Origin of the sequence: Streptomyces sp. CB03238 (assembly GCF_002099185.1) — a bacterium.
Taxonomy (GTDB): Bacteria; Actinomycetota; Actinomycetes; order Streptomycetales; family Streptomycetaceae; genus Streptomyces.
The window spans coordinates 56,954-172,296 of sequence record NZ_NBCN01000011.1; the positions used below are offsets into that span (position 1 = coordinate 56,954).

Genomic DNA, 115,343 nt, shown 5'->3' on the forward strand with positions numbered 1-115,343 from the left:
GGCCCGTTCCGCCTCCAGCTCATCCAGTCGGAATGCCTTCATCGCCCGTCCGCCCCTGCACTTGATCCGATCGTGTCTGCCACGATCAGACACATGATGAATTTCCTAGTCAAGACGCTCGCGAACGCCGCCGCTCTGGCCGTGGCGATCTGGCTGCTCGCCGACATCACGCTGACCGGTGACAGCACCGGCAAGAAGGCCCTGACCCTGGTCCTGGTGGCCCTGGTCTTCGGCATCGTGAACATTCTCGTCAAGCCGGTGGTGAAGCTGCTCACGCTGCCGCTGTTCATCCTGACGCTGGGCCTGTTCACGCTGGTCGTCAACGCGCTGATGCTGCTGCTGACCTCGTGGCTGGCCGACAAGCTCGACCTGAACTTCCACGTCGAGGGCTTCTGGACCGCCGTCCTCGGCGGCCTGATCATCTCCGTCGTGTCGTGGGCCATGAACGTGGTTCTCCCCGACGGCAGGGACTGAGGCAGGTGAGTCCCGTGAGCACCACGTACCGCGTCTGTTGCGTCTGCGACGCCGTACACGACCGTCTGAAGGAGCGTGCCGCATGACATGGGGCGACGGAACCCGGGCGGTACGGGCCGGGCTGCCCGAGCCGAAGGCGTACGAACCGACCCTTCCGGGACCGGTGTTCGCTGCCCACTACCACCTGCCCGGGGAGCCGACCGGCCCCTACACGTACGGGCGGGACGAGAACCCGACCTGGACGCATCTGGAACGGGCGATCGGTGAGCTGGAGGCGCCGGGTGATCCAGATGTCGAGACGGTTGTCTTCGCCTCCGGGATGGCCGCCATCTCCTCCGTACTGTTCTCGCAGCTGAGGGCCGGGGACGCGGTCGTCCTGCCGGCCGACGGCTACCAGGCGCTGGCGCTGGTGCGCGAGCAGCTCCAGGCGTACGGGATCGAGGTGCGCACCGCGCCGACCGGCGGCGACGCGCAGCTGTCGGTGCTGGAGGGGGCGCGGCTGCTGTGGATCGAGACGCCGTCGAACCCGGGGCTGGACGTGTGCGACATCCGGCGGCTGGTGGCCGCCGCGCACGCCGGGGGCGCGATCGTCGCGATCGACAACACGCTCGCCACCCCGCTCGGTCAGCGCCCGCTGGAGTTGGGCGCGGACGTCTCCGTGGCCAGCGGCACCAAGGGCCTGACCGGGCACGGCGACATCCTGCTCGGGTACGTGGCGTGCCGCGACGCTTCCCTGGCCGCTTCCGTACGGCGCTGGCGCAAGATCGCCGGGGCGATCGCCGGCCCGATGGAGGCCTGGCTCGCCCACCGGTCGCTGGCGACGCTCCAGCTGCGCGTCGACCGGCAGTGCGCGACCGCGATGGCGCTCGCCGAGGTGCTGTCGGCGCGCGAGGAGGTGACCGGAGTGCGGTATCCCGGACTGCCGAGCGACCCGTCGCACAAGGTGGCGGCCGGGCAGATGCGGCGCTTCGGTTCGGTCGTCTCCTTCGTCCTGCCCGACCGGGAGCGGGCGGAACGCTTCCTGGGCGCGCTGCGGCTGGTGGACGACGCGACCAGCTTCGGCGGGGTCCGGTCCACGGCCGAGCGGCGCGGGCGGTGGGGCGGGGACGCGGTGCCCGAGGGCTTCGTCCGCTTCTCGGTCGGGGCCGAGGACACCGAGGACCTGGTGGCGGACGTGCTGCGCGCGCTGGACGAGGCGAGCTGAGCGGCACCACTACGACGAACGGACGGTCCGAGCCTCCCCCCTCATGGCTCGGACCGTCCGCGTTTTCCTGCGGATGACCGCGTGCACAAGGCTAGTTGACTCTGTGTCAGTGTCCAATCACTGTAGCGACAGAGACCTATCGACTTATTTATAGTTGGACGGTCGTCCCTGAGGCGACGTCAGCCGCGCGTGGCCGCAGCGGTCGCCGGAGGGCGGGAGGGGGGAGGCGCATGGATCTGGCGTTGCTGCGTACGTTCGTCACCGTGCACCGGGCCGGCTCCTTCACCCGCGCCGCCGCTCTCCTGGGCCTCTCGCAACCGGCCGTCACCAGCCAGATCCGCTCGCTGGAGCGCCAGCTGGGCCGCCCGCTGTTCCTGCGCCAGGCCCGTGGTGTCACGCCCACCACCATCGGCGACGAGCTCGCCCACCGCGCGGCGCCACACCTCGACGCGCTCGTCGAGATCGCCGAGGCCGGTCTCGACGACGAGTCCGGCGTACGCACTCTCCACCTCGCCGGGCCGCCCGAGTTCACGTCGGTGCGCGTCCTGCCCGCCCTCACCCCGCTGGTCTCCCAGGGACTCGCGGTACGCACATCGCTGGTCTCCGCCGCCGAGGAGGTCCTCGACGGGCTGGCCGCCGGCCACCACGACCTGGCCATCGCCACCGCCCGCCCGCGCGGCGGACTGCTCACCGCGACCCCGCTCTGCGACGAGGAGCACGTCCTGGTCGCCTCCCCGCGCTGGGCCGCCCGGCTGGCGCCCGGCGTCCTGCTGCGCAAGGGCGCCGTGGTGCTGGAACAGTTACCGGTGGTCGAGGTGCACGAGTCGCTGCCGTTCGTGGCGCGCTACTGGGCGGCGGTCTTCGAGTCGAAACCGGCCGCCGCGGCCACCGTCATCGCACCCGACCTGCGCGCCGTCCTGGAGTCGGCCGCCTCGGGCGCCGGCCTCGCCGTCCTGCCCCGCTACCTGTGCGAGGACGCCCTGGCGGGCGGCCGGCTGGTGGCGCTGCTGGACCCGCCGGTGCCGCCACTGCGTACGTATTTCGTGGTGGTGCGCGCCGGCACGCTGTCCCTGCCGCACATCGCGCGGGCGCACGAGTCGCTGCTGCGCGCTGCGACGGACTGGTGACGGCAGGTGGGTGGCGTACCGGGCGGGTTTCAGGAGGGGCGCCACGGGCCATTTTCAAGCCATGACCGAACGTCCAGTGGTCAAGCGCACCGCACGCGCCATTCTGCTCGACGGCGACGATCTCGTCCTGATCAAGCGCACCAAGCCCGGCATGGATCCCTACTGGCTCACCCCGGGCGGCGGCGTCGAACCGAGCGACGCCACGGTCGTCGACGCGCTCCACCGGGAGGTCCACGAGGAACTGGGCGCCAAGATCACCGATGTGGTGCCGTGCTTCGTCGACACGGTCGAGCACATCGTGGACGGCGGCGTCTCGGGCGTGAAGGTGCAGCACTTCTTCGTCTGCCGGCTGGAGTCCATGGACCCCGCCCAGCGGCACGGGCCGGAGGTGGACGAGCCGCTCGGCGAGTACGAGATCGTCCGGGTGCCCTTCAGCCGGGTCGGTATCGCCGCCGTCAATCTCGTACCGCTGTCGCTGCGGCACTACCTGGACGGCAACATCGAGGGCGTACGGGCGATGCACGCCCCCGACCTGGGCTGACCCGCGCCGCTTGCCGGCACGGCGCAGTGGGCACGGCTCAGTCGGACCCCTCAGTCGGATCAGCCGGAACCGCTCAGTCGCCGGCCGCCACGAGCTCTTCCAGCGAGTCGTGGCGGATCCGCTCGTAGGGCACGCCGACACCCCTGAGCGCGTCGACGCCGCTGCGGATCATGCCGACCGGGCCCGAGAGGTACGCGTCGTACTCGTTCCACGGTCCGTACTCGCGCACCACGTCGGGCAGCTGCGTCTTGCCGTCGATGATCGCGCGCACCTCCAGCCACGGATGGGACTGCTGGAGCCGCAGCATGGTGTCGATGTCGTACAGATCGTGATCGGTACGGGCGCCGTAGAAGACCTCGACGGGGCGCCTGGCGCCGTGTTCGGCGACATCCTCGACCAGCGCCTTGATGGGCGCGATGCCGGTGCCGCCGCCCAGACAGAGCAAGCCGTTGTCGGTGGTGTGGTCGACGGTCATCGAACCGGCGGGCGGACCCAGGCGCAGCACGTCACCGGGGCGGGCGTGGTGGACCAGGGCGTTGGACACCCAGCCGGCCGGGACGGCCTTGACGTGGAAGGACAGCAGTCCGTCCGAGCGGGGCGCGGAGGCGAAGGAGTAGTGCCGCCAGATCCGCGGCCACCAGGGGGTCTCAAGGCTCGTGTACTGCCCGGCCAGGAAGGGGTACGGCTGGTCGGGGCGGACCGTGATGACCGCGATGTCGGGCGTTCTCAGATCGTGCGAGACCACCTCGGCGTGCCACCAGGCCGGTGCGTGCCGCTCGTTCTCGGCGGCCGCGTCGATCATGATCTGGGAGATCGTGGTGTACGTCCGGACCCAGGCGGCCTCGGTCTCCTCGTCCCAGGTCGTCGTCGCGTACCGGCTCAGCGCCCCGATGAGCGCCTCACCGACAGCCGGGTAGTGCGAGGCCTCGGTGCCGTACTTGCGGTGGCCGCGGCCCAGGTGCTGGAGGTACTCGGTGAGCACCGCGGCGTTGTCCATGTGCTCGGCGGCGGTCAGCAGCGCCTTGAGGAGCCGGTCCCGCTGGGCCTCCATGGCCGCCGGGAAGAGGCCACGGAGCTCGGGGTTGCGTGTGAAGAGCAGGGCGTAGAAGTACGAGGTCACCTTGTCGGACACGGGCCCGACCTCGGCGAGCGTCCGCCGGACGCGTATCGCATCGGGCGACCCGGACTCCGCGGCCACGGCGTCGGCCACCGCCTCGGGGGAGGGCTGCTCCTCGGGGCTGCCCGGGTGGGCGTCGGGGCCGTCCGGGCGGGCGTGCGGGCCGTCCGGGTGAGCCGCGCGGCCGTGGTGGCGGGCGCTGTCGAGGTGATCGGAGTGGTGGGCCTCGTCGACGTGGTGGGCCTCCTCGGCGTGCTCCGAGCGCGAGGGGTACCCGGCGCCGTCCGGGTGCCGGGCGTCGTCCACCTGGCCAGTGGGCGCGTCGTACGGGGCGTCCTGGGGCTCCGGCGCGTGCACCGGGTCGGCAGAGGCGTGCGGGGGCTCGGGAGCCATGGGCCGTTCGGCCTGGCGTTCGCGTACCGGACGCTGGGAGCCGTCGGGCCACGGCACGGTCGACGGTGCGCGCGTCTCCGCCTCCGGAGTCCGGGAGGCCGGGGCCGCGCCGGCCTCCGGCTCCGCCATACGCGCCGCACCGGTGCCGACCATGCGTATGGACGTGAGCGGCCGACGCGCACCGGCTATTCGTTCCTGATGTCCCTCCGGAGCCTGGCCGGCACCCGCCTCACGCCCCGGGTGCCCGTCGGCATGGGCGGCCTCGGATTCGGCGGGCCGGTCGGTGACCGGCTTGCGCGGTGTGAACCAGCCACTGCCCCCGCCGTTGTCGCCGGACGTGCCGTTGTCGGCCGACGTGGTGGTCGGAGCGTTCATAGAGTGCCTCGCCTCGAACATCTTTCGGTCGGTCTTTGCACTTCCGCCGGCCCGGAAGCTGCCTCAATTCGCTGCTTTTCGCCTCGTATTCGCTGCCCGCCGCCCACAGTAACCCTCAGCCGCACCGCGAAACGGGACGAGTGCGACTGGCTGTGACATTGACCGCAGTTGCAGTGGTCGCAGCATGGCAGGAGTTGCCGGCTCGTCAGAGCGAGAGTGGAAAGCCCGGATTTCGTCCCCAGTTTTCGTTAGGCTGCGTTACCACCGTGTGTTTGGACTAACGGCGGGCTCGTACCAGTTCGTAGGCCTCGCGGAGATCGCCTCCCGTATAAGTGTGTGCGGCAAGCCCGGACAGATGATGGTCCGCGTTGATCGCCACCGCTACCGGGACCGTCGCGAAGATCTCCGCGTCGGACATGGAATCACCGTATGCAACACACTCGTCCAGCTCCACCCCCAACTCTGCACAGAGTTGGTTCGCGATCTTCACTTTCGCCGACGCATTGAGAATGCCCTCGCGATTGACCGGCTGGGTGAATGGCACGGCAGGCCAACGTGAACCGTGGGCGGCGTGCGCCCCCCAGTCGAGCAGCCGCTCGACGAAGAAATCGGGCGACAGGGATACGACCGCGCAGTAACCGCCGTCCGCCCGGATATCCGCCCAGACCTCGCGGATGCCCGCCAGCCACGGCGCGTCGTCGAACGCTGCGGCGACGTGCTCCAGGGTCAGCTCGGACCACAGCTCTCTGGCCCGCACCGCGAACTCGTCAGGAGTAAGGGCTCGGGCCAGGAGTGCGCGCTCCAGCTCGGCGATCTCGGCGCTCAGCCCGAGCTGGCGGGAGATCTCCACAGCTGCCGCGGATCCGCGGATCAGTGTGCCGTCGAGGTCGAACAGATGGAGTCTGGGTGGGCTCGCCATGTACGCCGAGGTTAGTACGCGTCGTGCGCAGGACCATGTTTCACGTGAAACAGGCCTCCACGGCCGCCATGGCGAAACCGTGGTCCTGCTTCGGGGCGCCCCCCACGCCGATCGCACCGATCAGACGGCCGTCACGGCGGACCGGGACGCCCCCGCGAGGAAGAGGAGCGGGCGGTCGAGGCGGTGGGGAGGTGTGGAACGGGCCACCGGGCTGGACGGCGTCGACACGAGTGCTCATGCGGGGTGGCTCCTTGGTAGGGCGGTGGATACGGGGTGGCGCGGATGTCTCAGTGATGGGCCGCGGGGACGGCGGCGGGCCCGGGGGTGCCCCCGGCGACGATCCGGCTGTCGCGCCGGGCCTCCCGGCGTTCGAGGGCGCTGGAGAGGACGGCCAGTGCCAGGGCGGACGCGGCAAGGACGGCTCCGACCCAGTTGGGGGCGGTGATGCCGAGGCCGGCGGCGATGACGACGCCGCCGAGCCAGGCGGACAGCGCGTTGCCGAGGTTGAAGGCGCCGATGTTCACCGCGGAGGCGAGGGTGGGAGCACCGGAAGCCTGGTCCAGGACCCGCTTCTGCAGCGGCGGTACGGTCGCGAAGCCCAGCGCGCCAATGAGCGTGACCGTGATCGCGGCCGTGATCTGGTTGTGCGCCGTGACAGTGAACAGTGCCAGGACGACGGCGAGGGCGCCCAGCGATACGTACAGCAGGGGCATCAGCTTGCGGTCGGCGAACCTGCCGCCGATCAGGTTGCCCCCGACCATGCCCAGGCCGAACAGGACCAGGAGCCAGGTCACCGAGGACTCGGCGAATCCGGCGGCCTCGGTCATCATCGGGGTGATGTAGGTGATGGCGGCGAACACACCGCCGAAGCCCAGCACGGTCATCGCCATGGCCAGCAGCACCTGAACATTGCGGAAAGCGGCGAGCTCGTGGCGCAGTCGTACGCCTTCGGGCTTGGGCTGCTCGGGTACCAACTTCGCGACGCCGAGCAGGCCGAGGACACCGAGGGCGGCGACGATGAAGAAGGTCGCGCGCCAGCCGGCCGTCTGGCCGATGAAAGTACCAGCCGGCACGCCGACCACATTGGCGACGGTCAGGCCGGTGAACATCATCGCGATTGCGCCGGCCTTCTTCTGCGGGGCGACCAGATCGGCGGCGACCACCGAGCCGATGCCGAAGAACGCGCCGTGCGCGAGCGAGGCGACGACCCGTCCCACCAGCATGAGGCCGAAGGCAGGGGCGACGGCGGACAGGACATTGCCCGCGATGAACAGCCCCATGAGAAGCATCAGCATGCGCTTGCGGGAGACCCTGGTCCCCAGGACGGTCATGAGTGGAGCGCCGAGGACGACGCCGAGTGCATAGCCCGTGACGAGGTAGCCGACGGTCGGGATCGACACCTGATAGTCGGCCGCGACCTGGGGAAGCAGCCCCATGATCACGAACTCGGTCGTTCCGATGCCGAAGGCCCCGATGGCGAGGGCGAGGAGCGCGAGTGGCATGGGTGGAGCCCTTTCCCAGGAGATTGCGTCTGCGCCTTACAGGCGTCGACAATAATTGCGGACGCTGACTAACTGCAAGCGCGGGCTATTGCGGACGTCGTCTATCCTGGTGACAAGCCGCTCCGGGACGGAGGAGAGATCTCCCATGACAGCCACAGATCCGGCGCTCACCGCCCTCGCGCAGGGCTGGTGCGCCCTCTCTCTGCTCCACGGCAGGATCGAGGCCCGTATCGAGCGTGAGCTGGAGGCCAAGCACGGCCTGAGCGTGCGCGAGTTCTCCCTGCTCGATGTCCTCAGCCGACAGCACAACGGCCCCGGCGGCCACCTCCAGATGAAGCAGGTCGCCGACGCCGTCGTCCTCAGCCAGAGCGCCACCACCCGCCTGGTCACCCGCCTCGAGGACCGCGGTCTGCTCACGCGCTATCTCTGCGACACCGATCGACGCGGTATCTACACCGACGTCACCGAGGCCGGCCTGGCGCTGCTCGCCGAGGCCCGGCCCACCAATGACGCCGCTCTACGGGAAGCGCTCGACGAGGCCGCGAAGAACCCGGAGCTGGCCCCGCTGGTCAGGGCGGTCGAAGAGCTGCACGTGCCGGTGGGCTGACCGGTCACCGAGGAACACCGGGAAGTAGCCTGCGCCCCATGAGCGATCTTGAGATCAGGCCCGCAGCCCCCACCGACATCCCCGCGATCGTGGCCATGCTCGCCGACGACCCCCTGGGGGCGCAGCGTGAGTCGCCCGACGACCTCACTCCGTACTCCGCCGCCTTCGAGCGGCTGTCGAGCGACCCGCATCAGCGCCTGGTCGTCGCCGTACGCGATGAGCGGGTCGTCGGGACGCTTCAGCTCACGATCATTCCGGGACTGTCACGGCGTGGCGCCACCCGGTCGACCATCGAAGCCGTTCGCATACATGCCGATGAGCGCGGCGGCGGTCTGGGCACTCAGCTCATCGAATGGGCCATCGCCGAATCACGGCGTGAGCAGTGCCGGTTGGTGCAGCTCACGTCCGACGCCAGCCGCACCGACGCGCACCGCTTCTACAAGCGGCTCGGCTTCGAAGCCTCGCACGTGGGCTTCAAAATGACGCTGTGACGTCCTCCCGCCCTGGGGCGCACCGTTTCACGTGAAACATCACAGCCCGCGCCAGCCGTCCAGGTCCACACCGCCCGGCACCGCATCCCCCGGCTCGTACGGCTCGCGCGTGAACACGAACGAGCCGAGGTCCAGGTGGCTGACGGAACCGTCCTCGCGCCGCACGACCCGCAGCGTCTCCCCCGCGTAGTAGCCGTCCAGCCCTGTCCAGGTGCCGTCCCCCTCTGCCCGGAAGTGCGAGGCGCGCCCCTGCGCCCGCAGGGGGCACAGCTCCACACCGCCATCCGCGACCACCCGCAAGCCGTAGGAGTACGTACCCCAGTACCACGGCCCGGTCAGCTCCAGCAGCGCCGGATCGACGTCGGGCAGCGGCCGCCAGGGCTCCGGAATGCGCGGCTCGGCGTCGGCCACGGTACATACGAGTTCGGCGGCGACCACTCCGGGCATCGGACCGGACGTGGCGTTGGCCAAGGCGACCGCCGCGACACCGTCCTCCACGCTCACCCACAGGCCCGCGAGGAACCCCGGCAGGGAACCGCCGTGCCCCACCAGGGTGCGCTCGCCCGCGCGTACCAGTTGGAGCCCGAGCCCATAGCAACCGTTCCAGTCCCCGGCCTCCGGCGGTACGGCAGGGGTGCGCATCTCAAGCAGCGTCTCGGCGCTCAGCACCCGCTCGTCGCCCTCCGCCAGGAAGGAGGCGAACCGGCACAGATCCGAGGCGGTCGACCACAACTGGCCCGCCGACGCCATCAGCCCGAGGTCCTCGGCCGGTTCGGGCATCATCACATCGGCCCACGGATGCACCGCCCAGCCGCTGGCATACGGCGCGACAGGCCGGGTGCTGGTGCGCCGCAGCCCCAGGGGTTCCAGGACCTCGGCCGTCAGCGCCTCCTCCCACGTCACCCCGCGCACCGCCTCGATCAGCGAACCCAGCAGCGTGTAGCCGGTGTTGGAGTAGTGGTGTCGCCGCCCCGCCGGGTGGAGCAGCGGCCGCTCCCCGAGCACATCGGCGAGCTCCGGGCGCAACGTCCCCGGCGTCCGCTCCCACCACGGTGACGGCGATTCGGCCGCAAGCCCGGCGCTGTGCCCCAGCAACTGAGCGATCGTCACGTCGCCCACGCCCGTCCCGGGCAGGTGCTTCTCCAGGGGATCGCCCAGGTCGAGCAGCCCCTCGTCCCGCAGCCGCATCACCAGAACCGCCGTGAACGGCTTGGTGATGGAGCCGATCCGGTACTGCGTATCGGCATCCGGCACGTGTCCGTCGACGCAGCTGCGCCCGCCCTCCCACAGCAGCCGGCCGTCCCTGGCGACCGCGCCGACGAAAGAAGGCGTACGGCCCTCGGCCTGCGCGGTGGCCACCCGGTGCAGGAGGGCGCGCTCCGTGCTGGGGAGAAGTGTGTCGAAGGTTGACGTCATTCCCCAGGTGTATCCGCCCGCACCCGCTACCGTCGACCGCATTAGCCCCCGCTTGGCCGTACAGCGCCGTACGACGGTGTTGGCGGAATCCGTGTCGTCTCCTCACGTCTCCCGGACCGGCATGACCAGCGTGGTGAAGCTGCCCTGGTCCGCTGAACGGACCACGACCGGCTGCGTCGGCGACGAGATCTCCAGCAGGACGTCCGGGCCCACCCCTGCGTCAAGCGCTGCCACGAGCACGTCCGGGTCGAAGGCGATACGCAGCGCCGGTCCGGTGCAGATGGCGCGCAGCGTGGTGCGTTCCGTGCCGGGGGCGGTGGCCACCAGCCGGCGCTCTTCGGTGTGCAGGGCGACCACCGGGCTCCCGCAACGGCCTGCCAGCGCCTCGCGGAGCTCGCCCCGCCCGGTGATGATCCGGTGCGGTGGCAGGCCGTCCAGAACCATCCGGTAGTCCGGGAAGGCCCCGTCGACGACCGGCACAGCACGCGCCCGGTCCCCACTGCGGACCCAGGCGCCCGGCCCGTCGGTCTCAATGGTGAACTCCGGCAGCCACAGCGCCCAGGAGGCGATGTCCCTCATCTCAGCGGCGTCCACCAGCACCTGACGCGGCCCGCCCCCGCCGGCCTCGGCCCGCAGCACCCGGACCGCCAGACGGAAGCGGTCGGTTGCCACCAACCGCACCTCCTGTCCGTCGAGTTCCAGCAGCACACAGCCGAGCTCGCGGAACTCCTCCCCTACGCCCGCCCCGGCCGCGGCCGGCGCCACCTGCCGTACGGCGCTGGCGAACTCCGCTCCGCCGACCCTGGCCCGTGTTCCCGTCCCCGGCGTCGTTCCCGATGCACCGGGCAGGTCGCGCAGGATGTCCTCGACGGCCGCCTGGGCCGCCGCCGCCATGTCGCGGCTCCTTCGCGCATGGCCCTCCAGCACCGCGCGGGCCGCCTCCTGATCGCCGTCGAGCACCACCAAGGCGTCCACCAGCGGCAGCCCCGCCTCCCGCAGCCGCCGCACCAGCCCGGCACGCGCCTCCTGGCCCGGCTCGTAGTAGCGGTAACCCGTCACGCCGTCGACGTGAGCGGGGCGCAGCACACCGCAGTCGTCGTAGAACCGCAACGCACTCGGCGCCAGCCCCACCCGCCGGGCGAAGGCCCCGATGCTCAACCGCGCTTCGGCCCCGGCAATCCCGTCGATCTCCTCGTCCATGGCCGCGATTGTCAGCCTTCAAGCAACGTGAAGGTCAAACGCCCCGGACCTGTAGGCACGCCGCTCGTCTGGCGGTGAAGACCGGCCCGACAGGGTTCGACCATCACTACAGTCCAGTCTCATGACGACGGTCACCACGCGCACGGTCGCATACCCGGCCGACGGCCTGACGATGATCGGGCACCTCGCGCTCCCCGCCGGTATCGACCGCCGGCCCGCAGTCCTGATCGGGCCCGAGGGCCGGGCCTGAACGACTTCCAGCGCCGCCGGGTCGACGCCCTCGCCGAACTGGGGTACGTGGCGCTGGCCTTCGACCTCCACGGCGGGCGCTGGTTCACCGACCCACAGGAGATGCTGGCGCGCGTGACCCCGCTGCTCGCCGACCCCGTCCGGATGCGGGGTATCGGCCATGCGGCACTCGATGTGCTGCGTGCTGAACCGCGGACCGACCCCGACCGGATCGCCGCTATCGGCTACGGCACCGGGGGCGCAATCGTGCTGGAACTCGGGCGCGACGGCCTCAATCTGCGGGCGATCGGGACGGTCAACGCACTGACCACGGGCCGACCGGGCGAGGCGGCGCGCATCCGTTGCCCCGTGTGAGCCGGGTCGGATCAGAGGACCTGATCATGCCCGCTGAGCAACGGGACGCGTTCACTGCCGAGATGCAGGCCGCGGGCGTCGACTGGCGCCTCGTGGTCTACGGCGGAGCCCTGCACGCCTTCCACCACCCGCCGGTCGACCAAACCGTGCTCCCCGGCGTCGGCTACCACCCTCAGCACGCGCAGCGGGCCTGGCGCGACATCGTCGACCTGCTCTCCGAGTGCCTGCCCATAACGCAGTGAGCTGGAGCGTTGGGACTGCCATCGTCATAACAGGGAGCCTGAGAACCGACAGGCCGGGTGTAGGCAGCGGACACAGTTGAGCATGTCGACCAGCGTGATTCTTCGTTGATGAGCAGTGTTCAGAGGGGCCAGCCAGGGGTTGTCGAGCACTTTTCACGGCGCCTCCGCGAGTTCGTGAGTGAAGTTGGCTGTCTGCTCCGCAGCGCCCTTGGTCCTGGCTTGCGACGTATCCGACGTTGTCCGGGCTGCGTCGACGCGCGAGAGAGACTCGCGTATGGCATGGGCGAAAACCTCGCCGGCCGGAGTGAGGTTTGTTGTCATGCCCTTCGTTGACCGCCTGAACAGCGTTGTGCCAGCTGCTCGTTCCAGCTTCTTCATGGTGGCGTGGACGTTGCATGGGGTGATGTTGAGGGATCGGGCTGCTGCGGCGATGGTGCTCGTGGGCAGAGCTGTGATCAGGAGAAGACGCCGGACTCTTGTCTCGGCACCTTTGCCTGTAAAGGTGTCCCAGACGGCGGGTGGAAAGTCATCCGGGCCGCCGAGCTGGGCAAGGGGATGATCTTCGCGGGAGTCTTTGCGGGAGACGATTCCCAGCTCAGCGGCTCGGGCTCGGATCGTGTGCGTGCTGACGCCCATGCTCTCTGCGATTGCAGCGTAGGTGCGGTGCTTGACCTCGTACTCGTGACGCAGGTGGTTGGGGTCGATGTGGATGGACCGCTGCCCTCCGGAGAGAAACGCTGAGGTCAGTCCTCGCTCGCAGAGGAGCCGCCGCACGAAAGTGTTGCTGTAGCCGAGGGCCTTCGCAATGTTCCTGTTGCTGAGCCCCTGTGCGATCAGTTCTTGGAGCTCTTTCGTTGTGGGAGTTCGGTTGCGTGGGATCTTCGGTGCGCACGATGTTGGAGATTTCCCGGTGGGGAGAGGATGACGCTCCGCGGTCAGACGGATGTGCTCGATGCTCGTGCTGAGCTGAGAAGCGATCGCCTCGACGCCGTCTCCACTTCGGACAGCTGTCCAGAGCCGGGCGGTGGGAATGCCGTCCGGAGCAGGCCCCGGAAGGTCACAGGTGGCGAGGTTGATCCAGTCCTGTGGGGGTTCCCACCGGATGGGTTCGTTGATGCCGGCCTGTTGAAGCAGCCGGCTGGCCTGGTCATCGAGGTGGTCGCTCACATCGGCGTGCAGGCGTAGTCCTGCTCGTTCGTAGACGTGGACGTGTGCGCCGGCGAGGTTCATGGGCGGCATCAGGAAGCGAGGGTGGGTCCCTGTCAGCCGTTCGATGAGCCTCACCCGCAGAAGTCGCTGTTCAGGAGGCGCGGGGCGAGTTCTGCCAACGGCGTCATAGAACTGGGCAAGTGCCTGCCAGTCGAGGTCCGCGTTCAAGAACTGGGCTCGGCGGCGTGCGTAGTCGATGGGGCTGTTGTGCTCGTCGAGGTGATCGGCAAGCTGGGTGACAGCGGAGAGCACTTGATCCAGATGCCCGGAACGCTGCAGCTTGCTCGTCATGGCGCTGTACTGAAGCCCGAGTCCGGCAGGGTCGTAGTTGAAGAGGAGGCGCCTGGCTTCCTCTTGAGTGGTGCCGCTGCCGACGGCCAACACCATCCGGCTGAGGGCGACTCTGAAACCGATGGGCAGTCGGCCGAAGAGTCCGGGCGGGGTGAGGGGAAGAGCGATTCCGCGCCATAGGCAGGTGGGGACCTTTCGTGAACGCTCGATCGCGGTGCCGCGGGCCGGAGCGCTTGGGCGTGGGCTGGCGGTCCTGTAACGGAGACGTTCGTGCGGCTGCAGCGTTGAAGCGAGTTCTTTGAGAAGAACGCCTTGCAGCTCTGGGGTTGCCCGATCCCACCGCGTGAGGATCTTCCCGGCGGTCGGGATGGCCTCGTTCTTGCGCACTCCATGCGCAGTCGTCAAGAGCCACCGCGTGGTGTCGGGCTGCAGTTCGTCCAGCCCGTTGCGAAGCATGTGCGTTGCAACCGCCATGGCAAAAGCCATGCTTCTGGCCTGGAGCGGCTGCGATCCACCGTGTGACTGGTCTTCCCTTAGGGTCCGTGGATCCGTCACCTTGAGCTCGACGAGTAGGTCACGGGCATGGAGCGGCAGTTCGCTGCTGAAGTGGATTGCGGCCAGCGCGGCGCGGGCGCTGGCATCCAGGTCCTGAAGCCTGCCCAGGGACGGAGGTCGGTGGTCGGCGTCGCCAGTGCCGACCGCGTCCAGGATTTCCGCGATCAGGCCATCGACCCGTTCTTGTGCCGCCAGCACGCGGCCATCCTGCGGGAGCGAAACGGTCGCTGCCCGGCGGAGGTCGCCCAGGCAGCGAGAGGTTCCGGCCTCAGAGGGGGCTGGCTCCGTGGAGAGCCTGGGGCGACGGCAGAAGCCCGGGACCGGCCGGATCCGCAGGCTCCAGTTGAGCCGGGCGGGTCGGGTGCATCGGGGACAGTTGTCAACGAGCAGGCACTTGTGGGTCACGCAGGCGAAAGACCAGGGCAGGCGCCAGGACAGCGGCCACCGGCCGGCGTTGTCGGTGAGGCAGCCAGGGCAAAAGCGCGATGGTCTCGTCCGGTGCCACCAGTCGCCCCGTGTCCGCTGCCCGGATCGGTGATCGATCGTGAGGAGTCGTCCGTTATAACGGGCGAGCGTCATGCCTCCGAGGACGTCGACCGCTACTCCAGTCACGGCGCTCAGCGCGGCGAAGTCCTCTGGATGATGAGCCGGTGTCCAGGGGCGCAATCCGAACATCTCGCGGAGTGCAGGGTGGTGTTCCAACTGGAGACCCGCGAGGGCAAGGATGTCCTTGGTCCTGACCTGAAGTCGGTGTGCGTAGGCGTCCAGCCAACTGTCGAGAGCTTCCCCGGGCAGTGGATGGAATCGGATGGGGATCGTGTCCAGGGTCCCGTTCATGCGGATGCCTTCAGGGGTCTCCTCTGCCGACCCTGCCGCCCTGGACGGCTGGACAGCCGGCCGCTCTCGAAGGCGGCGACCATGTCAAGGCGTGCCTTCTCCGCAGCGGCGTCGTTCTTGACCCGGTTGAGGACATCGACGGTCAATCGCTCCTCGCCGTCCTCGATGGCGCGCTCGCAGCCGCGGGCGATCAGGGCCATCAGCGAGGCGAAGTGACCGGTGCTGCGGGCGAAGAGTTCGTCCGAAAGTTCGTCGGCGATCATTCCCCGGTGTGTGTTCGCGAGTACGACGTTCTTCTCAACGGCCAGGAGTAGGTCCCTCCAGATGCGGCGTCCGGGCTCGGTCTTGACCTCGAACGGTTCCACGGTCAGGGGCGTCAGGCGGCGTCCGTTCTGTGCGAGGTCCTCGTCGTCGTCTCCCAGTCCTTCGTCCAGGAGGCCACGGCCCTCCAGGCCGACGCCGACGTGCAGGAAGGTGACGGGAAAGGTGCTGGCGAGCGATTTGAAGTGGTTCGCGACCGCACGGTCATCTCGGCGTCGCATGTCCAGGAAGTGCACGTCGTCGACGATGATCAGTTTCGTCTCGCAGCTGAGGATCGCATCAGCGGCCCGGTTCCCGAGCTGGTTGGCGTTGCCGCTGTCGTAGCCGGGGAGGGTGAAGAAGCGGCAGAGGGCCGAGTTGAAGTCGCGCCGGCTGGTCCTGTCGGTCAGCTGGATCCGGACGACGGGAACGCGTTCCTGCCCGTCTTCGGTCAGCGTCCCGTAGCGGTCGATCTGTGCGCGATGGAAGTCACGGCCGAAGCTCGTCGCGATGGTGGACTTGCCGAGGCCGGGGAAGGCGTCGATCACCACGGAGGGCCGTACTTTGTCGCCGTCCTGCCGGTTGGACTTGAGCACGTTCCACAAGTCCCGGTGAACCGACTGCAGTTGAGGCGTCCTGATCGGGCCGATGTTGGCGTGCCAGACCGCGCGCTGTTCTTCGTACTCCAGTCGGGCCCGCGACGACAGCGCGGCCAGTTCGCGCGTGCTCAGCAGCGCGGGAGGGACACGGTCCGGCTCGCCTGCGTACCGGTTCCAGCCGCGCTTGACCGAGAGGCTGTAGGCCCTCTCCAAGGAACGGATCGGGGCACTCATGCGATCTCCATGGCGGTGGCGTAGAAGTCGGTGGTCTCCGCGGGGTCGCCCGCGTCGAGTTCCTCCTCACTGTCGTCGTCCCCGCCGAGGTCGTCCTCTTCCAGACACTCTGCCTCAGCGGCGGGCTTGAGCGTCTGCTTCTTGGACGGGATCGTGGGCAGCTCGTGCGGTTCGCTGTCCTCCGCGGCTTCCGGCGGCACCAGCCGTAGGCGCTGCTCGGACAGGCGGATCGCCATGCGGCGCTCGGCCGGGGTGCGGGCGAGGCCGGCGTCCCACTGCTCCAGGAGCTCGGCAAGGGCCCGCTTGGTGTCGGGGAACCGGTGCTGTGCCGCGGCCAGCTGGCGGGCGTAGGCCAGGGCTTCGGCGCTGAAGGGGCCCCGGACCGCGTCGGCGTGCTCCCAGCGAAGCGCGTGCCAGGACTTGGTCTTCGGGTCCTGGAAGTAGATCCGGCTGACGTCGTCGCGGTCGATCCGCAGCGGCCACTTGCCGGTGTGCTTTCCGGTGTAGGGGCTGGTGCGGTTCCGGTAGGGGTTCAGTGCCTTGCCGTCATAGCGCAGGCCGCCGACCTCGACACCGTAGTGCTGGACGGTCCTCCACTCGACGGGCAGGAAGTCGAACACCAGGTCCGTGCGGGCGGGCACTTGGATGTAGCCGGCTCGGTTGACTCCGTGTGCATACATTTCCAGCGGAGACAGGTCGAGGCCGGGGACCTCGGGGATGCACAGCCCTGCGTGCTTCTGCCGGTGATAGCACTGGTCCACCCATTGCCGGATGATCGCCTCCATTTCGTCGAGGAAGTAGTAGGCGTCCTTCTCGACGTCCTTGCCGCGGCTGTAGACATCCGGCCCCTTGTATCCGGGGAGCGGAGCCAGCAGTTGCTCTCGCAGGGTGCGGAAGAATCTCTCCAAGGCGGCCTTGTCGGTGGCCTGGTAGGCGCGAGCCGGCTGCACCGAGATGCCGAGCCGTTCGCAGACGCTCAGCAAGTGCTCCGAGATGTAGATCTTGCCGTTGTCCACCACGACGGTCTCGGCGGCCACGGACGGCAGGAGCGGGTTGCCGTCGGCATCGGCCAGCTGTGCAGCGTCGACGACGACGCTGCGAGGCAGCCCGTGGTAGAGGCTGCGGCTGGTCACGAAGCCCTCGGCGTCGTCCGGCAGCGGCCGGACGGACTCGAAGAGGACCCCTGCGGCATCCACCGCCTTCGTCGAGACCGGTGTCAGCCGCAGCCCGGTGATGCCCCGGTCGTAAAGGTCCATCGCAACGGTGAGTTCGGCCGTCACCCAGCGCAGTGTGACCGGGTCCATGACGAAGACGTCCAGGGGCGTGGTGTCCAGGATGAGGTACTCGCCCGGCCGGGTCGCCCGCAGCCGCCCGTAGGGAGTCTCCGGGCGGTTTGCCGCAGACCTCTTGTTCTTGGTGCCGCCGAAGGCGCCTGTGCCTCGGGAGAGTTCGCGCAGGATCTTGCGGCCTTTGGTCGTCTTGGGAGGCTTCACCGGTGGAGGCGGATCCTCCAGCTCGGCGTCTTCGGCATCGAGCCGGGCCTGGATCTTGGCCAGCAGGAGGTCTTGGGTCGGCCGGCTCGCATCGGTGTGCTCGCTCAGAACGGTCCGGGCCATGGCGATCCAGCGCGGATCGACCCCGGCCAGCACATCCCGCCGCCGCGTCCACCGCTTGTCCAGCAGAGCCGACGGCCCCTCGTTCTCAAAGCCGGTCAGCCAGGCCCGCACCGTCGACACCCCGATTCCCAGCTCTGCGGCCTTGGCGGCGTACCGCTGTCCCTTTCGGACACTGGGGTCGTACTCCGGGCGCGGCTCACCAGGCAGCGCCAGCTCGGCGTGTCCTCGCCGGTAGCCCGTCCGCAGTTCCTGCATGTGGCCGATGCGGTCGAGCAGTTCGTCCCGCTCTTCCTTGGAGAGGTTGTTCAGGTCTGCCCCGGCGCCCTCGATCGGCTCGGCGCAGTCGGCGTCGATCAACCGGGTCGTGGGCTGCGACAGCAGGTGCCCGATGTCGACCTGCCGGAGCCCACCATGCACGTCGCGCAGCAGCACGTTGGGGGCATCGAGTTCGGAGACCTGCCACAGGCCGCCGTCGTAGCTCAGCCGGACTCCGGTCGCGAGCACCGTACGTTGTGACGTCATGCGCAGACCTCCACCCTGCTGTCGCTGTCCAGCCGACACCGCAGATTTGTCGTGAGCCGCTGCTGCCACAGCAGTCTCAGCACCGCCTGTTTGAGCAACTCGGGCTCCCAGGTCGCCTGCAGCCGCAGGAGCAGCTCCCGGATCGTCGCCCCTCCGGCTGCCGCACCGAGAACCTCGTCCAGCACCTCGTCTGCCACGAGCCCGTCGCGGCGCTGGCTCGCCAAGAACCGCACGTTCGCGAGGAGGACCGGGTCCTCGCCGGACCAGATCTCGTGGGCCCACCCGTGTTCCTCGATCAACTTCGCCGGCCAGGCGAGCGCCTCGGCGATCTCCGGCTTGGACATCTGGGAGGAGGGCTTGACGTTGACGACCGTCACCGATCGGTCAGTCCGGACGAGGAGGTAGTCCGGGACATGTCGCCTGGCCCGACCGGCAACCCTGGCCCGGAGTCGGAACGGCTGGGCCGCGATCTCCACCACCTGGGGGTCGAAGTCGGCCAGCATCAGCCGCGCGAGTTCCAAGCGGCTCTCGTAGAGGACGTGGCCGCCGGTCGTGGCGCACCAGTAGTAGCCGGAATGGTGTTTCTGCCCATGGCGGTTACGGAACGTACGCCACGGCTTCGCCCGCGTCACCTGGGCCGAGCGCAGCTGCCTCATCGGCTTCTCAACAGTGCTGTCGTCCACCGTCCGCAGCGAGACCAGCGCGCCCCCGGCGCCATCACGCGCCGCCCGCGCTCTGCGAGGCGGAGCACAGTCCGACCCCATCGTCTGGGTACCCACGACTTCCCCTCTCCGTAGAAGGTCTGGGAACTTCCACGGCAGGAGAACTGAGGCTCAAGGGCCGTATCCATGCGATGGTTGAACTCGGTCCACCAAGTTGAGTGGCAGCGATCCATCGAGGTTTGGGACTGCTCAACTGCCCGACATTGCTGATGTACCGCTGAGATACGGGCTCGATTGCTGAACTAAGTCGGCCCCCTACACCGGGCGATCAGGTCTGCGCCATGTCCACGAACCGCGAGTAGTGACCCTGGAAGGCCACGGTGATCGTCGCCGTCGGGCCGTTACGGTGCTTGGCCACGATCAGGTCCGCCTCGCCCGCGCGGGGCGACTCCTTCTCGTACGCGTCCTCGCGGTGCAGCAGGATGACCATGTCCGCGTCCTGCTCGATGGAGCCGGACTCACGGAGGTCCGAGACCATCGGCTTCTTGTCCGTACGCTGCTCGGGGCCACGGTTCAGCTGTGAGAGCGCGATCACCGGAAGCTCCAGCTCCTTGGCCAGCAGCTTCAGGTTTCGCGACATGTCGGATACCTCCTGCTGTCGGCTCTCGGCGCGCTTGGAGCCACCGGACTGCATCAGCTGGAGGTAGTCGATGACGACCAGCTTCAGGTTGTTCCGCTGCTTGAGCCGACGGCACTTGGCGCGGATCTCCATCATCGACAGGTTCGGGGAGTCGTCGATGTAGAGCGGGGCCTGCGACACGTCCGGCATGCGCCGCGCCAGTCGCGTCCAGTCCTCGTCCGTCATCGTCCCGGAACGCATGTGGTGCAGCGCCACGCGAGCCTCCGCCGACAGCAGACGCATCGCGATCTCATTGCGGCCCATTTCGAGGGAGAAAATGACGCTGGGCAGGTTGTTCTTGATCGACGCCGCGCGGGCGAAGTCCAGCGCCAGCGTCGACTTTCCCATGGCGGGACGGGCCGCGATGACGATCATCTGGCCGGGGTGCAGGCCGTTCGTCAGCGAGTCGAAGTCCGTGAAGCCCGTCGGTACGCCGGTCATCTCGCCACTGCGCGAACCAATCGCCTCGATCTCGTCGAGAGCGCCCTCCATGATGTCGCCGAGCGGCAGGTAGTCCTCGCTCGTGCGCTGCTCGGTGACCGCGTAGATCTCCGCCTGGGCCGAGTTGACGATCTCGTCGACATCGCCGTCGGCGGCGTATCCCATCTGCGTGATCTTGGTGCCGGCCTGGACGAGACGGCGCAGCACCGCACGCTCGTGGACGATCTCCGCGTAGTACGAGGCGTTCGCCGCGGTCGGGACCGACTGGACCAGGGTGTGCAGGTACGACGCACCGCCGACCCGGTTGATCTCCCCGCGCTTGGTCAGCTCGGCGCCCACGGTGATGGGGTCGGCCGGCTCGCCCTTGGCGTAGAGGTCGAGGATGGCGGTGTAGATGGTCTCGTGGGCCGGCTTGTAGAAGTCGTGGCCCTTGATGATCTCCACGACGTCCGCGATGGCGTCCTTGGAGAGCAGCATGCCGCCGAGCACGGACTGCTCGGCGTCGAGGTCCTGCGGCGGCACTCGCTCGAACCCGCCCGCGCCACTGTCCCAGGGGCCGCTCTCGCTGCCCCGCTCGTGCTGCTCGTCGCGGCCCATGCCGCGGCCGCGATTGTCACCGCCGCGCGGACGGGTGACGGGCAGACGGTCGCTGGGACCGGTGTCGGCCCAGGGGTCGTCCAAGGGCTCGGGAATGCTCACCGGCCCACCTCCTCCCGTCCGCTCCGCGGACCCTCGCCGTGCCACTCTTTCTACGGCACGACACTGACAAAGCGAGAGGCTCAACTCCGCTTCTGGCGCGTCGAGCGCCGGACCACGGTAGGCCCGCGGGCACCGTCAGCCAATCTGGTTATCCACAGGGCCTGTGGGTGAAGACCCAGATGCTGTGGAGAACCCCGCAGAACCTGTGCACGGAGCGGGGGACAGCCGTGTGGACAAACTCATAGCCCGACCGAGAGACCCCTACTGACCTGCTCTTTTTCCATCCACCGGCTGTGGGGGAGAAAAACTTTCCCGGCTGGACCAAGATCAGAACAAACGGCGCACACACCAGCCGCCACCAAGGTGATAGGTAAGGATCAGATAGCCCTTGCATCTCTTACCTGTGGAAGATTAGATTGCTCCCATGACCCAGGCCCCCGCGCGACCGAAGAGCGAACGACGCCGACACGACCGCGAGATCATCGCGCTCGCCGTCCCGGCCTTCGGAGCGCTCGTCGCCGAGCCGCTTTTCGTGATGGTCGACAGCGCCATCGTCGGCCACCTCGGCACCCCGCAGCTCGCCGGTCTCGGCATCGCGGCCGCCCTGCTCTCCACCGCCGTGAGCGTCTTCGTCTTCCTCGCCTACGCCACCACCGCGGCAGTCGCCCGCAGGGTAGGCGCCGGTGACCTGCCCTCGGCCATCCGCCAGGGCATGGACGGCATCTGGCTGGCGCTGATCCTGGGCCTGGCCGTCATCGCCTTCACCCTGCCCACGGCACCCTGGCTGGTCGAGGTCTTCGGCGCCTCAGGCACCGCCTCCCCCTACGCCACCACTTACCTGCGCATCTCCAGCCTCGGCATACCGGCGATGCTGATCGTGCTCGCCGCCACCGGCGTCCTCCGCGGCCTGCAGGACACCAAAACCCCCCTGTACGTCGCCATCGCCGGCTTCACCGCCAATGCGGTGCTCAACGTAGCGCTCGTGTACGGCGCCGGGTTCGGCATCGCAGGATCCGCCTGGGGCACAGTGATCGCCCAGTGTGGCATGGCCGCGGCCTACCTCTTCGTGGTCGTACGGGGAGCACGGCGCCACGGCGCATCGCTGCGGCCGGACGCCGCCGGCATACGAGCGAGCGCCCAAGCAGGCGTCCCCCTCCTGGTCCGTACGCTCTCACTGCGCGCGATCTTGATGATCGCCACCGCCGTCGCCGCCCGGCTGGGGGACGTCGATGTCGCCGCCCACCAGATCATCCTGTCCCTGTGGAGCCTGATGGCCTTCGCCCTGGACGCCATCGCCATAGCAGGGCAGGCCATCATCGGCCGCTACCTGGGCGCAGGCGACGCCGATGGAGCACGGAGAGCCTGCCGGCGCATGGTGGAGTGGGGCATCGCCTCCGGCCTGGTGCTCGGCGCGCTGATCGTCCTGGCCCGCCCACTCTTCATCCCGCTGTTCACCGGCGATCCCACCGTGAAGGACACACTCCTGCCCGCGCTGCTCGTCGTGGCGCTCTCGCAGCCCATCGCCGGCGTGGTCTTCGTCCTGGACGGTGTGCTGATGGGCGCCGGAGACGGCCCCTATCTGGCCGGCGCGATGGTCGTGACACTCGCCGTTTTCGCACCGGTCGCCCTGCTGGTGCCCGCACTCGGCGGCGGACTGACGGCCCTGTGGTGGGCCATGGGGCTGATGATGACGGTCCGGATGCTGACGCTCTGGCTGCGCATGCGGTCCGGCCGCTGGGTGGTCACGGGCGCCACTCGCTGACCCAGGGGGCATGTTTCACGTGAAACGTCGCCAAAGGCACACAAGCACAGCAGAAGGGCCGCACCCGAAGGTGCGGCCCTTCTGTCACGCGGGACGATCGCTAGGCGACTAGGCGATCGCTGAGCGCAGTGCTCAGGCGGCGACGATCTCGACGCCGAGCTTCGCGACGACCTCGGCGTGCAGACGCACGGAGACCTGGTGCGAGCCCAGGGTCTTGATCGGCGAGCCGAGCTCGACACGGCGCTTGTCGACCTCGGGGCCACCCGCGGACTTGATCGCCGAAGCGATGTCCGCCGGGGTCACGGAGCCGAAGAGACGGCCGGCGTCGCCGGAGCGAACAGCCAGGCGCACCTTCGTGCCCTCGAGCCGGGCCTTGATCTCGTTGGCCTGCTCGATGGTCGCGATCTCGTGGATCTTGCGGGCGCGGCGGATCTGCGCCACGTCCTTCTCGCCACCCTTGGTCCAGCGGATCGCGAAACCGCGCGGGACCAGGTAGTTGCGAGCGTAACCGTCCTTGACGTCGACGACGTCACCGGCGGTGCCGAGGCCGGAGACCTCGTGCTTGAGGATGATCTTCATGTTTCGTCACCCTCCCTTATCGCGCGGTGGACGTGTAGGGCAGCAGCGCCATCTCACGGCTGTTCTTGACGGCCGTGGCGACGTCACGCTGGTGCTGCGTGCAGTTGCCGGTGACGCGGCGGGCACGGATCTTGCCGCGGTCGGAAATGAACTTCCGCAGCATGTTCGTGTCCTTGTAGTCCACGTACGCGGTCTTGTCCTTGCAGAATGCGCAGACCTTCTTCTTCGGCTTGCGCACAGGCGGCTTCGCCATGGTGTATCTCCTGTGTGATCAAGAAGTGGGGTACGAGCCTGGGCCCTGAAAGCCCTGAGGGGCCTAGAAGGGGGGCTCGTCCGAGTAGCCGCCGCCGGCACCGCCGGAGCTTCCGCCCCAGCCGCCTCCGCCGCCCTGCGGCTGGCTGCCGCCGGCCGGCGCGCTGGTCGCCCACGGGTCGTCGGCGGGAGCGCCGCCACCCTGCTGGCCACCACCCGGGGCACCGCCCCAGTTGCCGCCGCCCTGCTGACCGCCGCCGTAGCCGCCCTGGCCACCGCGGCCGGTGGTCTTGGTGACCTTGGCCGTGGCGTTCTTGAGGCTGGGGCCGACTTCCTCGACGTCCAGCTCGTAGACCGTGCGCTTGACGCCCTCGCGGTCCTCGTAGGACCGCTGCTTCAGCCGGCCCTGCACGACGACGCGCATGCCTCGCTGGAGCGACTCGGCGACGTTCTCCGCCGCCTGGCGCCAGACCGAGCAGGTGAGGAACAGGCTTTCGCCGTCCTTCCACTCATTGGTCTGACGGTCGAAGGTGCGGGGAGTGGACGCGACGCGGAACTTCGCGACCGCCGCACCGGACGGGGTGAAGCGCAGCTCGGGGTCGTCGACAAGATTGCCGACGACCGTGATGACGGTCTCGCCTGCCATGGGGAACCTCTCGGCGGGATTGCTTCTGGCTGCTTGCTGCTGCTACTCGAAACCCGATGACCTCTGAGCTAGCTGCTCAGTGGGTCTCGGGACGGAGGACCTTGGTCCGGAGGACCGACTCGTTCAGGTTCATCTGGCGGTCGAGCTCCTTGACGACCGCAGGCTCGGCCTGCAGGTCGATGACCGAGTAGATGCCCTCGGGCTTCTTCTTGATCTCGTAAGCGAGACGACGACGGCCCCAGGTGTCGACCTTCTCCACCTTTCCGTTGCCCTCACGGACGACGGAGAGGAAGTTCTCGATCAGCGGGGAGACAGCGCGCTCCTCGAGATCGGGGTCGAGGATGACCATCACCTCGTAGTGACGCATGTGGAACCCACCTCCTTTGGACTCAGCGGCCACGGTCGTTCCGTGGCAGGAGGGTCGTGATGCGTAAGCAACGGTATCGGCCGCCACTGACAATCGCCCTCATCGAGTGAGGGACCCTGATCAGGACATGGACAGACACCGGTGCAGACCGTACAGAGTACCCGCACACCGGCTTCCGGTTGAAATCCCGTGGCCAGGGGACGCAATCTGTACACATCGGGTGCGTGCGGCGCTACGATGCGCCGCCTTCCGGCACAGCCAGGAGGTACCTCATGGCCCAGGCATTCCACCGTCACCCCACCTCGTCGCTCTTCGCCACGGACGGCAAGCCCCATCCGCTCCAGGACACGCTGATGGCGGTGACCCTGGTACTCGGAGCGCTCGCCTTCATCACGGCCCAGTTCCACAACCTCCACCTGATCAGCTCGTGGGCCGGCCTGGTGGGCATCGTCACCGGCGCCTACGGCCAGTACATCTCCGAGACCACACGTGAGCGCACCCTGCTGATCATCGGCATGGGGGCCTCGGCGATCGGTTTCGGCCTCGGGATGGCACACGGCGGCCTCTTCGGCGGTGTCCTCGGTTAGGCCCTCCTGGCGTACGGCCAGTCGGGGCGCTCCCCGGTGCCAGTAGGCTTCGGCGCGAGAGCCGGAGCCCCTGTACCCATGGGGACACACCTGCCGAGGAGCGCCCCGCATGAGCCTGACCCTGAGGACCATCAGCCGAGAGCAGCATCTGGCGTACATCCAGAGCCTGCCTGCGGCGAGTCACTGCCAGGTCCCCGCATGGGCTGATGTGAAGACCGAGTGGCGCTCGGAGAACCTGGGCTGGTTCGACAAGGACGGCCAGTTGGTCGGCGCCGGCCTGGTGCTCTACCGCCAGCTCCCGAAGATCAAGCGGTACCTCGCGTATCTCCCCGAGGGTCCGGTGATCAACTGGTACGCGCCGAACCTGGACGACTGGCTGCAGCCGATGCTGGCGCACCTGAAGAACCAGGGTGCCTTCTCCGTGAAGATGGGCCCGCCGGTCGTCATCCGCCGCTGGGACGCGGCCGCGATCAAGTCCGGCATCCAGGACCCGGACGTCAAGCGCCTGCGTGACGTCGAGGCCTCGCACATCGAGCCGCGCGCCTTCGAGGTGTCCGACCGGCTGCGCAAGATGGGCTGGCAGCAGGGCGAGGACGGCGGCGCCGGCTTCGGCGACGTACAGCCCCGCTATGTCTTCCAGGTTCCGCTGGCGAACCGTTCGCTCGACGATGTCCTCAAGGGCTTCAACCAGCTGTGGCGGCGCAACATCAAGAAGGCCGAGAAGGCCGGCGTCGAGGTCGTCCAGGGCGGCTACGAGGACCTCGCCGAGTGGCAGCGGCTGTACGAGATCACGGCCGTGCGCGACCGGTTCCGGCCCCGCCCCCTGTCGTACTTCCAGCGCATGTGGACCGTCCTCAACAACGAGGACCCCAACCGCATGCGGCTGTACTTCGCGCGCCACAACGGCGTGAACCTGTCGGCGGCCACCATGCTGGTGGTCGGCGGGCACGTCTGGTACTCCTACGGCGCCTCGGACAACATCGGCCGCGAGGTCCGGCCCTCGAACGCGATGCAGTGGCGGATGCTGCGCGACGCCTACGCCATGGGCGCGACCGTCTACGACCTCCGTGGCATCTCCGACTCGCTGGACGAGACGGACCACCTCTTCGGCCTGATCCAGTTCAAGGTCGGCACGGGCGGCGAGGCCGTCGAGTACATCGGCGAGTGGGACTTCCCGCTCAACAAGCTGCTGCACAAGGCGCTCGACATCTACATGTCGCGCCGCTGACGCTTCCGTAGTCTCGTACATACCTTTGATACACCGCAGCCATCAGAAAGGTTCCGGGCCGACCATGGCGCTCTCCCTCTACGTCGACACCGCTCGCTGGCGGGCGCACCAGAAGTCCGTGATCGACCAGTTCCCGGGCCTGGTCCCGGTGTGCAAGGGCAACGGCTACGGCTTCGGTCACGAGCGGCTCTCCGACGAGGCGTCCCGCTTCGGGGCCGACATGCTGGCGGTCGGCACGACGTACGAGGCGGCCCGCATCAAGGACTGGTTCAGCGGTGACCTGCTGGTTTTGACGCCGTTCCGGCGGGGCGAGGAGCCGGTTCCGCTGCCGGACCGGGTGATCCGCTCGGTGTCGTCCGTGGACGGCGTCCACGCCCTGGTCGGCGCCCGGGTCGTCATCGAGTGCATGAGCTCGATGAAGCGGCACGGCATCGGCGAGCACGAGCTGGGCCTGCTGCACGCGGCCATCGAGGACGTCCGCCTGGAGGGCTTCGCGCTGCACCTGCCGCTGGACCGCACGGACGGCACCGACGCCGTCGAGGAGGTCATCGGCTGGATGGACCGGCTGCGCGCGGCCCGGCTGCCGCTGCACACCATGTTCGTCAGCCACCTGAAGGCCCAGGAACAGGCCCGGCTCCAGCAGCAGTTCCCGCAGACCCGGTTCCGGGCCCGCATCGGTACGCGGCTGTGGCTGGGCGACCATGAGGCGACGGAGTACCGGGGCGCGGTCCTGGACGTCACGCGCGTCGCCAAGGGTGACCGTTTCGGCTACCGCCAGCAGAAGGCGGCGTCCGACGGCTGGCTCGTCGTCGTGGCCGGCGGTACCTCGCACGGGGTGGGCCTGGAGGCACCGAAGGCGATGCACGGGGTGATGCCGCGCGCCAAGGGTGTGGCCCGCGCCGGCCTGGCGACGGTCAACCGCAACCTTTCGCCGTTCGTGTGGGCGGGCAAGCAGCGCTGGTTCGCCGAGCCGCCGCACATGCAGGTGTCGATCCTGTTCGTCCCGTCGGACGCCCAGGAGCCGAAGGTCGGCGACGAGCTGGTCGCCCACCTGCGGCACACCACGACCCAGTTCGACCGCCTGGTCGAGCGCTAGAAACGGCGGTCACTCCCGTACGACGCCCCACTCCACACGCGGTCCCTGGACCGCGTGTGCGGCGTGCTGCGGCGGGTGTGCGGCCCGCCCGAGGACGAAGACGTCCTCCGCGCGGTCCAGGACGCCACCGGACGGGTCGTCCGCCCCGTCGCGCCGTACGCCGTCCCGCTCGGGCAGCAGGATGTCCCGTACGACCATGGCGCACAGGAACAGCGTCCCGGCCAGGTGCAGGACGATCGCGAACTGGTAGCCCTCCGTCGGCAGGCCCTGCTTGTTGCCGCTCGTCGTGTACGCCAGGTACATCCAGATCCCGACGAAGTACATGACCTCGCAGGCCTGCCAGACCAGGAAGTCCCGCCAGCGCGGGCGGGCCAGGGCGGCGAGCGGGATCAGCCACAGTACGTACTGCGGTGAGTAGACCTTGTTGGTGAGGATGAACGCGGCGATCACCAGGAAGGCCAGCTGCGCAAAGCGCGGACGGCGCGGTGCGGTGAGCGCCAGTACGGCGACTCCGGCGCACGCCAGCGCCATGAGCACGCTCGCGTACGTGTTGACGGCGTCAGGTGTGATGGTCACGCCGGTGCGCTGGGTGATGATCAGCCAGAAGGACCCGAAGTCGATGCCCCGTTCCTCGCTGAAGGAGTAGAACTTCTTCCAGCCCTCGGGCGCCAGCAGCATCACCGGCACGTTGACCGCGAGCCATGAGGCGGCCGTGCCCATCAGGGCGACCCCGAACTCCCGCCACCGCCAGGCCCGCCAGCACAGCAGCAGCAGCGGCCCGAGCAGCAGGGCCGGATAGAACTTGGCGGCCGTGGCCAGGCCCAGCAGGACTCCGAAGGCCAGCGCCCGGCCCCGGGACCACATCAGCATGGCGGCGGCGGTCAGCGCGACCGCGAGCAGGTCCCAGTTGATGGTGGCCGTGAGCGCGAAGGCGGGCGCCAGGGCGACCAGCAGGGCGTCCCAGGGGCGGTTGCGGTGGGTGCGGGCGACGCAGACGGCGAGGACGGCCACGCAGACCATCAGCATGCCCGCGTTGACCATCCAGTACATCTGCTCGCGGTACTGCAGGTCGCCGTCGAAGGGGAGCGTCAGCCAGGACGCGACCTGCATGAAGAGCCCGGTCAGGACCGGGTATTCGAGGTACTCCATGTCGCCACCGAGGCGGTCGAAGTACGGGATCAGCCCGTCGGCGAAGCCCCGCCCGATGAACAGGTGCGGAATGTCGGAGTAGCAGGCGTGGGTGTACTGCGAGCTGGTGCCGCGGAACCACGCCCAGTTGTAGCAGGGCAGCTTCTGCACCATGCCGAGTGCGAACATCCCGATCGCGACGAGGGCGACCACCCGGACGGGCGTGAGCGCGCTGTCACCCAGCCGTGCCCAGCGGCCGATGGGGCCGCCGATCAGCTCACTGCCGGCGGCTGCGACCTCGTCCCGCCTGGTCGGGGGCACGACGGGCCGGTCCTGGTGGGCGCGCGTCGTCTTCTGTGGGCTCGGCATGGGGACATCCTGCCGTACGGGGCTGTGGGCCGCTGCGGCCTGTGGACAACGCCCTGTGGACAACGCCCTGTGGACAACGCCGAGGGCCGCCGCATCCGGCGTACGCACGCGATGTACGTACCGGATGCGGCGGCCCTCGGCCCTCGGCGGCGGTGGGAACGCCGGGCGCTAGCCCTCCGTTCCGCCGAACCAGCCTCCGGTGCCGCCACCGTTCCCGTTGGTACCTCCGCCGGTGGGCGCCGACGGACTGGGACTGACGCCGCCGGTGGTGGTGCCGCCGTCGTCCGTACCGGCCGTGTCGGTCCCGCCGGTATCGGTCCCGCCGACCTGCCCGCCGTCCTGGCCGCCGTTCTGGCCGCCGTTCTCGTTGTTGCAGTCCCAGTCGAAGGGACCGCACGAGGGCTCCACCGGCTCGGTGCTCTGCGACTGCGACGGGGTCGGCGACGGGCTCTGGGACGGCGTCTGGGAGGGCGTCGGCGAAGGCGTGTCCGAAGGCGTGGGCTCCGGGCTCTTGGCGCCACCGCCGTACACGGTGTCGGCCTCCAGCGCCTCCGGCTCGGGGAACGGGATGACTTCCGCGCCCTTGAGCGCCGTCGACATGTACTTCTGCCAGATCTCCGACGGGAACGACGAACCGTGGATCTTCTCCTGGCCACCGGTGCCGAACATCTTCAGGAACTTGCGGTTCTTGTTCGCCGCGTTGTCATCCATCCGGTACATGTCGATGGCGGTGGCCAGCTGCGGCGTGTAGCCGACGAACCAGGCGGACTTGTTGCCGTCGGTGGTACCGGTCTTGCCGGCGACCTGACGACCCGGGATGGCCGCGTTGTTACCGGTGCCCTCCGGGTCCTCGACGACATCCCGCAGTACGTCGGTGACATTGCTGGCGATCGCGGTCGAGAAGGCCTGCTTGGTCTTGGCCTCGTGCTGGTAGACGACGTCGCCCTCCTGCTCGACCTTGATCACCGAGAACGGGTCACGCTGCTTGCCGTTGGCCGCGAAGGTGGCGTAGGCGCCGGCCATGCGGATGGCGCTGGGGTCGGAGATACCGATCGAGAAGGATGGCACGTTCGCACCGACCAGGCTCTCCTTGCGCAGACCGGCCGCGATTGCCGTCTGCCTGACCTCTTCGATGCCGACGTCCATGCCCAATTGCACGAAGGGCGAGTTCGCCGAATGGATCATCGCCTCACGGAGGTTGATGTCCCCGTAGCTCTTGTCACCGTCGTTGACCTGGAGCCACTCTTCGCCGTCCTCGTTGTGCCAGACGGTGCCGTTGTAGTTCTTGATCTGGAGCTTGTTCTTGCCGTTGTAGTACGTCTTGTCGGGGTCGACCGTCCGGCGCTGATCGGGCCCCTGCACGGCCTCGCCGCTGGGGTCCCGTACGCCGTACTCCATCGCCGCGGCCAGCACGAACGGCTTGAACGTCGAGCCGACCTGGGCACCGGTCTGGTCGGCGTTGTTGGTGAAGTGCTTGGTCGCGTCGGAGCCGCCGTAGATGGCGACGATCGCGCCGGTCTTCGGGTCGACCGAGGCACCGCCGAACTGGACGTGCGTGTCCGTGTCCGGGCGCTTCTTGGGGTCGATGTGTTCGGCCTCGACCTTCTGGACCGCCTCCGCGAGCGCCCTGACCTTGTTCTTGTCGAAGGTCGTGTGGATCTCGTAGCCGCCCAGGGCGAGGTCCTTCGCCGTGATACCCAGGTCGTTGTTGTTGATGAAGTACGCCTTGGCGAGGTCCACCAGGTAGCCGACCTGGCCGCCGAGGCGTGCTTCCTTCTTCGGCTGCTCGGGCATCGGGAACGCGGTGTACTTCGCCCGCTCGGCGTGGTCGAGGCGCCTGTCCTTGACCATCTCGTCGAGGATCCACTTCCACCGCAAGGTGGCCGCCTCCGTGTTGGCGGCCGCCGTGGCCTTGGGGTCGATGTCCGGGGAACCCGCCGGGTCGTAGTAGGTGGCGCCCTTGAGGAGCGTGGCGAGGAAGGCGCACTCGCTGGCGTTCAGCTTGTCGGCGTCCTTCTCGTAGTACGTGCGCGCCGCAGCCTGGATCCCGTACGCACCGCGCCCGTAGTACGAGGTGTTCAGGTAGCCGGCCATGACCTCGCTCTTGGGCTCCTCCACACCGGCCTTCAGGGAGATGAACAGTTCCTTGACCTTGCGGCTCACGGTCTGGCTCTGGTCATTGAGCATGGCGTTCTTCACGTACTGCTGGGTGATGGTGGAACCACCCTGGGTCTGCTCACCCATGGCCATGTTGACCACGGCACGGGCGATACCCATCGGGTCGACGCCCAGGTCGTCATCGAAGGACTTGTTCTCTGCCGAGATCACCGCGTCCTTCATGTCCTGCGGGATTTTGTCGTACGCGAGGATCTGGCGGTTGATCTCACCACCGGTGGCGGCCATCTGCGAGCCGTCCGACCAGTAGTAGACGTTGTTCTGGGCCGTCGCGATCTTGACCGGGTCCGGCACCTCCACCATGGAGTACACGACCGCCGAAGCGCCCAGGACCGAGGCCGCGAACCCCAGGGACAGCCCTGTGACGAGCTTCCAGGACGGCACCCAGCGCCGCCACCCGTACTTGTTGTGGCGCGGGTAGTCGATCAACCGCTTCTTGCCCGGGTTGCCACCCCGGCCGCCCGGGCCACCGTTGTGGCCGCCGCCGCGTCGGCCGCCACCGTGTCCGCCGGCCCCGCCGCCGGCGCCCTCGGCACCGCGGCGGCGTCCGCCTCGCTGGGCCGCCCGGCGCGCCTCGGCACGGCTGCCGTACACCCGCTCCTCGCCACCGCCGCCGTAGGGCTCGGAAGGAGATCCTGGACTGGTTCCTCGCGCCTGAGCCGCCCTGCGGCCTGAGGGCTGCTGGGCGGCTCGTCTGGCCGCGGCACGTCCGCCACCCTGCGGCTGCGGCGGTTTGCGACGGTGCTCGCTCATCGAACGACTACTCCTCGGGCAGGCGAGTACGCCTGGAAGCGGCAGCTGAGTTCCGGTCCCCCCGAAATCGATACGGACCAGCCCTGGCTGGGGCTCATCCGCCATGCACTCAGATCGAGGACGTCGACTGGCGTCGCTTGGTTCCCACTGGTGTGCATGCCGCACAGACTACGCACGCTCAAAAACCTCTGAGGACCGAAGTTCATCCCAAATCAGGCAAGTCGTTTACTGCTAATTGGCTATGTGACGCCGCTCACCCTAGCCGCGCTTGTCGAGGCTTCCAGGCACGTTCTATCGTCAGGATGTATCGAGTCGATACATCAGCACGGCATAAGAGTCGGCGAAGGCGGAGGAGGCGACGGATGAGCAGGCGCTCCGGCATCCTCGAGTTCGCCGTCCTCGGCCTGCTCCGCGAAGCCCCGATGCACGGTTACGAGCTGCGCAAACGGCTCAACACCTCGTTGGGGATCTTCCGGGCCTTCAGCTACGGGACCCTCTACCCCTGCCTCAAGACGCTGGTCGCAAACGGCTGGTTGATCGAGGAACCAGGCAGCGCTCCCGAGGACGCTCTCGCCGCCTCGCTCGCCGGGCGCCGGGCCAAGATCGTCTACCGGCTGACGGCAGAAGGTAAGGAGCACTTCGAGGAGCTCCTGTCCCACACCGGTCCGGATTCCTGGGAGGACGAGCACTTCGCCGCCCGTTTCGCCTTCTTCGGGCAGACGGAGCGCGAAGTGCGTATGCGGGTGCTGGAAGGCCGGCGCAGCCGCCTGGAGGAGCGTCTGGAGAAGATGCGAGCCTCCCTGGCGCGGACGCGCGAGCGCCTGGACGACTACACGCTTGAGCTGCAGCGGCACGGCATGGAGTCCGTGGAGCGCGAAGTGCGCTGGCTGAACGAGCTCATCGAGAGCGAGCGGGCGGGGCGGGATCAGCGACGATCCGGCTCCGGGACACCGGAGGCCGGCCAGGCCCCCGAGGGCCCCGCCGGCGCTCAGCAGGACAACACATCTGGAGAGACGGGCGGCCTGCCCCGGCACGGGGGCAGCACCCGGCCGGATCCGTCCGACGACACCGCCAAGTGAGGCCCTGCGACCTGCAGGGCTTCGAAGATCAACACAGGGAGCAACCGGAATGGGTTCGGTTCGCGTAGCCATCGTCGGCGTGGGCAACTGCGCCGCCTCGCTGGTGCAGGGCGTCGAGTACTACAAGGACGCCGACCCGGCGGCCAAGGTGCCGGGTCTGATGCACGTCCAGTTCGGCGACTACCACGTCGGGGACGTGGAGTTCGTGGCGGCCTTCGACGTCGACGCGAAGAAGGTCGGGCTGGACCTCGCGGACGCGATCGGTGCCAGCGAGAACAACACGATCAAGATCTGCGACGTGCCGTCGACGGGCGTGACCGTTCAGCGCGGCCACACCCTGGACGGCCTGGGCAAGTACTACCGCCAGACCATCGAGGAGTCCTCCGAGACCCCGGTCGACGTCGTCCAGGTCCTCAAGGACAAGCAGGTCGACGTCCTCGTCTGCTACCTGCCGGTCGGCTCCGAGGACGCGGCGAAGTTCTACGCCCAGTGCGCCATCGACGCCAAGGTCGCCTTCGTCAACGCCCTCCCGGTCTTCATCGCCGGCACCAAGGAGTGGGCGGACAAGTTCACCGAGGCCGGCGTGCCGATCGTCGGTGACGACATCAAGTCGCAGGTCGGCGCCACCATCACGCACCGCGTGATGGCGAAGCTGTTCGAGGACCGCGGTGTCCGTCTCGAGCGCACCATGCAGCTGAACGTCGGCGGCAACATGGACTTCAAGAACATGCTCGAGCGTGACCGCCTGGAGTCCAAGAAGATCTCCAAGACGCAGGCCGTCACCTCGCAGATCCCCGACCGTGACATGGGTGACAAGAACGTCCACATCGGTCCGTCCGACTACGTCGCCTGGCTGGACGACCGCAAGTGGGCGTACGTCCGCCTCGAGGGCCGCGCCTTCGGTGACGTCCCGCTGAACCTGGAGTACAAGCTCGAGGTCTGGGACTCGCCCAACTCGGCCGGTGTCATCATCGACGCCCTGCGCGCCGCGAAGATCGCCAAGGACCGGGGCATCGGTGGCCCGATCCTCTCCGCGTCCTCGTACTTCATGAAGTCCCCGCCGGTCCAGTACTTCGACGACGAGGCCTACGAGAACGTCGAGAAGTTCATCAAGGGCGAGGTCGAGCGCTAAGGCTCCACCCCACTCGCCGAAGGTCCCCGTGGCATCTGCCCGGGGGCCTTCGCCGTATGTGACCCTTGCTGCCATGCCTGTCGTACGGGATCTGCGCGTACTCCTGCGCCTGACGAACTTCCGCCGCCTGCTGGCCGTACGACTGCTCTCCCAGTGCGCCGACGGGGTCTATCAGGTCGCCCTCGCCACGTACGTCGTCTTCTCCCCCGAGAAGCAGACCTCGCCCGCCGCGATCGCCTCCGCCATGGCGGTCCTGCTGCTGCCGTACTCGTTCGTCGGCCCGTTCGCCGGCGTCCTGCTGGACCGCTGGCAGCGCCGCCAGGTCTTCCTGTACGGGAACCTGCTGCGCGCCCTGCTCGCCGGCGGCACGGCGTTCCTGATCCTCGCCTCCGTACCGGACTGGCTCTTCTACGCCTCGGCGCTCTCCGTCACGGCCGTCAACCGGTTCGTCCTCGCCGGGCTTTCCGCCTCGCTGCCCCGGGTGGTGGACGCCGACCGGCTCGTGATGGCCAACTCGCTGTCGCCCACCGCCGGCACGCTCGCCGCCACCGCGGGCGGCGGGCTCGCCTTCGTCGTACGACTCGTGGTCGCCGATTCCGACGCGGCGGTGGTGCTGCTGGGCGCCGGCCTCTACCTGTGCTCGGCCCTCGCTTCGCTGCGCATGGGCCGCGACCTGCTCGGCCCCGACCCTGACGTGGTGCAGCCCCGGCTGGGGGCGGCACTGGCCTCGACGGCCCGTGGTCTGGTCGACGGGCTGCGCCATCTGGCCCAGCGGCGGGCGGCGGCCCGGGTGCTCGCCGCGATGACGGTGATGCGCTTCTGCTACGGCGCGCTGACCGTGATGGTGCTGATGCTGTGCCGGTACGCCTGGACGTCGACCCAGTCGGAGGGGCTCGCGTTGCTGGGCCTGGCCGTCGGCATCTCGGGGGCGGGGTTCTTCGCCGCCGCGGTGGTCTCGCCGTGGGCGGTGGAGCGGCTGGGCCAGGGCGGCTGGATGGTGGTGTGCGCCGCGACGGCCGCGGTGCTGGCACCGGCGCTCGGGCTGCCCTTCGCCCCCGTCCCCATACTGATCGCCGCCTTCGTGCTCGGGCTCATCACCCAGGGCACCAAGATCGCGACGGACACGGTGGTGCAGCTCGCGGTGGACGACTCCTACCGGGGACGGGTCTTCTCCCTCTACGACGTGCTCTACAACGCGGCTTTCGTCAGCGCGGCCGGCCTGTCCGCACTGATGCTGCCTTCTGACGGCCGATCCGTCCCACTGGTCGTTCTGGTCGCCGCCCTCTACGCGGGCATCGCCGCCACGCTGCTGCATTGGAGGCGCACCGGAGCCTTGATATAGCGTGCTCGCGTCAATCTGACGATCACACTCTTCGGGGGACACCTATGACGTATCCGCCACAACAGGGCTCCGGGCCCTACGGCCAGCCAGGGCCCTACGGCCAGCAGCCGCCTCAGCCCGGCTACGGATACCCGCAACAGCAGCAGCCCGGCCACGGCCATCCGCAGCAGCAGGCGCCTCATGGCGCACCGCAGCAGCAGATGCAGCCGCCACCGCCTCAGCAGTGGTCGGCCGCACCTCCGCCGCCTCCGCCTCCGTCCCGGCGTGGCGGCATAGGCATTATGAAGATCCTCAAGGGCATCGTCATCGTGATCGGCGTCATCGTGATCGCGGTCGGCTACTTCATGAGCCGGGACGACGCCGACCAGGCGGAAGCCGGCGATTGCATGAAGAACAACGGGACGATGGTGTCACCCGACCTCCAGGTGGTGGAGTGCGGTGGCACCGACGCCGAGTTCAAGGTCGTCGAGGTAATCCCCGACACAGTGGATACCAAGCTCTGCAAGGGCAAGTCCGACATCGGCTACCAGGAGCAGACCAGCGGCCGACGCAGCTCGGGCAAGCAGTTCGTGCTCTGCATCGACGAGATCAAGAAGTAACACGCACGACGAAGGGCGATGTTTCACGTGAAACATCGCCCTTCGTCTTGTGCGTCCCCGCCGTCATGTTTCACGTGAAACATGACCCGGTTCCAGCTCAGCCCTGAGCCGCCCACCACTCCTTGAGCGCGGCGACGGCATCGTCGTACTCCATCGGTCCGTTCTCCAGGCGCAGCTCCAGCAGGAACTTGTACGCCTTGCCGACGGCGGGCCCGGGGCGGATTCCCAGGACCTCCTGGATCTGGTTGCCGTCCAGATCGGGGCGGATGGCGTCCAGCTCCTCCTGTTCCTGGAGCTTCGCGATGCGCTCCTCCAGCCCGTCGTAGGCGCGGGAGAGGGCGGCCGCCTTGCGCTTGTTGCGGGTGGTGCAGTCCGAGCGGGTCAGCTTGTGCAGGCGGCTCAGCAGCGGCCCGGCGTCGCGCACATAGCGGCGGACGGCGGAGTCGGTCCACTCGCCGGTGCCGTACCCATGGAAGCGCAGGTGCAGCTCCACCAGGCGCGAGACGTCCTTGACCATGTCGTTGGAGTACTTGAGCACGGTCATGCGCTTTTTGGTCATCTTGGCGCCGACCACCTCGTGGTGGTGGAAGGAGACCCGGCCGTCCGACTCGAAGCGCCGAGTGCGCGGCTTGCCGATGTCATGTAGCAGCGCCGCAAGCCGCAGCACCAGGTCCGGGCCGTCCTCTTCCAGGTCAATGGCCTGCTCGAGCACGATGAGCGAGTGCTCGTAGACGTCCTTGTGACGGTGATGCTCGTCGCTCTCCAGCCGCAGCGCGGGCAGCTCGGGCAGCACACGCTGAGCGAGACCGGTGTCGACCAGCAGGCCCAGACCCTTGCGCGGGTGCGCGGAGAGGACCAGCTTGTTGAATTCATCCCGTACGCGCTCGGCGGAGACGATCTCGATCCGCTCGGCCATTCCCTTCATCGCGTCCACGACCTCGGGAGCGACCTCGAAGTCGAGCTGCGCGGCGAACCGCGCGGCTCGCATCATGCGCAGCGGATCGTCGGAGAAGGAGTCCTCGGGCGTCCCCGGCGTCCGCAGAACGCGCTGCGCCAGGTCCTCCAGGCCGCCGTGCGGATCGATGAACTCCTTCTGGGGCAGCGCGACGGCCATCGCGTTGACCGTGAAGTCACGACGGACCAGGTCCTCATCGATGGAGTCGCCGTAGGAGACCTCCGGCTTGCGCGAGGTCCTGTCGTACGCCTCGGAGCGGTACGTCGTGATTTCGATCTGGTAGCCCGCTTTGTGCGCGCCCACCGTGCCGAAGGCGATCCCGACCTCCCACACCGCGTCGGCCCATGGCCGGACGATCTTCAGAACGTCCTCGGGGCGGGCATCGGTAGTGAAGTCCAGGTCATTGCCGAGCCGACCGAGCAGTGCGTCCCGTACCGAGCCACCGACCAGGGCGAGGCTGAACCCGGCGTCCTGGAAGCGGCGGGCAAGATCGTCGGCTACGGGGGACACGCGCAGTAGTTCACTGACCGCGCGGCGTTGCACCTGGCTCAGTGCAGTCGGGTTGTCTTCGTTGGCGTTCGGCACAACAGAAAAGGGTACGTGCCCGGACCCGGGGCAGCGTCCCGGTTTTCGGCGGCCCGGCACCCGGCTCTCAGCTTCTTCCTCACCACGCTTCTCCGATCATGTGGAGCAGTCCGCGGCACTTAGCCACGGCGCGCCTCGTTACCATGCGTGGACGCAGGAACCGACGAACCACCAACGGCAACAGACGACGAGGACGGGCGAGCGCGTGGCCGAGGCGGCAGACTTCCAGAGCACGAGTCGCTCTCCTGCCCGGCGGTGGCTACGGCGTACGGCCTCCGCCATCGTCAGTGTGCCGCTGCTGGCCGGCCTGCTGTACGTCCCCTCGGCGCCCGCCTCCGCCGCGGAGAAGGCCGCGGAATCCCGCACCGTCGATGTGTCCCTGGACACGTTCACGCCCTCCACGCCGGTCGAGGGGGACACCCTCACGATCAGCGGCACGGTGACCAATGAGGGCAAGGAGACGGTCAACGGAGCGCAGGTGGACCTGCGGGTGGGATCGCGCATGTCCAGCCGGGGCGAGATCGACGCGGTGGCCAAGCGCGCCGGCTTCGCGCCGGCCAATGACGGCGCGGCGCTGGGCGGCCCGTACAGCATCAAGATCCCGAAGCTGGCGGCCGGCATCAGCAAGGACTTCAGCATCGCCGTGCCGGTCGAGAAGCTGGGACTCGACGAGGACGGTGTCTACCAACTCGGCGTCTCCCTCTCGGGCCGGACCGGGAGCACCCCGTACGCCCAGGTGCTGGGCATCGAGCGGACCTTCCTGCCCTGGCAGCCGGAGGCGACGGAGAAGAAGACCCCTGTCACCTATCTCTGGCCGTTGATCTCCTCGACCCACCTGTCCGCGGAGACCGGCTCGGACGATCAGCAAACCCCGGTGTTCGAGGACGACGACCTGGCCGCCGAGCTCGCCCCGGGCGGACGGCTGGAGCGGCTGGTCTCCCTCGGTGCCGAGCTGCCCGTCACCTGGGTCGTCGACCCGGACCTGCTCGCCACCGTCGACGCGATGACCGGGAACTACCAGGTGAAGGACGGGAACGAACGGGTCCCGGGCAAGAACCAGGCCGTCGCCAAGCAATGGCTGAACGCCCTCGACAAGGCGGTGCAGGGCAGCAAGGTGATCGCGCTGCCGTACGCGGACCCCGACCTGGCCTCCCTCGCCCACCGGGGCAAGGACGTGTCCGGCTCGTTGAGCCATCTGCAGTCGGCCACGGAGGTCGCCGAGTCCACGGTCGAGACCATCCTCCATGTGAAGCCGTCCGTGGACTTCGCCTGGCCGGTCGACGGAGCGGTCGACCCGTCGATCGTCGACGTCGCCACCTCGGCCGGCGCCGACAAGATGATCGCCCGCAGCGACAGCATCCGCGACGAACTGCCCTACACGCCCACCGCCGCCCGGCCCATCGGCGGCGGAACCACCGCCGTCGTGGCAGACGCCTCGCTGTCCACGGCCTTCCAGGGCGATATGACCGGGGCGGGCGTCTCCACCCTGGCCGTCCAGCAGTTCCTGGCCCACACGCTGGCCGTGACCCAGCAGCAGCCGGGCAAGCTGCGCAGCATCGTCATCGCACCGCAGCGCATGCCGACCACCGCGCAGGCCCAGTCGATGGCGACCGCGGTGCGCGCCCTGTCCGCGCAGCGCTGGACCCAGCCCAGCGACCTGATCGAGGCGGCCGCGGCCAAACCGGACGACCGAGCCACGACGAAGGTCCCGGGCGCCAGGAAGTACCCGGCCAAGCTGCGCAAGCAGGAGCTGCCCGTCCAGGCCTTCCAGGGCATGAAGACCACCCAGGACACCCTGGACAACTTCAAGGTCATCCTGACGATGGCGTCCCGGGTGGTGACGCCCTTCGGCAACGCGATCAACCGGGAGATGTCGACGTCCTGGCGCGGCCGTGGCGCGCCCGCCAAGGCGTACCGGGCGAGCGTCCAGCAGCATCTGCTCGACCTCACCACCGAGGTACAGCTGATCGAGAAGTCGGACCTGACCCTGTCGGGCCGCAGCGCCACCATCCCCGTCACCGTGCAGAACCAGCTCCTGCAGGACGTCGAGCACCTGGTGCTGCGCCTGACGTCGACCAAGCCGACCCGCTTGAAGCTGAACGGCGGCAACGCCGTGGCCGAACTTCCGGTGAAGATCGCCGGGGGTCACAGCCAGTCGGTGAAGTTCACGGCCTCCGCCAACGCCAACGGCCCGGTCCCGATGACGGCCCAGCTGTACACGGAGGACGGCAAGCCGTACGGCAAGCCGATGAACTTCACCGTCAAGGTCTCCGAGATCACGCCGACGGTGATGCTGGTGATCGCCGGCGGGTTCCTGCTGCTCGCTCTCGCCGGTATCAGGATGTACACGCACCGAAAGCGCAGCGCGGCACGCGAGGCCGACGCGGAGGCGGAGTCCGGGACCGGGACGCGGACGGAGCCCGAGACGTCCGGTGGGGCCGCGCGGAGCGAGGATCCCGAGCAGCCGAGTGACCCGACACCGGACACCGGAGCGCAAAGCACCGACCCGTCGGGCCAGGGTGAGAAAGTGGACCGTTGAGCGATGTCGTGGCCGGTCGGCCGGGGACGATGAGGTGGGGTACACCATGAACGCGCCGTATGACGGTGACCGCGGTCAAGGCGCGGGCGGCGGCAGCGCGCCTTCCGGCGAGATGCCCCCCGCGGCGGGCCATGTCCCGCCCCCGGCCCCGCCGCCGGCCCCGGATCCCTACGTCCAGCACGCCTACGAGCAGGATCCGTACGGCAGCCAGGACCTCTCCGCCCAGGACCCGGTCGGCGAGGCGCTCTACGACAGAGCCGCGCACCCGCCGCCCCCGCCCGGCACCTACGAGGAGCCACCGCCGCTCTACCAGCAGCCCGCCGCGCCCCAGTACGCCCCGGACCCCCGGATCTGGGCGCAGACCCCGCCGCCCGAGCCCGACGGCCCGTCCCGTCACCTTCCCTACGGCGACGACGCCAGGACCGTTCAGTTCACCGGCGTGGACGACCTCGTCACGCGCGCCGGGGAGGAGCAGCCCGAGCCGGACGCGTTCGCGCACCTCTACCGCGACCAGCAGGGCCACGGGCAGCAGCAGCCCGCCCCGCAGGAACCCGAACCGGCGCCCGCGGCCGCGCCCGCACCGAAGAAGTCCGGCGGCCGCGCCTCCGGCCTGCTGAAGTCGAGCGCCGTGATGGCGGCCGGCACGCTGGTCTCCCGCCTCACCGGCTTCGTACGCAGCCTGGTGATCACCGGTGCCCTGGGCGCCGCTCTGCTCGGTGACACCTACACCGTGGCGGCCACCCTGCCCACGATGATCTACATCCTGACCGTCGGCGGCGGCCTCAACTCGGTCTTCGTCCCGCAGCTCGTCCGCTCCATGAAGGACGACGAGGACGGTGGCGAGGCGTACGCCAACCGGCTGCTGACGCTCGTGATGGTCGCGCTGGGCGTGATCGTCACCATCGCCGTCTTCGGCGCCCCGCTGCTGATCCGCGCGATGTCCGACACGATCGCGAGTGACGCGGCCGCCAACAGCGTGGCCGTCACCTTCGCCCGTTTCTGCCTGCCCACGATCTTCTTCATGGGCGTGCACGTGGTGATGGGTCAGATCCTCAACGCCCGGGGCCGGTTCGGCGCGATGATGTGGACCCCGGTCCTCAACAACATCGTCGTGATCTTCACCTTCTCCATGTTCATCTGGGTCTACGGCTCCTCCGCCGAGTCCGAGATGGGCGTCACGACCATTCCGGACGAAGGCATCCGCCTCCTCGGCATCGGCACGCTGCTGGGCCTGGTGGTCCAGGCCCTGGCGATGGTGCCGTACCTGCGCGAGGCCGGCTTCCGCTTCCGCCCCCGCTTCGACTGGAAGGGCCACGGGCTCGGCAAGACGGTCAAACTCGCCAAGTGGACCGTTTTGTTCGTCCTCGCCAACCAGGCCGGTGTCGTCGTCGTCACCCAGCTCGCCACGGCGGCCGGCAAGGCCTCCGGCCAGGACGGCGCGGGTTTCCTCGCGTACTCCAACGCCCAGCTCATCTGGGGCATGCCGCAGGCCATCATCACCGTCTCGGTCATGGCCGCGCTGCTGCCGCGCATCTCGCGCGCCGCCCACGACAACGACCCGGGTGCCGTCCGCGACGACATCTCACAGGGCCTGCGGAACTCCGCCGTCGCGATCGTCCCCGTGTCCTTCATGTTTCTGGCCCTCGGCGTCCCGATGTGCACCCTGCTGTACGCGTCCAGCGGAACCGAGGCCGCCCGCAGCATGGGCTTCATCCTGATGGCGTTCGGACTCGGCCTGATCCCCTACTCGGTGCAGTACGTCGTCCTGCGCGGCTTCTACGCCTACGAGGACACCCGAACGCCCTTCTACAACACGGTGATCGTGGCCGGTGTCAACGCGGCGGCCTCGGCGGCCTGCTACGTCCTCCTGCCCGCCCGGTGGGCCGTCGTCGGCATGGCGGCCTCCTACGGCCTCGCGTACGCCGTCGGCGTCGGTGTGGCCTGGCGGCGGCTGCGCAACCGGCTGGGAGGCGACCTGGACGGCGCGCACGTCGTCCGCACCTACGCCCGGCTCTGCATGGCGTCCGTCCCGGCGGCGGTCATCGGCGGCGCCGCGGGCTTCGGCATCCTCGAAGGCCTCGGCGACGGCGCGCTGGGCTCGCTCGTGGCACTGGCCGGCGGTGGGATCGTACTGATGGGCGTGTTCTACGTCGCGGCACGGAAGATGCGGATCGAAGAGCTCAACGCCATGGTCGGCATGGTCCGCGGCCGTCTCGGACGCTGACGGCACGGGCGAGCACAACCATCGTCGGCGACCGCGTGTCGTGCATAGCGCCGGACTGTGGGCACAATTGGCATGGCTGTTGGATGTGGCGCAACGGATGGGGAGGCAGGAACGACGGTGGCGGAACGTAGCACGGCTGCCGTCGACGTGGCCGACAACAGCGGAGACAACCCGCTGACCGCCAAGGCGGACAAGGCCGCGAGCGACGGGGTGGCGGAAGCGCGGGACACGGCGGAGCAGTCCGCCCGGGACAGCGACGGCGAACGGCGGGACAGCGAGCAGTCCGTCATCACGACGCCCGAGCTCCACAGTGGCCACAAGCTCGCCAGACGCTACCGGCTCGAGGAGTGCGTCACCCGTCTGGACGGTTTCAGCAGTTGGCGTGCCGTCGACGAGAAACTGCGCCGTGCCGTCGGGGTCCATATCCTCCCCGCCGACCACCCGAGAGCCCGATCGGTCCTGGCCGCGGCACGTTCCTCGGCGCTCCTCGGCGATCCCCGGTTCGTACAGGTCCTGGACGCCGTCGAGGAGAACGACCTCGTCTACGTCGTCCACGAGTGGCTGCCGGACGCCACCGAGCTCACCGCGCTGCTCGCGGCCGGCCCGCTGGAGGCGCACGACGCCTACCAACTCGTCAGCCAGGTCTCCCAGGCCATGGCCGCCGCCCACCGCGAGGGCCTCGCCCACCTGCGGCTCACCCCGAGCGCCGTCCTGCGCAGTTCCACCGGCCAGTACAGGATCCGCGGACTCGCCGTGAACGCCGCGCTCCGCGGCATCAGCGCCGAGCGCCCTCAGCGCACCGACACCGAGGCGATCGGCGCTCTGCTGTACGCGGCGCTGACGAAGCGGTGGCCGTACGAGAACGACGCCTACGGCCTGTCGGGGCTGCCCAAGGGCGTCGGACTGATCCCGCCGGACCAGGTGCGGGCCGGTGTGCACCGCGGGCTGTCCGAGATCGCGATGCGGGCCCTGGTCAATGACGGCGCGACCGCGTCCCGCCAGGAGCCGCCCTGCACCACGCCCGACGAGCTCGCCAAGGCCGTCGCGGCCATGCCCCGCATCCGCCCGCCGGAGCCCGACTTCCCGACCCCGCCCGAGTACCAGCGCACGACGTACCAGCAGGGCAACTACGGCCGCCCCCAGGCGCGCCCCGGCTCGGCGGCCACCGCGGCCTCACCGCTCCCGCCGCCTCCACTGCAGAGCCGCACGGGCAAGGCCCTCAAGTGGGCCGTCTCGGCACTCCTCATCGCCGCCCTGGGTCTGGGCAGCTGGCAGGTCGCCGACAAGCTGCTGGGCCACCGTGCCGAGCGGGAGACCCCTGTCGCTCCACAGAAGGGTCCCACTGACGACAAGAAGCCCGTCGAGTCCGGCAAGCCGATCCCGATCACCGACGCCCATGACTTCGACCCGCTGGGTGACGGTTCGGAGAAGCCGCGGGACATAGAGAACGCCTACGACGGTGACTTGGGATCGTTCTGGCAGACGGACGGCTACTACAGGGCGGATCTGGGTGGTCTGAAGCCGGGCGTCGGCATGGTGCTGGACCTCGGCAAGGCCCAGCCTGTCGGTACGGTGGAGCTCACCTTCGAGGGTGAGACCTCGGTCGAGCTGAGGACAGCCGCCGCTGACAGGACCGACCAGCCGAGTGACGTCGACAGTTACACCGTGGTCGCCTCCGGTTCCGGTTCCAAGGTCACGTTGAAGCCCGCCAAGCCGGTGACGGCACGGTATGTACTGGTCTGGCTGACGAAGCTTCCGGCGAGTGCCGAAGGGAACTTCCGCGGCAAGATCTCCGACATCAAGATCACCACCTGACGAACCAGGGGAGGGGGCTCACCGTTGGACGATGCCGAACCGGGCGGCGTAACCGACCAGGATCTCCTGGCGCGCCATGTCGCCGGAGATCCGGACGCCTTCGGTGAGCTCGTACGCCGCCATCGTGACCGGCTCTGGGCCGTCGCCCTCCGCACGTTGGGGGACCGTGAGGAGGCCGCCGACGCCGTCCAGGACGCTCTCGTGTCCGCCTTCCGGGCCGCACATACCTTCCGTGGCCAGTCAGCCGTCACGACCTGGCTGCACCGCATCACCGTGAACGCCTGTCTCGACCGGGCTCGCAAGGCGGCCTCACGCAAGACGTCGCCCGTCGACGACACCGAGCGGCTGGAACAGCTCCTGGAGCCGCACGAGTCCGCCGAGGCCCCGGCCGAGCGGCAGGCTCTCCACCGCGAACTGCTGGCCGCCCTCGCGAAGCTCCCCGCCGATCAGCGTGCCGCTCTGGTGCTCGTGGACATGCAGGGCTATCCCGTCGCCGAGGCCGCACGCGTCCTGGACGTGCCGACGGGGACCGTCAAAAGCCGCTGCGCGCGAGGGAGGGCCCGGCTGCTTCCCCTGCTCACTCATCTGCGCAGTGACACCGTGGATAACGGCAGCCCCGACCGGGGAAGGAACCGGACGCCAGGGACATCCGTCCCACCGGCGTCGGGACCAAGGGATGCAGGACCGAGTGATCCTGCTGCTGTGAAGGGCGGAGGTGGGCGCGCGTGACATCCACGACCGACACGACTCAGCACCCGGACGTCTCGGAGATCTCCGACCTCACCGAAGGGCTCCTCCCGCCGTCCCGTACGGCGGACGTACGCGCGCATCTGGACAGCTGCGAGCTGTGCGCCGATGTCCGGTCCTCGCTGGAGGAGATCCGCGGGCTCCTGGGCACCCTCCCGGGCCCCGCCCGGATGCCGGCCGACATCGCCGAGCGCATCGACGCCGCCCTGGCGGCCGAAGCACTGCTGGATGCCACCGCCCCCGCAGAGGCGACGGAGCATGTTTCACGTGAAACATCGCCCGCCACCGCCACCCCCGAGCCCATCCCTGCCGACCGCCCTGCCGACCGCCCCGCCGGCCGTCCGCGCACGGCCACCGGCCCCGGCCGTGGGCGTCCCGCACGGCGTCGCCGCCGTACCGCAGTGCTCTACGCGGTCTTCGGGGCCGCCGCGCTGGGAGTCAGTGTCCTTCTCTTCCAGGCCGTCCAGCCTTCCGGGGACGACCCGGCCGGGTCCAAGACGGTCGACACCGCCGTCAGCGCGCCCCACAACAGGACGTTCTCCGGCTCAGCCGTCGAGGACCGGGTGGAAGCGCTCCTGGCCGCCGAAAAGCCCCCCAAGGCTCCCCGCAGCGAGAAGCAGCAACCCCCGTCCGTCGACAACCCGTCGACGATGACCGCCGACGAGGGGGTGACGGTCCCGTCCTGTATTCAGAACGGGACCGGCCGCAGCGACCAGGCTCTGGCAGCCGAGCCGGGCACCTACGAAGGCAGGCCCGCCTATCTGGTGGTCCTGCCGCACGCCACAGACCCGTCTCAGGTCCAGGCGTACGTCCTCGATGCGTCCTGCATCACCACGCAGAAGAGCAGCAAGGCGGACGTCCTGCTGACACACGCCTACCCTCGCTCCTGACACACGCCTCCGTGCCGCTCTACGCCTTCGGGAATGCACGCCCCGTAGGATCCGTTGGGTGGGGTGAGAGTCCTTGACCCGGCCCCCGTAGGCAGTAGGCAGTCTGCAGAGACGAGGAAGAAACCCGTGAGCGACGTCCGTAACGTGATCATCATCGGTTCCGGGCCCGCCGGCTACACGGCCGCGCTGTATACGGCGCGAGCCTCGCTGAAGCCGCTGGTCTTCGAAGGTGCCGTCACCGCCGGTGGTGCGCTCATGAACACGACCGAGGTCGAGAACTTCCCCGGCTTCCGAGACGGGATCATGGGCCCGGACCTGATGGACAACATGCGGGCCCAGGCGGAGCGCTTCGGCGCCGAACTCGTGCCCGATGATGTCGTCTCGGTCGACCTGACGGGCGACATCAAGACGGTGACCGACACGGCCGGCACCGTGCACCGCGCCAAGGCCGTGATCGTGACGACCGGCTCCCAGCACCGCAAGCTGGGCCTGCCGAACGAGGACGCGCTGTCGGGCCGCGGCGTCTCCTGGTGCGCCACCTGCGACGGGTTCTTCTTCAAGGACCAGGACATCGCCGTGGTGGGCGGCGGCGACACCGCCATGGAGGAGGCGACCTTCCTCTCCCGGTTCGCCAAGTCCGTCACCATCGTCCACCGCCGGGACACCCTGCGCGCCTCCAAGGCCATGCAGGAGCGTGCCTTCGCCGACCCGAAGATCAAGTTCGCTTGGGACAGCGAGGTCGCGGCAATCCACGGCGAGCAGAAGCTCACCGGTCTGACGCTCCGCAACACCAAGACCGGCGAGACCTCCGAGCTGCCGGTGACCGGCCTGTTCATCGCCGTGGGCCACGACCCTCGCACGGAGCTGTTCAAGGGCCAGCTGGAGCTCGACGACGAGGGCTACCTCAAGGTGGACGCGCCGTCGACGCGCACCAACCTGACCGGTGTCTTCGGCGCTGGTGACGTCGTGGACCACACCTACCGCCAGGCGATCACGGCCGCCGGTACGGGCTGCTCCGCCGCGCTCGACGCCGAGCGCTTCCTGGCGGCTCTCGCCGATGGTGAGAAGGCCGCCGAGCCGGAGAAGACCGCCGCGGTCTGACCACCAATCCCCACCCACACCCCGCGAAGTGAAGGAGGCCGCCGTGGCCGGCGACCTGAAGAACGTGACCGACGACTCCTTCGAGGAGGACGTCCTCAACAGCGACAAGCCCGTACTGGTGGACTTCTGGGCCGCCTGGTGCGGTCCGTGCCGCCAGATCGCGCCGTCGCTGAAGGCCATCGCCGACGAGCATGGTGACCAGATCACGGTCGTCAAGCTCAACATCGACGAGAACCCCGCCACGGCCGCCAAGTACGGCGTCATGTCCATCCCGACGCTCAACGTCTACCAGGGCGGCGAGGTCGTCAAGACCATCGTCGGAGCCAAGCCGAAGGCCGCCATCGAGCGCGACCTGGAGCCTTTCCTGGGTGACGCGGTCAGCAAGGCCTGACGCCGCTGTTTCACGTGAAACAGCGAACGGCCCATCCCGGTGTGGGGTGGGCCGTTCGGCATTTCCAGGGACTGTCGACTCACAGGGGCCGCAGCACCGGCTCCTTCTGCACCGCCCCGAGGAGGCGGTCGAGTGCCAGCTCGACGTCCTCTTTCCAGGAGAGCGTCGTCCGCAGTTCCAGCCGAAGCCGCGGATACGTGGGATGCGGGCGCACGGTCTTGAAGCCGACGGCCAGCAGATGGTCGGCCGGCAGCACACAGGCCGGCTCCTTCCAGCGGGCGTCACCGAACGCCTCGATGGCCTTGAACCCACGGCGCAGCAGATCCTTCGCCACGGTCTGCACCATCACGCGCCCCAGCCCCTGCCCCTGGTAGCCGGGCGTGATCCAGGCCGTCATCAGCTGGACGGCATCGGGGGACACCGGGCTGGTAGGGAAGGCGGTCGAGCGCGGCACATAGGCGGGCGGGGCGTAGAGGACGAACCCGACCGGCACCTCGTCCACATAGACCACACGGCCGCAGGAGCCCCAGTCCAGCAGCACGGCGGAGATCCAGGCTTCCTTCTCCAGCTCAGGAGTGCCCGCCTTTACCGCGGCTTCTCCGCTGACCGGATCAAGCTCCCAGAAGACGCACGCGCGGCACCGTTTGGGGAGATCCGGAAGGTTGTCCAACGTGAGCGGTACGAGCCGACGCCCCATGAAGGCTGTTCCTCACTTCCTTCGCCTGCCGCTCCAAGAGCGGCGGACAGCGCGCTCCGTTCCCGGAGCAAGCTGCCGATGAACCCGCCGACCGCACCGAGTCCCAGTCCTGCTGTCACCAGTTGGCTGCGGCTCACCTCTCGCATGCCTGGCTCTCCCTCCACGGTGGATCAGGCGGATGCGCATACCAGAACGCATCGTATCGATCGGGTGATGACGCGCATACGGGAAGAGGCCAAAGGGCGGACCGTGTTCCGGTGAACACCGGACCCGATCCGCCCCAAAGCCGTCCCGCAGAACCCTGCACCGATGAGCGCGGAAGGACGTTCCCGCCTCGCCTCAGTGCTCGCCTCAGTCCTCGTCGCTCTCCTGGGAGCGCTCCTGAGCCAGCCCCTTTTCCAGGACTCGACCCTCGTCCGGGGCAAGGGTGCCCAGGATGCGCTCCAGATCCTCCATTGAGGCGAACTCGACGACGATCTTGCCCTTCCGCTGTCCCAGGTCGACCTTCACCCGCGTATCAAAGCGGTCGGAGAGCCGGGAAGCGAGCTCGGAGAGGGCTGGTGAGACACGGGAGCCGGCTCGCGGTCCCTTCGCCTTCGGCGTGCTGCTGGGCTCGGAGCCCATCAGCGTCACGATCTCCTCCACCGCCCGGACCGAGAGCCCCTCGGCCACGATCCGGTACGCCAGCTTCTCCTGCGCCTCGGGGTCCTCGACCGAAAGCAGGGCCCTGGCGTGACCTGCCGACAGCACCCCTGCGGCGACTCGGCGCTGGACAGTCGGTGACAGGCGCAACAGGCGCAGTGTGTTGGAGACCTGCGGACGCGAGCGACCGATGCGATCGGCCAGCTGCTCGTGAGTGCAGTTGAAGTCCCTCAGCAACTGGTCATAGGCCATGGCCTCTTCCACCGGGTTCAACTGCGCCCGGTGGAGGTTCTCCAGCAGGGCGTCCAGCAGGAGCTTCTCGTCCTCGGTCTCACGGACGATCGCCGGAATCCGCTCCAGACCCGCTTCACGGCAGGCCCGCCAGCGACGCTCACCCATGATGAGCTCGTAGCGCTCGGGACCTAGCTGCCGCACGACCACGGGCTGCAGCAGCCCGACCTCCTTGATGGAGGTCACCAGCTCGGCCAGGGCGTCCTCGTCGAACACCTCACGCGGCTGGCGCGGATTGGGCGTGATCGCATCCAGCGGCAGCTCCGCGAAGTGGGCAACGGCCGGCGCCTCCACCTCCTCGACCACCTCTGGCTCCGCGGCCGGAAGACCGGTGTCCACGGGCTCCGGGCTCCGCGGCAGCGTTGCCACCTTCGCAGCTGCCACCCCTCGCTCGGCCGTCAGCGACGGAATCGCTTCTGGGGAAGTGGACCCCGCGCCGATCGACATCGCCGGCCGCTCTTGGGATGCGGGCGGAATCAGCGCAGCGAGCCCGCGCCCCAGCCCCCTACGTCGCTCACTCACTGGATCCCCTCCGACATGCTGTGCTGATTGTTCTGGTTGCCCTGATGGGCATGCTGGGCGTCATAGTGGATACCGACTCCCCGCAAGGCGATCTCGCGGGCCGCTTCGAAGTACGACAGCGCGCCGCTGGAACCGGGGTCGTACGTCAGAACCGTCTGCCCGTAGCTCGGTGCCTCCGAGATACGGACGGACCGCGGAATGCTGGTTCGCAGCACCTCGTCTCCGAAGTGGCTGCGCACCTCCTCGGCCACCTGCGAGGCGAGCCTGGTCCGACCGTCGTACATGGTGAGCAGGATCGTCGACACATGCAGCGCCGGGTTCAGGTGGCCCCGCACCAGGTCGACGTTCTTCAGCAGCTGGCCGAGACCCTCCAGCGCGTAGTACTCGCACTGGATGGGAATGAGCACCTCGGCGCCGGCCACCAGGGCATTGACCGTGAGAAGACCGAGCGACGGCGGGCAGTCGATGAGGATGTAGTCCAGCGGCTGCTCATATGCCTGGATCGCCCGCTGCAGCCGGCTCTCCCGCGCCACCAGCGACACCAGCTCGATCTCCGCACCGGCGAGATCGATGGTGGCAGGGGCGCAAAAAAGACCCTCGACGTCCGGGACGGGCTGGACCACATCGGGGAGTGGCTTGCTGTCGATCAGGACGTCATAGATCGAAGGAACCTCGGCGTGGTGGTCGATGCCGAGGGCCGTGGAGGCGTTGCCCTGCGGGTCGAGGTCGACAACCAGAACGCGGGCACCATGCAGCGCGAGCGAAGCAGCGAGGTTGACCGTCGTGGTCGTCTTTCCCACCCCGCCCTTCTGGTTGGCGACCACCATGATGCGAGTCTGTTCAGGCCGGGGAAGGCCCTCGCCGGCACGGCCCAGAGCCTCCACCGCCAGTTGGGCAGCTCGACCAATGGGGGTGTCGTCCATCGGAGGCGGTGTTTCACGTGAAACATCCTCCTCCGCCGATTCGGTACGGGGACCGGGGACCGGATCGGTCATCGGTCCCGCGATGTTGGCGTTGGACCGCAAGGATTCACTCTCCTCGGCTTCAGGCTCGCGATGAACAGAGCCTGCCATGCTTTCGGGGTCGTGAACCAGCGAGGCCCGTGGTTCTGTGGAGAACTCCACCTCTGTGGACAACTCCGTAGCCCTCGTGGGTGGCTTACGGTCGCGCGGCGAGGCGGCCGCGCGACCGCGGCTGATGATTCCCTGCAGCAGTGAGCGACGTTTCACGTGAAACATTGATGCACTCGCTGCAGAGTCAGGGCGTCACGACACTCCGAAATGCGTACGTATGAGGATCAACCAGGCGTCAATGGCGGCGACGGGAGGACCGAGCGGCCTTGGCCCGCTTGGCCGCGAAGCGCACACCACCGGGACTCTCCCCGACCTCCACCCGCACGACGGTCGACAGGGGGTCGACGATGCCTTCGCCCACATGCAGCACCGAGGTTTCCACAACGCCCAGCTTGCTCAGTGCGGCGCGGGCACCCTGGAGCTCCTCCTCGGCCGTGTCGCCCTTGAGCGCCAGCATCTCTCCATAGGGGCGCAGCAGGGGTACCCCCCAGCCTGCCAGCCGGTCCAGCGGGGCGACGGCCCGCGCGGTGACGACATGGACGGGCGGCAGTTTGCCGAGGACTTCCTCGGCGCGTCCGCGCACCACGGTCACATGGTCCAGGCCCAGCAGCTCCACAACCTCCTGGAGGAAGTTGGTGCGGCGCAGCAGCGGCTCGAGAAGAGTGATCTTCAGGTCCGGGCGCACCAGTGCCAGCGGGATGCCGGGCAGACCGGCGCCGGAGCCGACATCGCAGACAGTGACCCCCTCCGGCACGACCTCGGAGAGCACCGCACAGTTCAGCAGGTGCCGCTCCCACAGCCTCGGCACCTCGCGAGGACCGATCAGACCGCGCTTGACGCCCGCGTCCGCGAGGAGCTCCGCGTACCGGACCGCCTCCGGGAAGAACTCGCCGAAAACCGTCCGCGCTTCTTGAGGCGCATGGGGAAGCTCTTCTGCCTCCGTCACGGGAACCGTCCTTCCGTACCGCATTACCGCACTGGGTGCTGACTACCAGTGATCAGTGACTATCAGGCTGACAAAGATCGGCCCCGCCTGCGAACAGACGGGGCCGACACTACGAGGAGTGGTCAGGCAGGGAGTACGACGACGAAGCGCTGCGGCTCCTCGCCCTCGGACTCGCTGCGCAGACCGGCGGCGGCCACCGCGTCGTGCACGACCTTGCGCTCGAACGGGGTCATCGGCTGCAGCTTCACCGGCTCACCGGTGCTCTTCACCTCGTCGGCGGCCTGGGCGCCCAGCTCGGCGAGCTCGGTCCGCTTCTTGGCCCGGAAGCCTGCGATGTCCAGCATGAGCCGGCTGCGGTCACCGGTCTCCCGGTGAACAGCGAGGCGCGTCAGCTCCTGAAGCGCCTCCAGCACCTCGCCCTCGCGGCCTACCAGCTTCTGCAGGTCACGGCCGCCCGAGTCGCTGATGATCGAGACCGCGGCGCGGTCAGCCTCGACGTCCATGTCGATGTCGCCGTCGAGATCGGCGATGTCGAGCAGACCCTCGAGGTAGTCGGCCGCGATCTCGCCCTCCTGCTCCAGGCGGGTCAGGGTGTCGCCACCCTGGGCGGCGGAGGTGGTGCCTTCCGTCACGGATGGACTCCTTCTTACTTCTTGGACGACGGGTGCTTGGGCCGCTGCTGGCCCTTGCGCTGTCCGGACTTGGCTTGGCGTGCGGAACCGCCGGCGGGCTTGGCCGGCTGCTTCGGATTGGCGTCCTGGGGCTCGTCGGCCTTCTCCAGGGAGGTCTTCGCCGTGGACTGCTGAGCGCCCCCGGTCTGGCTCGCGGCCTGACGCTTCGCCTTGGGCTGGCGCTTGGGCTGCTGGCGCCGGGTCGCGGCCGCGCTCTCCGCCTCGGCGGTGGCGGGGTCGACCCTCTTCACGGAGCCGTCGGCCTGCGGGGTGAACCCGGCCTTGGCGAGGGTGGTGACGAACTTGCGCTCGTTGTCGTTGCGGTCCGGACCCTTGGCCACGATGGCCTGGACGACGACGCGGCGACGGCGGCCACGGACCTCGCCGTGGGAGGTGACGCTCTTCACCAGTCGCTGCAGGTAGTGGTCCTGCGCCTTGCTGCCCGGGGTCGGGTTCTGGTTGATCACGTACATCTGCTGGCCCATGGTCCACACGTTGGTGGTCAGCCAGTAGACGAGGACACCGACCGGGAAGTTGATGCCCATCACGGCGAAGATGACCGGGAAGATGTACATCAGCATCTTCTGCTGCTGCATGTACGGGGTCTTCACCGTCAGGTCGACGTTCTTCTGCATCAGCTGGCGCTGGGTGAAGAACTGCGACAGCGACATCAGGACGATCATGACCGCGGTGACGATGCGGACATCCGTCAGCGAGGCGTTGAGCGCCTCGACCTTGCCCGGGTCGTCCATGAACTTCGCGGCGATCGGCGCGCCGAAGATGTGGGCCTCACGAGCGCTGTTCACGAGGTCCTGGTTGAGGACACCGATCGTGTCACCCGAGGCGATCTTCGACAGCACGTGGTACAGAGCGAAGAAGAACGGCGACTGCGCCAGGATGGGAAGGCACGAGGAGAGCGGGTTGGTGCCCGTCTCCTTGTACAGCTTCATCATCTCTTCGGACTGACGCTGCTTGTCGTTCTTGTAGCGCTCCTGGATCGCCTTCATCTTCGGCTGGAGCGCCTGCATGTTCCGGGTCGACTTGATCTGCTTCACGAAGAGCGGGATCAGGCAGATCCGGATGAGCACCACCAGGGACACGATCGACAGACCCCAGGCCCAGCCCGTGTCGGGTCCGAAAACCGCCCCGTACAGCTTGTGGAACTGGACGATGATCCACGAGACAGGTGTGGTGATGAAGCTGAACAGACTGGCAATCGTGTCCACTAATCAGGCTCCTTGAGCATTGGGCGAGGTCTCTGCGGCCGGGCTCGTCTCAGCGGAGTTCCCGCCCTTGCCGCCACGCAGCGCGTCGCGCAGCATTTCGTGCCAGCGCGGGCGCTTACGAGGGGGAACATGGTCCACGCCACCGGGCGACCACGGGTTGCACCGCAGGATGCGCCAGGCGGTCAGGGCTGTGCCCTTCACCGCGCCGTGCCGGTCGATGGCCGTGAATCCGTAGTGGGAACACGACGGGTAGTACCGGCAGACGGGGCCGAGCAGCGGGCTGATCGTCCACTGGTACAGCTTGATCAGAGCCAGCAGCGGGTACTTCATCGCGCGCCCCCTCCCAGCAACCGCTGAAGGGCGGCGTCCAGGTCTCGGGCCAGCTGTGCATGGTCGGCGTCGCCCGCTCCGGGCAGCGCCCGTACTACCACCAGGCTACCGGGGGGCAGTGAAGGCAGCCGGTCGCGCATCAGGTGGCGAAGTCTGCGCTTCACCTGGTTACGCACGACCGCGCCGCCCACGGCCTTGCTGACGACGAAACCCGCACGGGTCGGGGGAGCGCTCTCCCCCGGCACGTGCGGGTCCGTTGCACCGCTTCTTAGGTGGACGACGAGGAGCGGGCGGCCGGCCCGGCGTCCTCGGCGTACCGCGGTCGCGAAGTCCTCGCGCCGCCTCAGCCGATTCTCGGTAGGCAGCACGTCATGACCTGTTTAAAAGCGATCAGGCGGACAGGTTGGCGCGACCCTTGCTGCGGCGGTTCGCCAGGATGGCGCGGCCGGCGCGGGTACGCATGCGCAGACGGAAACCGTGGGTCTTCGCACGACGACGGTTGTTCGGCTGGAAGGTGCGCTTGCTCACTCGGGGGCTCCAGAAATGATTCGGGTGGTGGCGGGACATCGCCTGGCTGTCACCGTGCGCCCACGAGTAGCTCGCAATACGCCCGAGTGCACCGCTTCACGATCACTGACCGTGATCTTTGCCCATCGGAGGCAGGCGGCAGCAGCCATCGACAACTCGACCTGGTTACGGTACGCGCGGCTACGCCATCCGGTCAAACCGGCGCTGAGCCGTGGTCCACTATGCACAGCCTGTGGACAACAACTTGAACCACGTGAGCCGCCGCGACTACCGTGGCTGAACTCGGATTCCTTTCCTGCCTGTCCTTCCATCCCGTCCCGAGAACCACACATTCGTGGGACCTGTGAGAGAGCGTGCCTTGTGGCTGACGTACCTGCTGATCTTGCCGCAGTGTGGCCACGAGTGCTCGAGCAGCTCCTCGGCGAGGGCCAGCAGGGCATCGAGCCGAAGGACAAGCAGTGGATCGAGCGCTGCCAGCCGCTGGCCCTGGTGGCGGACACGGCGCTGCTCGCCGTCCCCAATGAGTGGGGCAAGCGCGTCCTGGAGGGCCGTCTGGCCCCGCTGATCAGCGACACGCTCAGCCGGGAGTGCGGCCGTCCCATCCGGATCGCGATCACCGTCGACGACTCCGCCGGCGACCCGCCGCCCGCCCCGCCTGCGCCCGGCAGGCAGCAGCCCCGCTACGACGAGCGTCAGCAGGGACAGGGCGAGGCGTACGACAAGCCGTATGACAAGTACGACGGCTACGGGCACCGGCCCATGCCCGACGACGGGCTGCCGACCGTGCGCCCCGCCTACCCCGAGTACCAGCAGCAGCGCCCCGAGCCGGGCTCCTGGCCGCGCACCCAGGAGGACCTGTCCTGGCAGCAGCCGCGCCTCGGCGGCTTCCAGGACCGCGACCCCTATGCGTCGCCCCGTCCTCAGCAGCCGCACCACGACTACCGCGGCCCGCAGGCGTCCGACCCCTCTCCGTACGACCAGTCGCGCGGCGACCGGCGCGACCTGCCGAACGGCCCGGGCCAGCAGCGCCCCGGCGGCGGCGGCGCTGCGGGCGGGGCCGGAGCCGCGGGCGGCCGCCCCGGTGAACCGCACGCGCGACTGAACCCCAAGTACCTGTTCGACACCTTTGTGATCGGGTCGTCCAACCGGTTCGCGCACGCAGCCGCCGTGGCGGTCGCGGAGGCGCCGGCGAAGGCGTACAACCCCCTCTTCATCTACGGGGAGTCGGGGCTCGGCAAGACGCACCTGCTGCACGCGATCGGGCACTACGCGCGCAGCCTCTATCCCGGCACGCGGGTGCGGTACGTGAGCTCGGAGGAGTTCACCAACGAGTTCATCAACTCCATCCGCGACGGCAAGGGCGACACCTTCCGCAAGCGGTACCGCGATGTGGACATCCTGCTCGTCGACGACATCCAGTTCCTGGCGAGCAAGGAGTCGACGCAGGAGGAGTTCTTCCACACCTTCAATACGCTCCACAACGCCAACAAGCAGATCGTGCTGTCCTCGGACCGGCCGCCCAAGCAGCTGATGACCCTGGAGGACCGGCTGCGCAACCGCTTCGAGTGGGGCCTGACCACCGACGTACAGCCGCCGGAGCTGGAGACGCGGATCGCGATCCTCCGCAAGAAGGCGGTGCAGGAGCAGCTCAACGCCCCGCCGGAGGTCCTGGAGTTCATCGCCTCCCGCATCTCGCGCAACATCCGCGAGCTGGAGGGCGCGCTGATCCGGGTGACGGCGTTCGCGAGCCTCAACCGGCAGCCGGTCGACCTGGTGCTGACCGAGGGCGTGCTGAAGGACCTGATCCCGGGCGGTGAGGACGCCGCCCCGGAGATCACCGCCGGCGCCATCATGGCGGCCACCGCCGACTACTTCGGGCTGACGGTGGAGGACCTGTGCGGCTCGTCGCGCAGCCGGGTACTGGTGACGGCCCGGCAGATCGCGATGTACCTGTGCCGGGAGCTGACGGACCTGTCACTGCCGAAGATCGGCGCCCAGTTCGGCGGGCGCGACCATACGACGGTGATGCACGCCGACCGCAAGATCCGAGCGCTCATGGCTGAGCGGCGCTCGATCTACAACCAGGTCACGGAGCTCACGAACCGCATCAAGAACGGCTGACGCCGAGGCGCCGAGGGCGTCCTGGGACATGCTCCCGGGGCGCCCTTCGTCGTTGTCCACACCCTGTGGTGTTCGAATAGTTCGGTCGGTCACCGGGTTCTCCACAGATCTGGGGGCGATCTTCAATCCACAGCCTGGGGACTGGTGAGTTGTCCAGACCGTGTCCACAGGGTGGAGTGCGGAGAGGACATCCTTGCAGGTCATCCGCTTGTGGATTTGTGGCCGACCGCGCTCCACAGGCTGTGGACGCGCACGTCGTCCACAGGCCGTGATCACGGTTGTCCACCGGCGGCCCACAGGCGCCGGTTCATGGTCCACAGCTTCTCCACACCCCTGTCCACTGTTCGGCAACGAAACGCCCGGGCTCACCACGCCGAGTGAAAGCCGTCACACCAAGGTGGTCGGTTGGCCTGTGGGGAAGCTGGGTAAAACTGGGGACGGCGCTGGGGAGAAGTCGGCCCGGGCTGTGCATCGGGTGTGCAGAACTTTCCGGCGTCCACAGAACGGGGTGATTGTCCACCGGTCCCGCCCACAGGCGCGGTGGACAAAAAAGGTGCCGTGACCTGGGTGGATGGCGTTATCCACCGTTTCCACAGGCCCTACTACTACTCCCACTCAGAGTTACCGGGGAATCCGCTTCGAAGCGGGGCCTGTGCACAACTCGGCCCCGGAGCGCCAAGCGCCTCTTGTCGCGACTTGACCCCGAGCCGCACCGACTGTCGGCGGCGTGCGTCAGACTGGTTCCCGCAGTCGAGACAAGAGCCAGCAACAGCAGGAGGCGGTTCCGGTGAAGATCCGGGTGGAGCGCGATGTACTCGCGGAGGCGGTGGCCTGGGTGGCCCGCAGCCTCCCGGCCCGTCCGCCGGCGCCCGTACTCGCGGGCCTTCTGCTGAAGGCCGAGGACGGCGCGCTCAGCTTCTCCAGCTTCGACTACGAGGTCTCCGCGCGGGTCTCGGTCGAGGCCGAGGTGGAGGAGGACGGCACCGTCCTCGTCTCCGGCCGCCTCCTCGCCGACATCTGCCGCGCCCTCCCCAACCGCCCGGTGGAGATTTCCACAGACGGTGTACGGGCGACCGTGGTCTGCGGCTCGTCCCGCTTCACCCTCCACACCATGCCGGTGGAGGAGTACCCGGCGCTGCCGGAGATGCCGACCGCGACGGGCACCGTCCCCGGTGAGGTCTTCGCCTCCGCCGCCGCCCAGGTCGCCATCGCGGCCGGCCGTGACGACACGCTGCCCGTCCTCACCGGCGTACGCATCGAGATCGAGGGCGACACGGTCACGCTGGCGTCGACCGACCGTTACCGCTTCGCGGTCCGTGAGTTCCTGTGGAAGCCGGAGTCCCCGGACGCCTCCGCCGTCGCCCTGGTGCCCGCCAAGACGCTGCTGGACACCGCCAAGGCGCTGACGAGCGGCGACACGGTCACGCTGGCGCTGTCGGGCTCCGGCAAGGGCGAGGGCCTGATCGGCTTCGAGGGCGCGGGGCGGCGCACCACCACCCGCCTGCTCGAAGGCGACCTCCCGAAGTACCGCACGCTGTTCCCCACCGAGTTCAATTCGGTCGCGGTGATCGAGACGGCGCCGTTCGTGGAGGCCGTGAAGCGTGTGGCCCTGGTGGCCGAGCGGAACACGCCGGTCCGGCTGAGCTTCGAGCAGGGTGTGCTCATCCTGGAGGCCGGCTCCAGCGACGACGCACAGGCTGTGGAGCGCGTCGACGCGCACCTGGAGGGCGACGACATCTCGATCGCCTTCAACCCGACGTTCCTGCTGGACGGCCTGAGCGCGATCGACTCCCCGGTCGCCCAGCTGTCCTTCACCACCTCCACCAAGCCCGCGCTGCTGAGCGGCAAGCCGGCCGTGGACGCGGAGGCCGACGAGGCGTACAAGTACCTGATCATGCCGGTGCGGCTGAGCGGCTGAGCCCGACGTGGGGGCGGTGCGCCTGAGTGGCTGATGAAGCGCCTGATGAGCGCCTGACCCCACAGGTGTGCGCCCGTGTCCGGGCGTAGGCTCGGACGCGGGTACGAACTCTCCGCACACAACGATTGAGGAATCTCTGATGGAGCTCGGTCTCGTCGGTCTCGGCAAGATGGGCGGCAACATGCGCGAGCGCATCCGCCGCGCGGGTCACACCGTCATCGGATACGACCGCAACCCTGACCTCGCCGATGTCCACAGCCTCGAGGAGCTTGTGGGCAAGCTCAAGGGCCCGCGCGTCGTCTGGGTCATGGTCCCGGCCGGTGCCGCGACCCAGTCCACGATCGACGAGCTCGGCGAGCTGCTCTCCCCCGGCGACGTCGTCGTCGACGGCGGCAACTGCCGCTGGACGGACGACGAGAAGCACGCGGCCGAGCTGGCCGAGAAGGGCATCGGCTTCGTCGACTGCGGCGTCTCCGGTGGCGTGTGGGGCCTGGAGAACGGCTACGCGCTGATGTACGGCGGCGACGCCGAGAACGTGGCGAAGGTCCAGCCGATCTTCGACGCGCTGAAGCCGGAGGGCGAGTTCGGCTCCGTCCACGCGGGCAAGGTCGGCGCGGGCCACTTCGCGAAGATGGTCCACAACGGCATCGAGTACGCCATGATGCAGGCCTACGCCGAGGGCTGGGAGCTCCTGGAGAAGGTCGACTCCGTCACCGACGTACGCGAGGTCTTCCGCTCCTGGCAGGAGGGCACGGTCATCCGCTCCTGGCTGCTCGACCTGGCGGTCAACGCGCTGGACGAGGACGAGCACCTGGACGGGCTGCGCGGTTACGCACAGGACTCCGGCGAGGGCCGGTGGACCGTGGAGGCCGCCATCGACAACGCGGTCCCGCTGCCGGCGATCACCGCGTCGCTGTTCGCGCGGTTCGCGTCCCGGCAGGACGACTCGCCGCAGATGAAGATGATCGCCGCGCTGCGCAACCAGTTCGGCGGCCACGCGGTCGAGTCCAAGAAGTAGATCCACAGGCTGTGCACCCGGCGGTGCACGGCATGCCGGGGGAAGGTCGGCGCACACCATGCACGTCACGCATCTGTCGCTGGCCGACTTCCGCTCGTACGCCCGGGTCGAGGTCCCTCTCGATCCGGGCGTCAGCGTTTTCGTGGGCGCCAACGGGCAGGGCAAGACCAACCTGGTCGAGGCGGTCGGCTACCTGGCGACGCTCGGCAGCCACCGGGTGTCGTCCGACGCGCCGTTGGTGCGGATGGGCGCCGAGCGGGCGATCATCCGGGCGGCGGTACGGCAGGGCGAGCGGTCTCAGCTGGTCGAGCTGGAGCTCAACCCGGGCCGGGCGAACCGGGCCCGCATCAACAGGTCGTCCCAGGTCAGGCCGCGCGATGTGCTGGGGGTAGTCCGGACGGTGCTGTTCGCGCCGGAGGACCTGGCGCTGGTCAAGGGCGACCCGGGGGAGCGGCGGCGCTTCCTCGATGAGCTGATCACGGCACGCTCCCCGCGGATGGCGGGCGTGCGGTCCGACTACGAGCGGGTGCTGCGGCAGCGCAACACGCTGCTGAAATCGGCGGCCATGGCGCGGCGGCACGGCGGCCGCTCCATGGACCTGTCCACGCTGGACGTGTGGGACCAGCACCTCGCGCGGGCCGGCGCGGAGCTGCTGGCGCAGCGCCTCGACCTGGTCGCGACGCTGCAGCCGCTGGCGGACAAGGCGTACGAGCAGCTGGCGCCGGGCGGCGGGCCGGTGGCGCTGGAGTACAAGGGCGCCGTGTCCGGGGCGCACGGGCGCGAGGCCCTGTACGAGGGGCTGCTCGCCGCGCTGGCGGAGGTGCGCAAGCAGGAGATCGAGCGGGGCGTCACGCTGGTCGGCCCGCACCGCGACGACCTGGTGCTCAAGCTGGGCGAGCTGCCCGCGAAGGGGTACGCCAGCCATGGCGAGTCCTGGTCGTACGCCCTTTCACTGCGGCTGGCCTCGTACGACCTGCTGCGGGGCGAGGGCAACGAGCCGGTGCTCGTGCTCGACGACGTCTTCGCGGAGCTGGACGCGCGGCGCCGCGAGCGGCTGGCGGAGCTGGTGGCGCCGGGCGAGCAGGTCCTGGTGACGGCGGCGGTCGACGACGACGTGCCGGCGGTGCTGGCGGGGGCGCGGTACGAGGTGTCGGAGGGGTCGGTGGAGCGGCTGTGACGGACGCTGGTGCACCGGGGCCGGCGGTTCCCGAACCGGCGGTTCCTGAACCGTCCGGTGTCGACCTGGCGCGGGTCGCCCTGCGCGCCGCCAAGGAGCAGGCCAAGGCGCGAGGCGCGGCGGCGCAGCAGAAGAAGCAGGCCCGGCGGGGCGGCGGGCTGCGGTCCGGCGCCCGCGCGGACGGGCGCGATCCGCTGCCGCTGGGCGCCGCGATCAACCGGCTGATCACCGAGCGCGGGTGGGAGACCCCGGCGGCGGTCGGCGGCGTGATGGGGCGGTGGCCGCAGATCGTGGGCGAGGACCTGGCGAAGCACTGCGTACCGCTGCGGTACGACGAGGACCCGGAGGAACGGGTGCTCACGGTGCAGTGCGACTCCACCGCGTGGGCCACGCAGCTGCGGCTGCTGGCGCCGCGGCTGGTGGCCCGGCTGAACGAGGACCTGGGTCAGGGCACGGTCCGGGTCATCAAGGTGCTGGGCCCAGGCGGACCCCGGCGCGGCTACGGCGGCCCACTGCGGGCGCCGGGCAGCACGGGGCCGGGCGACACGTACGGCTGACGGTTGCGGTTGCGGTTGCGGGCCGCCGGGGCTCCGCCCCGGGGCCCGGCGCCGGTAGGCAGGACGGTGCGCGTCGGCTGCGCGGTGCGTAGGCGCGTCGGTGTCCCGGTCGGCGCGGGCCGTTCCGGAAACCGGGGTGCTGTGCCCCGGGCCCCCGCGCCGCGATGCGCCGGCCTCCCGGCGCACAGGCGGATCGGGGCCTGCGCGCCTGGGCCCTCGCCGTTGGCGGTCCGGTCGGTGCGGGCCGGTTCGTGGGGACCCCCCACTTCCCGAAACCGGGAGCTGTGCCCCCGGGCCCCCGGCGCTGCCGCGCGGTGACGCCCCGCTGCGCGGCGGGGTGGGGTACGAAGCCGGGGGCGAACCCCCGGGGCCCCGCGTGCGTCGGCGTGCAGGCCGGTGCGTCGGCCGAGCGGGCCATCGACGGAGCTCGACCCCGGACCCCTGCGGGCCCCGCGTGGTGTGGGCGGGCGCTGGAATCGGAGCTGCGCGCCGTACCCCTGCGGGGCCCGCACGGTGCGGGCGGGCTGGAATCGGAGCTGCGCGCCGGACCCCTGCGGGCCCGCGCATGGTGCGGGCGGGCTGGAACTCGGGCTGCGCCCCGTACTCCTGCGGGCCCGCGCATGGTGCGGGCGGCTGCAACCGGCGCTGGGCCCCGACCCTGCGGGACCCCGCATCGGCGGGCGCTGGAACCGGGGCCGGGCCCCGGACTTCACGTGCTGGGTGAGCCGTTGGGCCGGGGCGCGGGCGGGCGGTGGCCGAACCGGTCCCCCGCCCCCCGCCCGGCGCGGTCGGCCCCCCGCCGCGGCGGTCCCGCGACGCGGTCGGAGCGTCGCCCGTACCGCGGGGCTCTCCGGGGGCCGCCCGCCCCGAGGGGGTGGCCGCGGGGCCCCTGCGGCGGGCGCCGAGCCGGGGGTGGGAGTGAGGTGGTCGTCACCGTTGCTGGAGGTTGACAGGCCGAAGCGCTGAGTGGCGGTGTGAGGCTCCTGTAGCCCCGTCCCGGATATGGGGAGTCGGCAGGCGCCGGTTCAGGGCGGCACATGCGGACTCAGGCACCGGCAAGCCCCCATTAATGTCAGTGCTACCGGTAGACTGGTAGGTAATCCCGCCCACTGCGGAACATGTCGAACGACGCAGCCGCTCCCGCATGCCCGGAGAGACGGCTTGTGCTGTGCCAGAAAGGGCGCTTCGTGGCCGATTCCGGCAACCCCAACGAGAACATTCCGTCCACTGCTGCCGGCGAGAACGGCGAGGTCACCTCGTCGTACGACGCCAGCGCGATCACCGTCCTCGAGGGTCTGGACGCGGTCCGCAAGCGGCCCGGCATGTACATCGGCTCGACCGGTGAGCGTGGACTCCACCACCTGGTGCAAGAGGTCGTCGACAACTCCGTCGACGAGGCCATGGCCGGGCACGCGGACACCATCGACGTGACCATCCTCGCGGACGGTGGCGTCAAGGTCGTGGACAACGGGCGAGGCATCCCCGTGGACCTCCACCCCGTCGAGAAGAAGCCGGCCGTCGAGGTCGTGCTCACCGTCCTGCACGCCGGCGGCAAGTTCGGCGGCGGCGGCTACTCCGTCTCCGGCGGTCTGCACGGCGTCGGTGTGTCCGTCGTCAACGCGCTGTCCACCAAGCTGTCGGTCGAGATCAATCGCGACGGGTACCGCTGGACTCAGGAGTACAAGCAGGGCGTGCCCACCGCCCCGCTCGCCAAGCACGAGGCCGTCGAGACGTCCGGTACGGCGGTGACGTTCTGGGCGGACCCGGACGTCTTCGAGACGACCGAGTACTCCTTCGAGACGCTCTCGCGCCGCTTCCAGGAGATGGCCTTCCTCAACAAGGGCCTGAGGATCTCGCTGACCGACGAGCGCGAGTCGGCCAAGGCGACCATGAACGCCGACGACCCCGACGCCGCGGAGACGGCCGAGGAGGCGCCGGCGCGGACCGTGTCGTACCACTACGAAGGCGGCATCGTCGACTTCGTCAAGTACCTCAACTCGCGCAAGGGCGAGCTCATCCACCCCACGGTCATCTCGGTCGACGCCGAGGACAAGGAGCGGATGCTCTCGGTCGAGATCGCGATGCAGTGGAACTCGCAGTACACGGAGGGCGTGTACTCGTTCGCGAACACGATCCACACCCACGAGGGCGGTACGCACGAAGAGGGCTTCCGCGCCGCGCTGACGGGCCTGGTCAACCGGTACGCGCGCGACAAGAAGCTGCTGCGCGAGAAGGACGACAACCTCACGGGTGAGGACATCCGCGAGGGTCTGACGGCGATCATCTCCATCAAGCTCGGCGAGCCCCAGTTCGAGGGCCAGACCAAGACCAAGCTGGGCAACACGGAGGCCAAGACCTTCGTCCAGAAGGTCGTGCACGAGCACCTCAACGACTGGTTCGACCGCAACCCCAACGAGGCCGCGGACATCGTCCGCAAGGCGATCCAGGCCGCCACGGCCCGCGTAGCCGCCCGTAAGGCGCGCGACCTGACCCGCCGCAAGGGGCTGCTGGAGTCGGCTTCCCTGCCGGGCAAGCTGTCCGACTGCCAGTCGAACGACCCGTCCAAGTGCGAGATCTTCATCGTCGAGGGTGACTCGGCCGGTGGCTCCGCCAAGTCCGGCCGTAACCCCGAGTTCCAGGCCATCCTGCCCATCCGCGGCAAGATCCTGAACGTCGAGAAGGCGCGGATCGACAAGATCCTCCAGAACACCGAGGTCCAGGCGCTGATCTCCGCCTTCGGCACCGGTGTGCACGAGGACTTCGACATCGAGAAGCTCCGCTACCACAAGATCATCCTGATGGCGGACGCCGACGTCGACGGCCAGCACATCAACACCCTGCTGCTGACCTTCCTCTTCCGCTTCATGCGGCCACTGGTCGAGGCCGGGCACGTCTACCTGTCCCGCCCGCCGCTGTACAAGATCAAGTGGGGCCGGGACGACTTCGAGTACGCGTACTCGGACCGCGAGCGCGACGCGCTCGTCGAGCTCGGCAAGCAGAACGGCAAGCGCATCCGCGAGGACTCGATCCAGCGCTTCAAGGGTCTGGGCGAGATGAACGCCGAGGAGCTGCGCATCACCACCATGGACCAGGACCACCGGGTGCTCGGCCAGGTCACGCTGGACGACGCGGCCCAGGCCGACGACCTGTTCTCGGTGCTGATGGGTGAGGACGTGGAGGCACGGCGCTCGTTCATCCAGCGCAACGCCAAGGACGTCCGCTTCCTCGACATCTGAGTCGGTCTCAGCTGACCGTACGAAAGGACTGAAGACCAGCAATGGCCGACGAGAACACCCCTGACACTCCTGACACTCCCGGCACCCCCGTCGCCGTGACGCCGGAGGAGGAGCCCGCCGTCCCCGGTGTGGGCCTCCGTGTCGAGCCCGTCGGGCTCGAGACCGAGATGCAGCGCTCGTACCTCGACTACGCGATGTCCGTCATCGTGTCGCGTGCGCTGCCCGACGTACGGGACGGCCTCAAGCCCGTCCACCGCCGCGTGCTGTACGCGATGTACGACGGCGGCTACCGGCCCGAGAAGGGCTTCTACAAGTGCGCCCGCGTCGTCGGCGACGTCATGGGTACGTACCACCCGCACGGCGACTCCTCCATCTACGACGCCCTGGTGCGCCTGGCCCAGCCGTGGTCGATGCGCATGCCGCTGGTGGACTCCAACGGCAACTTCGGTTCCCCGGGCAACGACCCGGCCGCCGCCATGCGGTACACCGAGTGCAAGATGGCGCCGCTGTCGATGGAGATGCTCCGGGACATCGACGAGGAGACCGTCGACTTCACGGACAACTACGACGGCCGCAACCAGGAGCCGACGGTCCTGCCGGCGCGCTTCCCGAACCTGCTGGTCAACGGCAGTGCCGGTATCGCGGTCGGTATGGCGACCAACATCCCGCCGCACAACCTGCGCGAGGTCGCGGCCGGTGCCCAGTGGGCGCTGGAGCACCCCGAGGCCACCCACGAGGAGCTCCTGGACGCGCTGATCGAGCGCATCAAGGGCCCCGACTTCCCGACCGGCGCCCTCGTCGTCGGCCGCAAGGGCATCGAGGAGGCGTACCGCACGGGCCGTGGCTCCATCACGATGCGCGCGGTCGTCGAAGTCGAGGAGATCCAGAACCGCCAGTGCCTGGTGGTCACGGAGCTGCCCTACCAGGTCAACCCGGACAACCTGGCCCAGAAGATCGCCGACCTGGTGAAGGACGGCAAGATCGGCGGCATCGCCGACGTCCGCGACGAGACGTCCTCCCGCACGGGCCAGCGGCTCGTGATCGTCCTCAAGCGGGACGCGGTCGCCAAGGTCGTCCTCAACAACCTCTACAAGCACACCGACCTCCAGACGAACTTCGGCGCCAACATGCTGGCGCTCGTCGACGGCGTGCCGCGCACGCTGTCGCTGGACGCGTTCATCCGCCACTGGGTGACGCACCAGATCGAGGTCATCGTCCGGCGTACGAAGTTCCGCCTGCGCAAGGCGGAGGAGCGGGCGCACATCCTGCGCGGTCTGCTCAAGGCGCTGGACGCGATCGACGAGGTCATCGCGCTGATCCGGCGCAGCGACACCGTCGAGGTCGCGCGCGAGGGCCTGATGGGCCTGCTCCAGATCGACGAGATCCAGGCCAACGCCATCCTCGAGATGCAGCTGCGCCGCCTCGCCGCCCTGGAGCGCCAGAAGATCGTCGCCGAGCACGACGAGCTCCAGGCCAAGATCAACGAGTACAACCAGATCCTGGCCTCCGAGTCCCGCCAGCGCCAGATCGTCAGCGAGGAGCTGGCCGCGCTCGTCGAGAAGTTCGGCGACGACCGCCGCTCCAAGCTGATCCCCTTCGACGGCGACATGTCCATGGAGGACCTGATCGCCGAGGAGGACATCGTCGTCACGATCACGCGTGGCGGCTATGTGAAGCGTACGAAGACCGTCGACTACCGCTCGCAGAAGCGCGGCGGCAAGGGCGTGCGCGGGACGAAGCTGAAGGAAGACGACATCGTCGACCACTTCTTCGTCTCGACCACGCACCACTGGCTGCTGTTCTTCACCAACAAGGGCCGGGTCTACCGGGCCAAGGCGTACGAGCTCCCGGACGCCGGCCGGGACGCGCGCGGGCAGCACGTCGCCAACCTGCTGGCCTTCCAGCCGGACGAGAAGATCGCCGAGATCCTCGCGATCCGCGACTACGACGCGGCGCCCTACCTGGTGCTCGCCACCAAGGCCGGCCTGGTGAAGAAGACGTCCCTGAAGGACTACGACTCGCCTCGCTCGGGCGGTGTCATCGCCATCAACCTCCGCGAGAAGGAGGACGGCAGCGACGACGAGCTGATCGGCGCGGAGCTGGTGTCGGCGGCGGACGATCTGCTGCTCATCAGCAAGAAGGCGCAGTCGATCAGGTTCACCGCGACGGACGAAGCGCTGCGCCCGATGGGCCGCGCCACCTCCGGCGTCAAGGGCATGAGCTTCCGTGAGGGAGACGAGCTGCTCTCGATGAATGTGGTCCGGCCGGGTACGTTCGTGTTCACCGCGACGGACGGCGGGTACGCGAAGCGCACCGCCGTCGACGAGTACCGCGTCCAGGGTCGTGGCGGCCTCGGCATCAAGGCTGCCAAGATCGTGGAGGACCGCGGCTCGCTCGTCGGCGCGCTGGTGGTCGAGGAGACGGACGAGATCCTCGCCATCACGCTGTCCGGTGGTGTGATTCGTACGCGAGTCAACGAAGTCAGGGAGACGGGCCGTGACACCATGGGCGTCCAACTGATCAATCTGGGCAAGCGCGATGCCGTCGTCGGTATCGCTCGTAACGCCGAGGCCGGTCGCGAGGCCGAAGAGGTCGAAGGGGCCGATGGGATCGACGGGCCCGAGGACTTCGACGGGACCGCCGGGACCGCAGAGGTCGTGGACACCGAGGCTGCCGCAGAGAGCGGCGTTGCGGCCGAGGCAGTCGAGGGCATGGAGCCCTCGGCCGGGGAGCACGAGGAGTAAAGCGTGAGTAAGGCCACGGGCGCCGGATCGGCCGCTTCCGGAACGAACGGTGCCCGTGGCCCTGCCACGGACTCCCAGGGGGTTACGGTGACGACGTACGACGACGGCCCACTGCCCGCCGAGCGGCCCGCCGCCGGGCAGCAGGCGGCGCAGCCCTACCACCCGCCGCAGGCGTACGCCACGCAGGGCGGCGGCAGCGCCGGCACCACGGGCACGGTGCGCCGACCGCGTACGGGGGCCAAGACGACGCCCCGTACGCGCAAGGCACGACTGCGGGTGGCCAAGGCCGACCCGTGGTCGGTGATGAAGGTCAGCTTCCTGCTCTCCATCGCGCTGGGCATCTGCACGGTGGTGGCGGCGGCGGTGCTGTGGATGGTCATGGACGCGATGGGCGTCTTCTCGACCGTCGGCGGCACGATCAGCGAGGCCACCGGCTCCAACGAGCACAATGGCTTCGATCTCCAATCGTTCCTGTCGCTGCCGCGCGTGCTGGTCTTCACCTCGGTGATCGCCGTCATCGACGTCGTCCTGGCGACCGCGTTGGCGACGCTGGGTGCCTTCATCTACAACCTGTCCGCCGGCTTCGTGGGCGGCGTGGAGCTCACGCTCGCCGAGGACGAATAGCGGATTTGGGAAGACGCCGCTCCGTGCGCTAATCTTCAGAGGTCAGCGCGCAGCGCGGAGGGGCTATAGCTCAGTTGGTTAGAGCGCATCCCTGATAAGGATGAGGCCACAGGTTCAAATCCTGTTAGCCCCACAGTGACGATCGGCCCGGCCGGAGAATCTCTCCGCCCGGGCCGATCGCTTTGTGCCCGGAGTCCGTTGGCGGGAGTCCATTGGGCGGGACGTAGGTCACCGATCGGTATCGGTCGGTGTGTATAGTCGGGCGCCAGAAGGTCTCCTACGTCAAGGAAAGACGAGGTCGCGCGGTGAAGAAGCTCCTCCTGGTCGCACTGGCCGCCATCGGCGGGCTCCTCGTGTACCGCCAGATCCAGGCGGATCGCGCCGAGCAGGATCTGTGGACGGAGGCGACCGACTCCGTGCCCGCAGGTTCGGGTGTGTGAGACGCACGCAAGCAGTCCGCGTATGGGCCCTGGTCGCTGGAGAAGCGGCCGGGGCCCATTGCTTTTCGGCGCTTTTCGGCGGCCCTTTCGCGCTGTTGCCGTACCGTGACACAGCGTCCCTTGAGTTCACCTACGCAAATCACTAGCTTGCGAGAGCAAAGTTGAATGATCGCGGTCAGGGGGATCCGCGTGGGAAGAGCGTGGTGGGGGGCGGGCGTACTGCTGGGCCTCCTTGCGGGAACGCTGCCGGCCGCCGGTGCGGCGGGCGCGGCCGTAAGGGAGCCGGAGCCGGTGGACGGGCGGGGCGGCGCGCTGGTGATGGTGCTCGACTCGTCCGGGTCCATGGCGGACGGCGACGGAGTCGGGCGCACCCGGATGGAGGCCGCGCGGGAGGCCGTCGGGACCGTGGTGGACGGCCTGCCGGACGGCTGTCCGGCCGGGCTGCGGCTGTATGGGGCGGACCGGCCCAGGGGCTGCACGGACACCCGGCTCGTCCAGCCCGTGCGGGCGCTGGACCGGGCGGGGCTCAAGCGAGCCGTGGCGGCCGTGCGGCCCGAGGGGGACACGCCCATCGGGCTGTCGTTGCGCAAGGCGGCGGAGGACCTGCCCAGGGTGGCGGACGGGAAGAGCGGGGCACGGACGATCCTGCTGATCTCCGACGGCGAGGACAACTGCGGCGACCCGGAGCCGTGCGGGCGAGGTGGCACGGCGGCTCGCCAAGGACGGCGTCGGGCTGCGGGTCGACACCGTCGGCTTCCAGGTCCGGGGCGCGGCGCGGGAGCAGCTGGAGTGCATCGCCGAGGCGGGCAACGGCCGCTACTACGACGCCCCCGACGCGAAGGCGCTCGCCCGCCAGCTCCAGCGGGCCTCGCAGTTCTCGGCGGACGGCTACCGACTGCGGGGCGAGCGGGTGACGGTCACGCCGGTCACCCACGGCGCTCCCACCCTCGTACCGGGGCAGTACCTGGACACCATCGGGCCCGGGGAGAAGCGGCACTACGCGGTGGACCTGGACGCGGCTTCCGCTGCGCGCGAGGGGGCGTCGTTCTGCGCGTGGCCCTGCTGGGCGGCGAGGTGGCGGGTCCGCAGCACGGCGCGCCCGCCATCGCCGGGGGCGGCAAGGACAAGCGGGACGATTCGGCCGGGCGCGCAGACAGCGGCGGGACGGGCGGGGCAGGATGGACCGGCACCGCGGTTGCCCCGGCGGTGGGCGGCGCGGTGGTGCTGATCGCGGGAGCCGCGTTCGTACGGGTGCGGCGCAGGGCGGCGACGAAGAGGACGAGGGGAAGCGCGTGATGAGGCGGAGGGGCGGCACGGCCGACGGCCGGGCGGTGTCGGCGGTGTCGGCGCTGTCGGCGGCGTCGGCGGTACTCGCGGCGGTGTGCGTGACGGCGGTGCTGCCGGGCCAGGCAGGGGCGGCTCAGCCGGCCGCCGGCCGGGCGGAGGCGGCGGCGGGCGCGTCCGGTGGGTACGTCTTCGCCGACGGCATCCAGCAGATCCGCGGGGCGGCGACCACCAGTGAATCGCCCCGGCTCGACGCGGGCGGGACGTACAGGGACGCCATCAAGGGCGGTGCCAAGCTCATCTACCGCCTGGACCTGGACGCGAAGACCAACGCGTACGTCTCCGCCGTCGCCGTACCGAAACCCGGCAGCAAGGTCGGCAGTTCGGACAGCCTGAAGGTGGCCCTCCAGGACCGGAACGGCTTCGACTGCAGCGCGAACGAGACCCGTTTCGGTGCGGCCGAGTTTCCCCGCCCGGTCGCGGCCTATGCGCACCGGACGATGAACAGGGACAGGTCCTCCTGCCAGGAGGCCGGTCGGTACTACGTCGTCATCGAGCGCGGCAGCAGAGCCACCTCCACTCCCGAGGCGTGGGACCTGGAGATCCGCCACCAACTGGAGCCCAGGCTGAAGACGGAGGGCCCGACGGCGGCCCCCGAGAACTGGCCCAGCGCCTCGCCCCCGGCCGCGGCCGGCGAACCGCGGGAGCGGGCCGGAGGCGCGAGCTTCCACGACGCGACCGGCCTGTCCGAGGGCGAGTGGACGGACCGCATCGAGCCGGGCCAGTCCCTCTTCTACCGGGTGCCGGTGAACTGGGGCCAGCAGCTCTTCGCCGGCGCCGACCTCGGCAACACCTCCGGCCGAGGGTTCGTGGGCAGCGCGCTCGCCGTGACGCTCTACAACCCGATGCAGGGCGTGGTCAGCAGTTCCGACTCGGTGACCTACGACGGCAAGCAGAAGTCCGCCGACCTCGACCCGATGCCGCCGGTGAAGTACGAGAACCGCTTCGACTCCGGCTCCTCGTTCGTGAACACCAGGTTCGCGGGCTGGTACTACCTGCGGGTCAGCCTGAGCCCGAAGGTCGGGGAGGAGTTCGGGAAGAAGCCGTACGGTCTGACGCTGCGGGTCAGCCTGGAGGGCACGCCCCAGGCGGCTCCGGCCTACGACGGGCCGGCCGGCATCTTCGCCGTCACGGAGGCGGACGAGGACGCGGCGGCGAACGGCCAGAGCGGGCCGGAGGCGGCGAAGAGCGGCACGATGAAGCTGGTCGGCGCGGCCAGTATCGGGGCTGGCGCCGTGCTCGTGCTCGGGCTGGGCGCGTGGACGCTGCTGGCGCGGCGGCGCGCGGCCCGGTCGGCGGTGGCGGCGCCCGACGAGGGTCCGACACAGTACGGGCCGCCCACCGCCTGGTGAGCGGGCGGGGCGACGGGGCCGGGTCCGGCCGGGTCCGGCCTGGTCCGGCCTCGTGCGGCCTGGTCCGGCCTCGTGCGGTCGGGGCTCGGCCGCGGCTCGGCCGGGCTCAGGCCTGGGTGAGTGCCCAGATCCCGACCGCGAAACAAACCAGGGCCACGATCAGCACCGGGACCGTCACCTTCGGGGGCGGTCCCGGCCGCTTCTGCACGGGCGGCCGGCCCTGGACGGGAACCTGCGGGGCGTGACCGGTGTATTGACGAGTAGAGGCGGACACGTAAGGCACCGCGGCGGCGTGATGGGGGGAGGCAGTGTGCGCGTGGACAGCAGCGGTGGCGGGTGTGCTCATGGGGACGTTCGTGGGGATGGGTGCGGGCGCCGGGGGCGGGGCGGCCGCGGCGGGCCGCGGTGGTGGCGTCGGCTGCGGCAGGGGCGGGGGCTGCCGCGGCGGCGGGGCCAGGTGGAAGCTTCCCGTCTCCGACGGGGCCGGCGGCTGCAGGTCCGTTACGGATGGCTGGACGGCGGGTTGGGCGGGCGCGGCGGACGGCGCCACCGGGCCCTCGGGGCCGAAGCCGGCCGGGAGCGGCCCGATCTGGTCGAAGACCTCGACCGGCTCCTCGTCGGCCGCCGGGGCGGGCAGCATCTCGATCGCCGACGTCAGCGCCTTGCGCGCGCCCGTGGCCGTACGGAACCGCGCCTGCGGATCGGGCTGGAGCAGGCCCGCGAGGACCTGCCACAGCGGCTCCGGAATGCCCACCGGGGCACTGGGCGTGCCGTACGCCGCGAAGTGCTCGATCAGGGCCTGCGAGTCGGGCTTCTGACCCTGCAGCAGATAGAGCGCGACCAGGCCGACCGCGAACAGGTCGGCCGGGAAGTCCGGCTCCGCTCCCATCATTTGCTCGGGCGCGAAGTAACCGGGCGTACCCACCACATAGTTGGTCTCGGTCAGCCGGGGCTCACCCTTGCGCATGGAGATGCCGAAGTCGGACAGCCGCAGATGCGGCCGGCCGGTCCCGGTCGCCTCCAACAGGATGTTGGCCGGCTTGATGTCGCGGTGCACGACCCCCTCCGCGTGCACCGCGGCCAGTCCGGACAACAGCTGGTCGAGCAGGGTGCAGATGAACCGGGGCGGCAGCGGGCCGTAGTCGCCGATGACGTGCGCCAGCGACCCGCCGGCCACCAGGTCCATGGTGAACAGCACCTTGTCGTCGTCGGCCGCCCAGCTGGCCGGGGCGAGGACATGCGGGTGGTCGATCCTCAGCGCCTGCTCGCGCACGAAGCGCAGCAGGGTGTGCGCGTCGCTCTGCTGCAGGACCTTGGCCGCCACATAGCGGCGCCGGCGGTGGTCCCAGGCTCGCCACACGGCGCCGACACCACCACGTCCGATCGGGTCGATCAGCTCGTACCGACCAGCGAAGACCTCACCCATTGCGCTGCGCCCGCTCCCAGTTCCCTGTTCCGGCGTCGTTCCGGCGTCCTGCTTCGATCAGCTCTGGTGCGACTCGTAGTGGGCGACCGCGTCAGCGGTGCGCCCGGCGCCGTACACCCGGAGGAACTCTGCCAGTTCGGGGTGGGTGGGGGCGAGGGAGTCGGCCGCATCGATGATGTCACCGGCGGCCGCGACCGATCGCAGCAGCGACTGGATCTCGCGCACCACGCGGCGGACGGTCGGCGCGCCGGAGCTGGCCGTCGTCTGGCTGGTACCGGTGAGGACCGAGCCGCCCTGGGACTTCTTGATCTCGTCCATCCGGTCGCTGGCCTCCACCGCGCTGACGCTGCCGTCGGCGACCTGCCCGGCCAGCTCCTGAAGGGCCTGGACGCGCTGGACCACGGCCGGGTTCCCGATCTTGGCCCGCTGGCCGCTCATCAGCTGGGACAGCATCGGAGCAGACAGCCCGAGCACCGCGGCGAGACGGGCCTGGTTCAGGCCCAGATCGTCGATGAGCCTACGGAAGAGCGCCCCCAACGGCTCCCCGTACCAACTGCGCTGAAGCTCTCTGGCTCTCGCGGTCGCTTCCTGCTGTGCTGCATCCATTGCGTCTCCCCATCGCTTCGGTTCGCTGCTGCGAACCTCGTCCAGCATCTTACGGAGAGTGGTCGTCGACCGGGAGTCCCAAACCTTTTGCGAGGCACCCCCCGGCACCCGGTACTCTGGTCTGCGACACCCGCCGCTCGGCGGCAGTCCCGGGGCCTTAGCTCAGTTGGTAGAGCGCTGTCTTTGCATGGCAGATGTCAGGGGTTCGACTCCCCTAGGCTCCACTTCTTCAGAGCCTCCTTGACCGGCGGAAACGCGGGTCAAGGAGGCTCTTTGTGTTCATGACGTCACCATGGTGCCGCTCATGGCATCCATCTGGAAGCGGGAGAAAAGCGACGGCTCGGTGAGCTGCACCGTGCTGTTCAGGGCCGGCGGGTCGAGGGCCGCTGAGGCAGGAATCCGAGGTCTTCGACGATGAGAAGGCTGCAGAGCGCTTCCGTGACCTGGTGAAGGGATCCGCGGGGGAAGCCCCGCCCCAAGGGCCGAGCCATATGTCACCCGGCAGGTTCGATACGGAGGACGGCGGCGTTGGCGCGGATCTCGATGACCTCCAGGCTCATGGCGTCGTTGATGGTCGCGACTGTTCCCAGGCCGCAGCTCAGCCCGACGCCGCCGCCCCCCTCCGACGACACACCGCCGCCACCGGCGCAACCCGAAACGCTGTAGCCCGACCCCGTGAGTGGCGCGGCCATCTCGACCGCGTCGCCGGTGATCGCAGTCACTTTGATGGGCCCGAGGCCATACCTTCCCGGCACTGTCACGACGTCCCCCACGGCGACCTTGATCTCGCACGTCCCGTCAGCGCACGGCCCGGTCGGCGAGGGCGACGGCGTGGGAGTCGGCGTGGGGTTGGATGCCGGTGCCGCGGAGCCGGACCCGCTGGGCCGGCCCTCGGCGGGGGGCCCGTCCGAAGAATCCGAGGAACATGACGGGAGAGCGGCGAACACGAGGGCGACAACGGCGGTGGATAACGCTCGGCGCATCATGACTGCCATGGAACCCCGCCCAACCGGTTGTGTCCAGGGAAGTAGCGCGTGTTGACACATCAGCACCGGCGTACGTCCGAGGCTGACGGGCTCCACACTCCAGGACCCCTGACCTGCGGAAACGCCGGACAGGGGGTTTTCTTCGCCGCCGTGGACCGCCGCGGAGGCGCCCGTGTGGCTCAGTGCCGCGGTGGCGGACCGCTGCTGTGGCGGACGATCAGCTCGACGGGGACGACGGGGTCGATCCGGGGCTCGGCCGGGCCGTCGATGCGGCCCAGGAGGAGCCGGAGGGAGCGGGTGCCGATCTCGGTGAAGTCGGTGCGTACGGTGGTCAGCGGGGGCAGCAGATGGGCGGCCTCGGGGATGTCGTCGTAGCCCACGACGCTGACGTCGCCGGGTACGGACCGTCCGGCTTCGTGGAGGGCGTGCAGCAGGCCGAGTGCCATCTGGTCGTTGGAGGCGAAGACCGCGGTGACGTCCGGGCGCAGCGCCAGGCGGCGGCCCAGGTCGTAGCCGGAGTCGGCGCTCCAGTCGCCGACGAGGGGGTCGGGGACCTCGGCGCCGGCCGCGGCGAGGGTGTCGCGCCAGCTCGCCAGCCGCCGGTCGGCGGAGGTCCAGCCCGTGGGCCCCGCGATGTGCCAGACGGTGTGGTGGCCGAGGCGCAGCAGGTGCTCGGTGGCTTCGCGCGCTCCGGTGCGGGAGTCGGCGGTGACCAGAGGGGTGCCGTCCTCGAGGTCGCTCTCCAGGACGACCAGGGGGGTGTCGAGGCGGGCGTCCGCCAGCGCTCTGCCCACCCAGAGCTGCGGGGCGATGGCGATCACGCCCTCCGCGCCCTCGGCGGACAGCCGGTCGACCGCGCGTGCGACCGTGTCGTGGTCGGCCGTGCCGTGGTCGGCCGTGTCGATGGCGATGGAGCTGACCAGGTATCCGGCGTCCTGGGCCGCGGTGTTGATCGCGGTCAGGATCGACGCGGGCCCGTAGCGCGCCGCGTCGAAGGAGATGACGCCGAGCATCCGGGTCTTGCCGCTGGCCAGCGAACGCGCGCTGCGGCTGGGGCGGTAGCCGAGCGACCGCATGGCCTGCAGGACCGCCTCGCGGGTCGTGGGGCGGACGGACGGATGGTCGTTGAGCACCCGCGACACGGTCTGCTTGGAGACGCCGGCCAGCCGGGCCACGTCGTCCATCACGGGGCGTGATCCCGCGAAGTTCCGTCTGCTGCGCCACTTCGGAGCGGGGCCGTCGGCGGCGCTTGGGGTCATGGCGGCTGTCCTCGACGTCGTTTCGGCGGTCCTGCCCGCCCCGGCACGTCCACAGCATAGGCCGGGCGCTCCGGGGCGGATCCTCGGGCGGAGCGGTCAGACCGCCTGCGTCGTCCAGGAGCGGACGGTGACCCATTCGGCGTACGGGACGGAGGGCGCCGCCGTGGCCTCGCCCGCCGGCGCGGGGACGTACACCGGGGCGCCGACGGCCCGTGGCAGCACCCGGAGGCGCAGGCCGTGGGCGCGCAGGGCGTCGGTGGGGAGCCGGTCGAGGCCGATGTCCCAGACGCGCCCCGAGAAGAACTGGTCGGCGACGAGCGTGTCCCCCACGTACGCCCGTGCCACGTCGCCGGTCCACCGGATGCGCAGGAGGGTCCCCGCCGGCTCGTCCAGCAGCGCGTCCGGTACGTCGACGTGGTACTCGGCGGCCACGGTCTCGAAGTGCTTGTCCTCGGGCACGCTCGCCCGGCCCAGTACGCCCGTCACGGTCTCGGGCGCCGGACCGGCCGGGCGGACCAGGACCGGGGCGACCGCCTGGGCGACCGGTCCGGGAGAGGTGGCACCGGCGCCGTCCGGGACGATCCGGTAGCGGGTGAACACCCCGTCCCGCGCGTCCCTCACCGTCGCGCCGGCCACCACCGGGGCCTCGTCCGGCGCGGGCAGTACGGCGAACGACGGCTGGGCGGCCGGGCTGTGCACCCGCACCTCGCCGTCGTCGAAGACCACGCCGTCCGGGCAGAGCACCAGCCGCTCGGCCCCCCACGCGACACCCCGGTAGGCGGTACGGGCCGTCGCGCCGTCCAGGAGCAGCAGGCCGGCCCGCCCGCCGTCCGCCGTGTCCACCTCGACCAGGGCGCCGGTGCCGGGCCGGATCCCGGTGACCAGGACGCGGCCGCCGATGTCCGTGACGTCACCGGAGGGCGCGCTCACGGACGTCACCGTGCCCGCGTCCAGGGCCAGCTCGGGAGTGATGCCGTCGGTGGCGGCCAGCACCAGCACCGTGCGCCCCTGGACGTCCACGGTGCACACCGGCTGCGCGGTGGCCCACTCCAGCCGCAGGCCCGCGACGTCGAGGTTCAGCGGCCAGCAGAAGTAGGCGCCCCGGGGGACGGTGACGGGGGTGCTGGGCAGGGTCACCGGGCCGGCGCCGGGGAGCTCGACGGTGAATGCCGTGTCCGGGTGGTCCGGGAGTTGCTCGTGCGGCTGGTGGTTGTTGACGAACAGGAAGGCGGAGGTGCCGTCGGCGCGGACGGCCCAGCGCAGGGTGTCCAGGTCGTGCTGCCCCGCCGGCCGGCGCTCGGGCAGGACGGACCGCATGGGCGCGATGAGGTGGCCGAAGTCGGCCAGCAGCAGGTGCTGGAGCCTCAGTTCGTGGTACGAGGCGCGCACTTGGCCGTACTCGCCGAGCGGTGCCTGGAAGTCGTAGGTCAGGACGGGCAGGTCGTTGGGGTAGCCGGTGGCGTGGGACTCCTGCAGGGTGGTGTGTTCGCCGGCCGGGTTCGTACCGCCGTGAAACATGTAGAAGCCCTGCCACACCGAGCCGCACCCGATCTTGGTGAGGCCGAGCGCGCCGACGTCGGCCGCCTCCACGCGCGGCCGGCGGTGGTACGCCATGGCCATGCCGCCGCCCAGCTCACAGGTGGCCCACGGGTACCGGTCGGCGGGGACGGGGTCGCCGCCCCGGACGGTCGTCGGCCGCAGGTCCGCGCCGATGCCCTCGTCGTCGCGCTGGTGGGTGAAGAAGAAGTGCTTGCGGCAGGTGTCGGGCCAGCCGCCGTCCGCCTCCGTCCAGAACGTCTCGGGGTAACCGCCGTACAGCGGGAGCAGTTCATCGGGGGGCAGCTGGACCCCGCCCCAGGCGGTCGACGTCCACAGCGGCGCGCTCAGCCCGGCGTCCTGGGCCATCCGCTTGAGGGTGAGGAGGTGGCCGGGCTGGTCGTAGAGCTCGTTCTCGACCTGGATCGCGACGATCGGGCCCCCATGGGCCCGGTCGAGGCCGCGCAGCTGCTCGGCGACGGCCGCGAACCAGGTGCGTACGGGTTCCAGGTAGGCGGGGTCGTCGGTGCGGGGCGTGCAGGGGCGGGCCAGCAGCCAGTCGGGGAGGCCGCCATTGCGTACCTCGGCGTGGGACCAGGGGCCGATGCGGGGGATGAAGTCCAAGCCGTGGCGGGCGCACAGTTCGGCGAAGCGCCGCAGGTCGCGGTCGCCGTCGAAGCGGACGCGGCCCTCGGTCTCCTCGTGGTGGATCCAGATGATGTACGAGGCGACGGCGGTCACTCCGCCCGCCTTCATCTTCAGCAGCTCCTCCTCCCATTCCCGGGCCGGGTAGCGGGAGTAGTGGAACTCCCCGGAGACCGGGAACCAGGGCCGGCCCCCGCGCGTCAGCCAGCGGCTGTTCACCTCGATGGGGTCGGGTACGCCCGGCGCGTCGGCGAAGGGCAGGTGGCCGGCCGGCGGAGGCGCGGCGGGTGCCGGGACGCACAAGCGGTGGGGGCCATGCGGGTGTGCCATCAGGACTTCTCCGGTCCGAGGTCGGGCGTGTCGGTGAGCAGGGCGCGCGTGCCGGTGGTGGCGTGCAGCTCCAGCAGGACGAGCTCATTGGCGCCGGGGCGCAGGACGGGGCCGGGGACGTACAGGGTGCGCTGCGGGCCGCGGTTCCAGTAGCGCCCGAGGGGGAAGCCGTTGATCCACGCCTGGCCCTTGGTCCAGCCGGGCAGGGCGAGGAAGGCGTCGGCCGGGGCGAGGACCTCGAAGGTGCCGCGGTGGAAGGCGGGTACGGCGTCCGTGGCGGCGGCGGAGGGGACGAACGGCACGGTGCGCGGGTCGTCCAGGGGCAGCGGGTGGCAGTCCCAGCCGCGCAGCACGGTGCCGTTGAAGGCGACGGGGCCGAGCAGGCCCTTGGGGCTGCCGATGCGGGGGCCGTAGTTGACGCCGCCCATGTGCTCGACGAGGACGTCCAGCACGGCGCCGGGGCGCGGTACGAGCAGCGGCAGGGTCTCGTCGTGGCGTTCCCGTTCGAGTACGCCGACGGGGGCGCCGTCCACGAAGACCTGGGCGCGGTCGCCGACGCCGCCCGCGAAGGTGAGCAGGCCCTCGCCGGCGCCGGGAAGGGTGGTGCGGTGGAGCAGGAACCCGGCCCGCAGGCCGAGGTCGCCCATGGTCGGCGGGTCGTCGGTGCGCACCGGCTCGGCCAGTGCGCCGGCGAGCGGCAGCAGCGGCGCCCGGTGGTCCAGGACGACGGAGGTGGGCGGGAGCTTGGCGCCCGGTGCCGGGGCGGGCTCGCCGGGGACCGGCGCGTGGCGGGCGATGACCTCGCGGAAGGCGTGGTACTTGGGGGTGGGGTCGCCGCACTCGGCGAGCGGGGCGTCGTAGTCGTACGAGGTGACGGTCGGGGTGTAGGCGTGCTCGTGGACGGCGCCGTTGGTGAAGCCGAAGTTGGTGCCGCCGTGGAACATGTAGATGTTGACGGACGCGCCCGCCGCCAGCAGCCGGTCGAGGCCGTCGGCGGCGTCCGCCGCGTCGCGGGTGTGATGGGGGCCGCCCCAGTGGTCGAACCAGCCGACCCAGAACTCGGAGCACATCAGCGGGCCTTCGGCCCGGTGGGCGCGCAGCCGGGCGAGCGACTGCTCGATCCGGCCGCCGAACGTCCCGGTGGCGAGTGTGCCGGGCAGGCTCCCGGCGGCGAGGTGTGCGGGGTCGGCCTGGTCGCAGGTGAACAGCAGTTCCTCCACGCCGCGTGCCCGCAGCCCCTGTTCCAGGTGCTTCAGGTACGCGGCGTCGTCGCCGTACGCCCCGTACTCGTTCTCCACCTGCACCGCGATCACGGGCCCGCCCGACGCGGCCAGGTGCGGCAGCAGCGGGGGCAGCAGCAGGTCCAGGTAGCGGTCGACCGCCCCCGTGAAGCGTGGGTCGCTGCTGCGCAGCCGGATGTCCGGGTCGGACGTGAGCCACGAGGGCAGGCCTCCCCCGTCCCACTCGGCGCAGATGTACGGGCCGGGCCGCAGCAGGACGTGGAGGCCCTCCTCCTGTGCCAGTCGCAGGTACCGGGGCAGGTCGAGGAGGCCGTCCAGGACGAGGGGGCCGCCGGGGTCGGGCTGGTGGGCGTTCCACGGGACGTACGTCTCCACCGCGTTGAGCCCCATGAGCCGCGCCTTGCGCAGCCGGTCGGCCCACTGGCCGGGATGGACGCGGAAGTAGTGCATCGCGCCGGAGATGATCCGGAACGGCTCGCCGTGCAGCAGGAAACCGTCGGGCGTCGTCGTCAGGGCGGGCATGCGGAAGCTTCCCTTCGCTTCGAGGTGGGGGGCCGTGGGGTCAGCGGGGCCGGGTGCTGCGGATCAGCCAGAGCGTGGCCGCCAGGCACAGCGCCGAGACGCCGCACAGCAGGAGCGGCACCGCGCGGATCCCGGACCGCTCGATGGCCTTGCCGAGCGTCGGGCCCGCGGCGACACCACCGACCATGGACGCGGCGATCACCACCGCGCCGGCCCGCCGGGCCCGCGGAGCCGCCCGGTTCAGCCAGGGCAGCCCGGTGGGCGACCACGACGCTGAGCACCGGTCGCCTGCTGTCGAATACACGTCTCTCCCGCGGCACAGCACGCCTTTCGCTCATGGAGCACAGAGGGGATGGACTGGTGGTACGCGGTTCGCGCTGATGTTACCGGTAACTTAACGCACGTCAAGATCCTGGCCCCGGTCCGCCATCACGGTGCACTCCCGCACGGACAGCGCAATTGCCGGGCCCCCGGCTTTCCCGCCCCCTGCCGCTGACGGACGCTGGCCGCAGTCCGGGCACACCCGAGGACCGGAAGGGGCCCCCTGGATGGCGGTCAGGCGCACCACCCGTACCCGAACGCTTCTCCTCTCCGCCGGAGCACTCCTCCTGGTGGCCCACGCAAGCGGCTGGCCGCCGGTCTCACGGCCCCCGCAGGCCGCCGCCGACGGAGTGGGGCGTGGGGCACTCGTCCTGTCGGTCACCGTCAACAAGAAGGCCACCCGGCAGGCGGAGCGGATCGGTATCCGGGTCGGCCACCCTGTGATCAAGCGGTACCGGCTGGCCAACCGCTCGGGCGCCGACCTGCACCGCGTCACCCTCACCGACCCCTCCGTACCGCCGCACGCGCTGCGCTGCCCGCGCGGGCAGGGCTTCTGGATGCGGGGGATGAGCACCGTCACCTGTACGGCACGCTTCAGCGCCGCACCGGGACGGCACACCGCCACCGTGCGCGCCCGTGGGGAGATCCCGTCGCTCGGCATGCGCCCCACCGCCTCCGTCCGGGCCGGTTACCAGGGCGTGGCGGGTGCCCTCGCGCTGGCCGTCAGCGTCCGCGACACCGTGGCGCCCCGCGCGGTCGTCCGGTACACCATCACCAACCCGGGCAACCGCACCGTCCACGGCGCACGGCTCGTCGACCCGGGCCTGGGGCGGCCCCCCGTCGACTGCGGCGGGCGCCCGGGACCGCCACCGGCCCTCGGGCCGGGCGCCGTCGCGGTGTGCGTCGCGCAATTGAGCGGCCTTCGGCCCGGTACGTATCGCAGCGCGCCCGAAGTGCGGGGGAGCGACCGGCTGTTCACCCTGGGCCCGGCGTGCGGGCGGCTCGTCCCGCCCCCGGTGCTGGTGGCGCGGGCGTCGGCCCCGTTCGTGGTGCGCCCGCGCCCGGCGCCGCCGCCCCCTCCGCCGCCGCGTGCGGTGCCTCCGCCGGGGGGAGGCGGGCTCGTGCCGCCGGGTGGGGCGGGTGGCGGTGGTGGGGCTGGCGGTGGGGTCGGTGGCGGTGGTGCCGGTGGGGCGGGTGGCGGAGGTGCTGGTGGCGCTGGTGGCGCCGCTGCTGGTGGGGGCGCCGGCGCTGCGGGGGCCGCCGGGGTGGGTGCCGCTGCCGGTACTGCCGGGGGCCCTGTCGGCGCCGCCCCCGGAGCCGGTGCCGCCGGTGCCGCCGCAGGTCTCCTGGCCGCGCCCGGCGCCCTCGGCGCCCCTGGCACCGCCGCCGCCGCTGCCGGTGCCGCTGCGGGCGCCGGTGCGGGAGCGGGAGCCGTCGCCGGAGCCGCGGCCCCCGGAGCCGCGGCCGGCCCAGCGGGAGCGGCCGCGACCGCCGGCGGCGGCCTCGCGCCCCCCGGCCCCGCACCCGGCACAGGCGCAGGGACAGGCACCGGCCCAGGCGCAGGGACAGGCACCGGCCCAGGCGCAGGGACAGGCGCCGGCGCCGGCGTGGGCAACCCCCCTGGCGTCGGCCCCAGACCGCCCGGCCGCCAGAGCGACCGATCCCGGCCCGCCGACACCCCCGGCCGCCGGGGCCTGACCGCGCGGGCGGACGGGGCGTACCGGCGGGACGACTCGGTCAGCCCGGTCGTGTTCCTGCTGCTGCTCTTCCTGCCCGCGGCGGCTCTGGTCGTCCTGGCAAGCCGCCGCCTGTGACGACCGGCGTGGCGGAACACACGACCGTACCCACGGCCGGACCCATGACGAGACCCGTGACGACAGAGGAGGAACGGCCATGGAGCATGTGATCGGGACGCTGGCCTTCGGGCTGCTCGCCGCGCTGGTCGCCGCCGCGGCGGTCGTCGCCTGGCGTCACTTCCATCCCGCCGAGGCGGACGAGGAGGAGGGCGGCGGGGAAGTCGCCGAGTACATGTCGATGATGATCGCCCTGCTGTACGCGCTGCTCCTCGGCCTCGCCCTGGTCTCCGTCTGGGAGCTGCGGGGCGACGCGGAGTCCCACACCTCCACCGAGGCGGGCGCCCTGCACCAGATGACGGTCCTCGCCGAGGGCCTGCCCCCGGCCCAGAAGGAGCGGATCGACTCGGTGGCCGAGCGCTACGCCGTCCATGTGGTCCAAGGCGAATGGCCGCAGATGAAGGAGGCCGGACAACTGGCCGAGCCCGGCTGGGACCTGGTGCGGCAACTGCGCGCGGTGTCCGCCGCCCCGCCCGACTCGACCCCGTCCCAGGAGGTGACGGCCCTGGAACTGCTCGGGCAGCTCAGCGCGCTCGACGACGCCCGCCGCGGCCGCGAGGCCGTCTCCCAGGAGACGCTGTCCCCGGTGCTGTGGGCCGGGATCTTCGTGGGCGCGCTCCTGTCCGTCGGCATGCTGTTCTTCTTCGGCATCGGGCGCAGTCCGGGCCAGCTGATGATGGCGATGGGCATGGTGGTGCTCACCGTCTTCCTCGGGCTCCTCATCCACTACCTCTCCACGCCCTTCGGTGACGTGATGGGAGTCAGCCCGGACCCGTTCACGCGCTACTTCCCCGCAGCCACAACCGCGACCGCGGCCGCGGCCTGAGCCGGACGGGTGGTGTTCATCGGAAGATCTGCGCAGCGGCGGCGTCGCTCCATGGGATCCCGAGATGCGTACACATCATGAGAAAGGTATGCAGATCGCTCAACCCGAAAGCGAGGGGCCATGGCTGCCGTCAAGCGCACGCACGAGGTCACGCACTTCTGGACCGCCTTCTTCTCTCTCCTGTCCGCGATCCTGACCGCCCTCGGCCTGAAGCGCACGCCGAGCGCCGCCATTCCGGTGTACGCCGACCAGGCCGCGGCCGCCCCGGCCCCCGCGCCCCGCTGCTTCGGACCCGCGGTACGGGACTGGACACGCGATCTGTCCCTGCCGCCCACCATCAAGCAGCGCATCCGGGCAGAGGCGCACGGCACCTCGCCCTCCGTACGCCATCTGCCTGCCGCTCTGGTACCCGCTCGGACGCAGCCGGGCCTGGCCGATGCCACGGACGTGACCGACCAGGCCCACCAGGCCGAAGAGGCCGAGCGCTTCGACCGCTCCGACCTCGCGCTCGCCGCCTAACGACGCTCGTCGTCGGTGCCCGCGTTACCGGTGTTGCCCGTGTTGCCCGCGTTGCCCGCTTCGGCGTCGGCGTCGGCTTCGGCCTCCGCCTGCTTGGCCTCCACCTCGGGGTCGAGTGAAGCCGGGCCCGTGCCGTCGACGGAGGTCAGCGGGGTGCGCTCGGAGACCTCGGTGGGAGCCGGGGGCTCGACCAGCCAGTCCGGGTTGGCCTGCTTGTCCCACCACTTCCAGGCGGCGACCGCGCCGCCGGCCAGAATGCCGAAGACCGCGAGCCCCTTGGCGAGGCGTCCCGCCCTGGCCCGACGCTCGTGCTTCCTGACGATCTTCTGAATGTCCTTCGCCGTCACCTGACCGCGCATCGCGGCCATGGCGGCGGCAGAGCGGGCCATGGCCTGCTCCCGTACGGGCTGAGCGGCGGCGACCGCCTGCTCCACCCGCGGCATGGTGTAGTCCGCCGCCTGCCGTGCGGCCTTACGGGTCCGGACCGCGGCACGATGCGCGGCCTCGTCGACCCTCGGCGGCACATGCGGCGCGACGAGCGTGCCGTACTGAACTCGTGCCTGCGTACGGGCCTGCTGCGCGGCCTTCGAGACCTTCGGCGCGACCCTGACACGTGCCTCGTGCGCGTAATGCTGCGCGTAGTGCGCGGCTGTGTCCTTCGCCGTTCCGGCGTAGGGCGCCACCACTTCCGCGGCGTGCCGCACGCTGTCCTTTGCCGAACTGGTCGCGGCGCGCACGCTGTCCTTGCGGGTCACGGGATCCTCCTCCTCGGTGGCGGGGTCGGTATTCGCCTTTCCGTCCTTTTTGAAATCATGCCTGCCCCAGTCATGATCGGCATGCGGTACGGGGGCATCCGGGGCAATGCGGTGCAACCCGACGGTCCCACGGTTCGCCCTGTCGCGCGGTGTTTCGGCGAGGACGAGCCCACCTTTCTTCGTGGATGGCCCTTCCGTGCGAGGATCGGTAGACGTCAGAGCAGACTTACGGAAGGCACATCGTGGCCGAGCAGCTTTACGCCACCCTGAAGACCAATCACGGCGACATCGAGATCCGGCTTTTCCCGGACCACGCGCCGAAGACGGTCAAGAACTTCGTCGAGCTCGCCAAGGGCGAGCGCGAGTGGACGAACCCGGCGACCGGGAAGAAGTCCACCGACCGCCTCTATGACGGCACGGTCTTCCACCGCGTCATCAGCGGCTTCATGATCCAGGGTGGCGACCCGCTGGGCAACGGCACCGGCGGCCCGGGCTACGAGTTCGGTGACGAGTTCCACCCGGAGCTCTCCTTCAACAAGCCGTACCTGCTGGCCATGGCCAACGCCGGCCCGGGCACCAACGGCTCGCAGTTCTTCATCACCGTGTCCCCCACCACCTGGCTGACCGGCAAGCACACCATCTTCGGCGAGGTCGCCACCGAGGCCGGCAAGAAGGTCGTCGACGAGATCGCGGGCACCCAGACCAACCCGCGTACCGACCGCCCGGTCAAGGACGTGGTCATCAAGTCGGTCGAGATCGAGTCCCGCCAGGCCTGATCACGCGGGTCTGATCGGCAGGGCCTGTTCCCAAGGGAACCTTTTCGCCTCGTCCATCCGTAAGGATGGACGAGGCGTTGTTCGTCGTACGCAGCGAGGGGATCCCATGGAGCAGGCGAAGCTGCCGAGCTGCTACCGCCACCCCGGCGAGGAGACGGGGGTCCGCTGTACGCGCTGCGAGCGGCCCATCTGTTCCCGGTGCATGGTGGACGCTTCGGTCGGTTTCCAGTGCCCGGAGTGTGTACGCGGCGGGTCCGGCACCGGGCACTCGCGCACCGCCAACCACCCGCGCACCATCGCCGGCGGCAGGATCACGGCCGGTCGTCCGCACCTGGTCACCCACGTCCTCATCGGCGTCAACCTGCTGGTCTTCCTCCTCGGCAGGCTGAATCCGGCCCTCATCGACGAGATGCTGCTCATCGGGTTCGCCTTCGACCCCGGTCTAGGCCGGGTGGTCGGGGTCGCGGACGGCGAGTGGTACCGGCTGGTGAGCTCGATGTTCCTGCACGCGGAGATCTGGCACATCGCCGGCAACATGCTGCTGCTGTGGCTGCTCGGCGGCGCCTTGGAGGAGGAGCTCGGGCGGGCCAGGTACGCGACGCTCTATCTGCTGTCCGGGCTGGCCGGCAGCGCCCTCACCTATCTGATCGCGGCGGGGAACCAGGGCTCGCTGGGTGCGTCGGGCGCCGTCTACGGACTGCTGGGCGCCACCGTCGTCCTCGTACGCCGGCTCAACCGCGACCTGCGGCCCATCATGGTGCTGGTCGTGTTCAACCTGGTGATCACCTTCACGTGGGACCGGATCGCCTGGCAGGCGCACATCGGCGGGCTGATCGCCGGTGTGATCATCGCCTACGCCATGGTCAACGGCGCGCGTGAGCGGCGCGCCCTGCTGCAGGGCGCGGCCTGTGCGCTGGTCCTCGCACTGACCCTGGTAACTGTGATTCTGAGGACGGCCGCGCTCAGCTGAGCGCCGATTGTCCCCACCGTTGTCCACAGCATGTGCCCGATCGTGCGCGCTATGGGGGGAACGTCTGTGCCCCTCGCCTCTGACCTGGGGTTTTCTGGGGCAGGCGAGGGGCGTGCCGGCCTGTGGGAACAAGCGTCCGCAGTCACATCGGCGTCAACCCGATGCAAGTTATCCACAGATCGTCTGACCTTTTCCACCCGCTGTGCACGACGCTGTGGATAACTCAGGGCAGGGCTTGACAGCTACTTCCACTGCGTGGAGACGCCGAAGCCCGCCGCGATGAAGCCGAAGCCGACCACGATGTTCAGGTTCCCGAGCGACTCGACGGGCAGGGAGCCGTCGGTGACGTAGAAGACCACGATCCAGGCGAGGCCGATGGCGAACAGCGCCAGCATCACCGGAGCCACCCAGCTGCGGCTGGTCAGCTTGATGTTGGTCGCCTGCTTCGCGGACGGCGGCGGCGTGAAGTCGGCCTTCTTGCGGATACGTGACTTCGGCACGAGGGACTCTCCTGTCGATGCGCTGCGTGACCGCGCAGGGAACTGTGGGTGTTGTGCTGGCCTTGTGGCTGGTCGCCAGGGTGGAGACGAGGGGGACCACTGCCTCACCCGGGCGTCCGTTAGCGTAGTGCTTCCGCGGCGCTGAAGGAGATAAGGGTACGTTGAGCAATTCCGCCGACTCTCCCGAAGAGCCGGCCGGGCGCAGGAACTGGCGGCCGGTCCGGTTGCTCACCGCTGCCGTCTTCGCCCTCGCCGGTCTGATCTTCGTCACCAGCTTCAACACCGCCAAGGGCACCAACATCCGTACGGATGCCTCGCTGCTGAAGCTCTCCGACCTCATCCGCGAGCGCAGCCACAAGAACGCCGAGCTCGACGAGACCACCGCGACGGTACGGGACCAGGTCGACACCCTCGCCCGCCGCGACGACGGCTCCACCAAGGCCGAGGACGCCAGGCTCGGCGCCCTGGAGAAGGCCGCGGGCACCACCGAGGTCGCCGGCCAGGGCCTCACCGTCACGCTCAACGACGCACCGCCCGGCGCCCAGGCCGCCCCCGGCTACCCCGAGCCGCAGGCCAACGACCTGGTCATCCACCAGCAGGACCTCCAGGCCGTCGTCAACGCCCTGTGGAAGGGCGGCGCCAAGGGCATCCGCGTCATGGACCAGCGGCTGATCTCCACCAGCGCGGTGCGCTGTGTCGGCAACACCCTGATCCTCCAGGGCCGCGTCTACTCCCCGCCGTACCGGATCACCGCCGTCGGTGACAGCGGGAAGCTCCAGCGCGCCCTCGACGACTCCACCGCCATCCAGAACTACCTGCTGTACGTGAAGGCGTACGGGCTCGGCTGGAAAGTCGACGAGCACGAGGCGGTGACTCTCCCCGGCTACTCGGGCACAGTGGATCTCCACTACGCGAAGCCTGTGACCGACTAGCTCTGGTTCCGGGAGGGGCCTGTGCGGCTGATCGTCAGGAGCCTCAGCGAACTGTGCCTCACCGCCGGCACCGTCATCGTGCTCTTCGTGGTGTACGTCGTCCACTGGACCGGCGTGGAGGCCGAGGGCGCCACGTTCGGCGAGATCGGCGCGCTGGAGGAGCGGTGGGCCCGGGCACCGGTAGAGCCGCCCGTACCGGAGGCGTCGCCCCCGCCCCCGCCGTACGAGGACGGCGAACCGTTCGCCGTCATGTACATCCCCCGCTTCGGTGCGGACTGGGACTGGCCCGTCCTGGAAGGCACCGGGGCCGCCACTCTCAAGAAGGGCCTCGGGCACTACGCCGCCACCGCCCGGCTCGGCGCGACGGGGAACTTCTCGGTGGCCGGCCATCGCCGTACGTACGGCGACCCCTTCAAGGACTTCCCCGAGCTGCGCCCCGGCGACGCGGTGATCCTCAACGACGGGACGACCTGGTTCACGTACCGCGTCGCGAGGAAGCCGTACCGGACCGTCCCCGCCGACACCGGTGTCGTCGACCCGGTCCCGGCGAAGTCGGGGTTCGGCGGCCCCGGGCGCTACCTGACGCTCACCACCTGTGACCCGGAGTGGGGCAGCAGCCACCGGCTGATCGCCTGGGCGCGGCTGGAGGCCACCCGGCCTGTGACGCAGGGCAAGCCTCCGGCTTTCCACAGGTGACCCACCCCACGGGCATCGCCCCGTACTCTGGTGCGGTATCGAAGGGCATTCGACGAGCAGTCGACGAGCATCGACGGAAGGACCAGCAGGCCTCATGTACGGGTGGATCTGGCGGCATCTGCCGGGCAACGCGTGGGTGCGGGCGCTGATTTCGCTCGTACTGGTCCTCGCGGTGGTCTACGTGCTCTTCCAGTACGTGTTCCCTTGGGCGGAGCCTCTGCTTCCGTTCAACGATGTGACGGTGGACGGTCAGTGAGCGCGCGCATTCTCGTCGTCGACAACTACGACAGCTTCGTCTTCAACCTGGTCCAGTACCTGTACCAGCTCGGTGCCGAGTGCGAGGTCCGGCGCAACGACCAGGTCGAGCTCGCCCACGCCCAGGACGGTTTCGACGGCGTGCTCCTCTCTCCCGGGCCCGGCACCCCCGAGGAGGCCGGCGTCTGCGTCGACATGGTGCGCCACTGCGCCGACACCGGCATCCCCGTCTTCGGCGTGTGCCTCGGCATGCAGTCGATGGCGGTGGCGTACGGCGGTGTCGTCGACCGAGCGCCCGAGCTGCTGCACGGCAAGACTTCCCCGGTCGTGCACGAGGGGCGGGGTGTCTTCGCCGGGCTGCCGTCGCCGTTCACCGCGACCCGGTACCACTCGCTGGCCGCCGAGCCCGCCGACCTGCCGGACGTGCTGGAGGTCACCGCGCGGACCGAGGACGGCATCATCATGGGGCTGCGGCACCGCGAGTTCGCCGTCGAGGGCGTGCAGTTCCACCCCGAGTCGGTGCTCACCGAGCACGGGCACCTCATGCTCGCCAACTGGCTGGAGCAGTGCGGCGACACCGGCGCGGTCGGCCGGTCGGCAGGGCTCGCGCCGGTGGTGGGCAAGGCCGTCGCGTGACCCCCGTGCGCCCGGAGCACGAGCACGGTTCGCCGTGGTTCCGGGCGGCGAACCTGCCGGAATCAGAGCTTCCGGATCCGGGGCCGGTGCCGGCACCCGCGCCCGCGCCCGCGCCGGACCCCGCGCCCTACGCCGAGGCCTGGGCACCCGAGCCCACCGCCCCCGAACCGGACGACGAGACGATGGCCCTCCGCACGGAGGGCACCCGGCGAATAGTGGCCGACCCGGCCACCCAGCGGCCGACCGGCGGCCGCGCCGAGCGCCGCAAGGCCGCCAAGGGGCGCGGCCGCCGCCGCAAGGGCGCATCCCCCACACCGCCGCCTCCCGCCGCCACCGGCAGGCCGCTCACCCGCGTGGAGGCCCGGCGCGCCGCCCGTGCGCGCAAGGACAGCGTCGGCGTCGTCGCCAGCCGGGTCGTGGGTGAGGTGTTCATCACCTTCGGCGTCGTCATGCTCCTCTTCGTCACCTACCAGCTGTGGTGGACGAACATCCGCGCCGGCCTGGAGGTCGACAAGGCGAAGAAGGGCATCGAGGACGCCTGGGCCGAGGGCCGCAAGCCGGACGCCTTCGAGCCCGGCCAGGGCTTCGCGATCATGTACATCCCCAAGCTGGACGTCGTCGTGCCCATCGCCGAGGGGATCAACAAGGAGAGGGTTCTCGACCGGGGCATGGTCGGCCATTACGCCGAGGGCCAGCTCAAGACGGCCATGCCCTCCGACAAGCAGGGCAACTTCGCGGTCGCCGGCCACCGCAACACCCACGGCGAGCCGTTCCGCTACATCAACAAGCTCAGCCCGGGCGACCCGATCGTCGTGGAGACGCAGGACGCGTACTACACCTACGAGATGGCGAGCATCCTGCCGCAGACCCCGCCCTCGAACGTCGCGGTGATCCAGCCCGTTCCGGAGGGTTCCGGCTTCACCCGGCCGGGCCGGTACATCACGCTCACCACCTGCACGCCCGAGTTCACCAGTACGTATCGAATGATCGTGTGGGGCAAGATGGTCGACGAACGCCCGCGCAGCAAGGGGAAACCGGACGCGCTCGTAGGCTAGGGCGGCCTGGCTTTCGACCTTCAGACGGGACAGATGTAGTGGCACGTGCGCGCAACCGGATCGCCGGCGTCATCAGTGTGTTCGGCGAGCTGTTGATCACCGCTGGGGTGCTCATGGGCCTCTTCGTCGTCTACTCACTGTGGTGGACCAACGTCCTGGCCGACCGCGAGGCCGACAAGCAGGGCGACGAGGTGCGCCACCACTGGGCCGCGTCGGGCCCGGGCGCCCTCGACACCAAGGACGGCATCGGATTCCTCCACGTACCGGCGATGAAGAACGGCGAGGTGCTGGTCAAGAAGGGCACCGACCCGGGGACCCTCAACAACGGCGTCGCCGGCTACTACACCGCCCCGGTCAAGTCCGCCCTCCCCGCCGACAAGCGGGGCAACTTCACGCTGGCCGCGCACCGCGACGGACACGGCGCGAAGTTCCACAACATCCACAAGCTCAAGACCGGTGACTCGATCGTCTTCGAGTCCAAGGACACCTGGTACGTCTACAAGGTCTACAAGACGCTGCCGGAGACGTCGAAGTACAACGTGGACGTCCTCCAGCCGGTCCCGAAGGAGTCGGGCAAGACCAAGCCGGGCCGCTACATCACCCTCACCACCTGCACGCCGATGTACAGCTCGACGTACCGCTACATCGTGTGGGGCGAGCTGGAGCGCACGGAGAAGGTCGACAGCGCCCGTACGCGCCCGGCGGAGCTGCGCTAGAGCCCGCCCCGGCCGCCGGCGGTCATGACGGAGCCCCGGCACCCTCCAGAGGGTGCCGGGGCTCAGTCGTACGTCGCTCCTGGAAGACCGGGATCAGCCCTGCTCGCGGAAGGTGATCCCCGACGGGCCGCCGAAGAAGCCGCCGTCCTCGTCGTTGTCCCCGTTGTTCCCGTTACCGCCGTTGTTCCCGTTGCCGCCGCCCTGGCAGCCCACGGTGGTCAGCGTGACGGTGGTGGACGCCGGGTCCGCCTGCGTACCGGGCTTCGGGTCGCTGTCGGCCACGATGGCGTTGTCGTCGGCCGGGCAGCCCTGGGCGACCTGGATGTTGGTGAAGCCGCTGGCCGCCAGCGTCTGCTTGGCCTGGCCCAGGTTCTGCAGCCGCACCTCGGGTACCGCGATCTGCTGCTGCTGCGGGCCCTTGGAGACCTTCAGGGTGACCTCGCTGCCCTTGGGGGCCTTGGAGTTCCCCTCAGGGCTCTGTCCGGTGACGGTGCCCGCGGGCTGGTCCGAGTCGACGTCCTCCCGCTTGACCGTGAAGCCGAGCGTCTCCAGCTGGGACTTGGCGGCGTCGAACTGCTGACCGACGACCGGCGGCACGTTCCGCTCGGCCTGCTTGGACACCGTGATGGTGACCTCGGTGCCCTTCTCGGCCTGGGTGCCGCCCGAAGGGTCCTGCTCGATGACCTCGCCCGGGTCCTTGTCGGACTCCTTGTACTCGACCTTGACCTCGAAGCCCTTGTCCTCCAGGGACTGCCGCGCGGTCTTCTCGGACTGCTCCATCACATTGGGCACCTCGATCTTCGCGGCACCCTCGGAGACGACGACCGAGACGGTCCCGCCCTCCTGCAACGTCCCGGATTCGGGCGACTGGCTGCAGATCGAGCCCTTCGGCCGGTCGCAGGCGTCGGAGCCGGACCGGGCGATCTTCAGCCCGGCGTCCTCCACCGTCCGCTCGGCCTCGGGGAACGGCTTGCCGACCACATTCGGCACGTCGACCGAGTCGGAGCCGCCCTTGTCGCCGAAGACGGCCTTGCCGATCAGGATCGCGCCGACCAGGACCAGGATGCCCGCCAGGATCAGCAGGATCGTGGAGATGTTCGACTTCTTCTGGCGGCGGCGGTCCGGCCGGTCGTCATAGCCGTAACCACCGTCGTCCGGGTTCATGGGCGGCAGCATCGACGTCTGCCCGGCCGGATCGGCCGGACGCATCGCCGTGGTCGGCTGGTCGTCGGGGCCGAAGCCCCCGTACCCGGCCGCGCCCATCGCCGCCGTCGCGGCGACCGGCTGGCCGTCGAGGCACGCCTCGATGTCGGCGCGCATCTCGTCGGCCGACTGGTAGCGGTAGTCCGGGTCCTTGACCAGCGCCTTCAGGACGATGGCGTCCATCTCGGGCGTGATCTCGGGGTCGAAGTTGCTGGGCGGCTGGGGCTCCTCGCGGACGTGCTGGTACGCCACCGCGACCGGGGAGTCGCCCACGAACGGCGGGCGGACGGTCAGCAGCTCGTACAGCAGGCAGCCGGTGGAGTACAGGTCGGACCGGGCGTCGACCTGCTCGCCCTTGGCCTGCTCCGGGGAGAGGTACTGGGCGGTGCCGATCACGGCCGCGGTCTGCGTCATGGTCATCCCGGCGTCGCCCATGGCGCGGGCGATGCCGAAGTCCATGACCTTGACCTGGCCGGTGCGGGTCAGCATGACGTTCGCCGGCTTGATGTCACGGTGGACGATGCCCGCCCGGTGCGAGTACTCCAGGGCCTGGAGGATGCCGACCGTCATCTCCAGCGTGCGCTCGGGCAGCAGCTTGCGTCCCGAGTGCAGCAGCTCACGCAGGGTGGAGCCGTCGACGTACTCCATCACGATGTACGGGATGGAGATGTTGTCGACGTAGTCCTCGCCGGTGTCGTAGACCGCGACGATCGCCGGGTGGTTGAGCGAGGCGGCCGACTGGGCCTCACGGCGGAACCGGGCCTGGAAGGACGGGTCACGGGCGAGGTCGGCCCGCAGCGTCTTCACGGCGACGGTGCGGCCGAGCCGGGTGTCGTGGGCGAGGTAGACCTCCGCCATGCCACCACGGCCGAGCACCGAGCCCAGCTCGTACCGGCCGCCGAGGCGACGCGGCTCTTCCATAACTGTTCCAGCCCTCTCCGTCAGTCCCGACCGCACCCGCGTGTGGTCCGGCGGTGTGCTGTTCGCGCATACGCTACCGGCCACGGGAAGTCGATCGGACCGCGACCACTACCTGATACGGGACCGGTACACACCGGCACTCAGGAGTGGCCGCGGCTCGCTCGTCACTTCTTGCTGTCGAGTACCGCCTTCATCACATCGTGGGCGATCGGCCCGGCGAGGCCGCCACCGCTGATGTCGTCACGGGTGGCCTTGGAGTCCTCGACCACCACGGCGACGGCGACCGGGGAACCGTTGTCGGTCTTGGCGTACGAGATGAACCAGGCGTAGGGGCGGGCCTTGTTCAGCTCGCCGTGCTGGGCCGTACCGGTCTTGCCGCCGACCTTCACGCCGTCGATCTTCGCCGAGCCGCCGGTACCGGACTTGACGACCGTCTCCATCATCTCCTGGACGAGCTGGGCGGTCCTCGGCGACATCGGCCGGCTCATCTCCTCCGGCTCGTGCTTCTCCAGCACGTCGATGTCGGGGGAGCGCAGCTCGTCCACCATGTACGGCTTCATCAGCTTGCCGTCGTTGGCGATCGCCGCGGCGACCATGGCCATCTGGAGCGGAGTGGCGTTGGTGTTGAACTGGCCGATCGAGGACAGCGCGTTCTGCGGGCGGTCCATGTTCCGGTCGTAGATCGACTTGGCGGCGCGGACCGGGGTGTCGATCTCCCCGTTGTTGAAGCCGAACTTCTCCGCCATCTCGACCATCTTGTCCCGGCCGACCTCATGGCCGAGCTTGGCGAAGACGGAGTTGCAGGACCATTCCATCGCGTACCTCAGGGTGGCGTTCTCGCACCCCTTGGCGTGGTTGACCATCTCGCGGTTCGTGTCCGGCAGGATCCACGGCTCGGGCGTCGTGGTCGGCGCGTCGATGTCGGTGACCTTGCCGTTCTCCAGCGCCGCGGCGGCTGTCAGCACCTTGAAGGTGGAGCCGGGCGGGTAGATCTCGCGCAGCGCGCGGTTCAGCTTCGGCTTGTCCTTGTCCTTCTCCAGCGACTGCCACGCCTTGGCGTCCTTGTCGTGGTAGCCGGCGAAGGACGCCGGGTCGTACGAGGGCGTCGAGGCGAGCGCGAGGATCTTGCCGGTCGACGGCTCGATGGCGGCGACGGCGCCCTTCTTGTCGCCGAGCCCCTCGAAGGCGGCCTTCTGGGCGGCGCCATTGAGGGTGGTGACGACGTCGCCGCCCTTCTTCTTGTCGCCGGTGAACATCGACAGGGTGCGGTCGAAGAAGAGCCGGTCGTCGTTGCCGGTCAGGATGCCGTCGTGGAGCTTCTCGAGCTGGTTGGCGTCGAACGCCTGCGAGGCGTAGCCCGTGACGGGCGCCCACATGGGGCCGTCGACGTAGGTGCGCTTGTACTTGTAGAAGGGGTCCTTCGAGTCGACGGTGCCGGTGATCGGCTTGCCGTCGACGATGATGTTGCCGCGGACGTTGGCGTACCGCTCGATGGTGACCCGCTTGTTGCGCTCGTGCGCGCTGAGCTCGCCGGCGCGGACGTACTGGATCCAGTTGTCGCGGATGAGCAGGGCGAGCACCAGCAGGCCGCAGAAGATCGCGATATGGCGCAGGGGCTTGTTCACGGTCGGACCACCTGGGTCATCTCGGCGTCGGGGGACGGGGCGGGGGCCGGCGCGGGACGGCGGGCGGTGTCGCTGATCCGCAGCAGGATGGCGATCAGGGCCCAGTTCGCGATCACGGAGGAACCGCCGTACGCGAGGAACGGCATGGTCATACCGGTCAGTGGGATGAGGCCCATGACGCCGCCGGCGACCACGAAGATCTGGAGCGCGAAGGCCCCGGACAGGCCGGTCGCCAGCAGCTTGCCGAACGGGTCGCGGGCGGCGAGCGCGGTGCGGATGCCCCGCTCGACGATCAGCGCGTACATCAGCAGGAACGCCATGACACCGGCGAGGCCCAGCTCCTCGCCGACGGTGGCGAAGATGAAGTCGGAGTTGGCGGCGAAGCCGATGAGGTCGGAGTTGCCCTGCCCGAGGCCGGCGCCGAGGGTGCCGCCGGAGCCGAACGACATCAGTACCTGGGACATCTGGTCACAGGCGGCGGCCTTGTTGGAGAACGGCTCGGCCGTCTTGAGGCACTCGAAGGGGTCGAGCCACGCGGCGACACGGGACTGGACGTGACCGGCGAACGAGCTGACGACGACCGCGCCGCCCACGGCCATCAGCAGACCCATGATGATCCAGCTGGTCCGCTCGGTGGCCACGTACAGCATGATCACGAACATGCCGAAGAACAGCAGCGACGTACCGAGGTCGTTCTCGAAGACCAGGATGAGCAGGCTGACGGCCCAGATGGTGAGGATCGGGCCGAGGTCACGGCCACGGGGCAGGTAGAGCCCCATGAAGCGGCGGCTGGCCAGGGCGAGCGCGTCCCGCTTCACCATCAGGTAGCCGGAGAAGAAGACCGCGATCACGATCTTCGCGAACTCACCGGGCTGGATGGAGAACGGGCCGACCTTGATCCAGATCTGGGCGCCGAAGACGTCCGAGCCGAGGCCCGGCACCAGAGGGAGCAGCAGCAGGATGACCGCCACCACCATGGAGATGTACGTGTAGCGCTGGAGGACGCGGTGGTCCTTCAGGAAGATCAGCACCAGCAGGAACAGCGCGACGCCGATCGCGGAGTACATCAGCTGCTTGGGCGCGTCCGGGCTGTAGCTGCCGAACTGCGCCATGGACTTCGCGATGACCCGCGGCGACTGGTCCAGCCGCCAGATGAGGACCAGCCCCAGTCCGTTGAGCAGGGTCGCCAGCGGCAGCAGGATCGGGTCGGAGTACTTGGCGAACCTCCGCACCAGCAGGTGGGCGATGCCCGCCAGCAGGCCCAGCCCGATGCCGTAACCGAGCATGCCCGCCGGGACTTTGCCGTCGAGGGCGAGGCCCACGTTCAGGTAGGCGAACACCGGGATGGCGACGGCGAAGCCGAGCAGCGCCAGCTCGGTGTTGCGGCGGCTCGGCAAGTCGATCGCGCCGATGGTGGTCGTGTTGGTGACAACGCTCATGGTGGTGAAAGGCCCCCCTACGGGTGCTTAACTCTTGCCGCAGTTCGAGGCCAGCTTCTGCTCCTCCTCCGAGAGGGTGGGGCCCGGAGTCGGAGTGGCTGCGGTGCTGGTGGACGGCTTGGGCGTGGGCTCGGTCGGGAGGCCGGTCGTGCCGCCGGCCTGGCCCTCACCGGGAGGTGCGGCGGGTGCCCGGTCGATCGCCGCCTGGCGCTGTTCCTGCTTCTTGCAGGCGGACGCCTGGACGGCGAGCTCCTCGATCTTGTCCTGCGCCTTGGCGAGGCTGCCGCCGGCGATGGTCTCCTCGACCTGCTTGCGCTGGTAGTCGGGGAGGTACCTGAGTTCGATCTCGGGGTGGTCCTTCTCGACCTCCGAGAGCGAGACCCACGCCAGGTCCTGGCTGATGCCACGGTAGAGCGCGACGTGCTCGTCGTTGGTGCCGACGTAGTACTGCGACTGGGTCCAGCGGTAGCCGCCGTACAACCCGCCGCCGACCACGGCCAGGGCGAGCACGATGAAGAAGGATCTCTTCAGCCACCTACGGCCGCTGCGCGGCTTGGTGAAGTCCTCGTCGCTGTACGCGCCGAAGCTGCCCTCCGGCGGCATGCCACCGTACCCGAGGTCGTCGCCGCTGCCGGGCGGGCCGAAACCGCCGCCGGGCGGCTGCGGTGCCTGGCGGCCGAGACCGGCGGCGCGGCCCGCCGGGGTCTCCATGGCGCCGCCGTCGTTCAGCTGCTGCTGGTTCTCCGCGACCGCGCCCACGATGACCGGGGTGTCGCTGAGCTGCCCGGCCAGGGTGTCGCCGCCGTCGACGTCGAGTACGTCGGCGACGATCACGGTGATGTTGTCCGGCCCACCGCCGCGCAGGGCGAGCTGGATCAGGTCCTGGACGGTCTCCTGCGGGCCCTGGTAGCTGGCGAGCGTCTCCTCCATCGTCTGGTGGGAGACGACGCCGGACAGGCCGTCGGAGCAGATCAGGTACCGGTCACCGGCCCGTACCTCACGGATGGAGAGGTCCGGCTCGACGTGGTCGCCGCTGCCCAGCGCGCGCATCAGGAGCGAGCGCTGCGGGTGGGTGGTGGCCTCCTCCTCGGTGATACGGCCCTCGTCGACCAGGCGCTGCACCCACGTGTGGTCCTGGGTGATCTGCGTCAGGACGCCGTCTCGGAGGAGGTACGCCCGGGAGTCGCCGACGTGGACCAGGCCGAGGCGCTGGCCCGTCCACAGCAGGGCGGTCAGGGTGGTCCCCATGCCCTCCAGCTGCGGGTCCTCCTCGACCATCAGCCGCAGCTGGTCGTTGGCCCGCTGGACCGCCGTACCGAGCGAGGTGAGGATGTCGGAGCCGGGTACGTCGTCGTCGAGCGTGACGAGCGTGGAGATCACCTCCGAGGAGGCGACCTCACCGGCGGCCTGGCCGCCCATGCCGTCGGCGATCGCGAGCAGGCGGGGACCGGCGTACCCGGAGTCCTCGTTGCCCTCGCGGATCATGCCCTTGTGCGATCCGGCGGCGAAACGCAGTGACAGACTCATGCGCACCTGCCCTGTCGACTCCGACGCCTCCGGGTACAGCCGGTCTCGAGCCACACTGCCCACCCTCCGGTCGGGAGCCTGTGCCGGTCACCTGAGAGGGGTACCGCTGCGGCTCGCTCGCTCCGCTCGCTCATTGTCGTACTACTTCCGCAGCTCGATGACGGTCTTGCCGATGCGGATCGGCGCGCCCAGCGGAATCGGTGTCGGGGTGGTGAGTCGGGTCCGGTCGAGATACGTGCCGTTGGTGGACCCGAGATCCTCGACGATCCACTGGCCGTCACGGTCCGGGTAGATCCTGGCATGCCTGCTGGACGCGTAGTCGTCGTCCAGGACGATCGTGGAGTCGTGCGCGCGGCCCAGGGTGATCGTCTGGCCCTGGAGGGCGACCGTGGTGCCCGTGAGGGTGCCTTCGGAGACGACCAGCTTGGTCGGGGCCCCGCGGCGCTGACGGCCGGACTGCTGGCGCTGCTGCGGCGGTGCCGCGGCCTGCTGGCGGGCGGCCTGCTGGGGCCGCGCGTTCTCGCGCCGCGAACCGCGCTGCGTGACACGCGTCCCGAACAGGTCGCTGCGAATGACCTGGACGGCCACGATGACGAACAGCCACAGTACGGCGAGGAAACCCAACCGCATGACCGTGAGGGTCAGCTCTGACATTGCCCCCGCTTCACCCTTCGGCTTGCCGGTAAACGATGGTGGTACTGCCCACGACGATCCGCGAGCCGTCGCGGAGCGTAGCGCGGGTGGTGTGCTGCCCGTCCACCACGATGCCGTTGGTGGACCCGAGATCCTGGATCGTCGGGGGCGTTCCGGTCCGGATCTCGCAGTGGCGGCGCGATACGCCGGGGTCGTCGATCCGCACGTCGGCTTCGGTGCTGCGGCCCAGCACCAGCGTCGGGCGGGAGATCTGGTGGCGGGTGCCATTGATCTCGATCCAGCGGCGCACCTGGGCGCCGGGCATGGGGCCCGCGGCGCCCGGCGGGCGGCCTGCCGCGGGCGGACGGTTCATACCGGGCGGCGGGGCCGCCGGCATCGGAGGAGCGGCGGCGGGAGGGTAGCCGTAGCCACCGGGGCGGCCGCCGGCCGGCGGCGCGGCGGGGCCGGTGTGACCGGCGTGGCCGGCGGGACCGGACGGTGCCTGCGACTGTGACGTACTCGACGCGAGCGTCCGGCTGCGCACCCGGTACAGACCCGTGTCGAGGTCGTCCGCCTTCTCCAGGTGGACCTTGATCGGGCCCATGAAGGTGTACCGCTGCTGCTTGGCGTAGTCGCGGACCAGGCCGGACAGCTCGTCGCCGAGCTGGCCCGAGTAGGGGCTGAGGCGCTCGTAGTCCGGCGCGCTCAGCTCCACGATGAAGTCGTTGGGGACGACCGTACGGTCGCGGTTCCAGATCGAGGCGTTGTTGTCGCACTCGCGCTGGAGGGCACCCGCGATCTCGACGGGCTGGACCTCGGACTTGAAAACCTTGGCGAAGGTGCCGTTGACCAGACCTTCGAGACGCTGCTCGAAACGCTTCAGGACTCCCATGGGGCACCTCCTCCGTCGTTGCCGTCCTGGTACTGCTTACTGATCGTATCCACGCGTCGGGAAATCGGCTGGTTCCCCTTCTCTGCCCTGTGGACGAGTGTCACCTCTCACAGGGATCGTAGAGGCGCCCTCCAGACAGTGTCCCGCACCTGAGGTGCACCTTGGAGGAGTGGGTACGGCGGGAAGCCGTTCCCTGCTCTGCCGGGTGTGGCTCGTGCTTCCGCTTCGTACGTCGGCACCCCTCCCCTCACCCCTTACCCCATGCCTCACGTGCCCCCTCCCCTCTCTGTTCGCCGCCGGGGTGCCCGAAACAAACGGATGTGAATCCACCTCCCGCGGCGTGCTAATCTTCAGATGTCGCCAGGCGATCGCACCGGAAGAACGGTGGGGAACCAAGCGGCAACACCCAATGCGCGGGTGGCGGAATAGGCAGACGCGCTGGATTCAGGTTCCAGTGCCCGCAAGGGCGTGGGGGTTCAACTCCCCCCTCGCGCACCACGAGAAACCGACGAAACGGGTTCTCGCCAGAGACGAAAGTCCAGGCGAGGGCCCGTTTCTCGTTGTGCCGCCAGGTCTGGGGCGGGGCTCGGGGTGGCGAGCGCGCGAGTGCCCCGGGGAGTGACCGAAGTCACTTCCGCAGGGCTCTGTGTTTTGATCTTGTTCTTCTCGGGGGCGGAGCGGCTACGCGGTCGGAGCCGCCAGGTAGCCGGTTGGCGTCCAGTGGCCGATCGGTTTCGTCCGTCGGCGGTGATGGGTACGCCGTCGTGGACGCTCGCCGCCGAGGGCGAGGGTGTCGAGCCAGTTCTTGATCTTCCGGCGGTTCGCGTGAGCGAGCTGGAAGACCAGCAGGACCGTCTGGGCGGCGATGCCGCGGAGGCGACGGGAGCCGGCGGCCTCGATGGACTCGGCGAGCGGGCTCTTGGCGTAGCCGTTGTAGCCCTCGACGCTGTTCCGGAGGCGGAAGTAGACCTTCTGCCATTCCTTGCCGCCGTACTCCAGGGCCTGCCAGTACTTGGCGCCCGCCTCCGGCGGGACGGTGATGCCGCGCTGACGGCAGACCTGGACCGGACCTGTCGGGCTGGGCTCAGGGTCGACGAGGGGCAGGTGGGTGCCCTGGCCGAGCGAGCGGGGTTTCAGCGGGCACTGCACCTTGCCGGCCTCGGCGGGGCACATCCGCCGCTGATGACCGGTCGGGTCCTCGTTCTCCTTGGCCATGAGCCGGTACGCCCTGCGGGCGGCGATGAGACGGGTCCAGGTCTCCCGGTCGATGCGACCCTCGCAGAGGTCCTTGGTGGCGTCGATCAGAGGCTCGGGGCTTCCCTGTCAGCGCTCGGCGGTGCCGGCTCGCTGGTAGATGTCCGGGATGCCGTCGTTGTCTTCGTCGCGGGTCTCCTCCTCGTACAGGTGGCGGTAGATGCCGTTGCGCCGCTTGATGAGGAAGGCCGCGAGGACGGCGGCGATGAGAGAGCCGATCAGGACCGCGGCCTTGACGTGCTCGGCGGCAGCCGGATCAGGGAAGGCGAGTTCGCCGATGAGCAGGGCAACGGTGAAGCCGATTCCGGCCAGCACCGCGAGTGCGAAGACGTCCGCCCAGGCCAGCTCCGGGTTCAGCTTGGCTCGGGTGAAGCGGGCGGCGAGGTAGGTCCCTGCGAAGATGCCGAGGGTCTTGCCGATGACGAGGCCCAGCACGACGCCCAGCGGCTCCGGTCGGGTGAAGACTTCTCCCAGGGCTGCGCCCGAGACGCCGACGCCGGCGGCGAAGAGCGCGAACAGGGGCACCGCGACGCCCGCGGAAACGGGGTGGAGCAGGTGGGAGGTCCGCTCGGCGGGGGATGCGGTCTCGCCCTTGTCGCGGGTGGTGCGCAGTATCAGGCCGATGGCGACGCCGGCCACGGTGGCGTGGACGCCGCCGTTGTACATCAGTGCCCAGGTGACGAGGCCGAGCGGGACGTACCACCACCAGCCTCGTACGCGGAAGCGCTGGAGGACGTAGAAGAGGGCCAGTCCGGCGAAGGCGCCGCCGAGGGCGGCGAAGTTCAGGTCGCTGGTGAAGAAGATCGCGATGATCAGGATCGCGCCGAGGTCGTCGACGACGGCGAGGGTGAGCAGGAAGGCCCGGAGCGAGGCGGGCAGGTGGGTGCTGAGGACGGCGAGGACGGCGAGCGCGAAGGCGATGTCGGTGGCCATCGGCACGGCCCAGCCCCCGAGGCTGCCTCCGCCGGCCGTGACCGTGGCGGCGTAGACGGCGGCCGGCACGATCATGCCGCACAGCGCGGCAACGACCGGGAGCGCGGCGGTGGCGGGGGTGCGGAGCTCTCCGACGACCAATTCTCGCTTGAGCTCGATGCCGGCGACCAGGAAGAAGATGGCCAGCAGTCCGTCGGCGGTCCAGTGCTCGACCGAGAGGTCCAGTCCGAGGGCGGGTATGCCGAAGTGGAAGTCGCGTATCTGCTCGTAGGCGCCGCTCCACGGAGTGTTGGCCCATATGAGCGCCACGAGGGCGGCGGCGAGGAGGACCAGCCCGCCGACGGTTTCCGTCCTCAGCGCCTGGACCACGGCGTTGCGCTCCGGAAGGGGGAGCAGGCCGAGGAAGGGGGAACGCTCACGAGGGGCGGCAGCCATGGACGAGTCTCCAGGAGATCGGCTTGAGGGCATACGAGCCCAAGGACGCCGACCAGACTTCCCGGCACACCGCGCGTCGTGATCAAGTCGCCCACAGAACGAGGCGTTGACGCGTTGTTTACACCCTAGCCGCGTGTCGCATTACCCGCCATACCCCGTTTCACCTGCTGAAATGCGGCACACGGGCATGACGAGCGGGCCCGTACACACCAAGGCGCGAGGTGTGTACGGGCCCTCCCCCTGCCTTCGGCGGGGGGACTCCCAGGAGCCGGGCCGCGGGGGCGGTCAGACGGTGGTCTTCACCGACTCCTGGTCTTCATCGTCCTCCGTGATCTCACCGGCGTTGCGGGCGCGGACGAACTCCAGGAAGGAGTTCAGCTCCCGCTTGACGACTGGTGCGAGGAGGTACAGGCCGATGATGTTGATGACGGCGAGCATGAAGAGCACCGCGTCGGCCATGTCGATCAGGGTCTGGAGCGTCAGCAGGGAACCCCCCACCGCGAACAGCGTGTAGAAGACCTTGAAGGTCAGCTCGCTGGTCCGGCTGCGGCCGAAGAGGTGCGTCCATGCCTTCATACAGTAGTAACCCCAGGTCAGCACCGTGGAGATGGCGAACAGCATCACCGCGAGGGTGAGGATGTACGGGAACCACGGCAGAACTGTGGCGAAGGCGTCGGAGGTGATGGTGACACCGCCGATGGACTCGCCGGCGCGTGCCTCGGCCCAGCTGGCCGGGTTGGCGATGACGATGGTCAGCGCGGTCATCGTGCAGATGATGACGGTGTCGATGAAGGGCTCCAGCAGGGCGACCAGGCCCTCGCTGGCGGGGTGCTTGGTCTTGACCGCGGAGTGGGCGATCGGCGCGGAGCCGAGACCGGCCTCGTTGGAGAAGGCGGCCCGCTTGAAGCCGATGATCAGCGCGCCGAGGACACCGCCGGCGACGCCCTCGGGGTTGAAGGCGCCCTCGATGATGGTGACGATCGCGGCCGGGACGGCGGAGACGTGGACCAGAATGACTACCAGGCAGGCCGCGATGTAGATGCCCGCCATGGCGGGGACGAGCTTGCTGGTCACGTTGGCGATCGAGCGGATACCGCCCAGCAGCACGATGCCGACGAGCGCGGCGATCAGGATGCCGAAGAACAGCGCGCCGGCCGACGAGCCCATCAGGCCGTCCTCGCCGCCCGTGACGGAGACGAGCTGGGCGTAGGACTGGTTGACCTGGAACAGGTTGCCGCCGAAGAGGCCGAAGAACAGCACGAAGAAGGAGGCGAGGACGCCGAGGACCTTACCGAGGGTCTTGCCGTTCTTGCCGAAGCGGTCGGCCAGGCCCTTGGGCAGGTAGTGCATCGGGCCGCCGGAGACGGTGCCGTCGGCGTGCACCTCGCGGTACTTCACGCCCAGTGTCACCTCGACGAACTTGGTGGCCATGCCCAGCAGGCCGCACAGGATCATCCAGAAGGTGGCGCCGGGGCCACCGATGGAGACGGCGACGGCCACACCGGCGATGTTGCCCAGACCGACGGTGCCGGAGACGGCGGCGGTCAGCGCCTGGAAGTGGTTGACCTCACCGGCCGACCCCTTCTCGTCGTACTTCCCGCGCACCACGTCGACGGCGAGCTTGAATTTCCGGACCTGGACCAGCCCGAACCAGGCGGTGAAGACCAAACCCGCGACGACGAGCCAGGCGACGATGAGGGGTAGCTCCGTGCCACCCACGGGGACGGAGTAGAAGACGACTTCCACGAGCCAGGTTGCTATGGGCTCGAAGAATCCGCTGACGGCTTCGTCGACGGACGTGGTGATGGAGTCGAGTGACACGGTGGTTACCTCGATGGCGCAGGGACCGGCGCGCGGGAGGTTGCGCCGGGAAGATGTGCGGTCTTTGAGCGAACGCCGTTGTCCGATCGGCGACCCTGGGTTCACGTGCCGCGGACTCGGAACGTGATCACCCTGGTCGTGCTGCCGGTGCGTGCCGGCCGCTCCGCGTCGTGGCGAGGGGTGGTGCCACCTGCGGAGTTGCGCAGTTCTACCACGGCCTTTACGTGTTCTTTAGTGACTCAACTCACATGACCATGAGTAATCTTCGAAAGTGCCAGCGAACGAAATCAGACCGTTATGCGGACGGCTTGATCCGTTCATCGGGCACCCACCCACTGGGATGCCATGTGGACCCTCGTCACGTCGTGATCCGGCCGTCCGGCTCGAGCCGCCTCCAGGAGTGCTTGCGCAGGCCGACGATAGGGCGGTCTGGCGTGCCCGTCCCCTCGTGGGTCGATCGGCGGTCGATATTGCCGGTGCCTGGCAGGGAAACAATTTTTTTATTGCCGCGGTGTGGCAGTGCGGCGGGTTGTCGCGATGGTCAGTATGGGCGATTGACCGGCAGAGACGGTGCTGATTAGCGGATGCGGGCGGAGCCTGCGCACGTCAGCACGGATCCTTCGCGTCCACCGGCACCTTGACGGTGACCAGTCTCATCACGTCCGGTTTTCGATCGGGGCGGGGATACGCGCGTGCAGCAAGGGATCTCCACGTCGTCCGTGCTGATCTCGAAGTGGTCCACACCGCTGCTGGTGCCTTTGCTGTCGGCGCCGTCCGTTTCCGCTTCGTCGATCGCCTCAACAGGTATGACCGTGTGCTCGGGCCCCAGTCCCGTGCCCTCGACGGCTTCCTGGATCCGCTCCTCGTGACCCGGGTGTCCCCTCAAGGTCTGCGGCTGGGCTTCCACAGGTACCCGATGACGATCACGGCACTGATGACGATGAGCGCGCGCCCGATAGGCCCCAAGAGATTGGACACCCAAGCACGTGCCTTCGGTTACTGCTCAGCGAACCCCCGGACCGGCCGGACACATGATCGTCTGTGGCGATGACGCTCTCGCCCACCGGTTGGCCACAGAACTCCGGGACGTCTACAGGGAGCGGGTCGTCCTCGTCCGCCCTGGCGGCGGTGCGGCAGCCGGGCCCCGGCTGGCCGTCCCGGTCCAGGGACGAGCCTCGGTTCTCCTCCCCGACGACCGTGTCGTGGTGGCCGCCACCCGGCGGGGCCTGGCCGAATTGCTCGGCCGGCATCCGCAACACGACCCTGGCGCGGTGCGGCAGGAGCAGCAGTGAAGGCTTACACCGTTGCCCTCCTGCCACGGGGTGATCAGGGCGGCACTGAAGGGGCGTAAAGACTGCCGGGACGCGGCAATGAAAATCCGTACCGGCAGGTGAGACGATCCGGTCACCTCGGGGGCACCCGCAGGCCAGGGAGGTGGGCGCCATGGGCTTGTTCTTGGGTCTCGGCATCGCCGGGATCGTGCTGCTCGCTGCCTCACTGGTCCTTGACGGAGTGCTGGAAGGTTTCTTCGGCGGCGTGGCGGACGGCCTGTTCGACGGATGGCTGTCGCTTCCGGTCATAGCCGGGTTCATGTCGATGCTCGGCTTCACGGGAGCCGTCGTGCTCGGCAGCACCAGTCTCGGGGCAGGCCCGGCAACGGCCGCCGGAGTGCTCACCGGCACCGGCGCCGGCTGGCTTGCCTGGAAGCTGAGCCGCACGCTCATTGACGATCGGGGCGCGGCGGCCCCCCGTGGCGACGACCTCATCGGCACCACGGGGGCGGTGGTCACCGCCATTCCGGTGGACGGCTATGGCGAAGTTCTGCTGCGCGTGGCCGGCCAGCCGGTGAAGTTCGCCGCCAAGTCGGACGACGCCGTCCAGCGGGGCGCCGAGGTCTGGGTCGAGGAAGCGTTGTCGCCCACTTCGGTTCGTGTGCGTCTCGTCGAGCGCTGAACCGGCTCTTTCCTCCCCTCGCTGAGCCAGCCCACCAGACCACCTACTCGATCTGCCCTCCTCGGGAAGGCAGGAGGGATGTGCCATGAGTCCAGTCGTCATCGCAGTGTCGGGAGCCGTCGTACTCCTCGTGCTGCTCGCCCTCGTCGTGATCACGCGGTACAAGGTTGCCGGCCCGAGCGAGGCGTTCATCATCACGGGCCGTCGGGGGAAGAAGTCCACCGACCCCGAGACGGGGCGCGTCTTCACCGACAACAGTGGCCAAAAGGTCGTGGTCGGCGGCGGTGTCTTCGTCGTCCCCTTCGTCCAGCAGAAGTTCACCCTCGACCTGTCGTCCCGGCACATTCCCGTCGCCGTGCGCGGCGCGGTGACGCTGCGCGGGGTGAAGGCCAACCTCGAAGGTGTTGCCATCGTCAAGGTCGGTGGCGGCGAGGACTCGATCCGGGCAGCCGCCCAGCGGTTCCTGATGCAGCAGGACGGCATCGTCGGCTTTACACAGGAAGTGCTGTCCGGTGCGCTGCGTTCCATCGTGGGCCGGATGTCGGTGGAGGACATCATTCGCGACCGGGCGGCGTTCGCCGGGCAGGTCGCCGAGGAGGCCGAGGCCAGCCTGTCCGGGCAGGGGCTGGTCCTGGACGCGTTCCAGATCCAGGACATCACCACCGAGGGCTCCTACCTGGAGGACCTCGGCCGTCCGGAGGCCGCTCGCGCCAAGCAGGAGGCCGACATCGCCGAGGCGGTCGCCCGCCGGGCGTCCGAGCAGGCCCGGCTGAAGGCCGAGGAGGAGATCGCGATCGCCCAGCGGACCTTCGCGCTCAAGCAGGCCGAGATCAAGGCGGAGACCGATGAGGCCGCCGCGAAGGCCGCGGCCGCCGGGCCGCTCGCCGAGGCCGACCGGCAGCAGGAGATCCTCAGTCAACAGGAGAAGGTCGCAGAGCGGCAGGCAGCGCTGACCGACCGGGAGCTCGACACCAAGGTCCGGAAGCCCGCCGACGCTGCCCGTTACCAGGCCGAGCAGGAGGCCGAGGCCCGCCGTATCGCCCAGGTCAAGGAGGCCGAGGCCGAAGCGCAGCGCGCGCGGCTGACCGGTGAGGGTGAAAAGGCCCACCGGGCGGCCCTGGCCGACGCTGTACGCATCGAGGGCGAGGCGCAGGCCGCGGCCATCGCCGCCAAGGGATCGGCCGAGGCCGAGGCCATGCGCAAGAAGGCCGACGCGTTCGCCCAGTACGGCGATGCCGCCGTCCTCCAGATGCTGGTCGAGGTACTGCCGCAGGTCGTCGGCAAGGCGGCCGAACCTCTCAGCGCCATCGACAAGATGACGGTCATCTCCACCGACGGCGCGAGCAGGCTGACCCGTACGGTCACGGACAACGTCGCCCAGGGCATGGAGCTTCTGGGTTCCGCCACCGGCGTGGACCTCGCCGAACTGCTGAAGGGCATCACTGCCCGCACCGGTGGGGCGTCACCCGCAGCCGAGCAGTCCACGTCGTCCAACGGGAGGATCGACATCGCCGACTGAGCTGAACGGGGTGGGCGGATGGCGGGCGCTCGCTGCAGGACGATATGGCACGGCGCCGAGGGGCGGATGGAGGGAGTTCGATGCGGGACGCGGCGTCGATCTACAAGAGCGGCAAGGCCCGGGAACGTGTGCGCAGGTGGTGTGCCGAGCAGCTCGACGGCTGGGAGGTCGATCACGTTCGCTCGGAGGTGACGACGTCAGCCGGCGTGACCAGCGTGGTCACGGTCGGCCGTGCCCCTACCGGCGGCGCGCCGAGCGTCGTGCTGGTGCCGGGAACCAACATGAACGCGGCGACGTCCCTGGCAGCGGTCGCCGCACTGTCCGCCGGCCGCCATACGATCGTCCTTGATGTGCCAGGGCAGCCAGGGCTCAGCGGAGAGTTCCGGCCGCGTCACGGACGCGTGACCTGGTACGGGAGTTGGCTGAGCGAGGCTTTGGAGCGTGCGGTCCCCGGCCCCGCCGTAGTGGTCGGTCACTCTTTGGGGGCGGCCATCGCCTTGGCCTGCGCATCGTCAAGGATCACCGGCCGTGTCCTGGTATCCCCTGCCGGCATCGCTCGCCTCAACGTCAGCCCTTCGGTGGTGCGGGCCGCGGTTCCCTGGCTGGCATGCCCGTCCGTCCGGCGTGCAAGACGGCTGCTGGGGCACATGGTCGCTCCCGGCCGGCCCGTTTCCGAAAGACTCGCCACCTGGATGGACATGGTCGCCACCTGCTGCCGTAGCAGTCTCGCCCCCGCACCGCTGCCCGCAGCGGTACTGGGCGACCGGCGAGCCACGCCCTGTGTGGTCATGACGGGACGGCATGACGTCTTTCTTCCGCCACGGACCCTGAGAGCGGCCGCGCGCCGCGGCCTCGGCGTCGACGTGAAGGTCGTGGAAAGCGCCGGGCACCTGCTCATGGACGAGCGTCCTGAGGCGGTGGCGAATGTTGTGCTCGGTCACATGTACGGGAGCTGAGGCGCCGGTCAGAGTTCCTGGTCGGGCCAGTCCAGCAGGCGGGCGCCGATGACGGCGGTCTGCAGCGTGTAGCGGTGGACGGGGTCGCCCGGGTCGGCACCGGTCAGCTTGTGGATGCGTTCCAGCCTGTAGGTCATGGCCCGCACGCTCAGGGAGAGGCGCCGAGCGGCCTCGGCGGACACGCAGCCGGTGTCGAAGTATGCGGTGAGGGTGTCGATGAGCGGCTTCGCACCGCCACGGGCCTGCTGCAGCGGGCCGAGGACCGTGCGTACGAGGTCGGCCATCGCCTGCCGGTCGCGGGTGAGCACCGGGTAGACCAGGAGGTCGGCGGCGTGCAGCACCGGCGCGTCGAGGTGTATGCGGCCGGCCAGGTCCAGGGCGTTGAGCGCCTCCTCGTAGGAGCTGACGACTCCACCGACGCCCTGGTGTGGCCGGCCGATGGCTGCGCGGCCGCCGTCGGTCGCGGCGTATGCCTGCTTGGCGAAGAAGGTCAGGACGTCGGCCTGGTCACCAGGCGCGATGCAGATGAGCCTGCCGTTCTTCGTGGTGAGCAGGATGCGGCGGTCGCCGAAGCGGGCTGCGAGGGAAGCCTCGATCCCACGGGTGACCGCATAGCCGTCGTCGTACGGTTCGGGTCCCTCGGCGACAGCGACCGCGTGGGCGTGGGACAGCAGCAGCCCGAAACGCCCGGCTCGTTCGGCGAGGTGGCCGACGTCGGTGCGGCCGTGGAGCAGGTCGTCGATGAACTCCCGCCGTGCGGCCTCCTGCTGTCGGATGGCGAGCCGCTGCGCCCGCTCGTGGCCTTCGGCGAAGGCGTCCACGGCCTGCTCGACGGCCGCGAGCAGGTGGTCGGCGGCCGCGCCGCGCAGATCCGCCCGTACGTCCTGGGCGGCGGCGAGGTGCGCCCGTACCAGGAGCCGAAGCCCGAAGCCCGCCTCGGCGGCCTGCTCGCCCCGGGCGCGTAGCGCGTCCAGCTCGTCGCGGTTCAGCCGCCTGCCGGTGGCGCTGGCAGCGGCAAGGATGTGGGTGTACCCCTCCAGATACTCCTCGGCTGTGTCCTGCTCCGCCATGGTCCCTCCCCGTTCCTGACGCGCCGATGACGCTTTTCTGACGCGTGAACGTCAAGGGTGGCATGCGGCTGCCGAGGGATGGCCACCGGCATCAAGAGGCCGTAAAAATTGCCGGTCTACGGCAATGCGAACATGCGTGTCACGCTGCCATGATGAGCGTGCCGAGGCCAGGCGCCTGAGGCTGATGCCGGAAACCGGAAAGCAGCACGCCGCACCACAAGATCAGGGGGAAGAGTCATGGCCGCGTTTCTGCATGCCGTCGCTGCGTTCCCCACGGTGCTGCTCACCGCGGCTCTCATGGTGGTCCTCGGTTTCTGGCTGCTCGTGCTGGTGGGCGTGGCTGAGACGGACAGTTTCGACGCGGATGTGGACACCGGCGCGCTGAGCCTGGGCGGAGTTCCCGGCGCGGTGTCGGTTTCGCTGCTGATCATCCTGTCTTGGTTTTTCAGCCTCACCGGGTCCGTGCTCCTCGCCCTTACAGGGTGGCCGGTTGCCGTGGTCCATCTGCTCGGCGCCGTTCTGCTGTTCATCTCGCTCTTCGGCTCGTGGCGTCTGACCCGGGCGCTCGTACGCCCTCTGGCCAAACTGTTCCCCGACGAACCCGGGCCGTCCCTGCACGACTTCGTCGGGTCGACCTGCACCATCCGCACCGGGCGGGTGGACGTGGACTTCGGCCAGGCCGAGGTCGCGGCGCGGGACGGTTCCACCGCCGTCGTACAGGTCCGCCAGAACGACGGCAGCTTGCTGGGACTCGGCAGCACCGGACTGCTGTACGCCTACGACGACACCGGCGAGTTCTTCTGGGTCGCGCCCTTCGACAAGGCGCTGGACCCCCGCGGCTGATTCGCCGCCCCTCCTGCTTCAGCCACCACCCTTCGATCCGGGGTTTCCTCATGGATGCCATCTCTTGGGGCATCGGCGTGCTCGTCGCCGTTGTCCTGCTCATCGCGATCGCCATGCTGTTCGTGATCAGCCGACTGTTCCGCAAGGTGGAGCAGGGCAAGGCGCTGATCGTGTCGAAGATGCGGAAGGTCGACGTCACCTTCACTGGACAGGTCGTCCTGCCCGTGTTGCACAAGGCCGAGGTCATGGACATCTCGGTGAAGACCATCGACATCAGCAGGACGGGCCGGGACGGTCTGATCTGCCGCGACAACATCCGCGCGGACATCCGCATCTCGTTCTTCGTACGCGTCAACAAGACCGTCGAGGACGTCATCAAGGTCGCCCAGGCCATCGGCACAGCCCGCGCCAGCGACCAGGCCACCTTGCAGGAGCTGTTCAACGCCAAGTTCTCCGAGGCGCTGAAGACCGTCGGCAAGCAGCTCGACTTCACCGACCTCTACACCAAGCGCGACGAGTTCCGGGACCGGATCATCCAGGTCATCGGCACCGACCTGAACGGCTACAGCCTGGAGGACGCGGCGATCGACTACCTGGAGCAGACGCCGCTCGCGCAACTGGACGCCTCCAACATCCTCGACGCCCAGGGCATCCGGAAGATCACCGAGCTGACGGCCGTCGAGCACGTGCGCACCAACGAGTTCCGGCGCACCGAGGAGAAGGAGATCACCCGGCAGAACGTCGACGCCCGGGAATCCATCCTGGAGCTGGAGCGCCGTCAGGCCGACGCCGAGATCAAGCAGAAGCGCGAGATCGACACCGTACGGGCCAAGGAGGAGGCCGAGACCGCCCGGGTGGTCGAGGAGGAGCGGCTCCGCGCGCAGAGCGCCTTCCTCAAGACCGAGGAGCAGCTCGGAATCCAGCGGGAGAACCAGGCCCGCGAAGTCGCGGTCGCGCAGAAGAACCGCGAGCGGGTCATCGCCATCGAGAACGAGCGCATCGAGAAGGACCGCCTCCTCGAAGTCATCGCCCGCGACCGGGAGACGGAACTGACCCGCATTTCCGCGGAGAAGGAGGTCGAGGCCGAGCGCCGCGAGATCGCCGAGGTGATCCGGGAGCGGGTCGCGGTGGACCGTACGGTCGCCGAGCAGGAGGAGTCCATCAAGAAGCTCCGCACCGTCGAGGAGGCCGAGCGCAAGCGGCAGGCCGTCGTCATCGCCGCCGAGGCCGAGGCGCAGGAGCAGCTGGTCAAGGACATCAAGGCCGCCGAAGCCGCCGAGCAGGCCGCCATCCACCGGGCGGCGGAGGAGCTGACCCTGGCCGAGGCCCGGCACAAGGCCGCCGACATGGACGCCCGCGCGAAGGTCCGCCTCGCCGAGGGCATCCAGGCCGAAGCCGCCGCCGAGGGGCTGGCCGCCGTCCAGGTACGGGAGAAGGAAGCCGACGCCATCGAGAAGGCCGGCCGCGCGGAGGCCGGGGCGACCGAGGCACGGCTGCGCGCCGAGGCGGCCGGCACTCGCGAGAAGGCGCTGGCCGAGGCCACCGCCATCGGCGAGAAGCTCAAGGCCGAGGCGGCGGGCCTCACCGACAAGGCGGCGGCCATGGCCGCGCTCGACGAGGCGTCGCGTTCCCACGAGGAGTTCCGGCTGCGCCTGGAGGCGGAGAAGGACATCCGGCTCGCCGGGATCGACGTCCAGCGGCAGGTCGCCGAAGCGCAGGCCACGGTGCTCGCCACCGGACTGGAGAACGCCGACATCAACATCGTCGGCGGCGAGTCGGCCTTCTTCGACCGTATCGTCGGCGCCATCTCCCTCGGCAAGAGCGTCGACGGATTCATGGACAGCTCGCAGACCGCCCAAGTGCTGGCCGGGCCGTGGCTGGACGGCTCCGCCTCCTTCACCGAGGACCTGACGAAGGTACTCGGGTCGGTGTCCACCTCCGACGTGCAGAACCTGACCGTCTCCGCCCTGCTGATGAAGCTCATGCCGGCCGGATCAGGCCAACTGGACGAGCTGATCGGCAAGGCACGGCAGCTGGGCCTGGCCGACATGCCGGTGGCCGAGCTCGCCGGGCTGGACGGTGCGGCCAAGGGCTGACCGCCCGGTTCCACAGCTTCCGGAGCTGCCGCGCGGGGGGCGGCAGCTCCGAGGACACCCCCATCACGTACACGAGGAAGTGGGAGAGCATGGAGACGACGGGGATGGACGCCGGTACGTACGAGGTACTGCGTGACCGTCTCGGTGCTCAGGCCGGTGAACTCGCCCGGCGCGTCGAGGCACTCAACACCGCCCGCGTCGCGGCCTTCGGCGCCACCGAACTCGCTCTTCTCACTACCGAGCGGATCCGCACGGAGCACACTGTCGTACCCCGCGACGTCGTCGCCGTCGGCGACGCGCTGCTCGTCGGATACGAGGCTCCGGCCGCCGACGTGTTCGCCCTCTACGACCGCGAGCTGAACCGCCTCCCGGACGACGCGGTGCCCGGACTCCTCGACGACCCCGGCTTCGTACGCGAACACGACGCGCTTCACCGTTACTTCCAGGGTGCGCGCCTGCTCCGGCTGCGCCGCGTCGACGGCAAGCTGCTGGCGGTGTTCCGGACCGGGGAGCAGGCCGAGGACATCCGCGTCCTTCGCTGGTCGGTCTCCCCCGTGGGCGACGTGCGGTTCTTGGACGCCCGTGGCGATCGCGACCACGTCTTTCCCGACCCGCACGACTTCACGTGGACCGGGACGACCCGGGACGATCACGTCCTCGGGCGGTATCCGCACATCGCCGTCGCCGATGGCACGGTGTTCGTCTCCACGGTCGGCGGCACGCTCACCGTGAAGACCGAGGACGACACCGAGACCGGCGAGGGCATCCACAGCGAACCGGTCGACGAGCCGTTGCAGTCACTCGCCGACGCCGAGGTGGCGTACGCGGCCGTCGGCGCCCTGGTTCTGTTGCGCGTGCGGCCCTACAAGGAGGAGACCTGGCGTCATCTGGTCTTCAACACGCTCACGAAGACCGTCGCCCGGCTGGACGGCATCGGACAGTCGTGCCGCCGCCTGCCCGACGACCAGGGCATCGTCTTCCCCGGCGGCTACTGCCTCGCCTCCGGCGCGGTGAAGACCTTCGACACGGCGGACACCTCGGGGCTGGAGTTCGAGCGTGCGGTGTGCTCGCCGAACGGTGAGGACGTGCTGTTCGCGTTCCACACCCGGGCCGAGGGCCGCATCCTTCTCCTGTCGTACAACCTCATCCGCCACGAGGCCGCCGCACCGCTGACCTGCCACGGCTACGCCCTCTTCGACGACGGCACCCTCACCCTGCTGCGCCCGGAGTCCGGCGAGCCGGCCCGCGTGCACGCGGTGCAGGTGTGGAGGACACCGTACGTCTCCGACACCCACATCGTGCCCGTGGACGACGGGCCCCTCGCCCGCATCGGCAACGCCGACCTGGTACGAGGCATCTCGGACTGCCTCGCCATCGCCCGCCAGGCCGGCGAGACCACCGCCGGCAGCGAGATGTACCAGGCGCTCGTCGCCGCCTGCGCCCGGGCTGCCGACCGCTTCCACTGGCTGGGCGACGCGGACGCCGGTGACCTGCGTGCTCCTCTGGAGGAGGTTCGAGCCACCGCGGAGCGGGTGTTGGAGGAATTCGCGTCCGTACAGTCCCTCACCCGGCAGGCGGCCGAGGCGCTCGCGGAGACAGCCGAGCGGATTCAGCGATTGGTCCGGCGCGTGCGCGGGGAGGCGCCCGCTACCGCCGAGGAGTGGATCGAGCGCATCACGGAGCTGCGACGGGCCCAGGGTCGCCTGGTGACCCTGAAGGAGATGCGGTACGCGGACGCGGAGACCATCGACGCGCTCACCGAGGACACCGAGGGCCACATCGTCTCCACCGCGCAGCGGGCGGTGGCCTTCCTCCAGCGCGACGACGCCTTCACCGGCCACCACGCGGAGGTGGAGCGTCTCACCGCCGACGCCGGGGCGATCAGCACGGCCGCGGAGGCGGCTACGGTCGCGGAGCGGTTGGACGAGCAGGTCTTCGGCCTTCAGACCCTCACCGAGGTCGTCGCCGGCCTGGACATCGGCGATACCACCGTGCGCACCACGATCCTGGAGCGGATCGCCGAGGTGTTGGGAGGGCTGAACCGCGCTCGGGCGGTGCTCGCCGCTCGCCGCCGGGAGCTCGTCGACCAGGAAGGGCGGGCGGAGTTCGCGGCTGAGTTCGCCCTGCTCGCTCAGTCGGTCACCGGCGCGCTGGCCGCGGCGGACGCCCCCGAATCCTGCGACGCGCAGCTCGCCCGTCTCCTGCTCCAGCTCGACAACCTGGAGTCACGCTTCGCCGACCACGACGGTTTCCTCACGGAGATCGCCGACAAGCGCACCGAGATTCACGACGCCTTCTCCGGCCGCAAGCAGACCCTCCAGGACGCCCGGGCCCGGCGCGCCGAGCGGCTTGCCGAGTCCGCCACCCGCGTTCTGGAGACAATCGCCCGCCGGGCAGCCGGCCTGGAGAACCTGGACGCGGTCAACACGTACTTCGCATCCGACCCGATGGCTGCCAAGGTCCGCCGCACCACCGGTGAACTGCGCGAGCTCGGTGACCAGGTGCGCGCGGAGGAGCTGGAGGGGCGGCTGAAGGCCGCCCGCCAAGAGGCCGGGCGGGCGCTGCGGGACCGCACCGAGCTGTACGCGGATGGCGGCGACACCATCAGGCTGGGCGCGCACCGCTTCGCGGTCAACACCCGGCCCCCGGAGCTCACGCTCGTACCGCACGGCGACGAGGGGATGGCGTTCGCACTGACCGGCACCGATTACCGGCGCCCGGTCACCGACCCGGAGTTCGCGGACACCCGTGCTTGTTGGGACCAGCTCCTGCCGTCCGAGAACGCGGAGGTCTACCGGGCGGAGTACCTCGCCGCGAAGCTACTGGCCGAGCACGGCGCGGAAGCCCTCGCCGGCGCGGACCTCACCGCCGTCGCCCGGCGGAGCGCCGAGGCCGCGTACGACGAGGGGTACGAGCGCGGTGTCCACGATCACGACGCGGCCGTGATCCTCTCGCTGCTGCTCAGCCTGCGGGAGCGGGCGGGCCTGCTTCGGTACCCGGCTGCCGACCGGGCCGCCGCCCAGCTGTTCTGGGCCCACGGCACGACCCCCGAGGCGCGGAAGGCATGGACGCGCGAGGCGGCGTCCCTGGTCCGGGCACGGAACATGTTCGGGACCGCACCGGCGCTCGACGCGCTGCACGGCGCACTCGCCGGCGCGGGCGCCCTGACCGGCCTCGCGGCCGAGTACCTCGTCGAAGAACTGGCGACCGGAGCGTGCTTCGTGACGAGCCCGGCGGCCCGCACGCTGCTGGAAAAGTTCCACCGATCGGTGGGCTCGTCACCGTACGTGGAGGACGTACGGGACCGGCTGGCTGCCGGGGACACCGCGGGAGCGCGGCGGCTGGTCGAGGGCTGGCTCGCCTCGTACGCCTCCTCGGGCGGTGAGGACCTGGATGCCGGCGACCTCGCCGAGGCCGTCGCGATCGAGGTCTGCCCCGCTTTGGCGCGCCACGACGGGGACGGCACCGTGACGGCCACGGTCGAGGGTCTGCTCGGCACGCACCCGAGGATCGACAAGGGCACCCTGCCCCTGCGGCTCGACGAGTTCCTCGCCCGGACGGGCGACTTCGCCCGCCGAGTGGTCCCCGGCTTCCGCGCCTACCAGCAGCGCAGGACAGCCCTGGTCGCCGCCGAGCGCCGCCGCCTCCGTCTCGACGAGTACCGTCCTCGCGTCATGTCCTCCTTCGTGCGAGGCCGCCTCGTCGACGAGGTGTACCTGCCGCTCATCGGCGACAACCTCGCCAAGCAGCTCGGTTCCGCAGGCGCTGGGAAGCGGACGGACAACAGCGGACTGCTCCTGCTCGTCTCCCCGCCCGGCTACGGAAAGACGACCCTCATGGAGTACGTCGCCGACCGCCTCGGCCTCATGCTGGTGAAGGTCGACGGACCGGCCCTCGGCCGCACCGTCACCTCCCTCGACCCGGCTGAGGCGCCCAACTCCACCGCACGTCGCGAGCTCGAGAAGATCGGCTTCGCCCTGGCAGCGGCGAACAACGTCCTGCTCTACCTGGACGACATCCAGCACACCTCACCCGAGCTGCTCCAGAAGTTCATCCCCCTCTGCGATGCCACCCGCACTCTGAACGGGCACGACCTGCGCGGAAAGCGCTTCGCCGTCTGCATGGCCGGCAACCCCTACACCGAGTCCGGGCAGCGCTTCCGCATCCCCGACATGCTCGCCAACCGTGCCGACATCTGGAACCTCGGCG

At 69.6% G+C, this 115,343-nt stretch carries 94 protein-coding genes, 3 tRNA genes and 4 pseudogenes (2 of these 101 running past the window's edge); 54 read left to right on the forward strand and 47 right to left on the reverse strand.

Going from position 1 to position 115,343, the window contains the following annotated elements; genetic code table 11:
* Positions 1 to 42, reverse strand: partial view of a cupin domain-containing protein gene (locus tag BKD26_RS21340; protein WP_084900584.1) — the start only. The gene continues 276 nt to the left of window position 1, outside the view; only the first 42 of its 318 coding nucleotides appear in the window; it begins with the start codon at positions 40 to 42; its stop codon lies beyond the left edge, outside the window.
* A gap of 51 nt (positions 43 to 93) precedes the next feature.
* Here BKD26_RS21340 and BKD26_RS21345 point away from each other — a divergent pair, with 51 nt between their 5' ends.
* From BKD26_RS21345 to BKD26_RS21360, 4 genes are all read left to right on the forward strand, one after another.
* A complete protein-coding gene (locus tag BKD26_RS21345; RefSeq protein ID WP_084900586.1) occupies positions 94 to 474 on the forward strand; it encodes a phage holin family protein in 381 nt (126 codons plus the stop codon).
* An 82-nt stretch (positions 475 to 556) separates the two neighbouring features.
* On the forward strand, positions 557 to 1,678 hold the full coding sequence (locus BKD26_RS21350) for a cystathionine gamma-lyase (RefSeq protein WP_084900589.1): 1,122 nt from the start codon (positions 557 to 559) through the stop codon (positions 1,676 to 1,678).
* Positions 1,679 to 1,908: 230 nt separating this feature from the next.
* Positions 1,909 to 2,805, forward strand: coding sequence for a LysR family transcriptional regulator (locus BKD26_RS21355; protein WP_084900591.1), 897 nt, complete (start codon positions 1,909 to 1,911; stop codon positions 2,803 to 2,805).
* Between the two features lie 61 nt (positions 2,806 to 2,866).
* Positions 2,867 to 3,346, forward strand: coding sequence for an NUDIX hydrolase (locus tag BKD26_RS21360; RefSeq protein ID WP_073756459.1), 480 nt, complete (start codon positions 2,867 to 2,869; stop codon positions 3,344 to 3,346).
* A gap of 73 nt (positions 3,347 to 3,419) precedes the next feature.
* Here the strand turns inward: BKD26_RS21360 and BKD26_RS21365 are convergent, their stop codons facing one another.
* The 4 genes and pseudogenes from BKD26_RS21365 to BKD26_RS21380 form a co-directional block, all read right to left on the reverse strand.
* On the reverse strand, positions 3,420 to 5,231 hold the full coding sequence (locus BKD26_RS21365) for a globin domain-containing protein (protein WP_084900594.1): 1,812 nt from the start codon (positions 5,229 to 5,231) through the stop codon (positions 3,420 to 3,422).
* 277 nt (positions 5,232 to 5,508) lie between these two features.
* Entirely contained in the window at positions 5,509 to 6,150 is a 642-nt protein-coding gene (locus tag BKD26_RS21370; protein WP_084900597.1) for an HAD-IB family phosphatase, read from the reverse strand.
* A 40-nt stretch (positions 6,151 to 6,190) separates the two neighbouring features.
* Positions 6,191 to 6,376 (reverse strand): annotated as a pseudogene (locus tag BKD26_RS21375) (heme-binding protein); the annotation flags it as partial.
* Between the two features lie 61 nt (positions 6,377 to 6,437).
* Positions 6,438 to 7,652, reverse strand: coding sequence for an MFS transporter (locus BKD26_RS21380; protein ID WP_084900601.1), 1,215 nt, complete (start codon positions 7,650 to 7,652; stop codon positions 6,438 to 6,440).
* A gap of 145 nt (positions 7,653 to 7,797) precedes the next feature.
* Here BKD26_RS21380 and BKD26_RS21385 point away from each other — a divergent pair, with 145 nt between their 5' ends.
* The gene (locus BKD26_RS21385) at positions 7,798 to 8,259 is read left to right on the forward strand and encodes a MarR family transcriptional regulator (protein WP_084900605.1); all 462 of its coding nucleotides are present in this window, start codon (positions 7,798 to 7,800) and stop codon (positions 8,257 to 8,259) included.
* Positions 8,260 to 8,297: 38 nt separating this feature from the next.
* A complete protein-coding gene (locus BKD26_RS21390; RefSeq protein ID WP_084900608.1) occupies positions 8,298 to 8,750 on the forward strand; it encodes a GNAT family N-acetyltransferase in 453 nt (150 codons plus the stop codon).
* 39 nt (positions 8,751 to 8,789) lie between these two features.
* Here the strand turns inward: BKD26_RS21390 and BKD26_RS21395 are convergent, their stop codons facing one another.
* Positions 8,790 to 10,166 carry a serine hydrolase domain-containing protein gene (locus BKD26_RS21395; protein ID WP_084900611.1) on the reverse strand — a complete coding sequence of 459 codons (1,377 nt, stop codon included), beginning with the start codon at positions 10,164 to 10,166 and terminating at the stop codon, positions 8,790 to 8,792.
* Between the two features lie 102 nt (positions 10,167 to 10,268).
* Positions 10,269 to 11,366, reverse strand: a complete 1,098-nt coding sequence (locus BKD26_RS21400) for a MerR family transcriptional regulator (RefSeq protein ID WP_084900613.1) — start codon at positions 11,364 to 11,366, stop codon at positions 10,269 to 10,271.
* Positions 11,367 to 11,487: 121 nt separating this feature from the next.
* On the opposite strand from BKD26_RS21400, the pseudogene BKD26_RS21405 reads away from it, so the two are divergent.
* Positions 11,488 to 12,211 (forward strand): annotated as a pseudogene (locus BKD26_RS21405) (dienelactone hydrolase family protein).
* A gap of 153 nt (positions 12,212 to 12,364) precedes the next feature.
* Here the strand turns inward: BKD26_RS21405 and BKD26_RS21410 are convergent.
* From BKD26_RS21410 to dnaB, 5 genes are all read right to left on the reverse strand, one after another.
* The gene (locus BKD26_RS21410) at positions 12,365 to 14,464 is read right to left on the reverse strand and encodes a LysR family transcriptional regulator (RefSeq protein WP_241518764.1); all 2,100 of its coding nucleotides are present in this window, start codon (positions 14,462 to 14,464) and stop codon (positions 12,365 to 12,367) included.
* 635 nt (positions 14,465 to 15,099) lie between these two features.
* Positions 15,100 to 16,236: an ATP-binding protein gene (locus tag BKD26_RS21415; protein WP_084900618.1), complete on the reverse strand. Its 1,137-nt coding sequence runs from the start codon at positions 16,234 to 16,236 to the stop codon at positions 15,100 to 15,102.
* A complete protein-coding gene (locus BKD26_RS21420; protein WP_084900621.1) occupies positions 16,233 to 18,374 on the reverse strand; it encodes a helix-turn-helix domain-containing protein in 2,142 nt (713 codons plus the stop codon). Before BKD26_RS21420 ends, BKD26_RS21415 begins: the two co-directional genes overlap by 4 nt.
* Positions 18,371 to 19,153 carry a TnsA-like heteromeric transposase endonuclease subunit gene (locus BKD26_RS21425; RefSeq protein ID WP_241518765.1) on the reverse strand — a complete coding sequence of 261 codons (783 nt, stop codon included), beginning with the start codon at positions 19,151 to 19,153 and terminating at the stop codon, positions 18,371 to 18,373. Before BKD26_RS21425 ends, BKD26_RS21420 begins: the two co-directional genes overlap by 4 nt.
* Before the next feature lie 211 nt (positions 19,154 to 19,364).
* A complete protein-coding gene (gene dnaB / locus BKD26_RS21430; RefSeq protein WP_073756467.1) occupies positions 19,365 to 20,855 on the reverse strand; it encodes a replicative DNA helicase in 1,491 nt (496 codons plus the stop codon).
* Between the two features lie 424 nt (positions 20,856 to 21,279).
* On the opposite strand from dnaB, the gene BKD26_RS21440 reads away from it, so the two are divergent.
* Entirely contained in the window at positions 21,280 to 22,617 is a 1,338-nt protein-coding gene (locus tag BKD26_RS21440) for an MATE family efflux transporter (RefSeq protein WP_084900623.1), read from the forward strand.
* Between the two features lie 132 nt (positions 22,618 to 22,749).
* On the opposite strand, the gene rplI is transcribed toward BKD26_RS21440, so the two are convergent.
* The 4 genes from rplI to rpsF all read right to left on the reverse strand — a co-directional run bounded on the left by rplI (position 22,750) and on the right by rpsF (position 24,461).
* A complete protein-coding gene (gene rplI / locus BKD26_RS21445; protein WP_084900626.1) occupies positions 22,750 to 23,196 on the reverse strand; it encodes a 50S ribosomal protein L9 in 447 nt (148 codons plus the stop codon).
* Between the two features lie 16 nt (positions 23,197 to 23,212).
* Positions 23,213 to 23,449 (reverse strand): 30S ribosomal protein S18, encoded by a 237-nt coding sequence (gene rpsR, locus BKD26_RS21450; RefSeq protein ID WP_005315025.1) that lies wholly within the window; start codon positions 23,447 to 23,449, stop codon positions 23,213 to 23,215.
* 63 nt (positions 23,450 to 23,512) lie between these two features.
* Entirely contained in the window at positions 23,513 to 24,094 is a 582-nt protein-coding gene (locus BKD26_RS21455; protein WP_084900628.1) for a single-stranded DNA-binding protein, read from the reverse strand.
* 76 nt (positions 24,095 to 24,170) lie between these two features.
* On the reverse strand, positions 24,171 to 24,461 hold the full coding sequence (gene rpsF, locus BKD26_RS21460; protein ID WP_004950685.1) for a 30S ribosomal protein S6: 291 nt from the start codon (positions 24,459 to 24,461) through the stop codon (positions 24,171 to 24,173).
* Between the two features lie 272 nt (positions 24,462 to 24,733).
* On the opposite strand from rpsF, the gene BKD26_RS21465 reads away from it, so the two are divergent.
* From BKD26_RS21465 to BKD26_RS21475, 3 genes are all read left to right on the forward strand, one after another.
* Entirely contained in the window at positions 24,734 to 25,048 is a 315-nt protein-coding gene (locus tag BKD26_RS21465) for a hypothetical protein (RefSeq protein ID WP_084900631.1), read from the forward strand.
* 109 nt (positions 25,049 to 25,157) lie between these two features.
* On the forward strand, positions 25,158 to 26,276 hold the full coding sequence (locus BKD26_RS21470) for a peptidoglycan bridge formation glycyltransferase FemA/FemB family protein (RefSeq protein ID WP_084900633.1): 1,119 nt from the start codon (positions 25,158 to 25,160) through the stop codon (positions 26,274 to 26,276).
* A 64-nt stretch (positions 26,277 to 26,340) separates the two neighbouring features.
* Positions 26,341 to 27,372 (forward strand): alanine racemase, encoded by a 1,032-nt coding sequence (locus BKD26_RS21475; protein ID WP_073756473.1) that lies wholly within the window; start codon positions 26,341 to 26,343, stop codon positions 27,370 to 27,372.
* A gap of 9 nt (positions 27,373 to 27,381) precedes the next feature.
* On the opposite strand, the gene BKD26_RS21480 is transcribed toward BKD26_RS21475, so the two are convergent.
* Both BKD26_RS21480 and BKD26_RS21485 read right to left on the reverse strand, forming a co-directional pair.
* On the reverse strand, positions 27,382 to 28,869 hold the full coding sequence (locus BKD26_RS21480; protein ID WP_084900635.1) for a glycosyltransferase 87 family protein: 1,488 nt from the start codon (positions 28,867 to 28,869) through the stop codon (positions 27,382 to 27,384).
* A 168-nt stretch (positions 28,870 to 29,037) separates the two neighbouring features.
* Positions 29,038 to 31,797: a transglycosylase domain-containing protein gene (locus BKD26_RS21485; protein WP_084900638.1), complete on the reverse strand. Its 2,760-nt coding sequence runs from the start codon at positions 31,795 to 31,797 to the stop codon at positions 29,038 to 29,040.
* 362 nt (positions 31,798 to 32,159) lie between these two features.
* On the opposite strand from BKD26_RS21485, the gene BKD26_RS21490 reads away from it, so the two are divergent.
* The 4 genes from BKD26_RS21490 (at position 32,160) to BKD26_RS41420 (ending at position 35,949) form a co-directional block, all read left to right on the forward strand.
* Complete coding sequence (locus BKD26_RS21490) at positions 32,160 to 32,876, forward strand: PadR family transcriptional regulator (RefSeq protein ID WP_084900641.1); 717 nt, start codon at positions 32,160 to 32,162, stop codon at positions 32,874 to 32,876.
* A gap of 49 nt (positions 32,877 to 32,925) precedes the next feature.
* On the forward strand, positions 32,926 to 34,008 hold the full coding sequence (locus BKD26_RS21495) for an inositol-3-phosphate synthase (RefSeq protein ID WP_084900642.1): 1,083 nt from the start codon (positions 32,926 to 32,928) through the stop codon (positions 34,006 to 34,008).
* A gap of 73 nt (positions 34,009 to 34,081) precedes the next feature.
* Positions 34,082 to 35,350 carry an MFS transporter gene (locus tag BKD26_RS21500; RefSeq protein WP_084900646.1) on the forward strand — a complete coding sequence of 423 codons (1,269 nt, stop codon included), beginning with the start codon at positions 34,082 to 34,084 and terminating at the stop codon, positions 35,348 to 35,350.
* A 281-nt stretch (positions 35,351 to 35,631) separates the two neighbouring features.
* Complete coding sequence (locus tag BKD26_RS41420; protein WP_241518766.1) at positions 35,632 to 35,949, forward strand: hypothetical protein; 318 nt, start codon at positions 35,632 to 35,634, stop codon at positions 35,947 to 35,949.
* A gap of 97 nt (positions 35,950 to 36,046) precedes the next feature.
* On the opposite strand, the gene BKD26_RS21510 is transcribed toward BKD26_RS41420, so the two are convergent.
* Positions 36,047 to 37,489, reverse strand: coding sequence for a CCA tRNA nucleotidyltransferase (locus tag BKD26_RS21510; RefSeq protein WP_084900651.1), 1,443 nt, complete (start codon positions 37,487 to 37,489; stop codon positions 36,047 to 36,049).
* A 205-nt stretch (positions 37,490 to 37,694) separates the two neighbouring features.
* Between BKD26_RS21510 and BKD26_RS21515 the strand changes: the two genes are divergently transcribed.
* The 7 genes from BKD26_RS21515 to trxA all read left to right on the forward strand — a co-directional run bounded on the left by BKD26_RS21515 (position 37,695) and on the right by trxA (position 47,196).
* Entirely contained in the window at positions 37,695 to 40,028 is a 2,334-nt protein-coding gene (locus tag BKD26_RS21515) for a DUF6049 family protein (protein WP_084900654.1), read from the forward strand.
* A 46-nt stretch (positions 40,029 to 40,074) separates the two neighbouring features.
* Positions 40,075 to 42,252: a murein biosynthesis integral membrane protein MurJ gene (gene murJ, locus BKD26_RS21520; RefSeq protein ID WP_084901180.1), complete on the forward strand. Its 2,178-nt coding sequence runs from the start codon at positions 40,075 to 40,077 to the stop codon at positions 42,250 to 42,252.
* 117 nt (positions 42,253 to 42,369) lie between these two features.
* Complete coding sequence (locus tag BKD26_RS21525) at positions 42,370 to 44,067, forward strand: protein kinase family protein (RefSeq protein WP_084900657.1); 1,698 nt, start codon at positions 42,370 to 42,372, stop codon at positions 44,065 to 44,067.
* Positions 44,068 to 44,091: 24 nt separating this feature from the next.
* Positions 44,092 to 44,796, forward strand: coding sequence for an RNA polymerase sigma factor SigM (gene sigM, locus BKD26_RS21530; RefSeq protein ID WP_084900660.1), 705 nt, complete (start codon positions 44,092 to 44,094; stop codon positions 44,794 to 44,796).
* Entirely contained in the window at positions 44,793 to 45,704 is a 912-nt protein-coding gene (locus BKD26_RS21535; protein ID WP_084900662.1) for a zf-HC2 domain-containing protein, read from the forward strand. The genes sigM and BKD26_RS21535 overlap by 4 nt, the downstream gene beginning before the upstream one ends.
* Before the next feature lie 126 nt (positions 45,705 to 45,830).
* Positions 45,831 to 46,805, forward strand: coding sequence for a thioredoxin-disulfide reductase (gene trxB / locus BKD26_RS21540; RefSeq protein WP_084900665.1), 975 nt, complete (start codon positions 45,831 to 45,833; stop codon positions 46,803 to 46,805).
* A 43-nt stretch (positions 46,806 to 46,848) separates the two neighbouring features.
* Entirely contained in the window at positions 46,849 to 47,196 is a 348-nt protein-coding gene (gene trxA / locus BKD26_RS21545; protein WP_084900668.1) for a thioredoxin, read from the forward strand.
* 79 nt (positions 47,197 to 47,275) lie between these two features.
* Here the strand turns inward: trxA and BKD26_RS21550 are convergent, their stop codons facing one another.
* The 9 genes from BKD26_RS21550 to rpmH all read right to left on the reverse strand — a co-directional run bounded on the left by BKD26_RS21550 (position 47,276) and on the right by rpmH (position 54,122).
* Positions 47,276 to 47,893 (reverse strand): GNAT family N-acetyltransferase, encoded by a 618-nt coding sequence (locus BKD26_RS21550; RefSeq protein WP_084900672.1) that lies wholly within the window; start codon positions 47,891 to 47,893, stop codon positions 47,276 to 47,278.
* A gap of 351 nt (positions 47,894 to 48,244) precedes the next feature.
* Positions 48,245 to 49,348: a ParB/RepB/Spo0J family partition protein gene (locus BKD26_RS21555; protein WP_084900675.1), complete on the reverse strand. Its 1,104-nt coding sequence runs from the start codon at positions 49,346 to 49,348 to the stop codon at positions 48,245 to 48,247.
* Positions 49,345 to 50,421 (reverse strand): AAA family ATPase, encoded by a 1,077-nt coding sequence (locus BKD26_RS21560; RefSeq protein ID WP_084901183.1) that lies wholly within the window; start codon positions 50,419 to 50,421, stop codon positions 49,345 to 49,347. The genes BKD26_RS21555 and BKD26_RS21560 overlap by 4 nt, the downstream gene beginning before the upstream one ends.
* Positions 50,422 to 50,656: 235 nt before the next feature.
* Positions 50,657 to 51,367, reverse strand: a complete 711-nt coding sequence (rsmG, locus tag BKD26_RS21565; RefSeq protein ID WP_179166637.1) for a 16S rRNA (guanine(527)-N(7))-methyltransferase RsmG — start codon at positions 51,365 to 51,367, stop codon at positions 50,657 to 50,659.
* Between the two features lie 122 nt (positions 51,368 to 51,489).
* The gene (locus BKD26_RS21570) at positions 51,490 to 51,999 is read right to left on the reverse strand and encodes a R3H domain-containing nucleic acid-binding protein (protein WP_084900682.1); all 510 of its coding nucleotides are present in this window, start codon (positions 51,997 to 51,999) and stop codon (positions 51,490 to 51,492) included.
* A 14-nt stretch (positions 52,000 to 52,013) separates the two neighbouring features.
* A complete protein-coding gene (yidC, locus tag BKD26_RS21575; protein ID WP_084900685.1) occupies positions 52,014 to 53,264 on the reverse strand; it encodes a membrane protein insertase YidC in 1,251 nt (416 codons plus the stop codon).
* Between the two features lie 3 nt (positions 53,265 to 53,267).
* Positions 53,268 to 53,594 carry a membrane protein insertion efficiency factor YidD gene (yidD, locus tag BKD26_RS21580; RefSeq protein ID WP_073756493.1) on the reverse strand — a complete coding sequence of 109 codons (327 nt, stop codon included), beginning with the start codon at positions 53,592 to 53,594 and terminating at the stop codon, positions 53,268 to 53,270.
* Complete coding sequence (rnpA, locus tag BKD26_RS21585; RefSeq protein ID WP_073756494.1) at positions 53,591 to 53,962, reverse strand: ribonuclease P protein component; 372 nt, start codon at positions 53,960 to 53,962, stop codon at positions 53,591 to 53,593. The genes yidD and rnpA overlap by 4 nt, the downstream gene beginning before the upstream one ends.
* A gap of 22 nt (positions 53,963 to 53,984) precedes the next feature.
* Positions 53,985 to 54,122, reverse strand: coding sequence for a 50S ribosomal protein L34 (gene rpmH / locus BKD26_RS21590; protein WP_018846094.1), 138 nt, complete (start codon positions 54,120 to 54,122; stop codon positions 53,985 to 53,987).
* Positions 54,123 to 54,482: 360 nt separating this feature from the next.
* Between rpmH and dnaA the strand changes: the two genes are divergently transcribed.
* The 12 genes and pseudogenes from dnaA to BKD26_RS21660 all read left to right on the forward strand — a co-directional run bounded on the left by dnaA (position 54,483) and on the right by BKD26_RS21660 (position 70,653).
* Positions 54,483 to 56,243, forward strand: a complete 1,761-nt coding sequence (gene dnaA, locus BKD26_RS21600) for a chromosomal replication initiator protein DnaA (RefSeq protein ID WP_084900689.1) — start codon at positions 54,483 to 54,485, stop codon at positions 56,241 to 56,243.
* A gap of 787 nt (positions 56,244 to 57,030) precedes the next feature.
* Positions 57,031 to 58,161 (forward strand): DNA polymerase III subunit beta, encoded by a 1,131-nt coding sequence (gene dnaN, locus BKD26_RS21610; protein WP_073756496.1) that lies wholly within the window; start codon positions 57,031 to 57,033, stop codon positions 58,159 to 58,161.
* 139 nt (positions 58,162 to 58,300) lie between these two features.
* Entirely contained in the window at positions 58,301 to 59,179 is an 879-nt protein-coding gene (gnd, locus tag BKD26_RS21615) for a phosphogluconate dehydrogenase (NAD(+)-dependent, decarboxylating) (RefSeq protein ID WP_084900691.1), read from the forward strand.
* A gap of 58 nt (positions 59,180 to 59,237) precedes the next feature.
* On the forward strand, positions 59,238 to 60,356 hold the full coding sequence (recF, locus tag BKD26_RS21620) for a DNA replication/repair protein RecF (RefSeq protein ID WP_084900694.1): 1,119 nt from the start codon (positions 59,238 to 59,240) through the stop codon (positions 60,354 to 60,356).
* Complete coding sequence (locus tag BKD26_RS21625) at positions 60,353 to 60,913, forward strand: DciA family protein (RefSeq protein ID WP_084900697.1); 561 nt, start codon at positions 60,353 to 60,355, stop codon at positions 60,911 to 60,913. Before recF ends, BKD26_RS21625 begins: the two co-directional genes overlap by 4 nt.
* A gap of 1,163 nt (positions 60,914 to 62,076) precedes the next feature.
* Complete coding sequence (gene gyrB / locus BKD26_RS21630; RefSeq protein WP_084900701.1) at positions 62,077 to 64,149, forward strand: DNA topoisomerase (ATP-hydrolyzing) subunit B; 2,073 nt, start codon at positions 62,077 to 62,079, stop codon at positions 64,147 to 64,149.
* A gap of 41 nt (positions 64,150 to 64,190) precedes the next feature.
* Positions 64,191 to 66,893 (forward strand): DNA gyrase subunit A, encoded by a 2,703-nt coding sequence (gene gyrA / locus BKD26_RS21635; RefSeq protein WP_084900704.1) that lies wholly within the window; start codon positions 64,191 to 64,193, stop codon positions 66,891 to 66,893.
* A gap of 3 nt (positions 66,894 to 66,896) precedes the next feature.
* A complete protein-coding gene (locus BKD26_RS21640; protein ID WP_084900706.1) occupies positions 66,897 to 67,517 on the forward strand; it encodes a DUF3566 domain-containing protein in 621 nt (206 codons plus the stop codon).
* Positions 67,518 to 67,576: 59 nt separating this feature from the next.
* Positions 67,577 to 67,650 (forward strand) — tRNA-Ile (locus BKD26_RS21645).
* Positions 67,651 to 67,822: 172 nt separating this feature from the next.
* Positions 67,823 to 67,957, forward strand: coding sequence for a DLW-39 family protein (locus BKD26_RS41425; RefSeq protein ID WP_003958712.1), 135 nt, complete (start codon positions 67,823 to 67,825; stop codon positions 67,955 to 67,957).
* A gap of 165 nt (positions 67,958 to 68,122) precedes the next feature.
* A pseudogene (locus BKD26_RS21655) lies at positions 68,123 to 68,987 on the forward strand (VWA domain-containing protein); the annotation flags it as partial.
* A gap of 265 nt (positions 68,988 to 69,252) precedes the next feature.
* Positions 69,253 to 70,653: a hypothetical protein gene (locus tag BKD26_RS21660; protein WP_241518782.1), complete on the forward strand. Its 1,401-nt coding sequence runs from the start codon at positions 69,253 to 69,255 to the stop codon at positions 70,651 to 70,653.
* 106 nt (positions 70,654 to 70,759) lie between these two features.
* Here the strand turns inward: BKD26_RS21660 and BKD26_RS21665 are convergent, their stop codons facing one another.
* A complete protein-coding gene (locus BKD26_RS21665; protein ID WP_084900708.1) occupies positions 70,760 to 72,079 on the reverse strand; it encodes a serine/threonine-protein kinase in 1,320 nt (439 codons plus the stop codon).
* Positions 72,080 to 72,136: 57 nt separating this feature from the next.
* A complete protein-coding gene (locus tag BKD26_RS21670) occupies positions 72,137 to 72,685 on the reverse strand; it encodes a DNA-binding protein (RefSeq protein ID WP_073756505.1) in 549 nt (182 codons plus the stop codon).
* A 151-nt stretch (positions 72,686 to 72,836) separates the two neighbouring features.
* On the opposite strand from BKD26_RS21670, the gene BKD26_RS21675 reads away from it, so the two are divergent.
* Positions 72,837 to 72,909: transfer RNA gene (locus tag BKD26_RS21675), tRNA-Ala, on the forward strand.
* A 270-nt stretch (positions 72,910 to 73,179) separates the two neighbouring features.
* Here the strand turns inward: BKD26_RS21675 and BKD26_RS21680 are convergent.
* From BKD26_RS21680 to BKD26_RS21700, 5 genes and pseudogenes are all read right to left on the reverse strand, one after another.
* Positions 73,180 to 73,407 carry a hypothetical protein gene (locus BKD26_RS21680; RefSeq protein ID WP_241518767.1) on the reverse strand — a complete coding sequence of 76 codons (228 nt, stop codon included), beginning with the start codon at positions 73,405 to 73,407 and terminating at the stop codon, positions 73,180 to 73,182.
* Positions 73,408 to 73,850: 443 nt separating this feature from the next.
* Entirely contained in the window at positions 73,851 to 74,930 is a 1,080-nt protein-coding gene (locus BKD26_RS21685) for a LacI family DNA-binding transcriptional regulator (RefSeq protein WP_084900714.1), read from the reverse strand.
* A gap of 96 nt (positions 74,931 to 75,026) precedes the next feature.
* Positions 75,027 to 77,441, reverse strand: a complete 2,415-nt coding sequence (locus tag BKD26_RS21690; RefSeq protein ID WP_084900716.1) for a beta-galactosidase — start codon at positions 77,439 to 77,441, stop codon at positions 75,027 to 75,029.
* Entirely contained in the window at positions 77,441 to 79,204 is a 1,764-nt protein-coding gene (locus BKD26_RS21695; protein WP_084900719.1) for a beta-galactosidase, read from the reverse strand. Before BKD26_RS21695 ends, BKD26_RS21690 begins: the two co-directional genes overlap by 1 nt.
* Before the next feature lie 40 nt (positions 79,205 to 79,244).
* A pseudogene (locus BKD26_RS21700) lies at positions 79,245 to 79,466 on the reverse strand (MFS transporter); the annotation flags it as partial.
* 286 nt (positions 79,467 to 79,752) lie between these two features.
* Here BKD26_RS21700 and BKD26_RS42060 point away from each other — a divergent pair.
* From BKD26_RS42060 to BKD26_RS21715, 3 genes are all read left to right on the forward strand, one after another.
* Positions 79,753 to 81,339, forward strand: a complete 1,587-nt coding sequence (locus BKD26_RS42060; RefSeq protein WP_143662693.1) for a hypothetical protein — start codon at positions 79,753 to 79,755, stop codon at positions 81,337 to 81,339.
* A 79-nt stretch (positions 81,340 to 81,418) separates the two neighbouring features.
* Positions 81,419 to 82,204, forward strand: a complete 786-nt coding sequence (locus BKD26_RS21710) for a DUF4239 domain-containing protein (protein WP_084900721.1) — start codon at positions 81,419 to 81,421, stop codon at positions 82,202 to 82,204.
* A gap of 120 nt (positions 82,205 to 82,324) precedes the next feature.
* A complete protein-coding gene (locus BKD26_RS21715; RefSeq protein WP_241518768.1) occupies positions 82,325 to 82,723 on the forward strand; it encodes a DUF6344 domain-containing protein in 399 nt (132 codons plus the stop codon).
* Here the strand turns inward: BKD26_RS21715 and BKD26_RS21720 are convergent.
* A complete protein-coding gene (locus BKD26_RS21720; protein ID WP_084900724.1) occupies positions 82,720 to 83,478 on the reverse strand; it encodes a DUF5324 family protein in 759 nt (252 codons plus the stop codon). The two genes, BKD26_RS21715 and BKD26_RS21720, sit on opposite strands and share 4 nt — an antisense overlap.
* Before the next feature lie 242 nt (positions 83,479 to 83,720).
* On the opposite strand from BKD26_RS21720, the gene BKD26_RS21725 reads away from it, so the two are divergent.
* Together BKD26_RS21725 and BKD26_RS21730 are read left to right on the forward strand one after the other, a co-directional pair.
* Positions 83,721 to 84,254 (forward strand): peptidylprolyl isomerase, encoded by a 534-nt coding sequence (locus tag BKD26_RS21725; RefSeq protein WP_084900727.1) that lies wholly within the window; start codon positions 83,721 to 83,723, stop codon positions 84,252 to 84,254.
* Positions 84,255 to 84,360: 106 nt separating this feature from the next.
* Positions 84,361 to 85,224 carry a rhomboid family intramembrane serine protease gene (locus tag BKD26_RS21730; RefSeq protein WP_084900729.1) on the forward strand — a complete coding sequence of 288 codons (864 nt, stop codon included), beginning with the start codon at positions 84,361 to 84,363 and terminating at the stop codon, positions 85,222 to 85,224.
* A 242-nt stretch (positions 85,225 to 85,466) separates the two neighbouring features.
* Here the strand turns inward: BKD26_RS21730 and crgA are convergent, their stop codons facing one another.
* On the reverse strand, positions 85,467 to 85,724 hold the full coding sequence (gene crgA, locus BKD26_RS21735; RefSeq protein ID WP_073756590.1) for a cell division protein CrgA: 258 nt from the start codon (positions 85,722 to 85,724) through the stop codon (positions 85,467 to 85,469).
* Between the two features lie 161 nt (positions 85,725 to 85,885).
* On the opposite strand from crgA, the gene BKD26_RS21740 reads away from it, so the two are divergent.
* The 6 genes from BKD26_RS21740 to BKD26_RS21760 all read left to right on the forward strand — a co-directional run bounded on the left by BKD26_RS21740 (position 85,886) and on the right by BKD26_RS21760 (position 90,014).
* Positions 85,886 to 86,656 carry a DUF881 domain-containing protein gene (locus BKD26_RS21740; protein WP_084900732.1) on the forward strand — a complete coding sequence of 257 codons (771 nt, stop codon included), beginning with the start codon at positions 85,886 to 85,888 and terminating at the stop codon, positions 86,654 to 86,656.
* Between the two features lie 21 nt (positions 86,657 to 86,677).
* Complete coding sequence (locus BKD26_RS21745) at positions 86,678 to 87,352, forward strand: class E sortase (protein ID WP_084900734.1); 675 nt, start codon at positions 86,678 to 86,680, stop codon at positions 87,350 to 87,352.
* 94 nt (positions 87,353 to 87,446) lie between these two features.
* Positions 87,447 to 87,608 (forward strand): hypothetical protein, encoded by a 162-nt coding sequence (locus BKD26_RS40420; RefSeq protein WP_150175734.1) that lies wholly within the window; start codon positions 87,447 to 87,449, stop codon positions 87,606 to 87,608.
* Entirely contained in the window at positions 87,605 to 88,243 is a 639-nt protein-coding gene (locus BKD26_RS21750) for an aminodeoxychorismate/anthranilate synthase component II (RefSeq protein WP_084900737.1), read from the forward strand. Before BKD26_RS40420 ends, BKD26_RS21750 begins: the two co-directional genes overlap by 4 nt.
* Positions 88,240 to 89,298 (forward strand): class E sortase, encoded by a 1,059-nt coding sequence (locus BKD26_RS21755; protein WP_241518769.1) that lies wholly within the window; start codon positions 88,240 to 88,242, stop codon positions 89,296 to 89,298. The genes BKD26_RS21750 and BKD26_RS21755 overlap by 4 nt, the downstream gene beginning before the upstream one ends.
* A gap of 38 nt (positions 89,299 to 89,336) precedes the next feature.
* Entirely contained in the window at positions 89,337 to 90,014 is a 678-nt protein-coding gene (locus tag BKD26_RS21760) for a class E sortase (protein ID WP_084900740.1), read from the forward strand.
* A 93-nt stretch (positions 90,015 to 90,107) separates the two neighbouring features.
* Here BKD26_RS21760 and pknB read toward each other — a convergent pair whose 3' ends face one another.
* The 6 genes from pknB to BKD26_RS21790 all read right to left on the reverse strand — a co-directional run bounded on the left by pknB (position 90,108) and on the right by BKD26_RS21790 (position 98,254).
* The gene (gene pknB, locus BKD26_RS21765) at positions 90,108 to 92,138 is read right to left on the reverse strand and encodes a Stk1 family PASTA domain-containing Ser/Thr kinase (RefSeq protein WP_084900742.1); all 2,031 of its coding nucleotides are present in this window, start codon (positions 92,136 to 92,138) and stop codon (positions 90,108 to 90,110) included.
* Positions 92,139 to 92,302: 164 nt separating this feature from the next.
* Positions 92,303 to 93,763 carry a penicillin-binding transpeptidase domain-containing protein gene (locus BKD26_RS21770; protein ID WP_084900744.1) on the reverse strand — a complete coding sequence of 487 codons (1,461 nt, stop codon included), beginning with the start codon at positions 93,761 to 93,763 and terminating at the stop codon, positions 92,303 to 92,305.
* Positions 93,760 to 95,202 carry an FtsW/RodA/SpoVE family cell cycle protein gene (locus BKD26_RS21775; protein WP_084900747.1) on the reverse strand — a complete coding sequence of 481 codons (1,443 nt, stop codon included), beginning with the start codon at positions 95,200 to 95,202 and terminating at the stop codon, positions 93,760 to 93,762. The genes BKD26_RS21770 and BKD26_RS21775 overlap by 4 nt, the downstream gene beginning before the upstream one ends.
* Positions 95,203 to 95,229: 27 nt before the next feature.
* Complete coding sequence (locus BKD26_RS21780) at positions 95,230 to 96,729, reverse strand: Stp1/IreP family PP2C-type Ser/Thr phosphatase (protein WP_084900750.1); 1,500 nt, start codon at positions 96,727 to 96,729, stop codon at positions 95,230 to 95,232.
* A gap of 141 nt (positions 96,730 to 96,870) precedes the next feature.
* Entirely contained in the window at positions 96,871 to 97,383 is a 513-nt protein-coding gene (locus BKD26_RS21785; protein ID WP_084900752.1) for an FHA domain-containing protein, read from the reverse strand.
* Between the two features lie 10 nt (positions 97,384 to 97,393).
* Positions 97,394 to 98,254 (reverse strand): DUF3662 and FHA domain-containing protein, encoded by an 861-nt coding sequence (locus BKD26_RS21790; RefSeq protein ID WP_084900755.1) that lies wholly within the window; start codon positions 98,252 to 98,254, stop codon positions 97,394 to 97,396.
* 411 nt (positions 98,255 to 98,665) lie between these two features.
* Between BKD26_RS21790 and BKD26_RS21795 the strand changes: the two genes are divergently transcribed.
* Positions 98,666 to 98,752 (forward strand) — tRNA-Leu (locus tag BKD26_RS21795).
* A 183-nt stretch (positions 98,753 to 98,935) separates the two neighbouring features.
* Here BKD26_RS21795 and BKD26_RS21800 read toward each other — a convergent pair.
* The 3 genes from BKD26_RS21800 to BKD26_RS21810 all read right to left on the reverse strand — a co-directional run bounded on the left by BKD26_RS21800 (position 98,936) and on the right by BKD26_RS21810 (position 102,697).
* The gene (locus BKD26_RS21800; protein ID WP_241518770.1) at positions 98,936 to 99,469 is read right to left on the reverse strand and encodes a hypothetical protein; all 534 of its coding nucleotides are present in this window, start codon (positions 99,467 to 99,469) and stop codon (positions 98,936 to 98,938) included.
* A 108-nt stretch (positions 99,470 to 99,577) separates the two neighbouring features.
* The gene (gene nhaA, locus BKD26_RS21805) at positions 99,578 to 100,876 is read right to left on the reverse strand and encodes a Na+/H+ antiporter NhaA (protein ID WP_084900757.1); all 1,299 of its coding nucleotides are present in this window, start codon (positions 100,874 to 100,876) and stop codon (positions 99,578 to 99,580) included.
* Positions 100,877 to 101,161: 285 nt separating this feature from the next.
* Positions 101,162 to 102,697: an alanine/glycine:cation symporter family protein gene (locus tag BKD26_RS21810; RefSeq protein ID WP_084900760.1), complete on the reverse strand. Its 1,536-nt coding sequence runs from the start codon at positions 102,695 to 102,697 to the stop codon at positions 101,162 to 101,164.
* Positions 102,698 to 103,764: 1,067 nt separating this feature from the next.
* Here BKD26_RS21810 and BKD26_RS21815 point away from each other — a divergent pair.
* The 4 genes from BKD26_RS21815 to BKD26_RS21830 all read left to right on the forward strand — a co-directional run bounded on the left by BKD26_RS21815 (position 103,765) and on the right by BKD26_RS21830 (position 107,125).
* Positions 103,765 to 103,989 (forward strand): hypothetical protein, encoded by a 225-nt coding sequence (locus BKD26_RS21815; protein ID WP_179166634.1) that lies wholly within the window; start codon positions 103,765 to 103,767, stop codon positions 103,987 to 103,989.
* Between the two features lie 151 nt (positions 103,990 to 104,140).
* On the forward strand, positions 104,141 to 104,650 hold the full coding sequence (locus BKD26_RS21820) for a hypothetical protein (RefSeq protein ID WP_084900766.1): 510 nt from the start codon (positions 104,141 to 104,143) through the stop codon (positions 104,648 to 104,650).
* An 85-nt stretch (positions 104,651 to 104,735) separates the two neighbouring features.
* Complete coding sequence (locus BKD26_RS21825; protein WP_084900769.1) at positions 104,736 to 106,169, forward strand: flotillin family protein; 1,434 nt, start codon at positions 104,736 to 104,738, stop codon at positions 106,167 to 106,169.
* A gap of 80 nt (positions 106,170 to 106,249) precedes the next feature.
* A complete protein-coding gene (locus BKD26_RS21830; RefSeq protein ID WP_084900772.1) occupies positions 106,250 to 107,125 on the forward strand; it encodes an alpha/beta hydrolase in 876 nt (291 codons plus the stop codon).
* Between the two features lie 8 nt (positions 107,126 to 107,133).
* Here BKD26_RS21830 and BKD26_RS21835 read toward each other — a convergent pair whose 3' ends face one another.
* On the reverse strand, positions 107,134 to 108,195 hold the full coding sequence (locus BKD26_RS21835; RefSeq protein WP_084900774.1) for a helix-turn-helix domain-containing protein: 1,062 nt from the start codon (positions 108,193 to 108,195) through the stop codon (positions 107,134 to 107,136).
* 237 nt (positions 108,196 to 108,432) lie between these two features.
* Here BKD26_RS21835 and BKD26_RS21840 point away from each other — a divergent pair, with 237 nt between their 5' ends.
* The 3 genes from BKD26_RS21840 to BKD26_RS21850 all read left to right on the forward strand — a co-directional run.
* Positions 108,433 to 109,038: a hypothetical protein gene (locus tag BKD26_RS21840; RefSeq protein WP_084900777.1), complete on the forward strand. Its 606-nt coding sequence runs from the start codon at positions 108,433 to 108,435 to the stop codon at positions 109,036 to 109,038.
* 50 nt (positions 109,039 to 109,088) lie between these two features.
* Complete coding sequence (locus BKD26_RS21845) at positions 109,089 to 111,134, forward strand: SPFH domain-containing protein (protein ID WP_084900779.1); 2,046 nt, start codon at positions 109,089 to 109,091, stop codon at positions 111,132 to 111,134.
* An 89-nt stretch (positions 111,135 to 111,223) separates the two neighbouring features.
* Positions 111,224 to 115,343, forward strand: the 5' portion of a protein-coding gene (locus BKD26_RS21850; RefSeq protein ID WP_084900782.1) for a DNA repair ATPase. Its footprint extends 716 nt past the window's final position; only the first 4,120 of its 4,836 coding nucleotides appear in the window; its start codon is at positions 111,224 to 111,226; the stop codon falls past the right edge of the window.

What these genes read in the sequence shown, in the direction of transcription:
- BKD26_RS21345 (WP_084900586.1), top strand. Translation starts at nt 94, where the DNA reads ATGATGAATTTCCTAGTCAAGACGCTCGCGAACGCCGCCGCTCTGGCC.
- BKD26_RS21350 (WP_084900589.1), top strand. Translation starts at nt 557, where the DNA reads ATGACATGGGGCGACGGAACCCGGGCGGTACGGGCCGGGCTGCCCGAG.
- BKD26_RS21355 (WP_084900591.1), top strand. Translation starts at nt 1,909, where the DNA reads ATGGATCTGGCGTTGCTGCGTACGTTCGTCACCGTGCACCGGGCCGGC.
- BKD26_RS21360 (WP_073756459.1), top strand. Translation starts at nt 2,867, where the DNA reads ATGACCGAACGTCCAGTGGTCAAGCGCACCGCACGCGCCATTCTGCTC.
- BKD26_RS21365 (WP_084900594.1), bottom strand. Translation starts at nt 5,231, where the DNA reads ATGAACGCTCCGACCACCACGTCGGCCGACAACGGCACGTCCGGCGAC.
- BKD26_RS21370 (WP_084900597.1), bottom strand. Translation starts at nt 6,150, where the DNA reads ATGGCGAGCCCACCCAGACTCCATCTGTTCGACCTCGACGGCACACTG.
- BKD26_RS21380 (WP_084900601.1), bottom strand. Translation starts at nt 7,652, where the DNA reads ATGCCACTCGCGCTCCTCGCCCTCGCCATCGGGGCCTTCGGCATCGGA.
- BKD26_RS21385 (WP_084900605.1), top strand. Translation starts at nt 7,798, where the DNA reads ATGACAGCCACAGATCCGGCGCTCACCGCCCTCGCGCAGGGCTGGTGC.
- BKD26_RS21390 (WP_084900608.1), top strand. Translation starts at nt 8,298, where the DNA reads ATGAGCGATCTTGAGATCAGGCCCGCAGCCCCCACCGACATCCCCGCG.
- BKD26_RS21395 (WP_084900611.1), bottom strand. Translation starts at nt 10,166, where the DNA reads ATGACGTCAACCTTCGACACACTTCTCCCCAGCACGGAGCGCGCCCTC.
- BKD26_RS21400 (WP_084900613.1), bottom strand. Translation starts at nt 11,366, where the DNA reads ATGGACGAGGAGATCGACGGGATTGCCGGGGCCGAAGCGCGGTTGAGC.
- BKD26_RS21415 (WP_084900618.1), bottom strand. Translation starts at nt 16,236, where the DNA reads ATGAGTGCCCCGATCCGTTCCTTGGAGAGGGCCTACAGCCTCTCGGTC.
- BKD26_RS21420 (WP_084900621.1), bottom strand. Translation starts at nt 18,374, where the DNA reads ATGACGTCACAACGTACGGTGCTCGCGACCGGAGTCCGGCTGAGCTAC.
- BKD26_RS21440 (WP_084900623.1), top strand. Translation starts at nt 21,280, where the DNA reads ATGACCCAGGCCCCCGCGCGACCGAAGAGCGAACGACGCCGACACGAC.
- rplI (WP_084900626.1), bottom strand. Translation starts at nt 23,196, where the DNA reads ATGAAGATCATCCTCAAGCACGAGGTCTCCGGCCTCGGCACCGCCGGT.
- rpsR (WP_005315025.1), bottom strand. Translation starts at nt 23,449, where the DNA reads ATGGCGAAGCCGCCTGTGCGCAAGCCGAAGAAGAAGGTCTGCGCATTC.
- BKD26_RS21455 (WP_084900628.1), bottom strand. Translation starts at nt 24,094, where the DNA reads ATGGCAGGCGAGACCGTCATCACGGTCGTCGGCAATCTTGTCGACGAC.
- rpsF (WP_004950685.1), bottom strand. Translation starts at nt 24,461, where the DNA reads ATGCGTCACTACGAGGTGATGGTCATCCTCGACCCCGATCTCGAGGAG.
- BKD26_RS21465 (WP_084900631.1), top strand. Translation starts at nt 24,734, where the DNA reads ATGGCCCAGGCATTCCACCGTCACCCCACCTCGTCGCTCTTCGCCACG.
- BKD26_RS21470 (WP_084900633.1), top strand. Translation starts at nt 25,158, where the DNA reads ATGAGCCTGACCCTGAGGACCATCAGCCGAGAGCAGCATCTGGCGTAC.
- BKD26_RS21475 (WP_073756473.1), top strand. Translation starts at nt 26,341, where the DNA reads ATGGCGCTCTCCCTCTACGTCGACACCGCTCGCTGGCGGGCGCACCAG.
- BKD26_RS21480 (WP_084900635.1), bottom strand. Translation starts at nt 28,869, where the DNA reads ATGCCGAGCCCACAGAAGACGACGCGCGCCCACCAGGACCGGCCCGTC.
- BKD26_RS21485 (WP_084900638.1), bottom strand. Translation starts at nt 31,797, where the DNA reads ATGAGCGAGCACCGTCGCAAACCGCCGCAGCCGCAGGGTGGCGGACGT.
- BKD26_RS21490 (WP_084900641.1), top strand. Translation starts at nt 32,160, where the DNA reads ATGAGCAGGCGCTCCGGCATCCTCGAGTTCGCCGTCCTCGGCCTGCTC.
- BKD26_RS21495 (WP_084900642.1), top strand. Translation starts at nt 32,926, where the DNA reads ATGGGTTCGGTTCGCGTAGCCATCGTCGGCGTGGGCAACTGCGCCGCC.
- BKD26_RS21500 (WP_084900646.1), top strand. Translation starts at nt 34,082, where the DNA reads ATGCCTGTCGTACGGGATCTGCGCGTACTCCTGCGCCTGACGAACTTC.
- BKD26_RS41420 (WP_241518766.1), top strand. Translation starts at nt 35,632, where the DNA reads ATGAAGATCCTCAAGGGCATCGTCATCGTGATCGGCGTCATCGTGATC.
- murJ (WP_084901180.1), top strand. Translation starts at nt 40,075, where the DNA reads ATGAACGCGCCGTATGACGGTGACCGCGGTCAAGGCGCGGGCGGCGGC.
- BKD26_RS21550 (WP_084900672.1), bottom strand. Translation starts at nt 47,893, where the DNA reads ATGGGGCGTCGGCTCGTACCGCTCACGTTGGACAACCTTCCGGATCTC.
- BKD26_RS21560 (WP_084901183.1), bottom strand. Translation starts at nt 50,421, where the DNA reads ATGGCAGGCTCTGTTCATCGCGAGCCTGAAGCCGAGGAGAGTGAATCC.
- yidD (WP_073756493.1), bottom strand. Translation starts at nt 53,594, where the DNA reads ATGAAGTACCCGCTGCTGGCTCTGATCAAGCTGTACCAGTGGACGATC.
- gnd (WP_084900691.1), top strand. Translation starts at nt 58,301, where the DNA reads ATGGAGCTCGGTCTCGTCGGTCTCGGCAAGATGGGCGGCAACATGCGC.
- recF (WP_084900694.1), top strand. Translation starts at nt 59,238, where the DNA reads ATGCACGTCACGCATCTGTCGCTGGCCGACTTCCGCTCGTACGCCCGG.
- gyrA (WP_084900704.1), top strand. Translation starts at nt 64,191, where the DNA reads ATGGCCGACGAGAACACCCCTGACACTCCTGACACTCCCGGCACCCCC.
- BKD26_RS21660 (WP_241518782.1), top strand. Translation starts at nt 69,253, where the DNA reads ATGAGGCGGAGGGGCGGCACGGCCGACGGCCGGGCGGTGTCGGCGGTG.
- BKD26_RS21665 (WP_084900708.1), bottom strand. Translation starts at nt 72,079, where the DNA reads ATGGGTGAGGTCTTCGCTGGTCGGTACGAGCTGATCGACCCGATCGGA.
- BKD26_RS21670 (WP_073756505.1), bottom strand. Translation starts at nt 72,685, where the DNA reads ATGGATGCAGCACAGCAGGAAGCGACCGCGAGAGCCAGAGAGCTTCAG.
- BKD26_RS21685 (WP_084900714.1), bottom strand. Translation starts at nt 74,930, where the DNA reads ATGACCCCAAGCGCCGCCGACGGCCCCGCTCCGAAGTGGCGCAGCAGA.
- BKD26_RS21690 (WP_084900716.1), bottom strand. Translation starts at nt 77,441, where the DNA reads ATGGCACACCCGCATGGCCCCCACCGCTTGTGCGTCCCGGCACCCGCC.
- BKD26_RS21695 (WP_084900719.1), bottom strand. Translation starts at nt 79,204, where the DNA reads ATGCCCGCCCTGACGACGACGCCCGACGGTTTCCTGCTGCACGGCGAG.
- BKD26_RS42060 (WP_143662693.1), top strand. Translation starts at nt 79,753, where the DNA reads ATGGCGGTCAGGCGCACCACCCGTACCCGAACGCTTCTCCTCTCCGCC.
- BKD26_RS21710 (WP_084900721.1), top strand. Translation starts at nt 81,419, where the DNA reads ATGGAGCATGTGATCGGGACGCTGGCCTTCGGGCTGCTCGCCGCGCTG.
- BKD26_RS21715 (WP_241518768.1), top strand. Translation starts at nt 82,325, where the DNA reads ATGGCTGCCGTCAAGCGCACGCACGAGGTCACGCACTTCTGGACCGCC.
- BKD26_RS21730 (WP_084900729.1), top strand. Translation starts at nt 84,361, where the DNA reads ATGGAGCAGGCGAAGCTGCCGAGCTGCTACCGCCACCCCGGCGAGGAG.
- BKD26_RS40420 (WP_150175734.1), top strand. Translation starts at nt 87,447, where the DNA reads ATGTACGGGTGGATCTGGCGGCATCTGCCGGGCAACGCGTGGGTGCGG.
- pknB (WP_084900742.1), bottom strand. Translation starts at nt 92,138, where the DNA reads ATGGAAGAGCCGCGTCGCCTCGGCGGCCGGTACGAGCTGGGCTCGGTG.
- BKD26_RS21775 (WP_084900747.1), bottom strand. Translation starts at nt 95,202, where the DNA reads ATGAGCGTTGTCACCAACACGACCACCATCGGCGCGATCGACTTGCCG.
- BKD26_RS21780 (WP_084900750.1), bottom strand. Translation starts at nt 96,729, where the DNA reads ATGAGTCTGTCACTGCGTTTCGCCGCCGGATCGCACAAGGGCATGATC.
- BKD26_RS21785 (WP_084900752.1), bottom strand. Translation starts at nt 97,383, where the DNA reads ATGTCAGAGCTGACCCTCACGGTCATGCGGTTGGGTTTCCTCGCCGTA.
- BKD26_RS21790 (WP_084900755.1), bottom strand. Translation starts at nt 98,254, where the DNA reads ATGGGAGTCCTGAAGCGTTTCGAGCAGCGTCTCGAAGGTCTGGTCAAC.
- BKD26_RS21800 (WP_241518770.1), bottom strand. Translation starts at nt 99,469, where the DNA reads ATGGCCAAGGAGAACGAGGACCCGACCGGTCATCAGCGGCGGATGTGC.
- nhaA (WP_084900757.1), bottom strand. Translation starts at nt 100,876, where the DNA reads ATGGCTGCCGCCCCTCGTGAGCGTTCCCCCTTCCTCGGCCTGCTCCCC.
- BKD26_RS21820 (WP_084900766.1), top strand. Translation starts at nt 104,141, where the DNA reads ATGGGCTTGTTCTTGGGTCTCGGCATCGCCGGGATCGTGCTGCTCGCT.
- BKD26_RS21825 (WP_084900769.1), top strand. Translation starts at nt 104,736, where the DNA reads ATGAGTCCAGTCGTCATCGCAGTGTCGGGAGCCGTCGTACTCCTCGTG.
- BKD26_RS21830 (WP_084900772.1), top strand. Translation starts at nt 106,250, where the DNA reads ATGCGGGACGCGGCGTCGATCTACAAGAGCGGCAAGGCCCGGGAACGT.
- BKD26_RS21835 (WP_084900774.1), bottom strand. Translation starts at nt 108,195, where the DNA reads ATGGCGGAGCAGGACACAGCCGAGGAGTATCTGGAGGGGTACACCCAC.
- BKD26_RS21840 (WP_084900777.1), top strand. Translation starts at nt 108,433, where the DNA reads ATGGCCGCGTTTCTGCATGCCGTCGCTGCGTTCCCCACGGTGCTGCTC.
- BKD26_RS21845 (WP_084900779.1), top strand. Translation starts at nt 109,089, where the DNA reads ATGGATGCCATCTCTTGGGGCATCGGCGTGCTCGTCGCCGTTGTCCTG.